Source organism: Actinobaculum sp. 352, assembly GCF_003957265.1.
In the GTDB taxonomy this organism is placed as follows: domain Bacteria; phylum Actinomycetota; class Actinomycetes; order Actinomycetales; family Actinomycetaceae; genus Asp313.
In genome coordinates this window covers 115,343-203,821 of sequence record NZ_RQSN01000006.1, presented here as the reverse complement: position 1 = coordinate 203,821, position 88,479 = coordinate 115,343, and the positions used below count along the sequence as shown (strand labels likewise).

At 62.0% G+C, this 88,479-nt stretch carries 75 protein-coding genes and 2 tRNA genes (1 of these 77 running past the window's edge); 19 read left to right on the top strand and 58 right to left on the bottom strand.

Features of this window, described 5'->3' with window-relative positions:
* Positions 1-270: 270 nt before the first annotated feature.
* From EKN07_RS08115 to EKN07_RS08100, 4 genes are read right to left on the bottom strand one after another with little or no spacing between them, the layout of a single operon-like run.
* Positions 271-2,982, bottom strand: a complete 2,712-nt coding sequence (locus EKN07_RS08115) for a hypothetical protein (RefSeq protein ID WP_126146128.1) — start codon at positions 2,980-2,982, stop codon at positions 271-273.
* Positions 2,979-4,790, bottom strand: coding sequence for an HSP90 family protein (locus EKN07_RS08110; protein WP_126146127.1), 1,812 nt, complete (start codon positions 4,788-4,790; stop codon positions 2,979-2,981). The genes EKN07_RS08115 and EKN07_RS08110 overlap by 4 nt, the downstream gene beginning before the upstream one ends.
* On the bottom strand, positions 4,783-5,292 hold the full coding sequence (locus EKN07_RS08105; protein ID WP_126146126.1) for a YbjN domain-containing protein: 510 nt from the start codon (positions 5,290-5,292) through the stop codon (positions 4,783-4,785). Before EKN07_RS08105 ends, EKN07_RS08110 begins: the two co-directional genes overlap by 8 nt.
* Positions 5,293-5,312: 20 nt before the next feature.
* Complete coding sequence (locus EKN07_RS08100; RefSeq protein WP_125482487.1) at positions 5,313-5,768, bottom strand: hypothetical protein; 456 nt, start codon at positions 5,766-5,768, stop codon at positions 5,313-5,315.
* Between the two features lie 363 nt (positions 5,769-6,131).
* Between EKN07_RS08100 and EKN07_RS08095 the strand changes: the two genes are divergently transcribed.
* Both EKN07_RS08095 and EKN07_RS13140 read left to right on the top strand, forming a co-directional pair.
* On the top strand, positions 6,132-6,974 hold the full coding sequence (locus EKN07_RS08095; protein ID WP_206435700.1) for a tyrosine-type recombinase/integrase: 843 nt from the start codon (positions 6,132-6,134) through the stop codon (positions 6,972-6,974).
* Positions 6,975-7,090: 116 nt separating this feature from the next.
* On the top strand, positions 7,091-7,225 hold the full coding sequence (locus tag EKN07_RS13140; RefSeq protein ID WP_276308075.1) for a hypothetical protein: 135 nt from the start codon (positions 7,091-7,093) through the stop codon (positions 7,223-7,225).
* 603 nt (positions 7,226-7,828) lie between these two features.
* On the opposite strand, the gene EKN07_RS08090 is transcribed toward EKN07_RS13140, so the two are convergent.
* The 21 genes from EKN07_RS08090 to EKN07_RS07990 all read right to left on the bottom strand — a co-directional run bounded on the left by EKN07_RS08090 (position 7,829) and on the right by EKN07_RS07990 (position 26,941).
* Entirely contained in the window at positions 7,829-8,050 is a 222-nt protein-coding gene (locus EKN07_RS08090) for a glutaredoxin domain-containing protein (protein ID WP_108716075.1), read from the bottom strand.
* A 229-nt stretch (positions 8,051-8,279) separates the two neighbouring features.
* Positions 8,280-10,271, bottom strand: a complete 1,992-nt coding sequence (locus EKN07_RS08085) for a type IV secretion system DNA-binding domain-containing protein (RefSeq protein WP_126146125.1) — start codon at positions 10,269-10,271, stop codon at positions 8,280-8,282.
* A gap of 8 nt (positions 10,272-10,279) precedes the next feature.
* A complete protein-coding gene (locus EKN07_RS08080) occupies positions 10,280-10,966 on the bottom strand; it encodes a hypothetical protein (protein ID WP_126146124.1) in 687 nt (228 codons plus the stop codon).
* 318 nt (positions 10,967-11,284) lie between these two features.
* Positions 11,285-11,605: an Lsr2 family protein gene (locus tag EKN07_RS08075; RefSeq protein ID WP_126146123.1), complete on the bottom strand. Its 321-nt coding sequence runs from the start codon at positions 11,603-11,605 to the stop codon at positions 11,285-11,287.
* Between the two features lie 25 nt (positions 11,606-11,630).
* On the bottom strand, positions 11,631-11,954 hold the full coding sequence (locus tag EKN07_RS08070) for a hypothetical protein (protein ID WP_108716079.1): 324 nt from the start codon (positions 11,952-11,954) through the stop codon (positions 11,631-11,633).
* On the bottom strand, positions 11,935-12,135 hold the full coding sequence (locus tag EKN07_RS08065; RefSeq protein ID WP_108716080.1) for a hypothetical protein: 201 nt from the start codon (positions 12,133-12,135) through the stop codon (positions 11,935-11,937). The genes EKN07_RS08070 and EKN07_RS08065 overlap by 20 nt, the downstream gene beginning before the upstream one ends.
* Before the next feature lie 17 nt (positions 12,136-12,152).
* Positions 12,153-13,211, bottom strand: coding sequence for a lytic murein transglycosylase (locus EKN07_RS08060; RefSeq protein ID WP_108716081.1), 1,059 nt, complete (start codon positions 13,209-13,211; stop codon positions 12,153-12,155).
* Entirely contained in the window at positions 13,208-13,825 is a 618-nt protein-coding gene (locus EKN07_RS08055; RefSeq protein ID WP_108716082.1) for a hypothetical protein, read from the bottom strand. The genes EKN07_RS08060 and EKN07_RS08055 overlap by 4 nt, the downstream gene beginning before the upstream one ends.
* Entirely contained in the window at positions 13,818-15,866 is a 2,049-nt protein-coding gene (locus EKN07_RS08050; RefSeq protein ID WP_126146122.1) for a hypothetical protein, read from the bottom strand. The genes EKN07_RS08055 and EKN07_RS08050 overlap by 8 nt, the downstream gene beginning before the upstream one ends.
* Positions 15,842-16,258 (bottom strand): hypothetical protein, encoded by a 417-nt coding sequence (locus EKN07_RS08045; RefSeq protein WP_126146121.1) that lies wholly within the window; start codon positions 16,256-16,258, stop codon positions 15,842-15,844. The genes EKN07_RS08050 and EKN07_RS08045 overlap by 25 nt, the downstream gene beginning before the upstream one ends.
* Complete coding sequence (locus EKN07_RS08040; RefSeq protein WP_126146120.1) at positions 16,255-18,726, bottom strand: ATP-binding protein; 2,472 nt, start codon at positions 18,724-18,726, stop codon at positions 16,255-16,257. Before EKN07_RS08040 ends, EKN07_RS08045 begins: the two co-directional genes overlap by 4 nt.
* 4 nt (positions 18,727-18,730) lie before the next feature.
* Entirely contained in the window at positions 18,731-19,264 is a 534-nt protein-coding gene (locus EKN07_RS08035) for a hypothetical protein (RefSeq protein ID WP_126146119.1), read from the bottom strand.
* Entirely contained in the window at positions 19,261-19,494 is a 234-nt protein-coding gene (locus EKN07_RS08030) for a hypothetical protein (protein WP_108716087.1), read from the bottom strand. The genes EKN07_RS08035 and EKN07_RS08030 overlap by 4 nt, the downstream gene beginning before the upstream one ends.
* 18 nt (positions 19,495-19,512) lie before the next feature.
* Positions 19,513-20,439 carry a hypothetical protein gene (locus EKN07_RS08025; RefSeq protein ID WP_126146118.1) on the bottom strand — a complete coding sequence of 309 codons (927 nt, stop codon included), beginning with the start codon at positions 20,437-20,439 and terminating at the stop codon, positions 19,513-19,515.
* Positions 20,405-20,824, bottom strand: coding sequence for a single-stranded DNA-binding protein (locus tag EKN07_RS08020; RefSeq protein WP_126146117.1), 420 nt, complete (start codon positions 20,822-20,824; stop codon positions 20,405-20,407). The genes EKN07_RS08025 and EKN07_RS08020 overlap by 35 nt, the downstream gene beginning before the upstream one ends.
* Positions 20,825-20,911: 87 nt before the next feature.
* On the bottom strand, positions 20,912-21,613 hold the full coding sequence (locus EKN07_RS08015; RefSeq protein WP_126146116.1) for an LPXTG cell wall anchor domain-containing protein: 702 nt from the start codon (positions 21,611-21,613) through the stop codon (positions 20,912-20,914).
* Positions 21,610-22,680 (bottom strand): hypothetical protein, encoded by a 1,071-nt coding sequence (locus EKN07_RS08010; RefSeq protein ID WP_108716091.1) that lies wholly within the window; start codon positions 22,678-22,680, stop codon positions 21,610-21,612. Before EKN07_RS08010 ends, EKN07_RS08015 begins: the two co-directional genes overlap by 4 nt.
* Complete coding sequence (locus EKN07_RS08005) at positions 22,677-22,931, bottom strand: hypothetical protein (RefSeq protein ID WP_108716092.1); 255 nt, start codon at positions 22,929-22,931, stop codon at positions 22,677-22,679. The genes EKN07_RS08010 and EKN07_RS08005 overlap by 4 nt, the downstream gene beginning before the upstream one ends.
* The gene (locus EKN07_RS08000) at positions 22,928-23,179 is read right to left on the bottom strand and encodes a helix-turn-helix domain-containing protein (RefSeq protein WP_108716093.1); all 252 of its coding nucleotides are present in this window, start codon (positions 23,177-23,179) and stop codon (positions 22,928-22,930) included. The genes EKN07_RS08005 and EKN07_RS08000 overlap by 4 nt, the downstream gene beginning before the upstream one ends.
* A 401-nt stretch (positions 23,180-23,580) precedes the next feature.
* Positions 23,581-23,654: transfer RNA gene (locus EKN07_RS07995), tRNA-Met, on the bottom strand.
* A 233-nt stretch (positions 23,655-23,887) separates the two neighbouring features.
* Positions 23,888-26,941: a UPF0182 family protein gene (locus EKN07_RS07990; protein ID WP_240611238.1), complete on the bottom strand. Its 3,054-nt coding sequence runs from the start codon at positions 26,939-26,941 to the stop codon at positions 23,888-23,890.
* Positions 26,942-27,176: 235 nt separating this feature from the next.
* Here EKN07_RS07990 and EKN07_RS07985 point away from each other — a divergent pair, with 235 nt between their 5' ends.
* Positions 27,177-27,713 carry a PPA1309 family protein gene (locus tag EKN07_RS07985; RefSeq protein WP_108716095.1) on the top strand — a complete coding sequence of 179 codons (537 nt, stop codon included), beginning with the start codon at positions 27,177-27,179 and terminating at the stop codon, positions 27,711-27,713.
* 105 nt (positions 27,714-27,818) lie between these two features.
* Here EKN07_RS07985 and EKN07_RS07980 read toward each other — a convergent pair whose 3' ends face one another.
* On the bottom strand, positions 27,819-28,922 hold the full coding sequence (locus tag EKN07_RS07980) for a S16 family serine protease (RefSeq protein WP_126146115.1): 1,104 nt from the start codon (positions 28,920-28,922) through the stop codon (positions 27,819-27,821).
* A 252-nt stretch (positions 28,923-29,174) separates the two neighbouring features.
* Between EKN07_RS07980 and EKN07_RS07975 the strand changes: the two genes are divergently transcribed.
* On the top strand, positions 29,175-30,656 hold the full coding sequence (locus tag EKN07_RS07975; protein WP_126146114.1) for a zinc-dependent metalloprotease: 1,482 nt from the start codon (positions 29,175-29,177) through the stop codon (positions 30,654-30,656).
* Positions 30,657-30,805: 149 nt separating this feature from the next.
* Complete coding sequence (locus tag EKN07_RS07970) at positions 30,806-32,008, top strand: hypothetical protein (RefSeq protein WP_126146113.1); 1,203 nt, start codon at positions 30,806-30,808, stop codon at positions 32,006-32,008.
* Here the strand turns inward: EKN07_RS07970 and EKN07_RS07965 are convergent.
* Complete coding sequence (locus tag EKN07_RS07965) at positions 31,996-34,005, bottom strand: ATP-dependent DNA helicase UvrD2 (RefSeq protein WP_126146112.1); 2,010 nt, start codon at positions 34,003-34,005, stop codon at positions 31,996-31,998. The two genes, EKN07_RS07970 and EKN07_RS07965, sit on opposite strands and share 13 nt — an antisense overlap.
* Positions 34,006-34,277: 272 nt before the next feature.
* Here EKN07_RS07965 and EKN07_RS07960 point away from each other — a divergent pair, with 272 nt between their 5' ends.
* On the top strand, positions 34,278-35,327 hold the full coding sequence (locus tag EKN07_RS07960; RefSeq protein WP_108716100.1) for a biotin/lipoate A/B protein ligase family protein: 1,050 nt from the start codon (positions 34,278-34,280) through the stop codon (positions 35,325-35,327).
* A 42-nt stretch (positions 35,328-35,369) separates the two neighbouring features.
* Here the strand turns inward: EKN07_RS07960 and nudC are convergent, their stop codons facing one another.
* A complete protein-coding gene (gene nudC, locus EKN07_RS07955) occupies positions 35,370-36,302 on the bottom strand; it encodes an NAD(+) diphosphatase (protein WP_108716101.1) in 933 nt (310 codons plus the stop codon).
* 290 nt (positions 36,303-36,592) lie between these two features.
* On the opposite strand from nudC, the gene glgX reads away from it, so the two are divergent.
* From glgX to glgB, 6 genes are all read left to right on the top strand, one after another.
* Complete coding sequence (glgX, locus tag EKN07_RS07950; RefSeq protein ID WP_241228156.1) at positions 36,593-38,821, top strand: glycogen debranching protein GlgX; 2,229 nt, start codon at positions 36,593-36,595, stop codon at positions 38,819-38,821.
* A 152-nt stretch (positions 38,822-38,973) separates the two neighbouring features.
* Entirely contained in the window at positions 38,974-40,080 is a 1,107-nt protein-coding gene (trpS, locus tag EKN07_RS07945) for a tryptophan--tRNA ligase (protein ID WP_126146111.1), read from the top strand.
* 215 nt (positions 40,081-40,295) lie between these two features.
* Positions 40,296-42,443 carry an alpha-1,4-glucan--maltose-1-phosphate maltosyltransferase gene (locus tag EKN07_RS07940; RefSeq protein WP_126146110.1) on the top strand — a complete coding sequence of 716 codons (2,148 nt, stop codon included), beginning with the start codon at positions 40,296-40,298 and terminating at the stop codon, positions 42,441-42,443.
* Positions 42,440-44,194, top strand: coding sequence for a maltose alpha-D-glucosyltransferase (gene treS, locus EKN07_RS07935; protein ID WP_241228155.1), 1,755 nt, complete (start codon positions 42,440-42,442; stop codon positions 44,192-44,194). The genes EKN07_RS07940 and treS overlap by 4 nt, the downstream gene beginning before the upstream one ends.
* A 17-nt stretch (positions 44,195-44,211) precedes the next feature.
* Positions 44,212-45,663 carry a phosphotransferase gene (locus EKN07_RS07930; RefSeq protein ID WP_164546638.1) on the top strand — a complete coding sequence of 484 codons (1,452 nt, stop codon included), beginning with the start codon at positions 44,212-44,214 and terminating at the stop codon, positions 45,661-45,663.
* A 269-nt stretch (positions 45,664-45,932) separates the two neighbouring features.
* The gene (gene glgB / locus EKN07_RS07925; RefSeq protein ID WP_240611242.1) at positions 45,933-48,224 is read left to right on the top strand and encodes a 1,4-alpha-glucan branching protein GlgB; all 2,292 of its coding nucleotides are present in this window, start codon (positions 45,933-45,935) and stop codon (positions 48,222-48,224) included.
* Positions 48,225-48,561: 337 nt separating this feature from the next.
* Here the strand turns inward: glgB and EKN07_RS07920 are convergent, their stop codons facing one another.
* From EKN07_RS07920 to EKN07_RS07910, 3 genes are all read right to left on the bottom strand, one after another.
* Complete coding sequence (locus EKN07_RS07920; RefSeq protein WP_108716105.1) at positions 48,562-49,488, bottom strand: sugar ABC transporter permease; 927 nt, start codon at positions 49,486-49,488, stop codon at positions 48,562-48,564.
* Positions 49,488-51,086, bottom strand: coding sequence for an ABC transporter permease subunit (locus tag EKN07_RS07915; RefSeq protein ID WP_108716106.1), 1,599 nt, complete (start codon positions 51,084-51,086; stop codon positions 49,488-49,490). The genes EKN07_RS07920 and EKN07_RS07915 overlap by 1 nt, the downstream gene beginning before the upstream one ends.
* An 84-nt stretch (positions 51,087-51,170) precedes the next feature.
* Positions 51,171-52,421, bottom strand: a complete 1,251-nt coding sequence (locus EKN07_RS07910) for an extracellular solute-binding protein (RefSeq protein ID WP_126146108.1) — start codon at positions 52,419-52,421, stop codon at positions 51,171-51,173.
* 303 nt (positions 52,422-52,724) lie between these two features.
* Between EKN07_RS07910 and EKN07_RS07905 the strand changes: the two genes are divergently transcribed.
* Together EKN07_RS07905 and EKN07_RS07900 are read left to right on the top strand one after the other, a co-directional pair.
* Positions 52,725-53,735, top strand: coding sequence for a LacI family DNA-binding transcriptional regulator (locus EKN07_RS07905; protein WP_126146107.1), 1,011 nt, complete (start codon positions 52,725-52,727; stop codon positions 53,733-53,735).
* A gap of 52 nt (positions 53,736-53,787) precedes the next feature.
* The gene (locus EKN07_RS07900; RefSeq protein ID WP_126146106.1) at positions 53,788-55,479 is read left to right on the top strand and encodes a glycoside hydrolase family 13 protein; all 1,692 of its coding nucleotides are present in this window, start codon (positions 53,788-53,790) and stop codon (positions 55,477-55,479) included.
* 115 nt (positions 55,480-55,594) lie between these two features.
* Here EKN07_RS07900 and EKN07_RS07895 read toward each other — a convergent pair whose 3' ends face one another.
* From EKN07_RS07895 to EKN07_RS07885, 3 genes are read right to left on the bottom strand one after another with little or no spacing between them, the layout of a single operon-like run.
* Positions 55,595-56,539, bottom strand: a complete 945-nt coding sequence (locus tag EKN07_RS07895) for a tetratricopeptide repeat protein (protein WP_164505513.1) — start codon at positions 56,537-56,539, stop codon at positions 55,595-55,597.
* Between the two features lie 2 nt (positions 56,540-56,541).
* Complete coding sequence (locus EKN07_RS07890; RefSeq protein WP_125482492.1) at positions 56,542-57,555, bottom strand: hypothetical protein; 1,014 nt, start codon at positions 57,553-57,555, stop codon at positions 56,542-56,544.
* Complete coding sequence (locus tag EKN07_RS07885) at positions 57,548-58,645, bottom strand: hypothetical protein (RefSeq protein WP_126146105.1); 1,098 nt, start codon at positions 58,643-58,645, stop codon at positions 57,548-57,550. Before EKN07_RS07885 ends, EKN07_RS07890 begins: the two co-directional genes overlap by 8 nt.
* 338 nt (positions 58,646-58,983) lie before the next feature.
* Between EKN07_RS07885 and EKN07_RS07880 the strand changes: the two genes are divergently transcribed.
* Complete coding sequence (locus EKN07_RS07880) at positions 58,984-60,249, top strand: cell division protein DivIVA (protein ID WP_108716111.1); 1,266 nt, start codon at positions 58,984-58,986, stop codon at positions 60,247-60,249.
* A 40-nt stretch (positions 60,250-60,289) separates the two neighbouring features.
* Here the strand turns inward: EKN07_RS07880 and EKN07_RS07875 are convergent, their stop codons facing one another.
* The 22 genes from EKN07_RS07875 to EKN07_RS07770 form a co-directional block, all read right to left on the bottom strand.
* The gene (locus tag EKN07_RS07875) at positions 60,290-61,090 is read right to left on the bottom strand and encodes an alpha/beta hydrolase (RefSeq protein ID WP_108716112.1); all 801 of its coding nucleotides are present in this window, start codon (positions 61,088-61,090) and stop codon (positions 60,290-60,292) included.
* A 52-nt stretch (positions 61,091-61,142) separates the two neighbouring features.
* A complete protein-coding gene (locus tag EKN07_RS07870; protein WP_108716721.1) occupies positions 61,143-61,424 on the bottom strand; it encodes an ATP/GTP-binding protein in 282 nt (93 codons plus the stop codon).
* A gap of 54 nt (positions 61,425-61,478) precedes the next feature.
* Complete coding sequence (gene nucS / locus EKN07_RS07865) at positions 61,479-62,174, bottom strand: endonuclease NucS (RefSeq protein ID WP_108716722.1); 696 nt, start codon at positions 62,172-62,174, stop codon at positions 61,479-61,481.
* Between the two features lie 66 nt (positions 62,175-62,240).
* Positions 62,241-62,654 carry a DUF2550 family protein gene (locus EKN07_RS07860; RefSeq protein ID WP_108716113.1) on the bottom strand — a complete coding sequence of 138 codons (414 nt, stop codon included), beginning with the start codon at positions 62,652-62,654 and terminating at the stop codon, positions 62,241-62,243.
* A complete protein-coding gene (locus EKN07_RS07855) occupies positions 62,654-62,929 on the bottom strand; it encodes a F0F1 ATP synthase subunit epsilon (RefSeq protein WP_108716114.1) in 276 nt (91 codons plus the stop codon). Before EKN07_RS07855 ends, EKN07_RS07860 begins: the two co-directional genes overlap by 1 nt.
* Positions 62,929-64,389 (bottom strand): F0F1 ATP synthase subunit beta, encoded by a 1,461-nt coding sequence (gene atpD / locus EKN07_RS07850; RefSeq protein WP_108716723.1) that lies wholly within the window; start codon positions 64,387-64,389, stop codon positions 62,929-62,931. Before atpD ends, EKN07_RS07855 begins: the two co-directional genes overlap by 1 nt.
* Before the next feature lie 38 nt (positions 64,390-64,427).
* Positions 64,428-65,363: a F0F1 ATP synthase subunit gamma gene (locus tag EKN07_RS07845; protein WP_126146104.1), complete on the bottom strand. Its 936-nt coding sequence runs from the start codon at positions 65,361-65,363 to the stop codon at positions 64,428-64,430.
* Between the two features lie 2 nt (positions 65,364-65,365).
* Positions 65,366-66,997, bottom strand: a complete 1,632-nt coding sequence (atpA, locus tag EKN07_RS07840) for a F0F1 ATP synthase subunit alpha (protein ID WP_126146103.1) — start codon at positions 66,995-66,997, stop codon at positions 65,366-65,368.
* 94 nt (positions 66,998-67,091) lie between these two features.
* On the bottom strand, positions 67,092-67,901 hold the full coding sequence (locus tag EKN07_RS07835; RefSeq protein ID WP_126146102.1) for a F0F1 ATP synthase subunit delta: 810 nt from the start codon (positions 67,899-67,901) through the stop codon (positions 67,092-67,094).
* Positions 67,901-68,440 carry a F0F1 ATP synthase subunit B gene (gene atpF, locus EKN07_RS07830; protein ID WP_108716117.1) on the bottom strand — a complete coding sequence of 180 codons (540 nt, stop codon included), beginning with the start codon at positions 68,438-68,440 and terminating at the stop codon, positions 67,901-67,903. The genes EKN07_RS07835 and atpF overlap by 1 nt, the downstream gene beginning before the upstream one ends.
* 2 nt (positions 68,441-68,442) lie before the next feature.
* On the bottom strand, positions 68,443-68,652 hold the full coding sequence (gene atpE, locus EKN07_RS07825; RefSeq protein ID WP_108716118.1) for an ATP synthase F0 subunit C: 210 nt from the start codon (positions 68,650-68,652) through the stop codon (positions 68,443-68,445).
* Positions 68,653-68,682: 30 nt separating this feature from the next.
* On the bottom strand, positions 68,683-69,486 hold the full coding sequence (gene atpB, locus EKN07_RS07820; RefSeq protein WP_108716119.1) for a F0F1 ATP synthase subunit A: 804 nt from the start codon (positions 69,484-69,486) through the stop codon (positions 68,683-68,685).
* A gap of 304 nt (positions 69,487-69,790) precedes the next feature.
* Positions 69,791-70,264, bottom strand: a complete 474-nt coding sequence (locus EKN07_RS07815) for a hypothetical protein (RefSeq protein WP_108716120.1) — start codon at positions 70,262-70,264, stop codon at positions 69,791-69,793.
* Entirely contained in the window at positions 70,261-71,487 is a 1,227-nt protein-coding gene (locus tag EKN07_RS07810) for an MraY family glycosyltransferase (protein ID WP_108716121.1), read from the bottom strand. Before EKN07_RS07810 ends, EKN07_RS07815 begins: the two co-directional genes overlap by 4 nt.
* Positions 71,488-71,496: 9 nt before the next feature.
* Positions 71,497-72,102: an L-threonylcarbamoyladenylate synthase gene (locus EKN07_RS07805; RefSeq protein WP_205647234.1), complete on the bottom strand. Its 606-nt coding sequence runs from the start codon at positions 72,100-72,102 to the stop codon at positions 71,497-71,499.
* Complete coding sequence (locus EKN07_RS07800; protein WP_108716122.1) at positions 72,102-72,929, bottom strand: HemK/PrmC family methyltransferase; 828 nt, start codon at positions 72,927-72,929, stop codon at positions 72,102-72,104. Before EKN07_RS07800 ends, EKN07_RS07805 begins: the two co-directional genes overlap by 1 nt.
* A gap of 1 nt (position 72,930) precedes the next feature.
* The gene (gene prfA, locus EKN07_RS07795) at positions 72,931-73,998 is read right to left on the bottom strand and encodes a peptide chain release factor 1 (RefSeq protein ID WP_108716725.1); all 1,068 of its coding nucleotides are present in this window, start codon (positions 73,996-73,998) and stop codon (positions 72,931-72,933) included.
* 165 nt (positions 73,999-74,163) lie between these two features.
* Positions 74,164-74,376: a 50S ribosomal protein L31 gene (gene rpmE, locus EKN07_RS07790; protein ID WP_108716123.1), complete on the bottom strand. Its 213-nt coding sequence runs from the start codon at positions 74,374-74,376 to the stop codon at positions 74,164-74,166.
* A gap of 316 nt (positions 74,377-74,692) precedes the next feature.
* Positions 74,693-76,771 (bottom strand): transcription termination factor Rho, encoded by a 2,079-nt coding sequence (gene rho / locus EKN07_RS07785; RefSeq protein WP_108716726.1) that lies wholly within the window; start codon positions 76,769-76,771, stop codon positions 74,693-74,695.
* Between the two features lie 302 nt (positions 76,772-77,073).
* On the bottom strand, positions 77,074-77,961 hold the full coding sequence (gene thrB / locus EKN07_RS07780) for a homoserine kinase (RefSeq protein ID WP_126146101.1): 888 nt from the start codon (positions 77,959-77,961) through the stop codon (positions 77,074-77,076).
* 62 nt (positions 77,962-78,023) lie between these two features.
* Positions 78,024-79,340 carry a homoserine dehydrogenase gene (locus EKN07_RS07775; protein ID WP_108716125.1) on the bottom strand — a complete coding sequence of 439 codons (1,317 nt, stop codon included), beginning with the start codon at positions 79,338-79,340 and terminating at the stop codon, positions 78,024-78,026.
* 186 nt (positions 79,341-79,526) lie between these two features.
* Entirely contained in the window at positions 79,527-81,545 is a 2,019-nt protein-coding gene (locus tag EKN07_RS07770) for an FAD-dependent oxidoreductase (protein WP_108716126.1), read from the bottom strand.
* 307 nt (positions 81,546-81,852) lie between these two features.
* Between EKN07_RS07770 and EKN07_RS07765 the strand changes: the two genes are divergently transcribed.
* From EKN07_RS07765 to aroD, 3 genes are all read left to right on the top strand, one after another.
* A complete protein-coding gene (locus EKN07_RS07765) occupies positions 81,853-82,728 on the top strand; it encodes a quinate/shikimate dehydrogenase (protein WP_205647236.1) in 876 nt (291 codons plus the stop codon).
* A gap of 91 nt (positions 82,729-82,819) precedes the next feature.
* Complete coding sequence (locus EKN07_RS07760; RefSeq protein ID WP_164505514.1) at positions 82,820-84,088, top strand: MFS transporter; 1,269 nt, start codon at positions 82,820-82,822, stop codon at positions 84,086-84,088.
* 161 nt (positions 84,089-84,249) lie between these two features.
* Positions 84,250-85,014, top strand: a complete 765-nt coding sequence (aroD, locus tag EKN07_RS07755) for a type I 3-dehydroquinate dehydratase (protein ID WP_126146100.1) — start codon at positions 84,250-84,252, stop codon at positions 85,012-85,014.
* Positions 85,015-85,252: 238 nt separating this feature from the next.
* Here aroD and lysA read toward each other — a convergent pair whose 3' ends face one another.
* A complete protein-coding gene (lysA, locus tag EKN07_RS07750) occupies positions 85,253-86,641 on the bottom strand; it encodes a diaminopimelate decarboxylase (protein ID WP_126146099.1) in 1,389 nt (462 codons plus the stop codon).
* Between the two features lie 17 nt (positions 86,642-86,658).
* Positions 86,659-88,335, bottom strand: coding sequence for an arginine--tRNA ligase (gene argS, locus EKN07_RS07745; RefSeq protein ID WP_206435698.1), 1,677 nt, complete (start codon positions 88,333-88,335; stop codon positions 86,659-86,661).
* Positions 88,336-88,424: 89 nt separating this feature from the next.
* Between argS and EKN07_RS07740 the strand changes: the two genes are divergently transcribed.
* Positions 88,425-88,479: transfer RNA gene (locus EKN07_RS07740), tRNA-Arg, on the top strand (it continues 18 nt past the right edge of the window).

Sequence of the window (88,479 nt, the reverse complement as noted above, 5' to 3'; positions counted from 1 at the left end):
CTCACCCTCGCCCACCGCCGCATCCTCACCCTATACGCCATGATCCGCGACGGCTCCCTCTACGACCCCCAACCAGCACAGCAACTACCCACCGCCGCTTGACAAACCACATAGGGGCACCCCCCCGTCCACACTCGACTCAGGCATCCGCGTCTGGCGCCGGTCTGGTTCGCACCTTCCCCGTGAGGCTCGTCGGGATCGACTTGCAGTAGCGGGTACCTCGATCCCACGGCGGCGTTGCGTACCCTGGCGGCGCGGACAAGCAGGGATCTACGGCTGCCCGTCCTCGAAACGATCCATGAGGCTGCGGTACATTCCTCGCAATTCATGGCCTTCGAATCGTTCGTCGTCGAGTATGCGGCTCGCCAACGCCGCCTTCTCACGCGCCGTTTCGACCGACCCCTCCATGCGATACATATTGGCTAGAATCAGCAGCTGCCTGAGATAGCTCTCCTCGAAATCCACGGCAATACGCCGATACCATTCGACGCCGGCCTCCTGTAGGTCCAACGCTGTGCGAATACGGCCCACCGCCCAATACAGTCGTGCCGCTCGCGTACACCACACGGCTTCGCCCTGCGCAGCAACGTAATCGGAATCCGTCACAAGCTCGCCCGTGGGCACGCTTCCGGCCACCTGCGCGAAGAGTTCATGCAGCCGATCAAGCATCGCCTCAAGCTCGGCTATATCCTCATCTGCATGTTTGCCTGGACGGAAGGCAAGAACATCTGCACGCTCCCACAGCGCATCGATCAGTGCCTTCGTATTCTGAGCACTCTCAGCAAGACGTATGACATGAGCCCACGTGGCAATCGCGCGCGAGTGTTGATCACTGGAACGCAGAGAATTCGCCGCACTGCCGAAACAGTTGATTGCTTCGTCCACATCACCTGCCAGTTCGCGCAAGTCTCCCAGGCGTATGGCGGTTTCGGCAGCTCCGCGTTCGTCGGCGATTGCATTCAAGCCGGCCAGCATGTGCCGAAGAAGCGCCTCCACGAGTGGCGAGGCTGTCGTCAGCCCCTCCAGATAACCGATTCCGAGCTGGGCAACCTCGGCAGCTTCCAAGTTCCGCCGCAAATTGACCAAAGCGGCTGAAAGCGCCTCAGCGAATGCAGCAGCCCGCAGGTTGAATCCCGCTGCTGCACACAGATTCAGACCCTGGCGCGCATAGTCGAGCGCCGCTGCGGAGAATCCCGCTCGAACGCTGGTTACGGTCAACACCAGCAGAGCTTCCAGTCGCACTCCTAACTGCTCGCTTGAAACGGTGCGCATGGCGCCATCTGCGAGCAGCGCAGCCTCGGCATCCTGCCCTTGGTCACACAGCCTCCACGCCTGATCGATCACCGCCCAGGCGGCGTCGTCCTCACCGGTGTGGTCAACGCGTGAAGTCGGTGCAGTCGAGACGTCGGAATCAAAACACGTCAATATCGCGTTGTCCTCGCCCAGGGCCGCCCCCAGCCGCCCACGCAGTCGAACCCCTAGTTCACCCTTGGGCAGCCGATTCTCACGCCCGTAGGCCAAACGTTCCATAAGTTCCACCGCATATGCACTGCGGCGGACCGCGCCGACCTCCTCCGCACGGGCAAGCAATTGCGCGTAGTCCATATCGCGCCACGGTCCGCGAACGTCGACGGCGACGACGGGTGGTAGCGCCGTTCCTTGTGCCGGTAGCGGCGTCGGCGCCTCGTCTCCCACACGCGGTGGTGTACCGGGCTCCGTACCTCCGGAATAACGGTCCTGTGCTGCCGGTCCTGCAACGGCGCCACCCGCCGAATCCTCGGGGCCGGATAGGCGGTAGTCGATGGCATCCTCACCTAGCAGCCCTGAGGCGTCGGGGATCTGTGGCGCCTCTTGTGCAAGCGGGCGTCGAGCGAGGTACCGCTCCACTGAATCCTGCCAAGCCGTCCTCGTTACCCCCGGCCTGCCGTCAAGCTGCCGCGCAATATCGCGAGCCAGTGATGTGAACCACTCCTCGGCCTGCCGCAGGGTGGGATTCGTCAGCGTTTGCCGCGGCGCGGCGTCGAGTTTGTCTCCCGGCAGCGTCACCGGCAAGACCTCGCGCTCATGATCCCCCGGCAACGCACTGACCACGTTGGCGGCGGAACAGGCCAAGCGCAGCAGGCTGATACGTCTTCCCACCTGCGGCCACCGCGGCAGATGCCTGAGCAGGATTCGGCGGGCGCGTTCCAGCCGTTCCGGCCGACCGCTGAGATACAGGTAGTCAAGGTGCTGGTAGAGCGATCCGGTCTTCTCCGCTCGTGTCTGGTAGTCGCGATACACCCGCAGATGTGCCGCCCACGCCTCCGCATCACGTCCGGTACGGAACCAGGGTTCGAGCAGCATGGATAGCATCGAGTTTGGCTGGTTGCTGCAGCGCCTCCCTTCGGCAGCGAGCGCCGCGTCTCCGACCCGTGCTGCCGCCTCCCAGTCCCCGCAGTCAATCTCGTAGTAGACCTCGTCCTCGGGGTCGCAGGCAGTGCAATCGGCGAGGCGTGTAACCGGCGCGTCCTTCCACTGCTCGTAGAAGCCCGCCGCCATCTCCATCTCGCCGAAATTCTCGTACAGGCTGTTGGCCTGGCTGTAGTACGGACGTAGCGACTCTCCCATCTGCAGATAGAACAACCGCATCTCTTCGAGAATGTCAAGGCATTGCTGACGGGCAATCTGCGGCAACTGTCGCACGGCAATCAGCACGTACTTGAAACTCCACCCATACAGGTAGAGCGAGTCGTCATCGAAGAGTTCCGGCTTCTCGCGGTACTTGTTGGTGCACCACACGAAGGGTACGAGCAGTTTCGCGAACGCTTCCGTTTCTAGATAGGCGTGGCACAGCGAGAGATTAGCGCGAAGAGCAATATGCTCCTCGCCGGCCTCTTCGGCCTGCATGGCGAGCTGAGCCCACAACTGGTTTGCCCCCGGGCCGGTTGGCGTATTCGCAGCTTCGTCCCATAGGGCGAGGAGATCCTCATGGCTGGCGGTCATGATCGTCCTTTCAACGACAGTTCGATGAGGCTGGTGAAGGTTTGGTCCGCCCAGGATCGAGCCTGCACATCCATCGGATGCTGGCCGGCCAGCAGTGCTTGCACATACAGTCCACGCACAGCCGCCTGCAGCAATTGATCGTCTTTCGCACCGGCTAGCTGGTTGATCACGGGCGAGCGGGCATTGAGAACAAGCAGTGGTCGGCGAGAGTCGCCAAAGGGATCGGCCGCATCAAGCAGGGCTCCCCATACTCCCTCCGCCCGGTCACGCACCGCTTCCGCGAGCGCCTGCCCTGCAATCTCGGCGTCGGGAAGAAAAAGTACCGACAGGGATACGGGCGCGAATGCGCGTAACACCACCTCCACGCCGGCCGGGTCGAGGGCCGTTTGAGCCGCTGCGAGGGCCGGACGCATACGCTGCCGCGTATCCTCCGGCGGTGCGACGAGAACGCCGAGTACCTCCGCGGGCTCCAGTTCACCGATAGCCCTCTCCGGGTTGTCAAGCGCGAATTGAGCCACCAGATCGGCGTCGAAGGCGTAACCGCAGTTGACGATGCATAACCCATTGGCACGCGCAACCGGCTCCAAGGACCGGAAGCGGCTGGCAGTGCGCGTGTACCGGAATGCTCCGAAGCGCTCCAACACCTGCGTGAATGTTTGCTCTCCTAGAGAAGTTACGAAGGGTACTGTTCGTGCTACCATCTCGCGAGTGGGTGCATCGGAAACCGCCATGGCCTTCAGTCCGCTGACGTGGACGGCGATGAACTCGGAGAAGAGCTTCGGGTCCGTCGTCGAGAGCCTCGTCAACCAGGTACGAATCTGTTCGCCGAGTGCTTCGCGTGTCGTGGCCAGTAAGTCGTCGTCGAACAACCCCTCCCGCGAGGCCGTGGGATGTAGATGTTCGGCATCGATTACGACTCGTGCGAAATACGCCCATTCGGGCAACAGCTCGGTGATGCGTGAGCCAAGCAACATGCGCCGCAGATAGACCCGGTGACGCGTCTCCTGGCCGGGATGAGCGCCGGTCGGCAGGATGAAGGCGCGACCCTTGACGCCGGCCTCCGGAACCTCCACCGGCACAACGGCGAAGGGATGGAAGCCGAAGTTTGCGGCGCACCAGCTGACGGCGCCCGCGCTGTTCTCCTCCCACGGCGCACGACGAGCGGTTAACACCTGCGATTGTCCTTCGGCGCGTAGCTCAACCGGGATCGGCAGGAACTCACCGTATTCGGTTATAAGCCGGGACAGCGAGGAGAAGGTGAAGGGATCCTCACCGGGCAGGGAATGTAGAAGCATCTCGGTTCCCGGTTCGGTCAACGGCTCGACGGCGGTGGTGACAACCCAGGTTCCGTTGGATCTTCCCTCCCACTGGATGGTCCGAGCGTCCCGGTCGGCGGCGGAGCGCGAACGTACGGTGATCGTATCGGAGACCATGAAACACGACAGCAGCCCGATACCGAACTGCCCGAGGAAGTCTGTACGAGCCATTCCGAACTCATCGCGTTTTGAGGTCGCCCCGATGGTTGCCAGTAGCTCAGCCGCCTCGTCGGTCGTCAGCCCGATTCCGGTATCACGGATGCGTAGGATCTGGCCCTCGGCACTGAAGGTTATCCGCGCCGGGCACGACGGATCGATACCACGCCGGGCAGTGATGGCGTCGACGCCATTTTGTAGCAGCTCACGGACGAATACCCGGGGGCCCGAGTACAGATTGCGGCTGAGAAGCTCTACCAAACCGGCGAGGTCGACCTGGAAATTCTGGGAGGTCGGCGTGTGCGGAGACTCAGGAATCTGCTGCAGATCAGACATTGGCTTGCGGCTCCTGCCCCCGTTCAAAGCCCTCGACCAGTTCTGTGCACGCGGCCAGTGTGGGTTGCAGATACTCGCGCAGCTGCACGTCACTCATTCCCTCACCGATGAAGACGGTGGACGAGGCTCGCACGCACACACGCGCTTCGTCGTCGTAAGCAGGTAGTAGCCGTACCACATGTGGAATGTCCGGATCCCCGTTGAACGTATTCAGCTGCCCGGCGAATTCACCAACGATTTCACCCGAAAAACGCGCGGAGCCCACGTGATTGAGTTCCAGGAAGTTGCCGTCATTCACACTCCATATCTCGATGTCGCGGCCATCGCGCGAAGCGGTGATCGGGTACTCCGATCCCTCTTCAGCCGTGACCTCCCAACCCAACTGCTCTATCATGGAGCGCAACCGCGCCAGATCCACAGGCGCGACGGCATCTTCCGGGCCAACCTGCCGGAACCATTCCAGGTTCTCGTTTGCACTCTCGTTCACATTCTCGTTCGCCATACCCGACCTCCGGCCACTCGCTACTCTTCCGTTCCTGTGCCGCGCTCCGTACCGTCGCGACGCTCCGCCACGATCTCGGCGATCCGCTGATCGTGCTCGGTCACGGTGGACGCACAGATATCAATCGCGCGGCGTACGAGACTCAATAGCTGCACATCGGTTGCACCGGCACTGATCACTGCATCGAAGGACGCCTTTATGCGGCAACCATCAGCAACTCTCTCCACACTGCATGCCGCCAGCAGCCCAGCTGCGCCGGGACCGGCAACGAGTTCAAGCGCCGATGCACAATCACGCGCATCGGTGTAATGAACCGTCGATATCGCGGTGACGGCGAGTATCTTCTCCCGACGGCGCACTTCTGTGACTACATCGGAGTAACTGCGCCGCAGAATATCGCCGTCACGGCGCACTGCTCCATCGTTAGGGCGAAGCAATGACTCTATGCGATCCAGAGTCACTGACGGTAAAGACATAGCAAGCCTTTCACTGCTGTCCGGCGATGAACTACCTCGGCCGCCCGGCCGCCTGGGTGACATGCCACGCGTAGATAATCTACCTCGCGCAGATATAGGTCATTGTACCAGTTCTGGAGACAGGTTCGGCGGTCTATGGGTCAGGCTCCCTGCGCCGTTTGTTCCGGGTAAGGCGAAGGGGCCGGTCCTTTCGGGTCGGCCCCTTGATTCAGTGGCGGGGGGAGGATTTGAACCTCCGACCTCCGGGTTTGGAGCTTTCGCCGTATATCGGGATGCTGGCGGTGGTTGGGTGTTGGTTGCGTGAGGCCTGCCACCTGTTGATCGTGGGTGTTCTGACGGAATCGTTGATCGCAGAATGTGGGCATGCGCTCACTACATTCACCTTGGGTTTGGCAGGCTCCTCCGGAGTGGGAGACGGCGTTGGATGCGTGGGAGTTATTCCTGCGTGCTGGCGGTCGGTCTGAAAGTACTATTGTCACGCGTTTGCGTCATATCCGGACGTTTGCGCGTGCTTGTGGGCTGGCTCCTGAGGAGGTGACGGAGGAGCAGTTGTTGCGGTGGGTAGGTGCGCAGCGTTGGGCGCCTGAGACCCGGCATTCTATGTATGTCTCACTGCGTGGTTTCTTTGGTTGTGTTTCGCGTATGTGGGGTTGGGAGAATCCTGCGGCCAGTTTGCCGATGGTGCGCCGATCAATTCCTCCGGCACGGTCGGCGCCTGAGGAGGTTTTGGCGGAGGCGTTGGCTCATACGGATTTGCGTGTTGGGATGATTATTCGTATGGCGGCGTATATGGGGTTGCGGTGTTGTGAGATCGCACGGGCTCATCGGCGGGATCTTACGCATGATTTGTTCGGTCCGGTGCTGCTTGTGCGGGGTAAGGGTGGTCGTCATCGGCCTGTTCCGATGCCGGCGGACATTTACGAGGATTTTGTGCGTATCACAGATCGTACAGGTGGCTGGTTGTTTCCCGGGAAGATTGACGGGCACTTGTCGTCGCGGTGGGTGTCAAAGCTTGGGGCTCGGGTTTTGCCGTCTCCGTGGACGATGCATACTCTTCGGCATCGGTTTGGTACTCGTGCGTACGCTGTGGATCACGATATCGTCGCTGTACAACTCCTTCTGGGGCATTCCCAGCTCACGACGACTCAGCGCTATGTGCTGCCGGCGCAGGAGGCCCTGCGTCGCGCGGTTGACGGGGCTGCTTAGGCCTGTTTTGTGTCGGTGGTGCGCTGTATTCTGGGAGTGGCTCCCTTGGGCTGGACCAGAGCTCTCACAAATTGTAACTTTGCTGAGTTCTGTGTCGGTGAGGGGAGGTGAGGTCGATGGGTAAGCGGAAACGCGAGACGTCGGGTGAGGAAAAAGCCCGGATACTGCGCGCCGTGCTTAGGATCGCGCAGCTCCAGGCTTTTAACCTTGCTATTGCCATCGTGGCACTGCTGATAGCACTGCTGCGATAGCAACTCACACTGGGTACACGGTTACGAGCTGTGTACCCAGTCCCATTATGCCAGGCGTGTATCGGCGTGCACAAGGGCGTGTGCCGACTGCTGGCCATGTTTGGCATTGTTTTCCATTACCCCTTACCTGCTCTCTTCCTGGGCCGTTGGGAGCGTAGTGTCAACCCGTAGGGCGGTCTATCGGTGATGTACGGCATGCCGCGTAGCGGTGTGGCGTACATCAGGGATAGGCCGGTCCCAGCCGGAGGGTGGGACTTGCGCGGAGCACGGCGCGGGCCATAATGCGGCAGGGGGAATGGAAAATAGCTACGTGACTACTGTCGTGTCTCGCTGGTGGTTGGTAGGCCGTGCACACCTGCCGCGCGGGATCGTGGCAGGTGTGTGCGGGTGGTTGTTGGGGTCCCGCTGTCCACGTGTGGGCCGGTGGGGCGCTCCGGGCGCCCGGGCGGTCCACAGGTGGGCAGGGGGCTGCCTGGGTGAGCACGTGCGGACTATATCGGGTGAGGATCGGCCTGCGTGAGGCCTGTGGTGTGGGGTCTCGTGATTGTGACGTAGTTGTGGCCCCCGGGGTTTGTCCCCGGGGGCCACGTGCCCGTCCGCGCCTCATGCGGTACGTCGGATGTTGGCGAGTTTGTCGGGGCGGTAGCCGGTCCAGGTCTCGGTCGGTGTCACGATAACGGGGAGCTGCTGGCAACCCGCGCTGATGAGTTGGTCGCGGTGCGCGGCAGCGTCGAGCTCGCGGTAGGTGATGCCTCGGCGGTCGAGTGCGCGTTTGGTGAGGTGGCAGGCTTGGCAGCTGGTGGTGGTGTAGATCGTGATGGTCATGATGTCTCCTTCCCTGGTGGGTGTTTGATGGTGCCGCTGGGCCGGGTGGGAGGGAGCCTGTCAAGCCGGATGGCGGGGTGATCTGTCGCATGCCGCGTAGCGGTGTGGGACAGATCAGGCCGACAGGCTTGACGGGCGAGTGGACGCCCGGCAGGCTCCATGGTCAAACACCCGCGGAAGGAGCACATGCCGTCGTCACGCTCACTACTGGCGCGTGGGCCTGGCCGCCTCACCAGGCGTCGTCTGGCGGTGGGGGCGGTGGTGGTGTTTGCTCGGCCGGGCCATCCTCGCCGCTTCGCGGCGTCCGCCGTGGTGCGACGTTGGCCGCTGGTGTGCGGCGTGGGTTGGCGGGTGTCGCTTGTGGGGCTTGGGCGATGTGGGTGCGGTGGATGGTGGTGTCGGCGTGGTGGTGGTGGAGGGTGTCGGCGGGGAGTTTCGTCATGATGATGGCGGTACCGGCGGGCAGGTCGCGCAGCTCGTTTGGGTGGATGATGTATTCGTCGACTTGGCGGAGGCTGCCGACGCCGGAGGCGGCGTGCAGCCCGCCGAGGGGGTCCCAGTCGTCGGTGGTTTGTATGGTTTCCTTCCATCCGGCTCTTGTGCCGATGTCGTGCGCGATGGATTCGGCGACGTCGCCGCGGGTTTGCCGCATGACGATCCAGAGGTTCGCGTTGGTGCGTACGGTGCCGGCGAATTGTGCGCTGACGGCGGTGAGGTCGGAGTCGAGGTCTTGGGTGGCGAGGACGACGGCGCCGCCGGCGGAGCGTGCCCGGGCGTAGAGGTCGGAGACTTTGGGGCTGGCGAGGGCGCCGAACTCGTCGAGGACGATGGGGCAGAGCCCGGCCCATCCGACAGGCAGGTGTGGCAGGGTTGCGGTGAGGTCGTGGATGGCGAGTCTGCCGAGTGCGCGTGCGGATTCGGGAGAGCCGGCCGAGTCGAGCGAGAAGCAGATGAGGGCGCCGTCGGCGATGGCGGTGCGGAGTGTGAGGCCGGGTGTGCCGAGGATGGCGCCGATGGTGGTGTCGGTGATAGTGATGAGCCGGTCTCGTGCGTCACCGGCGTCTTTCTCGGCGCTGGAGGCTTTGAGGTCGGTGAGGTATCGGCTGATGATCTGAGCGGTTGGTGGGGTGACGTCGGGCACGATGAGGCGAAGCTCGGCGGTGGAGCAGAGACGGGCGAGGTTGGGCAGGTTGACTGTCCAGGGGCGTCCTGGGCTTAGGAGGACCTGGTTGTCGGCGAGGTCGACGAGCGTCCGGGAGGCGACTTGGATGAGTCGCCGGGAGAGGGTGGCATAGTGCTGGTTGAGACTGGTGTCGTGTGCGAAGAGGACTTCGTACACGGCGTCGGCGATCTCGTCGGCGGTGCGGCCGGCGAGGGGGTTGTATCCGCTGGTCGAGGTGGCCGGGTTGACGGTGATGCGGTGGTAGGGGCGGCCGAGTTCGGCCGCCTGGGCTTGCACCCATGCGGCGAGGTCCGGGTCGGCTTTCATGTCGATGACGACGGCCGGGATGTGCAGTGCACGGGCTGCTGGTTGTGCGCAGGTCGCCCAGAGGAGACGCTTGAGGGCCTCCGTTTTGCCGACGCCGGTCGGGCCGATGACGAGTGCGTGGGTCCGGATGACACTAGCGGGTATGGTGACGGGCCCGGCGGTGGTGGCGTCGATGCCGAGGGGCAGGGTGAGCTGGTCTGGCGTCGGGGCGGGTTTGGCGTGTGCGACGGTTTTGTCGAGGCGGCGTTTCGCGGCCGTGATCGCACGGGAGCTGGCGGCGGTCGGCGTGGCGGTGGTCTGCCAGGTTTTCCTGTAGCGGTCGCGCCAGGCGAGATAGATGCCGGCGGCCGTTAGGCCGAGGCAGGCGGCGAAGGGGACCTGGCCGACCGCCCAGGTCGGCCAGGTGGTGGAGGCGAGCGTGAGGACCGCGGTCAGGTCGAGCGGCGGGGTCCGCAGCGTGTCAATGACCTCGGTCCATGGGGCGGCGTAGGCGGTTGGCCAGCCGAGGAGGACCCCGAGCATACTGGTGGCCAGGCCGACGATGAGGAGGTGCCAGCCGCGGATTTTGTCCCGGCCGGCCCACCGGACGGCGGCGACGATGACGAGGGTTATTGCTGTGGCGATGATGTTGGTTAATGCGGTGATGAGGATGATGCCGCGGCGAATGGCGCGGGCATCGCTTGGCGGTGCCGCGTCGCGGGTCATCCGGAGTTTCGGTGTCGGGATACTCATGGCATTTCTCAGATCGTGTCTGTGAGGTTTCGGGTGATGATTTGGCGGCCGTATCCGGATTCCCAGAGCCGGTCATTAACCGTGGTGGCAGCTTCGTTGATAAGCGTGCTGGTTTGCGGTGTGGTGTAGTAAACGCCTCCGGTGTAATCCGCGTGGTGGCCGTAGGCCAGCATGAGCAGGCGGAGCCTTTGTTTGTTTTTTCGGGTCCATTCGACCTCGTGGCCCCACCGGCCGTTTGGCCCGACGGTGATAATGTCGGGCCAGGCATAGCCGGCTTTTCCGGATTGCCGAGTGATGGGGATGGCCCACGGATTATTCTCCGCATCGGGGCATTCGGAGCGCGCCTCGCGCTCAGTGATGATCCGCTCGACGAGAGGGTGCTCTCGGAGTGTGAGGTAGAGGTGGACGATCACCAGATCATGCTCATATTCGGCGAGCTTGACTCCCCCTTTCCCGCCTTCAACATCCAGTGCGTGTGCACCGGCCTCGGTGAGCCAATGGACCCAGGTTCGGCCGAGCACCATTTGCCGATCGATGAGCCCGTCCTCGCGGAGCCGTTTGAGGACACGTGACGTCATTGGGGCGCGCGAGGTGTCGGATACGTGCGGGAATACTTCTCGGCCGATAATCGCTGCTGGCACGAAACGGAATTTCGCCAGCAATTCCAAGGTTGTATAGATCGCATTAGTACTCATCAGGCACCTTCTTTTCGGGACCACTCATGTACGTGAGGTTTAGGTACGTTCTGGACCATTCCAGCCCACTGTTCCTTTTCCCTGTTCTTCTTGTTTTGTCTTGACACCCCACCCAGCGTTACCTTTCCAAGGTCACACGCTTGACCACCCTCTCTCGGAGTCGTAGACGTAGGGGGAGGGTGGTCAAGCGTGTGACCGCCACTTTTGTGTGGAATTACGCTGGGTGGGGTGTCAAGGCTACTTGTGACCGTGTGAACGGGCGTATGAACAGGGAAATTGTGTGTGGTGTGGTGGGCTGGAATGGTCATGGGAGGCTCCTTAGTCGGCTGTTTGTGCGTGGGTGTAGGCGTTGATTATGTCGGCGGGTAGTTTGCCGGATTCGGCGACGGTGTAGCCGTTGTTTCGTGCCCATTCGCGGATTGTTTTCCGGCTGGTTTGTGCCGCGTTTCGCGTCGTTTGCGGAGCTGGTTTACGGGTCCGTCGTGCGTGGTTGATGAACGGGTTGAGGGCGTCGGTTAGTCGCTGCCGGTTCTCGGGGCCTAGGTCGATTTCGTAGGACTGTTTTCCGAGCGCGAATGTGATGGTTTGGACGTCGTTTGTGGTGGCGTCGATGTCGTCGATGAGGACTGTTTTCTGCATTGTTTCCTCCGGTGTTTCCGCAGTGTTAGATGGTTGTGTATCCGAGGTTGATGAGGATGATGCCGTACAGGCTCCACACGGTGATAATCGCCGCGATTGAGGCGGCCCATGACCAGCCGATTGTGCGCAGCAGTGAGTGCCGGTCCTGGTGGTAAAAGAGCGCAAAGAGGATGGGCGCAGTGATCGCTGTCAGTGCGACGCCGGAAGCGATATAGGGTAGGGCGCGTAACGCGATTCCGCTGGTATCTATCCGGGTGACGTAATGGCACATCGCGAGAATCATGGCGGCCGCCGCCGTGAGCGATGCGGCGCGTTTAAGAGCGTAGATATCAACGGGTTTCGGTCTCATTGGTCTTGTCCTTCGTGTGGGGCGCGTAGGTGGTGAGGATGGCGTGCGTGATGACTTCTGCGTAGGTGGTTTCACGTGCATATTTCTCTCGCCGGATGATCTGGTAGACCTCGTCCGGGATGGTGATATTGATGGCGCGCCACGTGCCACTCTCACGGGCGAATGAGCGGGGATTAGTCATCGAACGGTTCCTTCCTATTAATTGGTGGGTAGTCGGACAGCGATATCAAGGATGGGATCGGAGGTTGCGTAGCGGGACAGGTCGGTGATTGCGACGCCTCGGCCGGGGCTGGAATCCATGACCTGCCCGTCGCCCATGTAAATGCCGACGTGCGTCACAAAATCGATGGATGGTGACACGGCGGCGGATTGGAAGAACACGAGGTCTCCGGGTCTGGCGTCGGCCAGCGGGATCTGCTGTCCGCCGTATGCCTCGGCGCGCATCATGCTCGCCTCACACTTCGCGGTGGCGAGTGGATGGCCGGGGGTGTACATGGGCAGGGTGATGCCGAGCGCGTCACGGACGGCAGTTTGGACGAAGGTGCAGCAGTCCATGCCGCCGGCGCCTTCGCCGCGGTAGGGGCGGCCGAGGTAGGGGCGGCCGGCCTCGACGACGGCCTCCTGTCCGCTGCCAGCGGCTGCGGTAGGGGCTTGATAGGTAGGGATCAGAGCGTGGATGCGGCTGATGTATCGGGTCGTCTCGGCGAAGCGTGGCACGCCGCCGGCGGCTTGAACGTTGCCTAGGCCGGCATTATAGGCGGCCAGGGTCAGGTCGAGAGTTGAGCCGGAGATAGTGCCCTCGGCGCGTAGAGCGAGCACGCTGGTACGCAGGCGGCACATGTAGTGCCCTTGAGACCAGATCGCATCCGCAGGATTCCATATATCGACATGGCCGTCGCCGTCGCCATCCATACCGTGGGAGGCCCACGTGCCGGGCATGAACTGGGAGATTCCTTGGGCGCCGGCAGGGCTGGTCGCTTCGGGCCGCCAGCCGGACTCCTGCTCGATCTGCGCGGCGATCACCGCTGGGGTGACGTCGTCGCAGATCTGGCCGGCGCGCAGGACGATGTCGCGGTACTCGGCCGACACCTTGTCGGACAGGCCGTGACCGGTCACGGCAGCGGCCTGTTGGCCGGTCGTGTCATTGGACTCGGCGCCACCGACCACGATGATGGGCAGCATGATGAGCGCGCCGAACGCCACCATGGTGACCAGGAGGCCGCCGGCGGCGCTGAGGGCGAGCCTGTTGCGGATCACGGTGCTGTCTCCCAGCTCGCGACCCGCCAGCCGTCCTCAGTCGCTTCCGCAGTGATCGCACCGGTGACCTGGTGGCCGGTGTTGGTGGTGATCTGTGCGGTGGCACTCCACGTGCCGGCCGACGTGTCGGTGACGTCGGTGTACTCGATGCCGGCAATCGCGCCGTCGACGGGTGCGTGGAGCTCCGGGTACTCGATGAGCTCGTAGCGCACCTGGTCGGTCGCGATGTCGGCGAGCTGGTCGTCAACCTCCCACCAATCCGCAGACTGATAGATGAGGCGCAAGAACTCGTCAGCGACGGCCGGGCCCCGCTGAGCGATCTCAGGCACTGGCGCGGTCTCGGTGACATAGGACCAGGTCGGCACCGCACTCGGCTCACCCGTCGCGTCCGTGCGTATGGTGGTGGCAGTCGCCGAGTCCGGCACCTGGCTACTCGTGGGGTGTACCCACAGCCACGCGATGACAGCGACCACCATGCCCACGACGACGACAGCAACGAGGACACGTCCCCACATCACCGGGAGCCGGCGCGCGCGGTCAGGGCCGCCGTGGCGGCGTGACGCTGGAATGTCAGGCACACCATCGGCCAGCAGGCCGTCCCATTTGTCAGTCATTGCTGCGCCTCCTCCGCAACAGTGTCAGTCGTTCGGCCGGCTGCGGGTCGCCGCCGGTCATCCCTGGCAGTTCACGCCGCGGCGCGGATGCTGCCACGGTAGACGTGTTGGCGGGCTGGGCTGGCGGCGTGGCTGCTGGCTGTGGCCGCATGGCGGCGGGTTCGGGCCGATTCGCCGATGGGGCCGACTGCGCCGAGCGCGTTGCGGGCTCGCCCGCCTCGGCCGTCGGTTGCCTCCGGGCTGGTAGTTCCCGGGGTGCGGGCGCTGGCGGGCCGGGCTGTGGAGCATTCGCACCCGCAGCCGGCCGCCCGTCCACACCCGGTACCGTGGGCTCGTTATCTGTGGTCGTGCCTGGCGGGGTTTGTGGGATGCGGCGCGGCGCGGCGGCCGTCTCACTTGTAACCGGCGTGGCGGTGGCCGGGCCTGCGGTCAGGCGCGGTGACGCGACGACGGCGGGCACCGGCTCCGTATCCCGGGTCCCAGTCCGGCGACGCCGTCCGGGCCTGGTTGGTCCGGCCGGCCGATGCGGCTGCGGCCTGTCGATCACGCGGTGGGGCCGCGGAGCTCCGCCGGTCGTCGTGCCACTGCTGGCGGTACTGTCAGCCGATGCCTCGCTGCCCGTGTCGGGCCTGGTGGCGTGCCGGCCGGGTCGGCGGGGTCGGATACGGCGGCCGAGCATGCTCATGGCCGCTCCCGTGCCGAGCATGGACAGCAGACCAGTCGAGCCCACGCCCAGAATCTCCCGCAGGTGACGGACGAGCAACAGGGATGCGATGGAGGCGATGATGGTCAGTAGCGCGGAGACTCCCCACCCGTAGTCACCAGTGAGGCGCATGGTGGTCATGGCCACGAGCATGGTCACCATGAGAATCAGGTTCGCGACGAAGCTCATGAAGACGAAGCTGAAGAGCTTCTCGGCCCAGGTCATGCCCCATTGGCGTGGGCGGCCCGGAATGACCCACAGGAGGGCGAAGAACACGCCGACAACGAGCAACATGAGGGCGAGCATGGAGTAGAGGAGCACGGTGGCGTTGAGGAAGATGACCAGCCCGCAGAAGAGGCACGCCACCAGGAGCGCCGGCAGCATGATCGCTAGGCGTGTGGCGCCGTCCTGCCCGGTGGTCATCTGCCACGCGTCAGACTTATCACCACCCATCGCGTCCTTGAAATCCTTGCCGTCGATAAAATCGACGCGGTCGTCTCCGCTGCGGCTGAGGACCTCCTCGCCGTAGTCCTGGCAGGTGCGCAGGCTGCCGAACTCCGCGATACACCACGGCATCGCGACGTAGGTTCGCCAGATCGCATCTGCTTGGCGGCGCTGCGCGTTCACTGTCTCATCGGACCCATAGGTCGGTGTCGGCCCGGTAAACGGGCTGTCAAGGTCGGTCACTGCCGCCTCTGCCGCTTTGGCGGTGGTCTCAGCACCGGCCTGTCGGATGGCGGTCATGGTCCCGGTCCATAGCTCCGGGACCACGGCAAGGGACATGCCGATTACGCCAGCCAGGACAAGGGCGCCGAACTGACGCAGGGCATCTCCTGTGCCCACTCCGAGCTTGGCGAGGACAAGGACGGCACCGATGGCCAAACAGGTCGGCAGCAGCCAGTCGATCGCGGTGGTGGCCACCGCGCGGACCATCTCGGTGATATCACTGGAGAGCATGCCGAACATGTCGAAGTGCGCCATCTGGTAGGAGAAGGCGATCGCCGCGCGCGTGACCGCCTTCGTGCCACCGAGCAGCACGTTGGTGATGCCGTTGAGGACCGGGTCAACAGTATTGTCGACGACGTGGGTCCAGCCGGTGGATTTCCAGTCGGTGACCCAGGCACCGTCCGGATATGCCTCAAATAGGGTCGGATCCTGCCCCTGCCTCATGTCCGGCACGCTGAACAGGGATCCGACACCGTCGGGCTGGTAGACGGCCGGGTCGCCGTCGGGGTCATCGGCCAGCGCGCTACTGGTCGGCAGGAGCACTGCTCCAAGGATGAGCAGCAGGCCGGCCAGGGCGCTGCGACGGCCTAGCCGTCGTACTGGTAGCGCCATCGTCCCCCCTCCCAATAGAACGTCGCTGTGCTATCGTGCGTTGTCAGTGAGTCTCGTCCATGCCACTGCCAGCGGACGGTGGCCTTATCTCCATCGATGACGACAGAGTCGATGGAGGCGAGCTCACGCCACGAGGAGTTGGATGTGTAGTCGTAGGGCGGCTCGCACTCGGTGATATCCGCCTCTTCGGCCGTCAGGAGCTGAGTGCACATGAGCTCCTGTTGTTCGGCGGTGCGGTCACCGTGTACAGCGACCTCGACATATTCGGTCAGCGCGGCTCGTACACCGTCCTCGGTCTTGTCGGCCGCGGTTGGCTCGTGAGAGCACGCGCTGAGGAGCGCGGCGGTGATCGCGGCTGCGGAGATGAGGCGGGCTGTTAGTGTGGTGGTCATGCTGCTTCCTTCCGTGCATGTGTCGGATCAGTGGACAGCAGATCAGCTACCCGGCTATTCGGGTAGGCGATCTGCACGGAGGCAACCCTGCGCCGTGGATCGCGCATATAGCAGTGACCTGACCATTTAGCACCGGTGTGTGGGTCGACGGACACGTCCCTGACAGCAATCCGGGCCGCCTCTGTTGGCTCTAATCCGAGGAGCTTGGCCAAGGCGGTCTGCTGCGCCTCGGTGTCCTGACTGAAGGCCATCACGGCGACGAGCTGCTCCATGATTCCATCATGGTCCGCGATGCTCGCCGTGTCCTGCGTGTCGACAACCAGTGTTTGGCCCATTGCACGGCCCATACGCGCCGTCCTGTCCAAAAAGGCGGCGCCTTCGCGGGTCGCGGTCAGCATATGCGCCTCAGGAAGGCACACCATTTTTCGCTGATCCCGGAGGGTTTGCCGGGAGCCGATCTGGGTGAGCCAGGCGAGCAGTCCGCGAATGACGGCGGCCTGGACGCGCTCACTGGTGGACCAGTCGGCCGGCGGAGTATCTGCGGCCGGTGGCACCATGCCGGGACAGCGGATGAGGTGGATGCCGGGCCCGGTGCCCAGCAGGGCTCCACCGTCAGCCCGGCCAACAATTGCGCTCCCGTAGATGTCGCTGCGCCAGGCGGTCAGTTCGCCGGCGATCCGCTGCGCCGTGTCATCGGCGGATGCGGCCATGATGTTGATGAGGCGTGCGGTGGAGCGCTCCTCTCCGGACTCGACGAGCCGGGCGATGTGCTCCATGAGCACGGGCTGGGCCCGCACGCGAAGAGCTTCCGAGATGAGCAGCATCAGCTGTCCATGCGACGCCGAGAGGGCCTCCTCAGGGGTCGAGAGGCGTAGAAGGTCTGCTGCGCCGGCGAATCGCCCGTCCACGGCCACAGCGTCAGCTGGGATACCGTACTCGGCCGCACAGGCCACGATCCCACCGTACTGGTTGTCGAGGTCTCCCTTGAGGTCGAGGAGCGGCACCCAGGCTCCTTCGTCGGCCGCGTCCAACGCGAGCAGCTGCATCGCGGTGGTTTTACCGCGGCCGCCCTTGCCGACGATGGCGATGGTTGATGTGTCGCCCCGCCGGGGTGCCTCGGTCGGGTGCAGGCGCACGATTGAGGCGGTCGCTCCGGTGGTATAACCGATAGCCGGCCCGACATCATCGCCGACGACACTGCCGCCCCAGAACCACGAGCCGAAGAAGGCGGGGGCATCCATGACGTGTGATAGGTCTCCGGTGCGGACCTGGTCGCACGGCATCGTCTGCATCCACGCCTCCCGCTGCTGGTCTGCCAGCACGTCCACCGTGATGCCGTACTCGGCATAGTGTGCCTGGAGCGCTGTCACGCTGGCCTCCAGGGCCTCCCGAGACGCCTCAGTGACGGAGATGATGCAGCTGGCGTGGACGAGTTCGACGCGGCCGCGCTGGATTTCTGCGGCCAGCTGCTCCATCTCCGCCTCCGCCATCGCAATATTGAGATCAGTCTCCCCGGCGCTGGAGCGTGACGCTTCGCGCCGCTGTTCTTTGGCGGATTTACGGACTTTCTCGACCTTGCCGAGCCCTGCCGCGGACGTCAACACTTCGAAGCGTACGTCGGCCTGCGGGTAGATACGGACCTCATCCGGCTCCCCCTCGATACCTCGCCGGGATACACGCGACAGGGTCAGCAGCCACTCCCCGTTACCCGGCACCTCGAGCTTTTCGGGAAACTCGCTCAATGCGAGGAGCGTCGTGTAGGCGGTCTCGGTGCCGTCGGCACCATAGTGGCGTATGTGGTCTGGCCACGGGATTGCGCGGCCCCGGGTCAGCCGCGCGAGCCGGGCACCGGTGACGGTGCCCTCGCCGGCCAATGGTCGCATGGTGCGATATTGGTCGTGTGCGAGCATCCACGCCAGGGTCTCCACCGGTGCGGGCCGCGCCCGCAGCGGTGTGTCCTGCAGCATGCGGGCGAACTGCCTCATCGTCCGGTCCAGACTCGCCAGCTCCCGCCGCGGAATCGCGCGTGCATCACCACCAACCCAGTCAGTCGCCCGGCGCAACGCTTGCAAGACGGCGGCCGTGTGGCGGTCCTCGATATCGATGCCGAGCAGGACGTGCCGCTCAGCCAGGCCAAGATCGCTAATCCCTTGGCGCCGGGCCTGCGCCCACGGGGTCATCTCATGGCCGGGCGTATAGGTGGCGCCGTCGATGCGTCCCCACATGATCCGCAGCTGACAGGCACGGTCGCCGAGGATACGCTGTGCGGCCGTAATGACGCGGCCTGCCTCGTCAGCCCTCTCCTGGACGGTCAGCATCTGCGAGGACGCGGCCGAAACGGTGAACCACGCCTGTGCTCGATCGTCCGAGACGATCAGCCCATCAGACAGGAGCCTGTAGTGCGGCAGCGGCACAGACAGTGCCTCAGGAATACCAAATGTGCGGCTCAGCGATTGCAGAATACCCATCTAGCTAGTCCTCTCGTAGTGGTGTCATAGCGTCGAAGCCGAGCACGCGCACGCCCTGCCCGATCCTGACGGTCGGTCCTGGCCCGACGGGCCGTGAGGCGGCCGCCTGTGGCGTCCACGGGTCCCAATCACGTGCCCGTGACCCGAATGTGCGTCGCCACCAGGTCAACGTGATCCGCTCCCGCACGTGCAGCAGGTCGTGCCGTCTGCGCGTCACGCCGCCATTGATGACGCCGACGTGGCCGATCAGGATATACCGTGCCCTGAGCACCCACATCGTGATGCGCCTCCTGCGTGGGATCAGCCCGGACGGCGAAAAGCCGAACCACGCGATAACTCCTGGCACAGCCACGTAGAAGATGAACGTGCGGCGACTTGGTGGTCCGACGACCAAGGTCAGTAACCCTGCCCAGACGATGACGATCACCGCGCAGATAACGGCGGGGCGGCGTGGTACCCCTTCGCCCAGGTCCCAGCCCAAGACCGAATGTTGACGAGTCTCAAAGCTGAACGCCCGTGTGAGCACTCGTCCGGTCATGATGGCAAGATTGATGAGGCGACGGCCTTAAGCAGGCCCACCGCTGTATCCGGCATAAACACGAACAGGGCCGCTATGACGGCTCCCACGAATAGGCCGACCATTTTGCCCCACTCCGAGCGTGCTAATGCGCCAACAAAAAAGACAGCCAAGATCGCGATGAGCGCTGTACCTGCCAACGTGAGAATCCAGTCTTTAATTGCATCGCCGGTGTAATCTGCTAGCGACATAAGAATCCCTCCAATGTGTTATGAGATATTGGTGACTTGCCAACGGTCTGCACCGTCGGAGGTCGTCACGCGAGTGATCTCGACCTGATAGGTCGACGTGATGGTGGCCTGACCGATGGTCAAGCGCACAGTGGCTGTCCCGGAGCGCGTATCGCCGCTGCCCGCGGTCACGGTCCAGGCGGTTAGTTCGGCCGCCGCCAGGCCCGCCGGCGGGGTCGGAATCTCAACACCCGGTGCGGTCACCCCGGTCGCGTCCCCGCTGGCCCACGCGGTAAAGAAGCGGTCGACGTCGCTGCGGGTCTCGCCGGTCAGGGTGCGGTCCTCCTCGACGAGCGGTACGGCTGGTAGGCGGGCCGGGTCGGGCACGCCGACGAGCTTGGGCTCGGCGCGCACACTAGCCCGGCCATCCACGAGCTGCATCGGCACGAGGACGCCGACCCAGCCGGCCGGGCCATCCTCGCCACCGGCGACATAGACCGCGACGGTAACATCGATCACGTCCTCGTCCACGACCTCGGTCGCCACCACGTAGGTCGATCCGCGCGTCTCCAGACCGCCCTCACCGCTCCAGCCTGCAGTGCCGGGCTCGTCCCACGCCCGTGACAGGCGGGAGGCGCGCGAGGATGGATCATCCAGGGTCAGCCAGGCCCGGGCAACATACTCCGCAGTGGACGCCACGGCCGCTGCGTCCGGCTCACTGGCCTCGATGGTCTGTGGCGCTGCCACGGTCGCCGTCGGGCCTGCTACTGCTGATCGCACCCCGAGACCAGCTAGCAGGACCAGCGCGCCAGCTATGATCACGCGCAGCGCCGTGCGCATGCGCACATGGTTCCGTGGCAACTCCACACTCTGCCAGGCCGCCTCAGCATCTGGCGCCGTGCTGGTCCCGGGCTCGGCGGCAGGTTCTGGCTCAGTCGGCTGGCGCCGGAGGCGTATCCCACGCATGCGTCCGGTCCTCCCCTACACCAAGCGTCTCCTGGCGGCGCTGTGCCACGCTGGCCGGTACCGGCCGCGTAATATCTAGCCCTGCGGCACGCACATCCACGACCGTGCGGCGATGTGTCTGCCCGTCGCGGTCACGCCAGACATTGGCACGCAGAGTGCCCTGCACCACCACCGCCGCTCCCTTCACCCAGCCTGCATCCCGGATAGCCATTGCCTTTTTGCCCCAGGCCCAGCACTGCCAGAACATCGTCTCGCCGCTCTGCCAGGTGCCCTCTGCCGTCCTATACGACTCAGACACAGCCACCGTCAGCGACGCCCGTGCTTTGGACTCATCCCCCGCAAACTCGGGCGCATCAGTTAGATTTCCGATCAGTGACACATCCATCACATGGCCTCCTCTCTATCCCATACATGTGGCCCACATAGTCCGTGAGCCCTGATCATGGCCGGGCCGCAGCCCGGCCTCAGAAATCTACGGGCGGGCTCTGCGCGCCCACAGCATCAGGCCGCCACCAGCGGCGATCAGGCAGCCAGCGAGCACAGCCAGGGGCCCAGTCTCGTCCCCGGTAAGTGGCAGCTCGGCCGGCACGCCAGACGTGCTCACCTCAGCGGCCTGTGGAGTCGTGGCGGTCTGCGCCTCGGCGCGGCCGCGGGCATCCGTGGCCTGCCACGCCACAGCGCGCAGGACCCCACTCACCCGCGATGTCGCCGCGGCCACGGGCCGCTGCCCGGTCGCACTCTGTCCAGGATCAGCCACAGGCGCCTGCCCGGCCGCCTGCACGCGAGGGCCTACCGTCTGCGCCGGCGCCGGTACCGTGGCCGGTACGGTCACCGCCGGGGCAGGCTCAGTCGGCGCGGGCTCTACCGGCGTCACCGACGGCTCCGCTGGCGCCGTCGTAGGCTCAGGCTCCGGGGCCTCTGTCGGCTGTATCGGGTCTGGCTCGGTGGTAGGCTCCTCGACCGGCGCCGGGTCACTCGTCGGCGCAGTCGTGGGCTCAGGCTCCGGATTCGTCGGCGCCACAGGATCCGGCTCTACCGGCTCCTCGATAGGCGCCACAGTCGGGCTCGGGTCCGGCTCCGTCTCATCGGCCCACGCTGCGCCCCCGAGGCTCAGCCCCAGGCCGATCAGCATGGCACCCGTCCCCGCGGCCCACCGGGCAGTCTTTTCGCTCATGATGCTTTCCTTCCGTTATCTTGATCGGACTTCGTCGGTGTCCTCCTGGCGCGCAGGCGCGCCACCAGCTCCTGCAGCTGTTCGCGCACCTCCGTCGGCATAGGACCGGTCGGCTCCGCCGGATCAGCGACCGGTGCAGCCGCCCGACGTGCGCGTGTGAGGGGTGCAGGGCTCTGGGCGAGCTCCGTGACGCGGTGGATGGTGAGGCCAGCGGGATTCTGGGGCGAGGTCGGCCAGGGGTTGGCGTTGAGTGCCCGGTAGATCGCTCCCGTGGTCCAGCCGGTCGCCTGTGCGTGGCGCAGCGCGGCCGTGATCCGTCGGCCGGCGGCCGGGGTGAGACCAGTGCGCATCGGTGCGGGTATGCATGCGGTGATCAGCTGCCAGTCCGGGCCATCGGCCTCGGACTGCGGCTCACCCGGTGGATCCCGTGGTGGCGGGGCGTCTCCACCAACCACACCATCCGGCGGCTGAGCCGCTGGTTGGTTGGAAGGGAATTCCGAGTGTAACGAGGAATTCTTGGATACTTCGTTAGAAGTATGTGCCGCGCTTGACCGTGCCGCGCTAGAGCACGGCACGGTGGAATCTTCCGGCGAGTGTTTCCGCTGCTCAGACCGTGCGGCAACATCTGCCGCACGGCGGTTATCCACAGGCTGTGCCTCCGTCTTGCCTGTGGAAAACTCGGAGTCCGGGTGTGAGACACAGGCGCCGAGGGTGGCGGTGCGCAGCATCCCAGAGCTCATCATGCCGGTAACCTCGGCGCGGGCCTCCTCCACGCTGATCGGCGTATCCGATATCACGGTGATCTCCCGGACCTGACCCTCCCGCCGCGCACGGAACCGGAACCGGTACCCCTGCTCTTCCAACTCACGAAGCCCGCGACGGATGGCCTTCTCCCCCAGTCCACGGCCCATAAACGCTCTATAGCCACGCGGCGCGCCTGGTGGAAGCGAGAGCGAGACCATGAGCAGACTCAACGCTGGCAGGGAGAGCTCCCGGTCATGGATGACCGCATTAGAGAGGGCGGTCGAAGACCGGCGAACAACGAAATACTCAGGCGTATCCGTCATGATTGTCTCCTCTGCACGAGCCCACGATCACGCAGCTCCTCGATCGCGGCAATGATCTCGTCCTGGCTGAGTCCACGGCCGACAAGCTCGTGACCATCGGGCGAGACCCCCTCCACCACGCTCGCAATCACGAGATACACACCCAGCGCCGCATACGAGAGGCCCTCGTCAATCACCAGACGCCGGGGCACCACCATCACCGGCAGCTCCGCTGCCTCTACCCGCGGCCGCGAGGTCGGCGCCGAGATCATGACGCCTTCCCCAGTCCTGGCAGCGGTTCCTGACCATCACTACCCACGTCATCGTGAGTAGCTTGAGGCTCCAACAGAGCCTCGATGTCGGCGCGCCGGAAGCGCACCTGGCCATTCGGCAAGCGAATCGCAGGAATCTTTCCGGCACGCGCCCATCGGCCAAAAGTACGCTCCGACGCGAGGCCAGTCGTAGCCGCCTCGCGTGCAGTCATGATTTCTGGCAGGGATGCCGATAATCGTGCGTCCATGCGAACAGCATACACTCACTGGCAGAGTTGGCGCCAGTGACACACCCTGACGGTAATCGTTCAGGCTGCTAGAATTGGCGGTATGACTGCAACAACTTCACGCGTTGACTACACTGTCGCGCGATGCATCGGCGCCACAGTAAACCAATACCTTTTCTCTGCTGGACAGACAAAGACTGACCTTGCTCGCGCCCTTGGCATTGCGCCGACGAATGTTTCCCGCCGCATGCACGGTCGGGCCGACTGGTCCGTCGCTGAGCTATTGCTGACTGCAGAGTTCCTTGGCGTTGACGTGTCCGATCTGATGCCGCGTCGTGCTGCTGATGGCGGCTGGCTCCCTGCGCCGTTTGTTCCGGGTAAGGCGAAGGGGCCGGTCCTTTCGGGTCGGCCCCTTGATTCAGTGGCGGGGGGAGGATTTGAACCTCCGACCTCCGGGTTATGAGCCCGGCGAGCTACCGAACTGCTCCACCCCGCGTCGGCCTATCCAGTCTAGTCCCGAACCAAGCAGTGTTCAAAGTGCGGATCCGTGCCATCGCTCACAACGCCGCGCCGCCGCGCACAGAGTCCACCGAACGCAAGCACCCGCCGCCCCGCTCCGCTCATATGGCAGTGGGTCACCGGCACAGTGCCAAACCGTACCGGTGACCCAGCGAGGATCTGGCCGAGGCAGGCTGCTCGCGCCACCCGCACTCAGCTCAGAACCACGCCTCAGCCGCCATTAATTTCCTCCTGTGCGGCAATCGCCTCTCCAAGCGCCGACCGCAGCTTCTCCTGCGCGGCGCCGTAAGCGGCCCAATCACCTTGCCGCAAAGCCTCCTGAGAGCCCTCCATGGCCTCCTGCGCCTCGCTGAGTGCCGAATTCAAACGTTCCTGCGCGGACCCGGCAGCCGGGCTAGTGGTAGCCGACGGTTCAGCACTGGGTGACTGGCTAGCCTGCGCCGATGCCGTATCGCTCGGCTCGGCAGTTGGCTCGCCGCCGCCGTCGCCGTCAGTATCATCACCGGAAGGAGCAACCTGCTCCTTCTGCCCGGAGATATTCGCGTCCCCCGCTTCCGCTCCTGAGTCTCCGCCGAAGACCTGGTTTAGCGATTCCTCCAGGGTCGGCGCAAAACCAATGGTGTTGCCGTCACCGAAAGAAGTCAGCACATATTGCAACTGCGGATACTGTGTTCCAGAAGTCGCCTGTACGTATACCGGCTGCACGTACAGCAAGCCACCACCGACCGGCAAGGTCAGCAAGTTCCCCATCAGAACCTGTGTTCCGCCCTCGCGCAATAGATTGAGCTGAGTCGACACGGTGGAATTAGAAAGGAACGTTGCCTCGGCCTGGCCAGGACCGGGAACCGTCAAGTCACGCGGCAATTCCAACAACTGCAACTTGCCGTAACCCTCGCGGACCTTTCCCGCTTCAGCGCCGGCATTCGAGTCGACCGCTAGGAACCCGGTCATAATGTTGCGCTGTGTCGTACCGCCGGGGATGTAACCACTCGACAGCGAGAACACCGCTTCCTCCTGACCGGGCATCTGCAAGGTCAAGTAGTAGGGCGGTTGCTGTTCGGAGCTAGCATTGGATGCCGTCGGATCGGTCGGCACCTTCCAGAAATCCGAACCCGAATAGAAGGATGCAGCATCGGTGACGTGGTACTCGGTGAGCAGCTGACGCTGCACCTTGAAGAGGTCCTCCGGGTACCGCACATGCGACATCAAGTCGCCGGACATCTCCGACACCGGGGTCAGCATGCCCGGGAAAATACGATTCCACGCCTTGAGGATCGGATCATCGGCATCCCACTGGTACAGCGTCACCGAGCCGTCGTAGGCGTCCACAACCGCTTTGACCGAGTTGCGGATGTAGTTGACCTCCTCCGCGCGTTGCGTGTATGCGGTGGAATCCCCTGAACGCGAATCCTGCGTCGCGCTCGAAAGTGTCTGTCGCGCGGAGTACGGGTAGGAGTTCGACGTCGTGTACGCATCAATGATCCACACAAGACGCTTCGGGGTTTTTTCATCGCCGTCCATGTCCACAACAGCTGGGTAAGCTCGTGAATCCAGCGTCAGATACGGCGCGACCTTTGAGACGCGGTCGTGTGGATCGCGTTCGTAGAGGATCTGCGACTCGCTTGTTACGCGATCCGAGAAGAAGAGCTCTGTGGAGCGGAACTTAATCGCGAAGAGCAACTTGTCCCATGCATTACTGATCTTTGGGCCGCCGTCACCGCTGTAGGTGTTGTACACAAGGCCTTGGTCGGAGTCGTCCGGGTAATCCAACTCCCACGCTACAGTTCCCTTCGGAGCTCCGACCACGGAGTAGTCGGGTGAGTTCTGCCCGAAATACACCCGCGGCTCGTAGTCGCCCAGTTTGCCCTCGGACGGAATTCCTTGCTGGAAGAACTGCGGCACGCCCCGGTCCGTCGTCGTATTGCCGAAGGCGGCCGCAATGCCGTAGCCGTGCGTGTACACCGTGTGGTCATTCACCCAGGTACGTTGATCGTCATTGAGACCATCGAGGTTGAGTTCGCGCACGCCGATAACCGTGTCGCGCTCCGTGTCATCGATGTTGTAGCGGTCAACGGACAGTTGATCGGAGAACTCATAGTACTGCTTGTTCTGCTGCATTTGGTTGAAGGTCGGCGAGACGATATTGGGATCGAGCAGGCGGATCTGCGCGGTGGTCTCAGCGTCCTCACGCAACTGCCCGGCAGTCGCCTCCGTCGTCGCGGAATAGCTGGTTGTCTCGACGTCGTCCAGCCCATATGCCGTCAGTGTCGCATTGATATTGCGCTGAATATACTCCGACTCCATCTCAACGGCGTTCGGGTTCACACGGAAGGACTGGATCAGACTCGGGTATGCCCACGTGATGACAAGACTCGCAATCACCGCAACGACTATGCCCGTACCAACCAGCTTCCACAGGCCACGGATGGCAGCGAAGACGAACAGCAAAGCGATCAGCAGTGCTGCAATCGCCAGAATGGTACGACCGGGCAAGGAGGCATTAATGTCCGTGTACCCGGCTCCGGAGAACTTCGAATTGTCCGCCAACAGCATGTCATAGCGGCTCAGCCAGAAGTAACCAGCCCCCAAAAGCGCGGCCACCGCTCCGAGAATCCCGAAGTGGATACGGGCCCGGTTCGAGAGCTTCAAGCGCCCATTAGCGGCACCGATGCCTCCGTAGAGATAGTGCCCGACGACGGCGGCCAATGCGCCGACCACAAGGAGGGTGATCGCCAGACTCAAGAGGGAATGCAGCAACGGCAGAGAAAAGACGTAAAAGCTGACGTCCTTGCCGAACTGGGGGTCGGTTTGGCCGAAGGGCGTGCGATACAGCCATGTGACGTAGGCACGCCACTGACCGGAGAGCGGCGCTCCGAGCAGCACTCCAAGCACCAACGGCACCACTAGGCGGACCAACCACGGGTGATTCTCGACCTGATCGCGGTATCCGGCCAGAGACCGCGAATCGGTGCCGGACGCGTCGGTCCTTCCTTCCTTGGGCCGGGACAGCAGCATGTTAATAAGGACGACGACGGCCACAAGTACCGTGCCGATCACTCCAAGGGCCACCGCCCAACCCCACTGCGTCCAGAACACGCGCCCGGCGTGCAGTTGATTGAACCACTTGACTTCGGTCCAGACATTGGCCATTACAACAAGAGCAACGACCAGCAGCCCCAGGACTATGAGGGTCGGGACAAATACTCCCCCGGCTCGCGGAACCTCGCGTTTACGGGCGGGCCGGGACATATGCGGTATAGACACGCAGATACCTCGCAACAGAATTGAGCAAGTGCCAGAGCACATCGATATACGTGTCTAACCTATCCGATTCGCCGACAAATTCCCACAGTGACCGTGCCGGATTTGCCCGTAGCGTGCGTCGGCGCTCGCTTCAAGCACCGCCCAAGCCCCGTTATCTCGCCCATACGCGCCGCCTTCCGAACACGAATCGCCGCCAGCAACCGCGCGCCCGATCACCCTGTGAGACACTGGTGCGGTGAACGACAACACCATTGCTGCCACCGTCAAGGAGATTGAGCGCTATGTCGCAAACGCGGGATGGGATGCTCCTATCCGCGTCTTCGCTCTTATTCGCTCCGCGCAGGCGCTGGCTACCCATCCCGAACTTGCGGCGGAGCTTCCCGCCGACGTTCCGCTGGCCGCTGCGGAAAACCCCGATGCATTATTCTCCGTTGAGCAAGAAGGCTTACCCCCGGCGGACTCCATCGGGGAGCTACTCGCGCAACTCGCCTGGCCCGAAACCGTCACCGGAGCCGCCCTCACCTGCGAACGTGTGACTCTGCCACCGCAGGCCGAAAAAGACATTCCCGCCAACCCGCAGGAAGCAGAGAAATTCATCGCCACCGACCCGCGCCGCGAGGAAATTCGTATGGCCGTGGGCGTATTACGCTCCGGCGAATCGTGGTGCGCCATCCGTATGCGCTCCCACGATAACGACGACGAAGTGCTAGGTTCCCCCGATCTGGTGCCAGAGCTGGTGGCGGCACTGCGCGCCACCTTCGCACAGGAATAACCTCGCCAAGGAACGCGCTACCGTGGGCAGAGGGCCAAGCGCAGCGGTGGCGGGCAGCTGCGCCCTGTGTCCTCCGCCCTCGGTTTCCCGGCTCCGGCAACAACGCTACTGCGTAGCCTCAACCACTTGCCTGCAGGTGGTGAGCCCCGACGTATCGCCATTGCCGATCGCCTCTGCGGCGGCAATCGAATCGTCAAGAGTCCGCACGGCAAAGATCTGCATGTTGTCCGGCTCGTATCCGATCGTCTCGGTGCAATTCTCTGCCGGGGCCAGAAAGTAGGTGGCGCCCTCCTCGGCTGCGCCGACTAACTTGTGCTGGATACCGCCAATGGCACCGATCTCGCCACTGTACGAAACGGTTCCTGTGCCGGCGATGATGTTGTCACCGCCCAGCGATCCCTCCGTGAGTTCGTCGTAGATGGCGAGCGCAAACATATTGCCCGCCGAGGGTCCGCCTATATCGTTGACGCCGTAGCTAATATCCACCGGGAAATCCAGATCCTCCGAGTTCACGTAAATGCCCAGACGCGATCCCGGATGCACCCACCCGGTGCTATCCGCCTCATAGGGGGACGTCGTCACCGTCCCCTGGCGCTCATCACCATCGCGCGTGAACCCGATAACGACCTGCTTGCCGCCGGGCACATCCGCCAGAACCGTTGAAAGGTCGGCGAACGTCGTCAGCTGCGTCGTCGTCCCGTCATAGGTTATGGAGGTGAGAATGTCACCTTCCTGCAGCACGTGTCTCGCACCGGAATCATCGGCCACCCCGGCCACTGAGAGTGTCATGGGCGTCGTGTAGCCCGCCTTGGCCAAACCCGCAACCGCAGCAGAATCCTGGGAACTGGTCATCAATTGCGCATTCTTCTCGTCCACCTGCTCGGCGCTCTGCTCAGCGGAATACAACGAACGTACCGGCACCGTTTGCGAGTCCTTCATAAGCAGGGCCAGCAGGGCCTGTGCCCCCGGCACGCCCATATCAGCAGTGCCATATGCACTGACGGTGGTCATATAGAACCGTGTGTCGCTCGGGTAGGTAGAGGCACCGGTAATCGTGAGGATCGGAGTATCCTCACCGGCGTCACCCGTGACATCGATGGCCGGCCCCGCCTGCTCCACGATGAGAGAAGAGGGCATAACAAGAGAAACGGCGGCCAGTACTCCGAAAAGACCACCGGCAATACTCAGACGACGATTACGCACAGGCATATGATGCCTCATTTCGCTGGAAGAACCCCAAAGCGGCGGAGTGCACGTCGCACCCGGTGCGGTGCAAGCATCGTCACCATCGTCACTGCCCAGGCGTAACCGCACATTCCCGCTCTCCGCCCTCGGCGTAGAAGTGCACGTCCATTTGGCGCAACGCAATATCCTTAGCTTCGGACGGAATCCGCATGCCCTGCGGCAGAATCCACTCCGGGTGGTTAGGGTCGTATATGAAGAAAGACGTGAGGAGCGGTTATGAGCGAGTTGGGTGATGGGCAGACACCCGATCAGTGGGAGCAAATGCTACGCGCGGTGCTGGGCGACCACGCAGCGGAGCAGATCCTCGAACAAATGCGCTCGCAGGGTATCGACCCCGGAGAGCAGCTCTCGCAGATGATGTCCCCCGCGAATTTCAACGCCGTGGTGTCGCAGGTCAAGGACATGCTCGGGTCTTCCGGCGACGGCCCCGTCAACTGGAAGGTCGGGGAGCGCATGGCACGGCAGACGGTTCAACAGGAGCATTACGATACGCTGCTCGCCGCAGACGCTGATCGCGCCCGTTCTGCTCTGCAGACGGCCAGCCTCTGGCTGGATCCGGCGACCGCCATTGACCCCTGCACCGGGCCGAACCAGGCGTGGAGTCGCCTGGACTGGGTGGCCCACACCTTGGCGACTTTCAAGCGGCTGACGGAGCCGGTAGGCGCCAATGTTTCCCGTGCCTTCATCACTGCCATGCATGAGGAGCTTGCGCATGCGCCAGAAGAGATGCGCAGGCTGATGGGCGGTAATACGGAACACATGATGCGCAGTATGATCGCCTCCCTGCTGGGCATGCAGTATGGCGTCGGCTTGGCAGAGCTTGCTGCCACCTCTTTTGGAACCTCGGATGCGGGCCTTCCCCTTGTTGAGGGGCAAACGGCCGCGCTTGTCCCCGCCAATGTGGCCGACTTCGCCGATGGACTCGATATCGACACCGACGAGGTAACCCTTTTCGTCGCCGTGCGCGAACAAGCCGCAGCGCGCCTGTACTCGCGCGTGCCCTGGCTGCGAGCACGAGTACTTGACACCGTTGCCGCATACGCCAGCGAGATCGCCATCGACACGGCATCCATCGAGGAACGAGTACGTGAGATGGGGCTGGATCTGCAGAAAATGCAGGAACTGGACCTCTCCGAAGTCTTCTCGCAGGACCCCACCGCGGGCCAGCGCGAGACGCTGGAGCGCCTCGAACATCTGCTTTCTCTGGTGGAGGGCTGGGTCAGCGCGGTCTCTGCGCAGGCCGTTGCCGCACAATTACCACACGCGGTGCCACTCGGAGAGATGTTCACCCGCCGCAGTGCAACCGAGTCCCCGGCTAACCAGGTGTTTGGCCCGCTGGTCGGCCTCGAACTCAAGCCGCGGCGCATACGGGAGGCGGAGACGTTCTGGCGAATGGCACTGGATAGTCTCGGTATCGAGGGCCGCGACCACCTGTGGAGTCACCCCGACTTGTTGCCGGGGCCGAAGGCCTTGGAGGACCCGGCCGCCTTCTTCGCCGGGGAGGATTCTTCCCCGGTTGCAGACGAGCTGGATGCGTTCCTCGCCGAGGTTCTCGCCTCCGCCGACGACGCCGACACGTCGTCGAACGGTTCTGAGCAGGGCGGTGGCGCGCACGCCACCGATGAGGCCACCGGTGACCAGAGCGGCAATGAGCAACATGATGCCGGCAGCGACGCCCCGGGTGAGGCCAACGCCTAGCGGTACTCGTGGAAGGCCCGCAGGACCAGGAACACCCCCACTCGAAGCGCTGCGAGAACCACCAGCGGCCTAGCTGCACTAGCAGTCGGCTCTTCGCCGCGCAGTGCCAATCCCCACCTGTGTATGGCGTAAACCGGCCAACGAGCGGCGTGGCTACTATCGTCCTGCCGGTCCTGACGGAGGCGATAGATAGGGGTGGGGCCATGCAGATCATTCCCGAATTAGGCGTTTTCTGGCGCAACAATGCCACGTTGCAGATCGGACTCGACCCGCGGGTGCGTATCTGGGTTGACGGCCTCACGAGGCATGAGCAAAGCCTCGTCTCTTTGCTCACCCGCGATCACACCATCCCCGAGCTCGACAGGCTCGCCGCCAGCCACCATGTGACGCCCGAGCGGCTGGCCAGAATATTGGCCATGCTTCGCCGGGCCGGAGTGCTGCGCGAAGCCGCAGACGCCCAGGAGGCTGCCGGAACCACCGTCTCGGCCACTATTGACCCAAAACTCGCCGTCGCGGAAGCGAATCTGGAACAAGAGCCGAAGGCTGCCACGGCATGCATTTCATCCGCGGTAGGACATTTGGAAGGCGCACCGGCCACCGCTGGTGATAAGGACCCGGCCGCCGCACAGCTCGCCCTTATCAACAGTGATGCTCATCCGCGCACCGACTGCCGGGTGCGCATCTGCGGGCTCGATCCTCTCGGAGTGGCGATCGGCCTTTCGCTGGCAACCCAGGGCATCGGAACAATTCTCTTTTCGGACCCGCAGCCCGTCGGCGCGGCGGATCACTGCGCACTCTGGCCGCGCTGGCAGGGCCTGCCACGCGAACGCGCCTTCCTGACCGCACTGCGGCAGGTGAATCCACGAATTCGCACCGGGAGTGCCTCCGGCGGTAACAGCGAAGAAGCGCACCTGAGCGTTGTCACCGGCTCACGGCTGGCGAATCCACGCAGCACCATGCACCTCATGGCCTCGGGAACTCCCCACATGTTGCTGTGGACGGAGGACATCGATGTCTGCGTCGGCCCCTTGGTTGAGCCACACCGCAGTGCATGCGCAGAATGCCTCTACAAAGAACGTCTCGAAGAAGACGCCTGTTGGGCGCTGCTCGCGGCGCAGGCGGCAGGCAGCGCGCCGCTGGTCACCTCCGGCCCCGCACTCGGATTAGCGGCATCCCTGGCGACACATGCCATCCTTAGCCTGCTCGACGGGCTCGGCAACCCACTGCAGAATCGGCAGTGGAGAGTACCACCGCTGCCCGAACCTCCCTATCAGGTGGAGGTGCAACCGCACTCCTCATGCGGCTGCACCAGCCAGGAACCACGCCTGCAGGCGCTCACTCAATTGGCGTAATCGGTGCGGAATGCCGCAATAATGTGCAGGATATCGTCTCCCCAGCTGGCGAGCTTGGTATCGCCGATTCCTTTAATCCGGCCGAGCGCGGGTAACGTCATCGGTTTTGCGATGGCGATCGCACGCAGGGTTGTGTCGTGTAAAACGGTGTACGGTGGGCGCCCCATTTCCCGTGCACGTGCCGTACGCCAGGCAGCCAGCTCCTCGAAAAGCGCCACGTCCTCGCCGTGCTCGGCGACGAAAGCCGCAGCCTCCGCCGTGCGCCTCTGCCGATAACTGGTGGCGCGAGAGACGGGCTTCTCCTCTCGTGGCCACAGCGGAGAGAGAAACCGCGATACCTTCCTCCCCGCGCGCGATCCGTTTCCTTTCGCATACGAGAGGTATAGCTGCTCTTTCGCGCGGGTCACCCCGACGTACAGCAAACGCCTCTCCTCCGCCACATCGGCGGCACGTTTTGCCAAGGAGATGGGCAAAAGCCCCTCGCTGAGCCCCGTCAAGAACACCACACGCCATTCCAGGCCCTTCGCCGCATGCAGCGACGACAGCGTCACCCCGTCCACCTCCGGGGTGTTCTGCGTCTGGGCTCTTTCTTCCAACTCACGAACGAAATCCAGCATGCTTGCCGAGCGCACATGTTCCATTTCTGTAGCGAGATTGAGCAGCGCATTGAGCGCATCCCACCTCTCCCGCACCGCACCCGCCACCTCGGGAGCCTCGTCGCGCCATCCCATTTGCCGCAGTGTCGCACGAACATTGTCCGCTAGCGGCCCCTGAACACCGGAGCGTGCCGCGGCCCGCAGAGCAACCATGGCTTCCCGCACCTCGCGGCGGGAGAAGAAACGTTCAGAGCCGCGCAGCGTGTAGCCCACGCCAACGTTGGACAACGCCGCCTCGAACTCAGCCGATTGGGCGTTGGTCCGGTACAGAATCGCCATGTCTCCCAGTGGCACCCCGGCAAGCTGTAACTCGCGAATATTGCTTGCGATATCCGCCGCTTCCGCCGCGTCGTCCTCATATTCCTTCCACTTCACCGGGACACCGGAAGGGACCTGCGATACCAGCCGCACCGCTCCTTCGGACACATCGGAGGCGATCACATCATTGGCAGTAGCGACGATCTGAGGCGTCGAGCGGTAATCACGTATCAGCTCTATAACCCGCGCATCCTTGAACTCGTCGGTGAAATGCGCCAGGTAGAGCGAGGAGGCACCCGTGAACGAGTAAATGGTCTGTGATACATCGCCGACGACACAGAGTTCTCGGCTTTCGCCCAGCCAGAGCTGCAAAAGCCGGTGTTGCAGGGGTGAGACGTCCTGATACTCGTCGACTGTGAAATGACGATACTGCCCACGAATCTGCCGGGCGATATCCGGCCGGTCGAGAAGGATCCCCACCAGATACAGGAGCGTATCCTCAAAATCGATCTGGTGCGCGTCCTCCTTAACCTCTTCATACACACGTAGCAGCTGGACGATTTCGGCGGCGGAATGCCCAGCCACATCAATATGACCGGCGGCCGCCGCACGTTCTGCATACGCCTCGGGCGTGATCAGTGAAACCTTCGCCCACTCGATTTCCGCGGTGAGATCGCGCACCGCAACGCGGTCGTAGGACATGCCGAGCCGTGCCGCGGCCTGTGCCACCAGTGCACCCTTGTGTTCCGTGACCGGCGGCATGCGTCCACCTATCGCGGTGGACCAGAAGTAGTTCAACTGGCTGAGTGCGGCAGCGTGAAAGGTACGAGCGACGACGCCGGACACTCCGAGATCGCGCAGGCGGGAACGCATCTCACCGGCGGCTCGCGCGGTGAATGTCACGGCAAGTACATGGTTCGGCTCGAAAGCGCCCGCGTGCACCCCATAGGCTATCCGATAGGTGATGGCGCGAGTCTTTCCGGTGCCCGCACCGGCACGCACACATAAGGGCCCGCGCAAATGAGTGGCGACCTCACGCTGCTCCGGATCCAGATGCTCCAGTAACTCTTGCGGCGTTTCCATTCCAAGCCTTCCCGGTTCTCTACCAATTCCGACTCATCCGCGTTGCGACCAACGCGCGACCGCCACCCGAATACGATGCACGGAATACGCTCAGCATTGGAAGTGTACCCCGCGCTGATCGCATCGGCCGACGCCGCTATGCTCAGTCTGGCACGCCGCTCCGACACGGCTGGGTCACAATGCACACGCGTCCGAAATCGGCGGACCCTGACGTGCCCGGTTGCACTATTTTTGTGCTACCCATAGCCCGCCACTTACAGGACAATAGTCCCATGCATGGTGAGTACAAGGTTCCCGGCGGCAAACTCGTCGTCGTCGATCTGGATGAGGCGGACGGACTGCTGCGCAATGTCAGCGTATCGGGTGATTTCTTCCTCGATCCTGATGAGGCTCTGTCCCGCATCACCGCAGCGATCGAAGGTCTCCCCCGCGATATTGCCGCAGCCGATATCGCCGACCGAATTCAAAGCGCACTCGATCCAATGGACCATCTTCTCGGCATCACACCGATCAGCGTGGCGATCGCCGTCCGGCGCGCGGTGGGTTTTGCGCTCGATTGGGATGATATCGACTTCGAAGTCATTCACGGCCCGGTGGTTGACCCGATGGTCAATGTGGCCATGGATGAAACCCTCACGGAAGATGTTGCCGTCGGCCGCCGTAAACCCTTCATGCGATTGTGGGAATGGAATCGCCCGCAAGTGGTTATGGGATCGTTCCAGTCCTACGCCAACGAGATCAACCAGGAGGGCGTGGACCGCTACGGCATCACCGTCTCGCGCCGCATCACCGGCGGCGGAGCCATGTTCATGGAGCCGGGAAACTGCGTCACCTTCTCTCTCGTCGTCCCCACTGCACTGGTAGATGGAATGAGTTTCGAGCAGTCCTACCCCTTCCTCGATCAGTGGGTACTTGAGGCATTGGCGAAGGTCGGCATCAGAGCCACATATGTGCCGCTGAACGATATCGCCTCCGATAAGGGAAAGATCGGTGGCGCTGCCCAGAAGCGCTGGGCCAACGGCTTCATGGTGCATCACGTGACAATGTCCTACGACATTGACGCACACAAGATGCTGGAGGTACTGCGTATCGGCAAAGAGAAGATTCGTGACAAGGGCACACGATCAGCCGTGAAACGTGTTGACCCCATGCGCTCTCAGACCGGCTTGCCCCGCTCCGAGATCCTGGACGTCTTCTACAAGACCTTCCAGGAGAAGTACGATGCGACACCGGGCGAGATCACCGCGGTGGACATCGCCGTCGCGCAAGAGCGTTGCCGCACGAAATTCTCCACTGACGAATGGACGCACCGAATCCCGTGAGGAAGGCGGATGGCTTGGTGCCGTCGGCGCGCTCCGCGGGTCCTACCGGCCCGCCATGACCTCGGCGAAGGACCTGCCCAACCACGCCTGTACCAAACTGGCCGCAACCGATGTAGGCGTCGGCATCCGTATTTCCCCAGCCCGTAGCTGCTGGCAAAACTCCTCCCGCGAGAAGAAGTGGGCGTGCGCCATCTCTTTACCGTCAACGGCCAACTCCGCTTCGCTCTGCTCTGTCCAGCCATCGAAGGCCAACATGAGAGAACGGGGAAAGGGCCACGGTTGTGAACCGTAGTATTCAACTCGGCCGACCGTGATATGCGTCTCCTCAAAAACCTCTCTGCGTACGGCGGCTTCCAGGGTCTCCCCCGCTTCGACGAATCCGGCCAACACCGAATACCGGCCCGGACCCCATGCCGAGTTTCTTCCCAGCAGTAGGCGATCATCAGGATCGTGGATGGCCATAATCACAGCCGGATCAATGCGCGGAAACACCTGGTGCCCGGCCGGGCAGGCCATGTCCCAGCCGGTGAAGCGTTGTTCGAGTTGCTCCCCGCACCGTTGGCAGAAATGGGTGACGCGACGCCAGTTGAGTATGGCCACGGCTCCGACGGCCAATGCCGTGTCGCGATCAGCCCATTCGTGCGCCCAGAGACGCACCGGACGCAACTGTGGGAAGTGCGTCGGCAGAACATCGTCGGAGGGAACGAGATCTGTGATATCACAGCCGAAATAGTAGTGCTCACCATCCCGTCCGAGGTATGCGGCGTCATGCGCATTCCACTGCGTTGCCTCGCGGCGTTCCAGGAACAGCAGCCGCCCCTGCGCGTTCGGATTAATTGCGACTGAATCGCCGGCCACGAGAAGATAACGTGCCTGGGGTGAAAGGCGCGCGGTAGCAAGCGCACGTGGATCGTTACGCGTGAGTTCGTCGCGGTCGATCCTTCCCCGAGCCAAACTGAGACCGATATAGGGCATAGCGTCTCCTCTGAACAGCGCAGTCGACTACTTGGGATCATACCCGCTACCCGGCGCCCACAGCTCTAGGCCGCAAGATGCAGCACGAGGCGATACTGGCATGCATCGCCGACACCATTGGGCAGCAGCACTCGCCCGCAACACGCATGAATACTTATCCTCACCGTGAGACATTCACCTCTCGGTAACTGCACCACTTGGTGCAATACGCGCCACATGTTCGCTGGAAGCGGGACATACGCCACGTCTTTCCTGCCACGGCAAAAGAGATTTCCTGTAATAATGCCGCTGTGACAACCTTGACGGCGGCTCTTCCGCTCGAAACCCGGTACACCCCACGCGATCCCGAACCTACCTCGCGAGCGCTCAGCATGCCGGTCCAACTCGGCGCCCACCTCGCTGGTGATGGTGCCGACTTTGCTCTGCGTGCACCACACGCCTCTGCGGTACATCTATGCCTTATCGATTCCACCCCGGCCGGACTGGTGGAACGGCGCTTCGCGCTCCGTTCACAACTGGGCACCTGGTCAGGGCACGTTTCCGGCGTTACTGCCGGACAACGCTATGGCTACCGCGTTTTCGGCCGCTGGTCGCCCGAGTCCGGTCTGATCTACAACCCGGCCAAGCTCTTGCTAGATCCTTACGCACGCGCCGTTACCGGCTCTCCGGTCCTAGCACCCGCGCTCTACGCTCATCGCACCGACGACGCGTTGACACCGCTCTCCTCGGCGACCCTGGAAGAGGACGACCGCGATTCCGCTCCGTATATGGCGTACGGCGTCGTTGTTCCCGAGAACACAATGCCGATTCGACATCCCTACACCGCCTGGGATCGAACGGTTATCTATGAGGCACATGTCAAGGGCTTGACCAAACTATCGCCCGACCTGCCCGAGGAGCTGCGGGGAACCTACGCCGGGCTGGGACATCCGGCCACCGTCTCTTATTTGAAGAACCTCGGAATCACGGCCATCGAGCTTCTGCCCATCCACGCGAAAATGTCCGAGCCGTTCCTCACCCGCAAAGGGCTTGTGAACTACTGGGGATACAACACCCTCAACTTCTTCTCACCCGAACCGTCCTATGCCACACATGCGGCCCAGGAAGCCGGCGCCGTCGCGGTTCTCAACGAGGTCCGCTCGGCTATCAATAGTCTGCACGACGCCGGAATTGAAGTCATCCTTGACGTGGTTTACAACCACACCTGCGAGGCCGGCATCACCGGCCCGACCGTATCTTGGCGCGGCATCGACCAACCGTCGTATTACATGCAGGCGCCGGACAATCCCGGCCAGCTGTTAGACACCACGGGGTGCGGAAATTCGCTCGACTTCCGGCGCCAGACCGTGCTGAAGATGACCCTCGATTCTCTGCGCTACTGGGTCACGGAGATGGGTGTGGACGGATTCCGTTTTGACCTCGCCGTAACGCTCGGGCGCAACGGGGAGCAGTTCGACACTCATCATCCGTTCTACATGGCGCTGACAACCGACCCGGTGCTCTCAACGGTCAAACTCATTAACGAGCCGTGGGACTTGGGCCCCAACGGCTGGCAGACCGGCCGGTTCCCGCTGCCCACCGCCGACTGGAATGATCACTTTCGCGATACGACACGTGCCTTCTGGCTCGGCCAGCCACGCATGCTTATGGCCGGCGGGCAGGGAGGCGACCTACGGGACATCGCGACTCGCCTGGCCGGCTCCGCCGATTTGTTCGGACACGGCCGGGTGCCGGGAGGCCGTGGCGCCTACGCCTCCATCAACTTCGTCACCGCCCACGACGGTTTCACGCTTCGCGACCTCGTCTCCTTCGATTCAAAACACAACGAGGCGAATCTGGAAGACAATCGCGATGGAACCAATGACAACAAATCGTGGAACCACGGCTGGGAGGGCATCGGCCAGGAGGGCGACGAGCCGCCGCGTACCGTGCGCGAACGGCGACGTCTTTCCATGCGAAATCTGCTCGGCACGCTTATCCTCGCCACGGGCACGCCCATGATCACCGCCGGCGACGAGATCGGCCGTTCCCAGCAGGGCAATAACAACAGTTACTGCCAGGACAACAAGCTCTCCTGGGTCGACTGGGACCTGGAGGAATGGCAGCGCGACCAGCTGGAAACGACATCGTATCTGTTGCGCCTGCGCCACGAACATCGCGTGTTACGCCCGAAGCACTTCTTCTCCGACGGGCCCGGCCCCCTCGATCCGGTCAGCGACCTAACATGGCTGGATGCCAGCGGCCATCCAATGCCCGACCATGCCTGGTTCGACTCGTCGTACCGAACACTGCAGATGCTTCGCTCCGGGCAAGGTCGCGACGTCGACGCACTGATCGTCTTCAACGGCTCACTATCACGGGCAGCATTCACGATTCCGGAGGGCCGAGGCACCTCATTCAAACTCGTCTGGGATTCCTCGTGGCCGCGCCCCCGACGTCGCCATGAAGTATACGCCCCAGGTGCGAGCACATCCATGGGGCCGCTGTCCATGCGTCTGTACTTGGCCAATCCGCAGTGAGGGCCTCTTGGCCGATCCACGCGAGAAAGGACCGCGTTAGCGGCTACGACGTCCACAATTGATCGTTGCGGCCCGGTGGCCGATAGACCTGGTAGCCGATAGAATTGCCTGGCCGCACTGCGCTACTGCGGGCACGGATGAGGAAGGACATCATGACGAATAACGCCGCGGACACGTTCGAAAACTCCACCGATCACGCGTCGTACCTTCGCGCCCGCGAAACAAGCGAGAAAATCGAGGCCGCGCTGGCAAAGGATCCGAGCCAGTTCCGAGTTCTTACCGGTGATCGCCCCACCGGTCATCTTCATATCGGCCACTATTTCGGCTCCCTGCACAATCGCGTTCGCCTCCAGCGCTCCGGTGTGGAGACCTGGCTGGTCATTGCCGATTATCAGGTGATCACGGACCGAGACGGCGTCGGCCCCATCAAGGAACGCGTGTACTCCTTGCTGGCCGACTATCTCGCGGCGGGGATCGATCCTTCAACAGCCACCATTTTCGTACATTCCGCGGTGCCCCCACTCAATCAACTTATGCTTCCTTTCCTCTCCCTCGTCACCGAATCGGAGCTGCACCGCAACCCGACGGTGAAAGCCGAGCTGGAAGCGGCCACCGGGCGCACAATGACCGGACTCATGTTGACCTATCCGGTTCACCAGACGGCGGACATCCTCTTCTGCAAGGCGAATCTGGTTCCCGTCGGAAAGGATCAGCTGCCGCATCTGGAGCAGGCGCGCGTTATCGCTGATCGTTTCGAATCCCACTACGGCCATCCCGAAGGCAGTGATTCCCCGATCTTCCCGCGTCCCTACGGTCTGCTCTCCGAATCCGACACGATTCTCGGACTAGACGGCGCCAAGATGAGCAAGTCGCGTCATAACACCATCGAGTTGCGTATGGATGCCGATGAGACGGCCCGTCTCATTAGGAAGGCAGTCACCGACTCCGAGCGTTTCATCACCTACGACCCTGAGAATCGGCCGGAGGTGTCGAACCTGTTGACCATTGCCGCACTGTGCCAGAATCGGCCCGCCGAGGAGATCGCCGCCGAAATTGGAAACGGAGGGGGCGGAATGCTGAAGAAGGTCGTCACCGAATCTTTGAATGAGTACCTCGCCGAGCATCGCGCCCGGCGCGTTGAGCTCGAGAAAGACCCTGCTCAGTTGCAGAATATCCTGCACGAGGGTATTGAACGCGCGAATGCCGTCGCCGACTCAACCCTCGCCGAAGTTCGCGAGGCCATGCGCATGGTCTACTGAGGCTGTGCGGTTTGATTCGGCACGGCCCGAACGGAACCGCTGCCAGCCCCGCGCCCGTGCATCCCATCGAGGCCGAGCCTTTTCCGGCGTCGTCGGGGCTGAGGGGCGCACCAACAACCGAAATACCGCCGCACGCACCACGCGTTCCAGGAAAGGAGAAGGGCAATCTTCCCAACTGGGCTGCGCGTGGGCGGTAAACATCATAGGGTGAACACGTGACGAGCAATAACACACCAAATTCCCGGCATGCCCGCCGCTCAGCCGCGCCCGCACGGCCGGATGCATCCACTCAGACCACTACTCGGTCGGCTACGACCACGTCCAGGGCACCAGTCGCACCCGCCTCAAACGCCCCCATTCCGGCACCTTTCGCGCCCATCGGCCGTATTCCGATCCGGGATATCTCACCGTGCATAGAGAACGGTTCTTGGCCTGCCAAGGGAACGGAGAACGAAGCCTTTCCCGTGCAGGCCACCGTGTTCCGCGAAGGGCACGATCTCTTCTCCTGCGAAGCCGTACTGGTGAACCCTCGCGGCGAAGAGGTCCAGTGCGCGCCCATGGTCAATACGCAACCCGGATTGAACCGATACGAGGCGTGGCTAACCCCGACCTACCCCGGCGACTGGTCCTTCTTCGTGCGCGCCTGGTCCGATCCCGTTGGCACCTGGCGTCACAATGCGGAGGTGAAACTGGCCGCCGGTATCGACGAAGAACTCGTCCTCTTGGAAGGCGCCAAACTACTTGAGCGTATCGCCGCCAATGTGCCCGCCGACAGCACGGAACTTGCCCTGCTGGAGGAGTCCACCTGCGTGCTCGGCAAACAGCATCTGGAGCCCGCACTGCGCTATCAGGCGGCGACCAGCCAGCAGATCGACGCCCTGCTGGAGAGGTATCCACTACGGGATCTGGTCACCGAATCCTCCCGTTTCCCGCTGCGCGTCGATCGTATCCGCGCGCTCGCCGGGTCTTGGTATGAGATTTTTCCGCGATCACTGGGGGCCTACCGGCGTGAGGACGGAACCTGGGTGTCGGGAACTCTACGCACCGCAGCCGCCGAGTTGGATCGCATCGCCGCCATGGGGTTCGACGTCGTCTACCTCACGCCGATCCACCCCATCGGGACGACGAACCGCAAGGGCCGCAACAATACGCTTGTTGCCGAACCGGAGGATCCCGGTTCGCCATATGCCATTGGCTCGCCCGATGGCGGCCATGATGCGATTCATCCCGATCTGGGCACTTTTGCGGATTTCGATGCCTTTGTGGACGCGGCACGCGAACGCGGGATGGAAGTGGCGCTGGACTTGGCGTTGCAGTGTTCGCCTGATCATCCCTGGCTGAAGGAACATCCCGAATGGTTCACCACTCGGGTAGACGGGACTATCGCCTACGCGGAGAATCCTCCGAAGAAGTACCAGGATATCTATCCATTGAACTTCGACAACGACCCGGAAGGGATCTACCGTGAAATCGTCCGTATCCTCGAGGTGTGGATTGACCACGGCGTCACCATTTTCCGCGTTGATAATCCGCACACCAAGCCGGTTGCCTTCTGGCAACGGCTACTCGGCGAGTTCCGGGCGACGCACCCCGAGGTTCTTTTCTTGGCGGAGGCCTTTACGGCACCGCCCATGATGCAGGGACTCGGTGCCGTCGGATTCCACCTCTCATACACCTACTTCGCCTGGAGGAACAGCAAGAAGGAGATCGAGGACTACCTGTGGGAACTGGCGCGCGAGTCGGATGCGAGGCTGCGGCCCGCCTTCTGGCCCACTACGCATGACATCCTCACGCCGTACATGCAGCACGGCGGTCGTAATGCTTTCGCCATCCGCGCCGTGCTGGCTGCGACCGGTTCTCCCACCTGGGGCATCTACTCCGGGTACGAGCTCGTTGAAAACGTGCCCCGCCCCGGTTTCGAGGAACAGATCGACAACGAGAAGTACGAGTTCAAGCCGCGTGACTGGGATGCCGCTCGATCAAACGGCATCCAGGATTTGCTCACGTCGCTCAACCGTATCCGCTCTCGGCACACCGCGTTGCAACGCCTGCGGGAATTGCGTATTAATCCGACGTCGAACGACGCCGTCCTATCCTTCACGCGCTTCAGCCGCCCGGAGGAGAACAACGGAGAGTCCGATGCCGTTATCGTTGTCCTGAATCTGGATCCGGGTAACGCGCAGGAAGCCCAAGTGCGACTGGACCTCGGCCCACTGGGGATCACTCCTGCCGGTGAAATGCCAGTTATCGAAGTGACTGATGAACTCAGTGGAGCTACCTACCAGTGGAACGATCACCCGTACGTTCGTCTCGACCCGTACTACCAGTGCGCACATATCCTGTCCGTGAAGGTACTGAGGTGAGCGAATCTTCGCCGCTTCCCTCCCTTCCCCTGCCACGTGACCTCGCCCGCCCAGGCCTGTCCGATGATCCACAGTGGTTCCGGCACACGGTCTTCTATGAAGTCCTATTGCGCGCCTTCGGCGACAGCACCGGTTCCGGCAGCGGTGATATCCGCGGCCTGACCGCACGCCTGGACTACCTGCAGTGGCTGGGTGTGGGATGTCTGTGGATCCCTCCCTTCTACCCCTCGCCGCAACGCGACGGCGGGTACGACGTATCGGACTTCACCGCGTTGGCCGAACAGTACGGCACGCTTGACGACTTCGCGGAGCTCCTCGCCGAGGCGCATGCGCGTGGAATCCGCGTCATGATCGACCTGGTGATGAACCATACCTCGGATGCGCATCCTTGGTTCGAGGCCTCGCGCTCGAATCCCGCTGGTCCATATGGAGACTTCTACGTGTGGGCGGATGACGATTCCTCCTACGCCGACGCTCGCATCATCTTCACCGATACCGAGACCAGCAACTGGACCCTGGACCCCGTGCGCGGCCAGTATTTCTGGCATCGTTTCTTCTCGCACCAGCCGGATCTGAACTACGAGAATCCCAAAGTACAGGCAGCCATGCTTGATGTCGTGCGGACATGGGCACGGCGGGGCGTCGATGGATTTCGGCTTGACGCCGTGCCCTATCTCTTCGAAAGCGAGGGCACCAACTGCGAGAATCTGCCGGCAACCCACGACTTCCTCGCGGATCTGCGTGCCATGCTTGATGCCGAGTTCCCCGGCACGGTACTGCTGGCGGAGGCGAATCAGTGGCCCGACGACGTCGTCCCCTACTACGGGACCGCCGACCGGCCGGAATGCCACATGTGCTTCCACTTCCCCGTGATGCCGCGTATCTTCTACTCGCTACGCGACGAGAAGGCCACGGCGCTGCGCAATATCCTGGCAGCCACTCCGGCGATTCCACCAGGCACCCAGTGGTCGATTTTCCTGCGCAATCACGATGAACTGACACTGGAGATGGTGACGGACGACGAGCGGCGCAACCTCTACGACTGGTACGCCCCCGCCCCTCGCATGCGTGCGAACGTGGGAATCCGGCGACGTCTGGCTCCACTGTTGGAGAATTCCCGCGCGGAGATCGAACTCTCGAAGGCCCTGCTGCTGTCGCTGCCCGGCTCTCCGTGTCTGTACTACGGCGACGAGATCGGAATGGGCGATGACATCTGGCTGCCGGACCGCGATGGCGTGCGTACCCCCATGCAATGGTCCCCCGATCCCAGCGCCGGCTTCTCCACGGCAGATCCCTCCAACTTCTACCTGCCATTGAACAACAATCCACACTTCAGCGGCCAGGTGGTGAACGTGGAATCGCAACTGTCGCAGCGCTCCTCGCTGCTGCTATGGATGCGTAACATGCTCACCGTGCGCCGACGGCACACCGCTCTTGGCGATGGCGACTTCAAGCTGCTCACGTCGAGTAACGACTCGGTCCTCGCCTTCACGCGATCCAATGCCTCTGAGACGCTGTTATGCGTTATGAACTTCGCCAGCACCCCGCAGGCCGCCAGGTTACAGATCGCCGACTTCGGCGGCGCACAACCAATCGATGTTTTCGGAGGAGCACGCTTCCCGAAACTCACTCATAAGGGCTCATGCACCATAACGCTCGGGGCACGAGGATTCTATTGGCTCTTGCTGCAGAGACCCTCGCGTTCCAAGGCGAATCGGCGGCGAGCCCGCGAACAAGAAAGAAACCGCTGACCCTACCGATGAGTGCCATGAACCGTGAACCAGTGGATTCCTTCGCAAGCCTCGCGCCCGCGCTCGCCCCGTGGTTGTCAGCTGCGCGCTGGCATCTCGGTAGCACCGCAACACCCGAGATTCGCCTAACCCTCCCCGTTGCCCGGGCCGCCGGTGTGGAGCTGCATTGGGTGGTGGTTGCCGACGGTGACGTCACCTACAACGTTCCTCTCACCTTCCGCGAGTCGGCTGCCGATGAGCAGGCGGTTCTTCCCGCCCCGATCACCGTGTGGGAGAACTGGACGGTCCGCGACGCGACGGATGACCCCTTCGGTCAGCATGAGCTTCTGCGGCTCATTACACGGGGGCCGGTGTATTCCGGCGGCACCGACTCGTCTGCGGCCGGACTGGCGGACACCGCACCGGTGTGCGAGGAGAAGGCGGGGTTGGCCACTCACCGCCTGTGCGCGGTGCAGCCGCGCACCTCGGCCCGACGTCTTGGCCGCGAACAGTCCAACACCTCCATCGTGTACGATGCCGCGCCTCCGACGTCGCCCGCTGCCGACGAAATAGGCGGCGCGGCCGGATCACCGGATACGCCCGAGTCTCCCCACATGGCCGACACAGCAGCCGCAGCGGCCACCACTTTTGCTGGTCCGATTATTCTTAAGCTGTTCAGAGTGCTGCATCTCGGCGAGAACCCCGACGTGGAACTACAGCAGGTTCTCAGCGATTCAGGGGCCGTGCCGCTTCAGATCGGCTCGGCACAACTACTTTTGCACACCGGCCATGCTGACGTGCTGACAGCGCAAGAATTCCTTCCCACGGCCACCGATGCCTGGGAAAGTACCACCGCCTCGCTTGCCACCGGCCGCCCGCTGCCTCGCGAGGAGTTCGTTGAACTGGGCCGCACCACCCGCCGGATCCACAACATCCTCGCCGCCTCCCTCCCGGTGGTCGAGGCCACCGCCGACAAACGCCTCCAGCTGCAAGACTCCTGGCTGCAACGAGCCCGGAAGGCGATCAATCTTGTACCGCAACTGGCCGAGTACACGGATTCCATTGCGTCTATCTTCGGCGCCACGCAGTCCGTGCCGTGGCCACCACTGCAACGTATCCACGGTGACTACCATCTTGGTCAGGTATTGCGAAGCGCCCGGGGCTGGGTGGTACTCGATTTTGAGGGCGAACCACTGCGACCTCTGGCGCAACGCCGTCAACCGGATCTGGCGTTGCGCGACGTGGCCGGAATGCTACGCTCTTTTGACTATGCGGGCGGCACCGGCTCCGAACACCAGGAATGGGTCAGCACCACCCAGCAGGCCTTCCTCTCCGGCTACGGTGCTCTTTCGGAGGAGCACAAGGTTCTTTTGCGCGCTTTGGAACTGGACAAGGCGCTCTATGAGGTGGCATATGAGGCCGCCACCCGCCCCGCGTGGCTCCCCATTCCGCTCGTCGGCGTCCATCGTATTCTCGGCGCGGCACACTGAGGCCACCTGCCGCCGGGCAATGGCCGAGAGGCTTCCACTGCTCTCTCAGCTGGACCCGCGCTGTACACAGCCGGACCGCATGCGGCCATGTCACCGTTGCTGCTAACCGCTACGCGCCCGGACCGCATAGGCACATGTGCGCACAGGAGCTACCGATTACCTCCCCAATGAACGCTCGCCTGTACCCCGCTAGCCAATTGCGGGAAACTCCTCATCAATTCGGCGGGTAAACGCTCCCGTAACGGGTCGCAATATGAAAGAGTATGACCATGAGCGAAACCGACTACGTGCCCGTCAGCACGAATATTCTCGACGGCGTTTCCAACGGCTGGTATCACGCCCCACATGATGTTCTCGGCCCCCATGTGGGCACCACGAGCGTCACCATCCGGGCTATCCGGCGTCTCGCTGACCGTGTATTCATCGAGACCGTCGATGGCCGCACCGAAGCAGTCCACGAGTTCAATGGCATCTGGCGCGCAGTCCTGCCGGGAACCGCCATCCCCGACTATCGCGTAGTCGCCGTCTATGGCGATGTCGAGAACCGGACGGATGATCCCTATAGGTACCTGCCCACCGTGGGCGACGTTGATACGTACCTGTTCAGCGAAGGCCGCCACGAGGAACTCTGGAAGGTCCTCGGCGCGCATGTCCGCTCATACCCGAGCGAGCTCGGTGAGGTAACCGGCACAAGTTTCGCCGTCTGGGCGCCCAATGCGAAAGCGGTGCGCGTTATCGGAGACTTCAATGGCTGGGATGGATCGCTGCACGCCATGCGGACCATGGGTTCTTCCGGTATCTGGGAGATTTTCATTCCCGGGGCAACCGTGGGAGCCCGCTACAAGTACGAAATCCAGTACCCGGATTTGTCCTGGCATCAGAAGGCCGACCCGATGGCACGACGCACCGAAGTGCCGCCGTCGACAGCGTCGATCATCACCGATTCGCACTACACCTGGGGCGATGAGGAATGGCTCACCGAGCGGGCCAAGCACGACCCGCATGCGGGCAAGGTCAGCATTTACGAGGTGCATCTGGGTTCGTGGCGGCCTGGCCTCGATTACCGCACCATGGCGGAGCAGCTGGTCGGTCATATCAAATACTGCGGCTTCACACACGTGGAGTTCATGCCACTTGCCGAGCATCCCTTCGCTCCATCCTGGGGCTACCAGGTCACCGGCTACTACGCTCCCACGGCACGTTTCGGCACTCCAGACGAACTGCGCTATCTCATTGACCGGCTGCATCGCGCCGGTATCGGCGTCATTATGGACTGGGTCCCCGCCCACTTCCCGAAGGATGACTGGGCGCTCGCCCGCTTCGACGGAACGGCCCTGTATGAGGATCCCAATCCGCTGCGCGGCGAGCATCCGGACTGGGGCACACTGGTCTTCAACTTCGGCCGACGCGAGGTCCGCAACTTCTTGGTTGCCAACGCACTGTATTGGCTCAAGGAGTTCCATATCGACGGAATTCGCGTAGATGCCGTCGCCTCCATGCTCTACCTCGACTATTCGCGCGAAGATGGGCAGTGGCAGCCCAACGTGTATGGCGGCCGCGAGAATCTGGAAGCTATTTCCTTCCTGCAGGAGGTCAATGCCACCGCCTATCGTTGCGCCCCCGGCGTGATGATGATCGCCGAGGAGTCAACCTCCTGGCCCGGCGTCACCGGCATGACCGACAATGGCGGACTCGGCTTCGGGCTGAAGTGGAACATGGGCTGGATGAATGACACCCTGCGCTACTTGGAGGAGAAGCCCATCAACCGCCGCTGGCACCACGGTGAGATCACCTTCTCTCTCGTCTACGCCTTCTCAGAACACTTCCTGCTGCCACTGTCACATGACGAGGTGGTACACGGTAAGGGATCCCTCTACTCGAAGATGCCCGGTGACGATTGGCAGAAGCTGGCCGGAGTACGTGAGCTCTTCGCCTACCAATGGTCGCATCCGGGCAAGAAACTCCTGTTCATGGGCCAAGAATTCGCCCAGATCGAGGAATGGAATGAGTCGAGGGGTTTGGATTGGTGGCTCACCGACGACCCGTCACACGACGGCGTGCTTTCACTGGTACGCCGCCTGAATCAGGTCTACCAGGAGCATCCTGCCCTGTGGAGCGACGACTTCACCAACCACGGCTTTGAGTGGATCGACGTGTCCGACGGCGACCACAACGTGCTGTCCTATCTGCGCCGCAGCGCCGACGATGAAGACATTATGGTCGTCATCTGCAACTTCGCCGGCGTGCCCCAGAATGACTACCGGGTCGGTTTGCCTTCCGATGGCCAGTGGGATGAGATCCTCAATACCGACGCGTTGGAATACGGAGGCTCCGGCGTAGGCAACTTCGGTGCTGTCACGGCCGAACCGGTGAGCTGGAACGGGCGGCCCTTCTCCGCCTCCTTGCAGCTACCGCCCTTCGGCGTCGTCTACCTCACACCACATCGTCCACAAGATGACGAAACGGAGTCTGAAGCCGCCATTGCCTCCGACTCCGCCACGGCACCCATGTCCGCAACGTCGGTGGATGGCGACTCTGCAACTGAGGAATCGACTCTCTAACAAGTGAAACGGCGGGCGGCGTCGGCGGCAGTAGTCCCTTTGATCTACCGCTGACCTCGCCTGCTTTTTCATGCCACCACCTGACACGGACGGCAGAGGTGTGTAGCTGCTGCGTTCCGCCAGGAAGAGGTCCGGCCGATGCCGGAGCACTCTGCTCAATCGCCGGGGCAATGGTCGCCCGTTCAGGACTGATATCCACAGGCACTCAACCGGCTAAAGCAATACGAGGGAACACCCAGGTGTTCCCTCGTATTCGTTTGACGAGTTTGGTCGGTCGCGCCTCCTAGATCGACCATTCCCAGCCATGTGCGGCAGAATAACCTCTGCCCGGATCGGGTTAGCCCTTGACCGAGCCTCCGGTCAAACCCGACACGATGTACTTCTGCAGGAAGAGGAATAGCAGCAGGATCGGCAGCGCCGCAATAATCGCTCCCGACGTGAACCAGTCCCAGTGCTTCTCGTTTCCACCTACCCACAGATTCATTCCAACAGCCATCGTCCAGTTGCTCTGCCCGGTCAGAATCACCTTCGAGAGGATGAAGTCGTTGAAGCAGCTGATGAAACTCAGCAGCCCGACGACGGACAAGATCGGCGTGACAAGCGGCATGATGATGGTCCAGAAGATCTGCCCATGGGAAGCACCATCAATCTTCGCAGCCTCATCCAGCTCCATCGGAATGGAGTTGAAGGTGCCGTACATCAAGAAGGTGTTCGCGCCGAGTGCTCCCCCGAGGTAGACGCAGATCAGCGCCAGCTTCGAGTTGATTCCAAGCGCCGGAACAACGTTGCCCAGGCTCAGTAGCAACAGGAAGATCGCAACGAAAGCCAGCAGTTGCGGGAACATCTGCACAACCATGAGTGCCAGCAAGCCCCCGTTGCGGCCCTTGAATCGATACCGCGAAAAGGCGTACGCCGCAGCCGCGCCCATGAGGACGGTTCCCAAAGCCGTGATGATTCCGATCACCAGCGTGTTGCGGAACCAGGTCCAGAACAGCGTGTCACGCCCCAACTCCACGAAGTTTTCCAGGGAGACTGCCGAGAACAGACTGTTCGACGATGTCAGCGTCGTACCGATATGCGGGTTCAGCGCGGCCGAAAAAACGTATAGGATCGGGAACGCAGCGTATATGACGGCAATGATGCCAATGACGTGCCGGAAACCCACCTCGGCGAACCAACGTCCGAAGGGGCGCCGGTGCTCTTTCGTCGGAGTGGCAATGGATGGCTGACCTTCCGCCGCCGTGATCGTAGTTGTTTCACTCATCACTGGGCCCCTTCCATCGCACGCGACTTCCTGAAGCTGATCATCGAGATCGTCCCGACGATGATGAAGATCAGAATCGACATGGCAGACGCGAGTCCATAGTTGGCCTGCGCCTTACCGGATAGTCCGGATATCTGGTACACCATGGAAATCAGAATGTCCGTTGCGCCCACCGGAACCGACGCATCCTCGAATTGCGGGCCGCCTTGCGTCAACATGTAGATAAGGTTGAAGTTATTGAAGTTGAAGGCGAAGGAGGAGATCAGTAGCGGCGTCACCTGCGTCATAAGCTGTGGCAGGGTGATGTAACGCCACACCGTGAACCCGTTCGCCCCATCGATCTTCGCTGCTTCGTTCAACTCGTGTGGAATGGACTGCAAGGCTCCCGTGCAAATGAGGAACATGTACGGGAATCCCATCCACAGGTTGACTAGGATCACCGACACCTTTGCCAGAGTTGGATCGGTTAGCCACGGCAGATGCGATCCGCCAAGCAGTACCTGATTGACGAAGCCGTACTTCGCGTTCAACATACCGGCGAACAGGAATGCCGTCATGAAGGAGGGGAATGCGTACGGCAACAACATGATGGTGCGGTACACCTTTCGCCCGCGCATGCGGGAATCGTCCATGACGATAGCGAGTACCATCCCAAGCAGGAATGTCGTGGCAACCGAGAGGAAGGCGAAGAGGAATGTCCACACCAACACACGCAGAAACGGTGTTGCGTAGCGTGTATCAGCGAAAGCATCGGCGAAGTTCTTGAATCCGACGAACACCCGCCAACCGATTGTCAGAGTTTCTCCTTCGTCGGAGACAAAGAAGCCCGTCTTATTGTCGGCGTGATAAACGACCCCGGTCTCGGTGTTGGTTATTGTGTCGGTGTCGGGATCGTAGTCAAGGATCGAACGGAACACGAAGCCGGTACTGCCCGTCTGCGTGCCGATTGCTCCTTCCTCGGGATCATCGGACAACGGGACCCGCAGATCCGCAACCTCCGACTGCCGCGATGCCCAATCACTCATCGTCAAAAGATTCCAGCCCGGAATCTCGGTGATCGTGGTGCCCTCAACAGCAGCATCCGGTATCTCGGCAAGCGGTTCTTCCGCCGTTCCCACGCGCACGACGTCGTCATCCAGGACTGCGAAACCGAGTTTGCCGTCCCTCTCGACGACGACGAGGGGATACTGAGCGGATCCTTCCACACGCCGCGTGTTCTGCAGCATAAGCGATGTGATGGCACCGCCCTTGTCTAGTGTGTGCCGATGTCCATAGTTGGTGAACGCCACGTAACCGGTGTAGAGAATGACGAAGATCTGGAACACCAACAGGAAGACAAGGCCGGGAGCCAAATACTTCAACGCCAGTGTCCGCTTGGAGAAGTAGATGTAGTCCACCGCCAGGAGCAACACGGTCATCAAGGCGAAGATCAGCCAGGCCTGCACCGTGAACGCTGCGACGATGACATACAAACCCACGGCGTTAACCGCCGCCATGAGAATAAGTTTGACGAAGAAGCCGGTCCGCCATGTCGTCGCATGTGAACCGCTTACTCGCGGCTCAGTTGCAGCCTCCGGCTCAATCGAAGTTTCTGCCATCACGTGCCTTCCTCACATGAGGGGTGCCGTGGCGCACCGGATGCGCACCACGGCACCCCTCACGATCACGAACTAAGCGGAGACTTAGAGGTCGCCCTCGATATCGGAGACCATCTTGTCCCACACTCCGGCAGGATCATCGCTTCCCTTAACAAGCTGCGCCTCTGTGGAACCCCAGTAGTTCCACACCGCACTCATTTCCGGGATGGACGGCATGAGGGCGCCGTCGGCTGCAACCTCGGCAAAGCCGGCGGTCACGGGGTTTTCGGCCGCCTTCTCGGCGACGGCAGTCATGGCCGGCAGACGGTTACCCGCCTCGTAGATGATCTGCTGCACATCCTCTGTGGCAACGTAGTTGACGAGGAAGTCGGTAGCTGCCAGCTGGTTCTGTGCCTGCGCGGACAGGTAGAAGCCCTGCACGCCTACGAAGGGCTGCGCGGTCTCGCCACCGGCGGATGGAATCGGATCCACAGCGATGTCGATACCCGCTTCTTCGAAGTCGGCAACCATCCAGGGGCCGCCAACAATGTACGGAGCGTTACCGTTCTTGAAGGCGTCAACGGCAATGTCGTAGGTCATGTTGGTATCCAGCACACCCGTACCGGCCTCACCCTGATCGTTGAGCCACTGCGCGAACTTCTGACCATTCTCGCCACCGAGGGCCAGCGTGGTGTTGTACTCGCCGTCGTCGTCCAGCTCGAACACCGGCGCGCCGAAGGACGTCTGCAGCGCGTAGTAGGTGTACGGGTCGCCCTCGGCTCCGGTCTGAATGAGGAAGGGATACTCGGTGCCCGCAGCCTTACCCTTCTCGATCATCTCATCGAAGGTATCGGGGGTGGAGTCTGCCAGCGCGGTATTGCGGATAATGGCGACGTTCTCCATCGCGTACGGAAGGCCGTACACCTGGCCGTCATTGGTGAAGGCCGTCAGAGCCTTCTCGTTGAACTCATCTGCCTTGTCTCCAAGTTCGAGCGGAGCAACAACGCCATTGGCCACCAACTCGCCCAGCCAGTCATGCGCACCAACGGTGATGTCCGGGCCTTCCCCGGTGGGTACCTGGGCGAGGAAGTCCGCACGGATGTCATTGAATTCCTTAGTGACCAGTTCCACCTTGTTGCCGGTCGCTTCCTCGTAGGCCTCGGCGGCTTCTTCGAGTGCCGCCTGCCGATTGGTGTCTGTCCATACGGTGATAGTGATGCCATCACCCTCGGCAGTTGTAGTGGTGCTCTTGTCTGTTGTGGCGCCACTTGTTTTGTCTGTTGTTGAATCGTTTCCGCAGGCAGCAAGCGTTAAAGCAAGCCCGGCGGCGGTGGCAAGTGCTATGCCCCTTCGCATCTCGATCTCCTGATGTATTGATTGTGTGAACCGAGTCGTTCAATTCACCACAGCCGTGTGACATGAACGATTAAAATGAGAATATATCCGCTCTGTAAGGTTCTGCAAGTAATTTCAGAAAATTGTCATCATCCTGTGATCTATTAGTGGAGGAATCTGTCCAGTCGGCATTTCGACGTGGCGCGTTTTGCTCCCAGACTGTAAAGTCTTGCAAAGAAACAGGTGAGGTGTTGCCGCTGCTGAGCAGGGGTGCGTATCCTTCATAAGCGCGCATGACGGGCATGGAGGCCTAGGAGTACAACGATGGCAGACCGTATCAGGCTGGCCGATCTGGCCAAGCAAGCGGGCGTTTCGACCGCGACCGTTTCACGTGTGCTGAACGGCAAGGGCACAGTTGCTCCTGCCACGCGCAAGGCGGTGCTCACGGCGCTCGACCTGCTGGGCTATGAACGCCCCGAGCGCCTGCGCCAACGTCCCGGCGGGCTTATTGGCCTCGTCGTTCCCGAGCTTTCCAACCCCATTTTTCCGAGCTTTGCACAGAATCTGGAATCGACCATGGCACCCGGAGGCTACACGCCTCTGCTATGCACTCAAACCGCCGGCGGCGTCACCGAGGATGCTTACGTGCAGATCCTCATTGACCAGCACGCCTCCGGCATTGTTTTCGTCTCCGGTTTACACGCGGACATGACGGCAAGTATTGACCGGTACCGCCACCTGCAAGAACTCCATGTTCCTTTCGTCACGATAAATGGAGCCCATCCCGGTATCGATGCCCCGGACTTCTCCACCGACGATGTTTCGGCGGTCACCCAGGCGGTGCGGCACTTGGCCGCGCAAGGGCACACGCGTATCGGACTGGCCGTCGGTCCCAGCCGTTTCATCCCCTCGCAGCAGAAAGCACTCGGTTTCACCCGCGCGATGGCACAGATTCTTCCCGGAGCTGCGGCACCCATCGTTAACACTCTGTTCACCGTGGAGGGCGGCCAAGCGGCTGCGGCGCAACTCATTGAGAGTGAATGCACGGCGATTGTGTGTGGTTCCGACATCATGGCCTTGGGCGCTATCCGCTACTGTGAGGGCGCCGGGCTACGGGTACCAGCGGATGTCTCCATCATCGGTTTTGACGACTCCCTGCTCATGCCCTTCACCAATCCCCCATTGACCACCTTCCACCAGCCGGTTCGCGCCATGTGCGAAGCGGCAATCTCGACGCTGCTCTCCATGATCGACGACACCGCGACCAGTTTGCGCTCCATGCAGTTCCACGCCGAACTCATCGTGCGCGAGTCCACCGCCCGCTGCTCACGTTGAGCAGGAGGCCAGAAGGTAAAACTCCCCATTCGTCCCACAAGGTAAGGAATCCATGCCCAGGCAACTTCACCGTCCAACCGTTCCGAGTCAGTGGTGGCAGGACGCCGTCATCTATCAGATCTATCCCCGCTCCTTCGCCTCCTCCGGCGGGCCGATCGGTGATCTTCCGGCCGTCACCGCCCGCCTGGAGCATGTGGCAAGCCTGGGAGCAGATGCCATCTGGCTATCGCCGTTCTATCCCTCACCGCAGCACGACGCGGGCTACGACGTTGCCGATTATCGCAATATTGACCCGCGGTTGGGAACGCTGGAAGACGCCGACGCCCTCATCGCCCGCACCCATGAGCTCGGAATGCGTATCATCATCGACCTCGTCCCGAATCACACCAGTGACGAACACGTCTGGTTCCGGGAAGCGCTTGCCGCCGGACCGGGCTCACCCGAACGCGAACGCTACTGGTTCCGCGAAGCAAGTACCGATGCACCGCCCAATGACTGGACCTCGATCTTCGGCTCCATCGCATGGACACGGGTGCGCGAGCGCGACGATGCACCGGGATCCCCCTGGCAAGACGATCCGCAGTGGTACCTGCATCTCTTCGACTCCAGTCAGCCTGATCTGAACTGGGACAACCCCGCCGTGCATGCCGAGTTTCGCGACGTGTTGCGATTCTGGCTGGATCGCGGCGTTGATGGCTTCCGAATCGATGTCGCGCACGGACTGGCGAAGGACCCCGAACTACCAGATTGGCAGTACCACTGGACCATGGTGGAAGGGGGCGGCGCCGATGCCGCCAGCGTACCGCCTCCTCCGATGTGGGACCGCGACGGCGTCCATGACATCTACCGTGAATGGCGTACCGTGCTTGATGAATACGGACCAGATCGCATGCTGGTGGCGGAGGCGTGGGTCTCCCCCGGTGATCGTCTGGCGCAGTACGTTCGCGCAGACGAGATGTCGCAATGCTTCAACTTCGACTTCCTCTCGAGCCAGTGGAAACGTGATGACCTCCGTGCGGTGATCGCATCGTCTCTGCGCGCCATGGATGACGTCGGTGCACCCACCACCTGGGTTCTTTCGAACCACGACGTTGTTCGAGCGGCCTCTCGCCTTGGACTGTCCCATACCGGGAAAGGCCCCAATGGTATTCGGGCCACCGATGAGCAGCCCGATCCCGAACTCGGCGCCCGACGCGCGCTCGCCGCGCATTTGTTGATGGCAGGACTACCTGGCTCCTGTTACCTGTACCAGGGCGAAGAACTCGGCTTGCCGGAGCACACCGCCCTCCCCGACAACGTACGCGAGGATCCGGCCTACTTTCGGACCAAGGGGGTCGAAGCCGGCCGTGACGGTTGCAGGGTGCCTCTGCCCTGGCAAGCGCAGGCGCCCGCCTTCGGCTTCTCACCGGACGGACAGTCGTGGCTTCCGCAGCCCCCGGAGTGGGCCACCTTTGCGGTTGATGCTCAGGAAGCCTCTGCTTCCTCCACCCTCAACTTCTTCCGCCACATGTACGCGTTGCGCAGCGAGTTGGCGCTCGGTCACGGCGGATTGGAAGACGTCTCCGACGCATTTCCGGGCACACTCGCGTATCTCAACACGGCACCTGCCGATGCGACACGTGGAGACATACTTATCCTCACGGCATTCGACACGGACGTAAGCATCCCGGAGGGCTGGCAGGTTCTCCTGGCGAGTGCCGCCCCCGGAAGCGCGGAGTCAACCACGTGGTTGGCGCGCGCTTAGCAACACCCGGCCATATAACGTTACCGACGCGGCGCTGCCCGACGAGGCCCGTTCCAGCAGCGCCCAGGCGCGGAGCGTAGCGTTCCGCCTCGCCGACGCGCGCCTTTTGCCGACTTTAGAAAAGCGCCGCAGACAGTTCTCGACGTGCCTGCGCCACCACCGGTTCGTGTGTACCGACTATTTCGAATAGTGCCAGAAGACGTTTGCGAACGCTGTCGCGCTCCTCGCCGCTGCTACGTCGAATCACCGCGAGGAGCCGGGCAAATGCCTCATCGGGCCGCCCATACGCAACTTCGACATCGGCGGCGGCCAGCTGTGCATTGAGCGAACGATCACTTTCAGCGGCGCGCAATGTCTGCTCCGGGTTGAGAACACGCACCCGCTGCAGCAGTTCCACCTGCGCCACTCCCGTCTGCGCTGCGGCATCTCCCGGGTTTGCCTTAACTGCCGCCGTGTACTCGGCATGTGCGGTATCCAGATCGCCGACGCTGAGAGCCTCCGCCGCCTCCTTATGATGCGGGGGCAGCTGTGGCTGCGGAGGCGCCGCGTCACCGTCTAGAACGCCGGTAATCCCGTAACGAGCCGCCGCTTCCAAGAGTCTGTCAATAACCGTAGTCAACTCAGCTTTGGCCGGAGCGCCTTCGAATAGCGGAATCGGCTGACCCTGCAACAGCGCGACCACTGCCGGTGCACCCGTGATGCGGAACGCCTGTGCTACTTCGGGGGCGGCATCGACGTCAACCCGTCCCAGCTGGAAACGCCCGTTTTGCTGTGTAGCGAGCGCTTGCAACTGCCGGTCAAGGGCAGCTGTGGGTTCTGATCGAGAGGTGTGAAAAAGCACGACCACGGGAACACGCTGCGACATTTCAAGAGCGCCTTGTAGAGAGTCCGCCGTAATGTCGGTGACCAGCGGTCCCGGCACGCTCGCGCCGGACGAAGCGGTGGGGTTGGCACTTGCAGCACCCGTGGGAGCGGCACTACCGTCCCTCCCATTCGTACGATTACTCAGACCAGAAAGATCGACGGCACCATACATCGAGGCGCCAAGCGGCTGTGACATGTTCATCCATTCGATACGTCGAGAAGCACTGCCGCATGGGCAGCAACAACATCAATTGTCTGGTCCTCCGCATCAGCGGCGGGCACATTGAAGACTAAGACGGTAGTGTAGTGCGCCGTCATCGTACCCGTCACGGTTAGGCTGTCATTCGCGTTGCCCGTTCCTAGCGCCGCAATATTGCCGCCACCGGCAATGTCCACGGATCCACCCTCCGCAGTGACAGAGATGGTCGTTGTGACGTTGACCTGTCCGAATACTAATGCGCCTCCCTCGGCCGTGCGCACCGCGATCGTCCCGTTCTCTCCGGGTTCGAAGGACATGGTCGCCGTTCCGGTATCTGCGGTGGTCTCCGCATTGGCATCTTGTGCCTCAGCCATCTTGGCAAGCCAAGGGTCATCGGCGAAGCGCAGACCCTTTGAGTCATTCCGGGTCGATGCGAGGGTGGTATAGCCAGCGAGCACATCGTCTGGACTTGCGACTAAACCCTCCGCAGAATCAGAAGCAAGAACCGCGCCTCCCTCTTCCCCGAACTTGAGCGCCGGCACCGTTGCACCGGGCAGAATATCGGCGACACCCCACAACGACCAATTCTCCCGTGCCGAGGGCTGCACGAACATATCGATCGTCTTGGCGCTAGATCCAGCGGGCTCAGCCATGACGCTGACCGCGGCATGCGGGTAGTCATCGGCAGCGCTGATCATCGTCTGGTCTGCACTGTCCGACAGTCTTTCCAGCGACACGCTGTCGGCGAGTATCGATTTCAGTTTGTACTCGGCGCTGCGCATAGACGCGAATGGACCACTTACACGCTCAGTCAGCGCCTCACCGTCAAGCTTTTCATCGGCCGCCGCGAGGCTGTCGAAGATGTCGGACTGCACCTGTTCAAAACGGGTGACTGTGAGTGCGGGACGCGCAGTCTCGGCGGCCGCTGTCGCCTTGGGAAGCTCCGCCTCGTTTGCGCAGCCGGACAGAGCGAAAACCAGCACTCCGACACTTGCAATAGCTCTCCTATGCATCAGGGTCCTCCCTCTTCTCGCCTTCTTCCGCATGCTTACCTTCCGGTTCGCCGACAAACTCTGCGCTCGATGCGGATGCGGTATCCGTCTCATCTTGCCGCTCAGCCGTGGCAAACTCCCAGCGGCTGCGCCACTGGGCTCCCGATGCGGTCGACGGTTCATCGTCGACCGCAGTATCCGGCTCAGGCGACCAGTCTTCGTCGTCAACGGGGATCACCAACCGGTCCTCCTCAGCCAGCTCACGTGAGCGCAACTCCTGCGAGCGAGGGCTGGCACATATGATTCCCGCACCCAAAGCCTGTCCGGTGACCGCGTTCTGCACAGGTCGAGTACTCTCCGCGATGTCACCGTCGAATGCCTGCAAAACGGTTGTCTCCGCCGCCGCACGCGAGGCACGGCGGGCCTGGCGACGCTGCCGCAGTTCCTGCCGTCGGGCTCGGCTGCGCGCCTCCTGCCGCTCCAAAACAAGGAGGAGCACGCCGATAATCGCCAGCAGCACGCCAATGAGAATCAGCGGTATGACGTCGCCGGAATTAACATCGCGACTCCAGCTCAATGTGACTGTGGGAGCCTTCCCATCGGATGCGGTGGCGATCAACGAGATATTGCCCGGATCGGCCACCTCGTAATCGGTGACTTTGGCCGATCCTTTTTCATTTGCGACGCTCAGCCACATATCCGAATCCGCAAGGGCAGGAACTTCGGTCGCATCTGTGGCGTCCCCCTCGGCCTGCTCTTCGTCTGCGGTGGTTTCTCCATCTGCAGCCGCGCTGGCCACTGCTAATGTCGACCAGTCCTTCATACCACTGATCGAGTCTGCCGAAAGCCCTTCCGCCCACGCCGCGACATCACCGGCATAGCCGATAGCGATGGTGACATCGGCGTCGTCGGAGCCGGAAGCGGTGATTGTCACCGTATCGGACACCATGTCCAGTACGCCCGGTTCCGTCAGAACATACGCCGTATCCCCGGAAGGAACGGCTTCGGCAGTGACCTGCCTGTCATCGCTCCATATCGTGGCCTTACCCACTCCGAGGAATGCGACGAGTAGTCCAATCACTCCGAGCGCAATGCCGGCGATCTTCCGCATTGTCTCTCCCTTGCCGTTAGTACCCGCACAATATAACGATTTAATAACGATACCCTACTGGAGGTTACGAGCGCGAATGCACCCCCCCAGTACGGCCTGTGACGCACAAGCCTTTGCCGAGCTCAAGGCGACTGCGGCAGTCTCACGGTATCGCCACGCTCAACCCATCTGTACGCCCCACGCTCAGCTTCTCATACCAATTCCATCTGATTCCCGCGCCTCGCCCATGGCGGACCCATGAAATCTGTCTCGGAACTCTGCCATACCTCCGATATACGAGTAACCTTAGTATCAGTGCCAGTCCTGTCACGCTGTACCTCCTTATCGAAAGGGTTAACATGGATGAAGATCGTCCGCTCTTCCCGCTCGTCCGCCGTGGTTATGACCGCGCCCAGGTCGACGAGCGCGTACATTCACTGGAGAAGGCTCTGGACGATACACGTTCACAGGTGGCGAGCCTCGATTCACGTGTGCTCCGCCTGTCCGGCGAACTCGCTGAGGCTCGCAAACAGCTGCGGGAAAATGACCGACCGACTTATGGCGGCCTGGGTTCCCGCGTGGAACGTCTCCTCCACGCAACAGAGCAACAGGCCATGGACGTGATGGCGCGGGCGAACTCCGACGCCGAATCCACCATTAGCCGCGCCCAATCACGGGCGAATGATCTCACCGCCGCAGCCGAGTCCGAGGCCCAGGATACGCTGGCGCGCGCCCACGCCAATGCGGATCAACTGCGCGCCTCATCCCGCAAGGAGGCCAACGCCTTGACAGCCAATGCGCAGCGCACCGCCGAAGAGCTGGTGGCATCCGCCGAGCGGGAGGCCAATCGCGTACGAACAACGGCGAACGCGGAGGTTGCCGCGCTACGTTCGCAAGCGACACATGATGTGGAACAGCAACGCGCCCGGGCCGACGACGAGCTGACCGCGTTGCGCGCCGAAGCGGAGGAGGAAGTAGCGACCTTACGCGCACAGGCGGAACGCGAAGCGAACCGTATCCGCACCGAGGCAAACGAAGAGGTTGCCTCGCTACGTGCCAGCGTTAATCGGGAGGTCACAAGCCTGCGCAAACGCAGCGCCGACGAGCGTGCCGCGGCGGAAACCGAGGCACGCTCGGCAGCCGAGCATATGGTCCGTACCGCCGAGGCCCGCGCCGATGAGGCGGAACGCCGCTTGGCCGAGGCGACCGAACGCGCCGAGGAGTTGACATCGTCGAGCGAGACGGAAGCAGCGAAGATCGTCAATGCCGCGCGGCAGGAGGCGGAAGAAATGCTCAGCACCGCCCGCGCGGAAGCGGAACGTATCCGGCAGGAAGCGGCGGAGGACGCCGTCGAAACAACAACCTCCGCCGAAGAGCAGGTCGCGCTGCTCCAGGAGCAGCGCGAGGTCCTCAGCTCCTACATTGAGGATATGCGCGCCCTGCTTGCCTCCGACAGCTCGGCTTCCATCGCCGTGTCAACGATCGTTGCGAATGCTGCGGCCAACGCAGCCGAGGACGCCGACGGCGCCTTTACCGCACCGGCGGCCGATAGCGCCGCAGAGCTGGAAGAAGACACCGAGACAACGGATGACTCCGCCGCAACAAGCGGCGAGGAGGCCGTGTAACACGTGCACCCGTGCCCGCCACCGGGCACGGGTGGCGGGCTCATGCCTGGGTTGCACTCGCTTCCTGGTAGAGTTCCCGCAGCAGTGCCGCTAGCTCGGTCGGCTTCTCGTCGGCGGTGAAATGCCCGGCTCCCGGAATCTCTGCGATACGCGCATGCGGGGCCCGCTCTTGTAATTCGGCAAAGGATTCCCGCGAACAGGTCGCATCGTCGCTGCCGCGTTCCAGTAGCACCGGTCCATCAATACGCACCGCGTCGCTCGCGTCGGCGCGATTCATCAACGCTTCTTGGACCCAGGCCAGCGAGGGTGCTGATATCTGCCGGAACCGCGCATCGAGAGAGTCGCGGATCTCCTGTGAACAGGACGGGGAGACCATTACGGTGGTCCAGTCCTTGACCGCGTCGTAAGGGCGACCTTCGGCGCACAGCCGCAGCGCATTCAAGCGGATCTCGCGGTGAGAGGGGATGTCGGCGCCAATATTGGTATCCATTAGGGCCAGGCCGGCTACCATCCCCGGGTATGCCAGAGTGAACGCTGCCGCCACCGATCCTCCCATGGACAGGCCGCCGATAACGATCCTGGCGATGCCGATGGAGTCAAGCGTATCCTTCAGCGCCCGGACGAATACTTCCACCGAAGCAGACGCGATACCGTATTCGCCCTGCAGCTCCACACCGGAGGGCGAGCCGCCGAACCCGGGAGCATCTACGGTCAGAACATCAATTTCCGCCAATTCACTTCGGACGGAGTCCCACATGCTGCCGTCTAGGGGCATGGCATGCAGCAAAACGAACGGAAGATCGCTGTGTGGGCCAGTGCGGCGCCAAGCAAGTGAAGTCATAAGCCAACATTAGCGGGTCACGAGCACACGTGCGAACGGGTACGCGGCGCGTTTAACGGCCCCGATGCTTCCAGCAGGACGTGTGCCAGTGCCGTCGGGAATCAATGCCGTACTGCGCTCCCCAGATCGTATCCTCCGTCCACACCACCTCATGCGCTTCACCCACGAGAATAATGCCGTTGCAGCCAGGGCAGACGTACTGCTTGCTACCCGCCGAAATATGGTGGACCTTGTAGTCTGTGCCATCACGGCCCCGTTCGTGGTGCACGCCTCCCATGGCCGCCTCGATGTTGAGCGGTCGTACCGGACGAGAGTATTTCTTGGATCGACGCACATACATACGCTACACCCTTGTCGGCTCCCTGTCGCAGCTCAGAGTGACGGTGCACTAGAACAGGCGATCCTCCGGCCGGTCAAGTCCGCGCATCTCGTCATAGTCAAGCGTTACGCACTCTATACCACGGTCCGCGGCGAGAATGCGCGCCTGCGGCCGAATCTCCTGTGCGGCGAATATCCCCCGTAACGGAGTCAGAAGCGGATCACGCCCCAGAAGATCCAGATAGCGGGTGAGCTGCTCGACGCCGTCAATCTCACCACGCCGTTTCACCTCAACGGCTATATGCCCGCCATTTCCGTCGCGCAGCATAAGATCCACCGGTCCGATGGGCGTGGGAAACTCACGCCGCACCAGACTCAGTCCCTTGCCCAAGCGTTCCACTTGCTCGGCGAGGAGTTTCTGCAGATGCGCCTCCACCCCATCCTTGACCAAGCCGGGCTCTTCACCAAGCGTCCGTTCATAATCGCCGAACACTTGGAAAATCCGAATGATCAGCGCGTCGTCGGTTTTCAGATGCGAGACCTCCCATACCTCGCTGACACCCGCCGCGCTCTCCTCGGGATCCGGTTCGCGCTGGCGCATTCTGGCCGGAGGACTCATCCAGTTCAAAGGCTTGTAGGAGCCGCCGTCGGAGTGGACGAGCACGGACCCGTCCGCCTTCATCACCAGTAAGCGCACGGCGGGCTCCAGGTGAGCATCAAGACGACCGGAGTAGTCAACAGAGCATTCGGCAAAAACTACACGCACCCTGCAAGCGTACACGTCACCGCGCATAACGCCGGAACCGCTCCCCTGTGCGTGGCCCTGTAAGGTTCAGATGTCGGTGGGCTCCTCCACCGGCGGTGCTGAATCGAGCCAGGACACCAACCCCGCCAGTGACGCCGACGACATTGCGGCCTGCAAGGTGGCACCGCCCACCGACAGATCGGCAATGATAATGTCGTCGCCGACCGTGCTATGGCCCGAGAGGCGAAGAGCTGACCTAGCGATCACGTAGCGCGCCTGCGGCCGTAAGGAACGAGTCGCAAACCACAGCAGAGCGTCCGGACGAAACATCATGACACCGGTCCGCCACGCTCCGGGCCCCACTCGTAGCGAGCATTGAAAGGTGCCGACCCGCTTGAGCAGCATCCGTAGGCGAATAACCATGGCGCCATACACCACGATGAAAAGAACGGCTGCGACAAGAAGAATCAGCCGCACCATGGCGATGACGCTCGCTCCCACTACTCCGCCACACCTCTCCGCGCAGCGCCATTACCCGCACCGTCGGCGACGATATAGACATGGTCGCTATCCACGGTGACGAAGCCGCGGTCGACATCGAACACCTCGACCGTACCATCCCCCTGCCGCACCTCCACCGGGCCCGCATCAAGCAGCGCCATAAGCGGCGTATGCCCGGGAAGGATGCCCATTGCCCCATTCACGGATGGAACGCTCACATGGTCGGCCCGCCCAGACCACACCGGTCCGGAGCGTGCCACAATCTCGACCAGCATCAGGCCTGCTCCTGTTGGATGCGCTGCCAGGCGCGCTCGATATCCTCGAGACCACCAATATTGAAGAACGCCTGCTCCGGGATATGGTCATATTCGCCGTCGCACAGGCGCCGGAAGGCTTCAACCGTCTCATCCACCGGTACCGTGGACCCCTCAACACCGGTGAACTTCACCGCCGTGTACGTATTCTGCGAGAGGTACTGCTGGATCCGGCGTGCTCGTGCCACCGTCACCTTGTCCTCCTCGGAAAGCTCATCCACACCGAGGATGGAAATGATGTCCTGCAGTTCCTTGTTCTTCTGCAGGATCGCCTTCACCCGGGTCGCAACCTCGTAATGCTCCTGCCCCACCACCTGCGGGTCGAGAATACGCGATGTGGAGGTCAGCGGATCGACGGCGGGATAAAGTCCGCGGGAGGCAATTTCGCGGGAAAGCTGCGTCGTCGCGTCCAAATGGGCGAATGTTGTCGCTGGCGCGGGATCGGTGTAGTCGTCAGCAGGAACGTAAATCGCCTGCAGTGACGTGATGGAATGCCCTCGCGTGGAGGTGATCCGCTCCTGCAGGGCACCCATCTCGTCCGCCAGGGTCGGTTGGTATCCGACGGCGGACGGCATGCGTCCGAGCAGAGTGGATACTTCCGAACCCGCCTGCGTAAACCGAAAGATATTGTCGATGAACAGCAACACATCCTGGTTCTGCACGTCACGGAAGTATTCCGCCATGGTCAAGCCGGACAGGGCGATCCGCAGGCGCACCCCGGGCGGCTCGTCCATCTGCCCGAATACCAGGGCGGTCTTATCCAGTACCCCCGCCTCGTCCATTTCGTGGATGAGGTCGTTGCCCTCACGAGTGCGCTCCCCGACACCCGCAAACACAGAGACGCCCTCATGGTCCTGGGCAACACGCTGAATCATTTCCTGAATCAGAACCGTCTTCCCCACGCCGGCGCCGCCGAACAGACCGATCTTGCCACCCTGCACATACGGAGTTAGCAGGTCAATGACCTTAATTCCGGTCTGGAACATGCGCGTCTCAGGTTCCAGTGCATCGAACGACGGTGGTTTACGGTGAATCGGCCACCGCTCGGTTATCTCTAGGGTCTCCCCCGCCTTGAGATTGAGGCAGTCGCCGAGCACGTTGAAAACGTGCCCCTTGGTGGCGTCCCCCACCGGCACGGTAATGGCAGTACCGGTGTCATGTACCAGAGCACCACGCACCAAGCCGTCCGTCGGCTTCATGGCAATACAACGGACGATATTGTCGCCAAGGTGCTGGGCCACTTCAAGCGTCATGTCGGACGCGCCCTCCCCCTCACCCTGTGCGGAAAGGTCCACCCGGGTGACCAGCGCATTGTTGATCTCTGGCAGAGCATCGGACGGGAACTCGACGTCGACGGTGGCACCGATGACCTGAACAACGCGACCCTGGCCGACGACGGGCGTCTCGACAGTGTCAGTCATGTTCTTCTCTTCCTTCACGCTGATCGTCTTCCTCCATGTCAATCTTGTTTGAGCGCATCGGCGCCCGACACAATCTCGGTGATCTCGGTTGTGATTTCCGCTTGGCGGGCGTTGTTCGCCAAGCGCGTGTAATCCTCTATGAGTTGCTGCGCGTTTTCCGTGGCAGAATGCATTGCCTGCTGCCGCGATGCCAGTTCAGATGCCGCCGACATCAACAACACGGAGCGAATCCGCTGGTTGACGTACATCGGCAACAGCAGGTCGAATACCTGACGTGCGGAGGGCTCAAACTCGTACAGCGGCATCGTTCCCGGCACATAGTCACCGAGCTCGTCCCGCTCCACATCTTCCGAGACCAGTGATTCTTCCGGCTCGACAACCTCCATGGGCAGCATATGCCGCACCTGCACCACCTGCTTAACCATGGAGACAAAACGTGTGAAAACGACGTGCAACTCCGCAACACCACCCTCACTCGCCGGAGCAAGAAAGAGATCCAGCAGGGTGCGGGCGATTTCATCGGAGATCTCCACACCCGGATTATCCGAATGCCCGGTCCACGTCCGTACCATCTCAACATTACGGAAACGGAAGTATGATTCCCCGCGCCGTCCGCTGACAAATAGTACCGGCTCTTTGCCCTCGTCCCGCAGCGACTCCAGCAGTCGGTCCGCCTCGCGCAGTACCGACGCCGAATACGCCCCCGCCATGCCTCGATCAGAGGTGACAACGAGAACCGCTACACGATTCGTGTCTGTACGTGCGTTGAGAAGCGGATGTCGATGATCGAAAGCATGCGCCGCCACTGCCGCAATCGACTGCGTGAGGACGCGGGTATAAGGATCCGATCCTTGCGCAGCCTCACGGGCCCGCGAAATTCGCGATGCTGCGATCAGCTCCATGGCGCTGAAAACCTTCTCCAAGGTTTGAGTCGCCCGGATCTTCTCCTTAAAAGCCCTCTGTGCCCCCGCCATGGTCAGCCTCGCCTGCCTCGCACGAGTTGCTCTTGCACCTCTTCGGCTTCTGCTGCGGCGGTCTCGCCTTCGGGCTCGATCAAGCCTTCAGCTACCAGGAAGCTGTGCTGGTACTCAGCCACAACCTTCCGCAGAGTCTCCTCGGTGTCGTCGTCGAGCACACCAGTATCGCGGATAGTATCCAGAACGTTGGAGTTGTGCCGAACATAGTCGAGCATACCCGCCTCGAAATCGTGCACCCGACTCACCGGCACCTCATCGAGGAAACCCGCTGTTCCCGCCCATACGGATACCACCTGGTCCTCGACGGCAAACGGTGTGTACTGCGGCTGCTTCAGCAGCTCCATCAAACGCTCACCACGCGTTAGCTGCTGACGCGTCGCCGCGTCCAGATCAGATGCGAACATGGCGAATGCTTGCTGCGAACGATACTGCGCCAAGGTGATCTTCAGTGTGCCAGCAACCTTCTTCATCGCTTTGATTTGCGCGTCGCCACCGACTCGCGACACCGAGATACCCACGTCAACCGCGGGGCGCTGATCCGAGTTGAACAGGTCGGATTGGAGGAAGATCTGGCCATCGGTGATGGAGATGACGTTCGTTGGAATATATGCCGATACGTCATTCGCCTTCGTCTCGATCATCGGTAGGCCGGTCATGGAGCCGCCGCCGAGTTCATCGGAGAGCTTCGCACAACGCTCCAGGAGGCGCGAGTGCAGATAAAAGACGTCACCGGGGTAGGCCTCACGCCCCGGCGGCCGCCGCAGCAGTAGCGACACCGCGCGATACGCCTCCGCCTGCTTGGACAGGTCGTCGAAGATGATCAGAACATGCTTGCCGCCGTACATCCAGTGCTGGCCGATAGCGGAACCGGTATAGGGAGCCAGATACTTGAAACCTGCCGGGTCGGACGCAGGAGAGGCAACAATGGTTGTGTACTCCATGGCGCCACCCTTCTGTAAGGTGGAACGCACCGAGGCGATGGTTGACCCCTTCTGCCCGATGGCCACATAGATACAACGGACCTGCTTGCTGGGGTCGCCGCTCTCCCAGTTCTCCTTCTGATTCAGAATCGTATCGAGAGCGAGCGCGGTCTTTCCGGTCTGCCGATCACCGATAATGAGCTGGCGTTGTCCACGTCCGATCGGGATCATGGCATCGATAGCCTTAATTCCCGTTTGCAGCGGCTCGTACACGGACCGACGCATCATCACGCCTGGGGCCTGCAGCTCCAGGGCCCGTCGGCCTTCGACCGGAGCGATCTCACCCAACCCGTCGATCGGGTTACCCAGCGGATCAACTGTGCGCCCGAGGTAGCCATCTCCAACCGGTACCGACAGAACCTCACCGGTGCGGCGGACCTCCTGTCCTTCCTCGATGCTGGAGAAATCCCCCAGCACCACGACGCCAATTTCACGCTCCTCCAGGTTCATGGCCAGGCCCTGCGTACCATCTTCGAAACGCAGCAACTCGTTTGCCATGGCACCGGGCAGTCCCTCAACACGCGCAATGCCGTCGGCCGTCATGGTGACGTGACCGACCTCTTCGCTCACGGAACTCGCCGGTTCGTATGAGTTCACGAAGCTGTCCAGCGCGGCCCGAATCTCCTCCGGGCGAATAGTCAGTTCAGCCATTCCTCATTCCTCCACTATGCGGTCGCTGCCGCGTGGTGAGCCGAAGCTCGTGTTGTCATCGTCCTCGTGCGGGTCATCATCCCGGCACTTCTGGTCATTTGATGATCTCCTCCCGAACGTGCCTAATCCGCGTGGCAAGGGAACCGTCAATGACTTCATCACCGACTCGAATTCGTAGTCCGCCGACGACGGCCGACTCAACCGCAACGTGGACGCTGACCTCCTGGCCGTAGCGTGCGGTGAGAATTCGAGTCAGACGCTCCTCCTGCTCAGTCGTCAACGGAGCCGCCGCAGTAACCGCCGCAACGAGATGCCGATTGCGCCCCGCCGCTTCGTTCATCATATGCAGAAGCGACTGAGCCAAGGACGGCTGCGGAGCATGCACCGCCGCTCGCCCCAGCAAGGTCGCGGTTTCCGGCGCCACTGCGTCGAAAATCTGCCGTGTGAGATCGGCTCTTTTCTCCTTCGGGAAGACGGGGTCGGATAGAACCACACGCACATCACGCTCGTCGCGCAGAACGCGCATACAGCGGTAGAGTTCCTCTTCCACCCGCATCAGGCGGCCTTCGCGCTGCGCACCAGCCAGCACGGTCAGAATGCCGAGTTCCTCCAAGCTCGTGAGCAGATCGTCGTCGTCGGACCAATGCTCCCGTACCAGCCCGCTGAGCAGATCAAGAACCTCTCCGCTGACCTTCCCGGTAAGGACATCCCGCGCCAACTGCACGCGGGCATCGCCGCTGCGGGAAGCGTCTGTCAGCGAGCGCGCGAGCGACAGCGAGGAGCCAAGCGTATCCGCCAGGTCAAAAATCTCCCTTGCGAAAGCGGCCTCGTTCCCCCGCTCATAGAGCAGGGCATCCCAGCGTTCGCGTGCTGCGGCAAGAGCCGCTTCGCTTCCCGATCGCATCAGTTCTCCTCGGTGCTGGCGGGTACCGGAGAGCTGGCCTCCAACTCGTCCAGGAAACGGTCGATCACGCGCTGCGAAACCTCCGGATCGAGAGTCTGCTCACCGACGATGCGTCCGGCGAGCTCGCTGGCCATCACACCTACTTCCGTTCGCAGGCTACGGCGCGCCGTGTTGGTATCCGCCTCGATTTGCCTTTGCGATGCACCGGCAATACGCTCCGCCTCGTCGCTGGCCGTTCGCTGTGCCTGCGCAATGATGGATGCCGCATTGGCCTGCGCTCGTTCACGAATCTGCGCCGCCTCCCGCTGCGCGTCTTCAACCTGCAGAGTCAACTGCGCGCGCTCTGCAGCAACCTCATCCTTGGCCCGCGCGGCCGCATTCAGCCCCTCCTCAATCTTCGCGGTACGCTCATCGAGCAGACGCATGAAGGTGGGCCATCCGAATTTATAGACCGCCACGGCGATGATGACGAAGGAAACTGTTCCCCACACCAGGTCCGGTGTCGCCGGCAAGATAAGAGAATCTTCAGCCAGCAACATAATCAGACGCCAAAGACGAAGCCTGCCGCGAAGCCAATCAGACCGAGGGCCTCGGTGAAAGCAATCGACAGGAACATATTGATTCGCAGATAGCCCCTGAGCTCAGGTTGGCGCGCGGTCGCCTCCTGATTCTTCGCGCCGATCAATCCGACGCCAATTCCCGGGCCAAGCACGGCAAGGCCGTATCCGATTGTGGCGATGTTACCGATCATGAATGTGTCCTTTTCGGTTAATTTGCGGTGTCAGTGCGATTCCAGCGACAGCGCAATATACGCTGCCGTCAGAAGGGCAAAGATATAGGCCTGCAATGCAGCAATGAAGGCCTCAAAAGCGGTGAAGATGATCCCACCCAGTAGGGTAACAGTACCCAAGGCAATCCCGCCCAGGCCTCCCATAGAGAAATAAAGCGCGTTAGTGCCGAGGAAGCACAACACGAGCAGCAGGTGGCCGGAGACCATATTCGCCAAGAGTCGAGCGGTCAGGGTCAACGGCCGTATGACGAAGGTCGAGATTAGCTCAATGGGCGTCATGAGAAGATAGACAAGTTTCGGCACTCCCGGCGGAAACAACTGGGAGCAGAAGAAATGCCCCGCCCCGTGCGCCTTACAGCCCGCTACGATAAAGGCGATGTAGGCGACAATGGCGTACACCAACGGCATACCTATCAAAGAAGTGCCAGCGATCTGCAGGCCCGGAATGATACCGGTTATATCCATGAAAAGCACGCCGAGGAAAATAGTTGCCAACAGCGGCTGGTATGGCCCGGCTCGGTCCTCCAAGATCTGCTCCCCCACGTTCTTCCGAGAGAAGTCGAGCAGCATTTCCACGGCGTTCTGTGCCCGTCTGGGTACCAGGCGTGCCCGCCGCGAGTAGATGACCAAGATCGCGCACAGCGCCACCGCCGCAATCAAGCGGACTAGAACCACACGATTAATGGCGAAGGGCGTGCCCGCAAAAAGGAACGGTTCTGGAAAGAACTCCTCTACCGACGGTGGCTCGAAGCCACCGCCTTCCGCGAGTGGCGCAAGGGCACTGAGCAGCGTCATTGACAAAGGTATGCCCTCCGATCTCACTGGCTAGATACAGACCGTGTGCGGCGCAGCCGCACGATCTCTATCATAGCCACATTCGCGCCGCAGAGACACACCTGTTATAAAACTCTGTGTGCGGAGCATCCACATGAGTGCGTCGGACTGCCACAAGGTACCGCGTCACCATGCCTACACGGGCGTGGACCAACCGGCAAAGCAGGACATCCCGAGGTTCGGATTCTCGTGCGCCTACCAGGAATCCCGCCATGCGGGCGGGCACGGCGCGCGGGTGGGGAGAAATGATCGCTCGCCGCGGCGATCAGTCCTGCGGCCCACCACCATGCAGAATCACCGCCATGTCCACGCCCAGCGAAACCACGGTTGCGCAGACGACGGAGAGAAGCAGGGCACGGGTGTCCACCGCCAGGAACTGTACGATGAGCGACAGTACCGCAACAATGACGAGCATTTTCACCACGTAGAGCAGGGTCTGCAGTGCCCCGCCGAATAGGGTCAATGACGACGCCACCGTTGATCCAATAACAATCAGAGCACCGGCGAGAATGCCCAGCGCGGCATCACGATTGCCCGCCACGAACACGGCGGCAGCACTGATCAGAGCCAGAGAGCCTAGGCTGATCACATTCCATAGTGCGACCGCACGCAGCGTCTCGCGCGCGGTACGCCGACGTCCCGGTTCACGCCGCACGCGCCGTCCCATTTGCCCGGGCAGTTCATCGGATGTCGCGGACGAAGCCCGCGTGTGTCCGGCGTCGTCGTCGACTTCGTTCATCGTTCCTCCGTCGTGGCGGACACGTGGTCCTCCCGATTGCCACCGACAGTGGCGGTTCCGGAAGACTCTACGGGCGTCGGAGAGCCCTGACGCATATCCTCAGAACCGGCCATATGACCGGCAGTCGCAGTATCTCTGCGGGGCACATGCAACTGGCGTCGTGTTATGACAACGCCGATCACGCACAGCAGTAAGAAGACCGGGAATACCCGGCGTCCCGGAATCACGACGAGTGCCACACAGCTGAAAGACGCGATTGCGGCCCACATGTACAAGATGAGCACTGCCGCCACATGGGAATGCCCGCGCCGCAGCAGTCGGTGATGCAGGTGACCGGCGTCGGGATGGAATGGGGCCTGGCCGCGCGCCAAACGCCGCACCACGGCCCAAATGAAGTCAACCAGCGGCAGCAGTATCACAACCATAGGTACCAGCAGGGGCATGAATGCCGGTAATGCGTAGCCGATCGACGTGTTGGCCGGATCAATCTGCCCGGTCACCTGGATTCCCGCGCCCGCGATCACTGTGCCAAGCATCAACGCGCCGGAGTCACCCATGAAAATACTGGCGGGATGGAAATTATGGGGCAGAAAACCTGCGCAGATACCTACCAGTCCGGCCACCATAGCACAGGCTACCGAGGTGTAGTCGCCCGGCGAGGCATTCCGAGTCAGCATATACGAGTAGAGGAAGAACGCCGCAGCAGCAATCCCGATAATCCCCGCAGCGAGTCCATCCAGCCCATCCATGAAATTCACCGCGTTAACCACGACTACTACCACCACAATAGTGGCGAGCAGCGTCAAGCGACTAGATCCGACCGTCAAGCCCATCACCGGCAGAGTTACCAGTTGCACACCCTGCCAGGCCATCACGCCTGCCGCAAGGACCTCGCCGGCCAGCTTGGCGTACCAGTCGAGCTCCCATATATCGTCAATAATGCCGACTGCGCACATGATCCCCGCGCCGATCAGCACTCCCCAAGCGGCTGATCCCGTGCCCAGTACGCGTGAAAGATACGGAATGCGTGATGCAACCACAAAACTCACTACCAGCCCTGCGTACATTGCAACACCGCCCAATCGTGGGATGGGCACGGTATGAACGTCGCGGGCTCGCAGCTGCGTAATCGCGCCCACCGCGAGTGCCACGCGGCGTACCACCGGAACCAGCACAAGCGTTACCGCAGCCGCTATCACCATAAGGAGAAGATAAACGCGCACACCAACTCCCTACATGGCCGTCACAATAGCATCGTCTGGTATGGCCCCGTGCCGCAGGATTGTCAGGTCGCGCCCGTCGATGATCGTCGACGGCGTCCCGCCGCTGCAGGGACCACTATCAAGATACACGGCGACGGCGTTCCCCAGCTGTTCCCGCGCCTCTTGCACCGTTAATGCCGACGGTTGTCCGGTGATATTCGCCGAAGAAACGGCGAGCGGACCGGTCTCTTCCAAAAGGGTGAGGGCCACATGATCGGCGGGCATTCGTAACGCAACCGTACCGCCGGTCTCTCCGAGGTCCCATCCAATCTCGGGCCGGGCGGGAAGGACGATGGTGAGCGCCCCCGGCCACAGTCGCATTAGCATCCGCGCCTCCTGCGAGATCACCGCAAGGCGCTCCGCGTCGGCCTGCGATGCCACCAACACCGGTGACGGCTTCTCCCTGCCCCGCCCTTTGACGGTGAGCAGTCGGTTCACCGCTGCAGCGCAGAAGGCGTCTGCACCGACCCCGTATACGGTATCGGTGGGGAGCACCACCAATTCACCGCGCCGCACCGCCTGTGCGGCGGCACTTACCGCCACGTCCAACCGGCTGCCGCAGTCGTATACCGACATCAGTCCTCCTTCCGCGCCCATAACCATCGTGGACGGTTGGTCAGATCGCTCCCGGTGTGAACTTGAGCGAATCCCGCACCACGCGCCGCATCTCGCAACAGGGATGCCTGGTTCTCCGCATGCTCCATCACGAGAATACCGCCTGGCTGCAATAGTTCCATCGCCCGAGTGACAAGCGCCAGCGGCATATCGAGCCCCCGCGGGCCACCGCCCCACAGGGCAAGCGGCGGATCTGCCTCGACTTCCGGTGAGAGCACAACATCGGGCGGCACGTAGGGCGGATTGGCGACGACGACGTCCGCCGGTCCCACGTCTGCCGTCCGCGCATCGCCTGCAACGAACTGCACAGCATTGCCATAACGCGCATTGTTCTCCCGCGCAAGGGCAAGGGCCAGTGGATCGCAGTCAACGCCAATAACATCGGCACCGACAGCCTCGGTGGCCACAGCCAAGGCTATTGCGCCACTGCCCGTACACAGGTCCACTACCCGGGCACTGCCACGCACCGCCAGGAACTCGCGTGCCGCGTCGATGGCGTCTCCGGCCACCATCTCCGTTTCCGGTCGCACGATGAAACAGCCGGGTCGGGAGATCAGTTCGAGGAAGCGAAAGTACATGCGGCCGGTAATATGCTGCAGTGGTTCCCGGCGGCAGCGCCGCGAAACAAGCTCTCGAAAGCGCTCCACCGCCTCGCTATCGGCCTCAATGGGGAGTTGAGCATGCTCCGTGACAGCCTCCGCCAACTCTCGGGCATCCGCCGTCGCGGATACTATTCCGGCAGCGGAGAGCCGACCGGCACCTTCCGCCAAAAGCAGGCTCCAGCGCATATCACTGCTCCTGCGCCAAGCGCTCTGCTTCATCCATCCGCCGGGCGGAGTCGATCAGGGGTTGCAGACTACCCTCCAGCACATGGTCGAGGTTATATGCCTTATACCCGGTGCGATGATCGGAGATGCGGTTCTCGGGAAAGTTGTAGGTACGAATGCGTTCTGACCGATCAACCGTGCGTACCTGGGAACGCCGCAACTGCGCGTTCTCCTCCGCCTGCTGGTCCAACTGCATTTGTCGCAGCCGTGCCCGCAGCACCCGCATTGCAGCCTCCCGGTTTTGGATCTGCGATTTCTCATCCTGCATGGAGACCACAATCCCCGTGGGCAAGTGGGTGATCCGAACCGCCGAGTCGGTCGTGTTCACCGACTGACCGCCCGGCCCAGACGAGCGAAAAACGTCAATACGCAGATCCGAGTCGTTGATCTCCACCTCTCCCGGGTCGTCAACCTCGGCAAAGACCAGCACACCCGCCGCAGAGGTGTGAATGCGCCCTTGCGATTCCGTAACGGGAACACGTTGCACGCGGTGTACTCCCGCCTCGTACTTCAGGTGTGCCCATACGCCGTCGGCAGGGTCCTCCGGTATCCCCTTGGTCCGAATGGCAACCTGCACATCCTTGTAGCCGCCCAATTCGGTCGGGGTAGCGGAAAGAGTCTCAACACTCCACCCCTGCGACTCTGCGTACCGCTGGTACATGCGCAGCAGGTCGCCGGCGAAAAGAGCGGACTCCTCGCCTCCTTCTCCGGCTTTTATCTCCATAATCGCGTCCCGGGCGTCATCGGGATCACGTGGGATCAAAACATCCTTCAGTTCGGCTGCCACGGCGGCGTAAGCCTCCTGAAGTGCAGCAAGCTCGGGGCGGAAGAGTTCCGCATCCTCACCTCCAGCAGAAACGATCTCACGGGTCTCCCGCAGGTCGGCCTCGATGCTCTGATACCGGCGATACACCCTTACGACACGGCCCAGTTCCGCATAACGCCTTCCCAGCGTCTTCAAGCGCTCCGGCGAGCGGAGGACGGCGGGATCCGCCATCTGTTGCTCTACCTCCTTGTATTCACTGAGCATCGCCTGAGCGAGATCGGTTTGCTCGTTCACCACCGCTTCCTTCCGATTGGCGTGCGCTTCTTACCCGTCGCGGGCCACCCATGTCGTACCTCATTCAGGTACCGGTGCTGTTTACACCAGACGCCGGCACAGCAGAACTGTACCGGCGTCTGAAAGCTATACGTACTACTTCTTGCGCTTGCCGTAACGCGCCTCGAAGCGGGCCACCCGGCCACCGGTATCGAGAATCTTCTGCTTGCCTGTGTAGAACGGATGGCAGGCGTTGCAGACATCGACGCGCAGATGGTCGCCCTCGTAGGTTGAACGTGTTTCAAACTCATTTCCACACGTGCAGCTCACTGTGACGGTGTGGTAATCAGGGTGGATTCCCTGCTTCATGCTATCTCCTTGGATCGTTGAACACCCCGGGTCCAGTACGCACCGGGTGGCCGTCCGCATGATCCGCGCCCGGATCCAGCGGGCGAATCGTCATGGACGCAGCACCACCGCTCGGCACGACCGGTGAACCGGAAGCCGACGTGCCATTATGCCACAGTCGCGCACCCCGGCGCAGCGGCAGGTGACCAAACCCACCTGCAATAATCGCCCGCCGAGGTGACGCCAGGGTCACCGCCCTCACCTAGTGGCGCTATTGTGACGCCGGTGTTGCGGGCGTCCGGCCGGAGGACGTGCGCCCGCCACTTTCTTGTGTCGTTTACGACGCCGACGCGCCCGAAGCTTGCATGGAGCGCATAATCGACACCAGGAACTCGGCGTTGTTCTGCGTCTTGCGCAACCTGCCGAGCAGGAAGTCCGATGCCTCCGGAACATCCAGGGTTCCGAGGGCGCGACGCAACTGCCAGATGACCTTGAGTTCTTCGTTGGAGAACAGCAACTCTTCGCGGCGCGTTCCGGAAGCGTTGACATCGATGGCGGGGAAGATACGCCGGTCGGCAAGCTGCCGCGAGAGCCGCAACTCCATATTGCCGGTTCCCTTGAACTCCTCGAAAATAACCTCGTCCATCTTCGAACCGGTCTCAACGAGCGCGGAAGCGATGATGGTCAGAGAACCGCCGTTCTCGATATTACGTGCCGCGCCGAAGAACCGCTTCGGCGGGTAGAGCGCGCCGGCATCAACACCGCCGGAGAGAATACGCCCGGAAGCGGGCGCCGCCAGGTTATAGGCACGCGAGAGCCGCGTCAGTGAATCGAGTAGCACGACAACGTCCTGTCCCAGTTCCACCAGGCGCTTGGCACGTTCGATAGCCAACTCGGCCACAATCGCATGGTCGGAAGCGGGACGGTCAAATGTTGAGGCAATGACCTCACCCTTGACCAGACGCTTCATGTCGGTGACTTCCTCGGGGCGCTCGTCCACCAGCACCACCATCAGGTGCACCTTCGGGTTATTTGCGGCGATGGCCATGGCAATCTGCTGCATGATCATCGTCTTTCCGGCCTTGGGGGGCGAAACGATAAGTCCGCGCTGCCCCTTGCCGATAGGTGCAACCAGATCGATGGCACGCGGAGTGAGCGCCTTCGGCGTCGTCTCCATGCGCAGCATATCCTGCGGATACAGCGGCGTCAGTTTGTTGAACTCCGGACGCAGCGCGGAGCGCTCCGGATCGAGGGAATTGATCGTATTGACCTGCACCAACTGGTTCAGATGCTGATGCTGGCTGAACTTACGGTTGCGATTGCGGCCGTGGTTCTGCTGCCCCTCGTTCTCGTTGCGGCGCTTCACGGCCCCGACGATGGCGTCGCCGCGGCGCAGACCGTATTGCTTGACGATCTGCTGCGGAACCAGCGCATCGTTCGCACCTGGCAGGTAGCCGCCCGTGCGTAGGAAATGCTGATTTCCCTCCTGGTCGAGGATGCCCGCCACGGCGAGGAGCATATCCTCCTCGCGCGCTGCTTGCTCATTCTGTTCCCGCGCCTCGATGTTGCGGTTACGGTTGCGTTCCCGGCGACTGCGGCGAGTTCGGTGTGGATAACTATCCTCTTCCTTATCGCTATTAGCACGACGTTCTGCCGCATCGCCGATGGCATTCAACGCCGCCATACGATCCGCATCAGACAGTCGTGGGGTCACGGTACGCTCCCGACGGCGCACCTTCCCGCTGACGTTGGATTCGGTGCGGCTGCTACGCTCCGGCAATACGATCTCGTCTGTCGTCCGAGCGATTCGCCGCGATCCTTCAGAGGCCTGCGCAGTAGTGGAGCGTTCTGTACGCTCAAAGCGACTGGTGCGATCATATCGGCTTGTACGCCCGGCATTCCGCTCGGAACGGTCGAAGCGACTGGTGCGGTCGTAACTGCTGACACGCCCTCCAGTTCGCGATGTGCTGCGGTCATATCGGCTCGTCTGTGCGGTGCGCTCCCGTGGCTGCGTCTCTGACGAAGAATCCGCCTCAGAGCTATGGGACCGCTCCCGTACCCGTCGGGTCCGGTCGTTGGCCTGCTGCGCGTGTTCGCTGCTCATTTCTTCACCGGAGGACTGGCCCGGCGCGGCGCTTCCTTCCGCTGTGCGCGGGGATGTGCGCGCGTACCTTTGCCGCAAAGCAGGATCGAACACGCCGGCTTCTTCTTCCTTCGCCGCAGATGAGGCGGCCGTTGGTGCCGAGTCTGCCGTCTGTGACATCGGCACTGCATTTGAGGCGTTCTTCGGCGGTCGCCCCCGGCGCGCAGGACCGCGCATTTCACGAATAGCTGCAATAAGGTCTGCCCTACGCACCTTCGGTCCAACTTCTAACCCCAGGGACTGTGCTAAGGCTTTTAGCTCCGGCAAGCGCATTGTTGAGATAGGGCCGGAAACAGGAGTCTCGCTCACGAGGTTCCTTCCTCGGTGTCAGCCTAGTACTGACATGCTCAAGGCCAGAGATTATCTGGCGGTATTACTTCAGGGAACGCACCATGCATGAACGTTGCGTAATGACAACAGGGTGCACATGCCGGGAAGTACTGGAGGTACTTTCGCTCCGGCGATATACACACTATCACCATCCAAGCCCGGATGCACTTTTTGCCACGCGGCTGTCAGCCGAACTCTTCTTACCCGCGTTACCGGAGTCGCTGTTACTGCGCGACGCTCTGCGATCATTCGACGAGGTGCGCTCCGCGCGCCATCCCCGCAAGCACCACATGAAAACCGCGCGCCTCAAGAATCTGGCAGGTCTGCGCGTCAAGCGTGTCAAAGACGAGAAGGGCAGGACCCGCACCCGATACTACGGTCGGCCATCCCGCTTTGCGTAAAGCTTGCAGCGCATTGGCGGACGCGGGCATTGCGTCTGCCCGATATGCCTGATGAAGTCTGTCATCGGTCGCCGCCAACAGCAATTCCGGATGCCGTTCGAGAGCCAGCACAAGCAGCGCCGTTCGCGAGGCGTTGAAAGAGGCATCGCTATGAGGAACCTGGGTCGGAAGTACTGATCGGGCGGTCTCCGTCAGCAGTTCTGCTTGCGGCACCAGCAGGGTCGTGTGGATGTCTGGCGATACGTGTATGCGAGCGGCATGCGGAGCATCATCCGTCCAGCACACCACCGCGCCACCGTAGAGCGCGGGTGCGGCGTTATCCGGATGTCCCTCAAACTCTGTGGCCAGGCGCAGCACCGTGGCGTCGTCGAAAAGCTCCGGTTGGTCAACCAGACCACGCAGCAGCAATAACCCGGCGACAACCGCCGCAGCCGATGAGCCGAGCCCCTTGCCCTGCGGTATCGAGTTGCGGCACACCATCTCTATGCCGGCCTGGGGCAGCCCCGCAACATCGAAGGCTCGACGCAACGCGCGCACAATCAAATGTGATCCGTCCATTGGCAGTGTATCTTGCCCCTCCCCAATGATGGTAACGGTGGTCGGACCCGCTACGAGCCGCACCTCGACATCGTCCCACACGTTGTGGGCCATCCCCATGGAGTCGAAGCCCGGGCCGAGGTTACCCGATGTCGCCGGCACCCTTACCCGTGCGCGCGATTTGACCACACGCATCAGAGCGCCTCCGCCATACGCCGATCATCGGTACGAACCCGCCGTCTGCTCCGCATCACTGCTCAGCTCTCCTCCACCCGCAAGACGTGCAGCACGTCCACAACGAACGACGAGTCGCGCAGTTCCTCAATCGTCAGCTCCAGATCTTTCTGAACTGCCTGGTGAGTTGTCACCGTCAAGCGGCACAATTTGTCGGCGGCATCGCCGGGCTCATCGCGCATGTCCGAACGTTGGGCAACCGCACGAATTGACACGTTATGTGCCGCGAATACGCCGCTGATCTTCTCCAGAACACCGACGTAGTCCTGCACCACCATTTCCACCTGGAAGCTGCCCAGCGATTCCTCGGGCGGCAGCACCGGCAGATCCGCATAGATGAGTTCACGTGGGGCATGGCCACCATGAACCTTATGCCCAGCCGCCGCAACGACGTCGGAGAGCACCGCCGATGCGGTTGGCGCACCGCCGGCACCTCGACCGTAGAACATGAGCCGACCCGCTGATTCCGCTTCAATCACCACGGCGTTGAAAGAGCCGTGCACAGCGGCGAGTGGATGCCCGAGAGGGACAAGTGTGGGCCCAACATGTACTTCGATACCGGTGGGACGGCGTCGCGCCGAAGCGATGAGCTTAACGACGTACCCCGAGCTTTTCGCGGTGGCGATGACTTCCGCCGTCACTTCGCGGATTCCGTGGACATGAACATCCTCCAAGGAAACGCGTGAATGGAAGGCGAGCGACGCCAAGATGGCGCATTTTGCCGCAGCATCCAGCCCGTCGACGTCGGCACGCGGATCGGCCTCGGCGTAGCCCAGACGTTGTGCCTCGGCCAGAACCGTATCGTAGTCGAGTCCCTTCTCGGTCATCTCGTCGAGGATATAGTTCGTAGTGCCGTTGACAATGCCGAGAACTGCGGTGACCCGATCTCCGGTCAGTGACTCCCGCAAACCGTACACGACCGGTACGGCTCCGGCCACTGCCGCTTCGTAGTACAGGTCGACGTCGGCGCGTGCCGCCGCCTCGTATAGCTCCGGCCCGTGGGCCGCGAGCAACGCCTTGTTTCCGGTGACGACGGAGGCGCCATGTGCGAAAGCTTCTAGGATGTAGCTCCGTGCCGGTTCCACGCCGCCCATGAGTTCGATGACGATATCGGCCTGGGCGATGAGCGCGTCGGCATCGTCGGTCAAGAGTGAGCGGTCAATCGCTGGGTCACGCGGCGATGAAACATTTCGAACGGCAATTCCTACCAGACGAAGTCGCGCGCCTGCCCGTGCTGCCAAGTCCTCACTGCTGTGCGTTAAGAGACGCGCCACCTGAGTGCCAACCGTGCCACAGCCCAGCAGGGCAACTCTCACATCCTCCACCGATTCTCCTTCCATTCCCGCCTAAGCCTACCGGGATATTCCCGGCTCAGCCTACCCAGAGAACGGTGCAAGCATGCTTTTGTCCGCCTGCCGGGAGCAGAAGGAACCCGTAACGTCGCTATAACGACATCACGGGTCCGCAGTCGGGTGACTAACTTACGCCGCGCTTTACTGGCGCCCGGATCACACGGATCCGCAGCACTACCTGCGCCCGGTACGCTCGAGCACCGCTAGAATCTCACGTCCCTCGCGAACTGCATCAATAATTCGACGGGGTTGCACCGAGTCACCGATATTCATCACCGTACGCTCGGCCCTGTTGGCGCGCTCGATCAGATAGTCGAGGTCGCCACGTACCGGCCGCATGCCAAGGCAAATCACGGATATTGCGGCCTGAAGAGTCCGTTGCGTGCCGTCGGGCAGTTCGACGATTGCATGGTCACTTGCCACTTCGAGCAGGGAGGTGGAGCACAACTGCTCCACATTGTGCTTCTCCAGCATTTCCACCATCTGCAGCCGAGTAACAATATCCAGCTCATCGCCAACCCGATGTAGTCGCTCGACCAGGGTGACCTGGGCTCCGTGGTCCGTCAAGTGCTCGACGATATCAAGCCCGACGGCTCCGGCACCAACGACGACGACAGGTTTGCCGACCACCTCTTCATCGAGTCGCTCCACGTTCTCCGTGAACCCGAGAACGGAGTAGACGTTGGTTCCTTCCTGGTCGGTCAGCTCCCGCACGCCGGGGATCGGCGGCAACGCGGGCGTTCCGCCGGTGGCGTTCACGACGATGTCCGGATTCTCATGGCCGATCATATCCACCGTGGCTTCGACGCCCAGACGAATCTCCACGCCCGCACGGCGCGCCCTGCGCTCCGCGAACTCGACGTAGTCGGCAATCCGCCATTTGGCCGGCAACTTGGTGGCCGCGGAGATGATTCCGCCGAGATGATCGTGTTTCTCCAGTAGAGTCACGCGGCAGCCCACCTCGGCGGCGGTTGACGCCGCTTCCAATCCGGCAACTCCGCCACCGACAACAAGCACCCGGGTGGGGACTTTGACCTTCTTCTCCTTGTAGGACTCGTTATCAAGGATGTTCGGGTTAATGGTGCAGCGGATGGGCCGCCCGAGGCGAATGCGGTTGTCGGCGCAACCGATATTGCAGGAGATACAGCGCAGGATTTCGTCCTCCCGGCCCTCGCGTGCCTTGCGCACCCACCACGGGTCGGCAATCAGGCCACGTCCCATCGCCAGGAGGTCGGCGTCGCCGTCGTCGAGAATCTTCGCGGCGACCTCCGGGGCACGAATATTGCCGGAGGTGATCACCGGCTTGCCGAACTTCTCCTTATAGGCACGTGCCATATGGGAACGCCAGCCGTCGGGAAGCCGCGCCATATCGATCTGATACTGCAGGTTGTAGTTCAAGGCGGAGGAGACATTGAAGATATCGACATATTCGGCGAAGTAGGAAGCGAGTTCGAGGGTATCCTCCAGGCTGTTGCCACCCTCGATCAACTCATCGGCGCTCAGGCGGATACACACCGGAAACACCTCCCCCACGGCCTTGCGAACTTCCTGCAGCACCTCAGTGACAATCCGTGCACGGTTCTCGGGACTGCCACCGTATTCATCAGTGCGCTTGTTGTACCGCGGCGAGAGGAACTGGTCGAGGAGGTAGGAGTGCCCACCGTGTATTTCAACCATGTCAAAACCGGCCTTCTTGGCGCGCAGGGCGGTTTCGCCGTATGCCTTAACCGCCTGTTTGATGTCTTCTTTTGTCATGGGGATGGGCACCGGCATGCCGTCCTTGCTCGGTACGTCCGAGGAGGAGATATTGGGTACACCGGTTTTCTTCGGATCTGCGGAAGCGCCGGCGTGGTTGATCTGGATGCCGACGCAAGCCCCAAGCCGGTGCATCTCCTCCGTGAAAGTGAACATGCGCGGTAGAAAGCGATCAGAGTCCAGGCGCAGTTGCGTGAATCCGTTAGAAGCCACCGGATAATCAACGCATACGTTTTCCACGATAATCAGGCCGGTTCCGCCGCGAGCGCGCTCCTGGTAGTAGGCGAAATGCTCATCGGTTAGCTCACCGGTGGTGGTGGCAAAGTTGGTGCCCATGGGAGGCATAACAATCCGATTGGGAATAGTCATGGTCTTGACGGTCAGCGGCTGAAAAACGCTGCGCGTGTCCGGGTTGAGCGCGGGATACGAAACAGTCATGTGTAGTCCTCTTTTTCTGCCTAATCGCGGTGCCACCACACGTCAGTTGTGCGCCGCACCTGCCTATTATTGAAGCACTCGCTTCGCCGGGACGGAGGCAAACCGAGTAGCAGCAATGAACTCGTCAGTACATTTTTTCACCTCCTGGGACAAAATCCGGGCCTAAAGTCCGCCCAGAGACCTGTCTCACGTATTAACCTTTAGGTACAAAGGTCTTGTCGGCGTCGATATCCTGCCGTGGCGCGACGGGTCCTCCGGGGATTCGAAGGCGACATGACATCCCACAGAGAGGTGAGTGAAGCACACAATGAGTGAAGAAGTGATGCAACGCATTACCGGTCACACCGAGTTACTCGGACTGATCGCATACCCGATTCGTCACAGTCATTCCCCGCGAATGCACAACCTTGCAGCCAGCAAGCTGGGTTTGGACTACGCCTACCTATGCTTCGACGTCGATCACGACAATCTGGAAGGAGCCGTGGCCGGACTGAAAGCACTGAAGGTTCGCGGTTGGAACGTTTCCATGCCGAATAAGATCAAGATCCTCGATTACGTGGATAAGCTCAGCCCCGCCGTGGAACTGATCGGGGCATCGAACACAATCGTGAACGACGACGGCGTTCTAACCGCGTACAACACCGACGGCGTGGGATCCATGGAGGCGCTGCGCTTCTACGGCCACGACCCGAAGGATGCCACGATCACCCTCATCGGAGCGGGTGGAGCTGGCACGGCCATCGCCTGCCAGGCGGGTCTGGACGGCGTCAAGAAACTCAACATCTTCAACCAGAAGGATGACTTCTGGCCCCGTGCCGAAGACAATGTTGAGAAAGTCTCTCGCTCTGGCGCCGAGGCCGTGTTGATGGACTTGGCTGACAAAGACGCCCTGGCGGCGGCCCTCGCCGAGTCGTCCGTGCTTATTGACGCTACTAATCTCGGCATGGGCGCCCTTGAGGGGCAGACCAGTATCCCCGACATCTCGATCATCCCTCGCGATATGTTCGTGATGCATATCGTGTACTCGCCCGAGGTGACGAAGTTGCTTGCCGACTGTAAGGAAGCGGGCATCGAGTGCGCTAATGGCATGGAGATGATGTACCGCCAGGGCGCGGCGTCCTTCAAGTACTGGACCGGCGTTGATATGCCGCTGGATTACGTCAAGGAACACCTCTTTAACTAAAACTGTCTGGCCGACCCAGTACATGGGTCGGCCAGCGTCCATACCGCGAGCGATAACACATGCCTCGCGGCAACACACGGAAAGACCTGTTATGGCATCTAAAATCACCAATCTTCCAGCGGTTATGACGCTGTACCTTTCCTACTTCATCTACTCCCTCGGCCTTATCGCCGCCGGACAGTTCAGCGACAAGCTGGCACCACAATGGGGCGTGACAAAGGAAACGGTTATTGCCGCAATTGCCTGGATGGCGGTCGGTAAGATCGTCACCTACACCTTGTCGGGACTCTTTGCAGACAGGTACGGGCGCAAACCGGCAGTCATAATCGGTCTGGCTCTATGCGCATCCTTCTTCCTACTGCTACCGATCTCCTCAAACCAGGCAATTGGTATCGTCGCTTCCCTGCTGTTCGGTGCCGGCAACTCCTTCCTCGATTCGGGCACCTACCCAACGCTGATGGAGTCGAACCCGGGCAATGCCGGCACGATGAACATCATCATTAAGCTGTTCATCTCCGGAGGTCAGTTCTTCCTGCCGATGATCGTCATCCGCCTCGCGGACAACTGGAAGTGGCTGCTCTACTTCGCCGCGATCTACATGGTCGTCATGTTGGTCTTCGTCGTACTGGTCAGATTCCCCGACTACAAGAAAATCGCCGCCCAGCAGGCTGCCGATATTGAGGCACGCGCCTCGGAGACAACCGGAACGCGCGCACGTATGTCCTTTGAGGGGACGATCTGTTTCATCTTCATCTTCTGTGTCAACGGCGTAGTGTACCTGGCCAACCAGGCACTGCCGAATATCGGTTCCGCCATCGCGCACCTGACAGAGGACCAGGGCAAGACGCTGACTCAGTTCCTCGCCCTCGGCTCCGTCATCGCGGTTGTCCTCACCGCCGTTCTCGCCTCGGCGGGAATCAAGTCCATTCGTTTCGTTCCGATTTATGCTGTTGGAGGCGTTATCGCAGTCGGCTTGCTCAATATGCCGTTCACGGCGAACCTGTGGGGCATGCGGATCACCGCCGCTCTGATCGGTTATTTCGTCTCCGGCGGCATTATGCAGTTGGTGCTGACAGCCCTATCCGAGTTCTTCCCGAAGGCGAAGGGAGCCATCGTCTCCTGGTACTGGATGATTGGTTCCCTGGGCGGCTTCATTCTCCCCTACCTTGTCCGGGTGATCGTTCCCGCAACCGATGAGGAGACGATGCCCAAGGCTGAGATCGATGATCTCCTGGCTTCCGGCTACACGAACGTTGCGTGGGTTGCCATCGCCTTCGCAGTGGTCTCTCTGCTCGCAGCGCTCGTCATTTACCGTCGTCACGTACAGATGTTCGAGAACGCCGAAAAGGCAGCGGCCTAATCCGTTTTGTGGGTGGTGCCTCCCCATTCTCGTTAAACTACCTTCGCTAGAAGGTAGCGCGGTGCGGGCCTGGCACCACCCACACCCATTGCTGCACTGATTCGGTGCAGCCGCAGATGACTTGAGCGGGTCCGATACCCCCGATTCAGAAAGAAGTTACTATGCGTACCGTACGTTTGAAGGATGTGGTGCTCGGTGAAGGACCGGCAAAGGTCCTGGTCCCGATCACCCCCGCCACCATCGATGAACTCGTCGCCCAGTTGGATGCACTGGCAAACGAGGACTACGACATCCTGGAGTGGCGTATTGACTTCCTGCAGGCGGCTCCAGACCTCGCGGCCTGCCGCGAGGCAGCGGCAGTGCTCGCCGAGCACACCGACCGTCCGGTTCTCGCCACGTTCCGCACCGCCGACGAGGGCGGAGAGAAACCTATCTCCTCGCAAGACTATGTCGCTCTTCTCAGCGATCTCGCCGCGGGCGGCAACGTCGCCGCCGTGGATGTTGAGCTGTTCCGCGGCGACGAAATCGCACGCACAATTATTGACAACGCACACGCCGCCGACGTCGCCGTCGTTGCTTCCTTCCACAACTTCGATGCCACTCCCCCGGTGGAAGAGATAGTCGACCGCCTCGTCGCAATGGACGAAGCCGGTGCGGATATCCCCAAGCTGGCTTGCATGCCGCATGACGCGGGTGATCTGCTGACCCTCCTGCGGGGAACGTGGGAGGCCACGAAACGTATCGACCGTCCTCTTATCACCATGTCCATGGGTCAAACGGGCGTTCTTTCCCGTGCCGCAGGCGAAATCTTCGGTTCCACTGCCACCTTCGGCATGGTGGGCCGCGCCTCCGCGCCCGGGCAGGTGCCGGTAGATGAGCTCCGCCCCGTGTTGGCGGCCATTCACCGCTGGAGTTTCGGGCAGTAGGAGGCCACGACGGCGGACGCCGGGCAGTGCCGGTGCGCGTCTTTTCTCCCCTCTGAGACGGGGCACACTGCCCGCTGAGGGCATGCCACCAACCACCCACCCCAGCCGCCGACCATCCTATACCTGGGCGGGAGAAGTCACTTCGTCGGACTTCTCCCGCCCACTCTTTGCGCGGCATAGGCGAATGCAGCCACGGACCATCGAGCCCCGTCTACGCCCTATTGCGGCTTGCGGGCGCCTACGCTCCGGATGCCTCCACGTCCAACTCCAGTAAGTCAGAAATCGACTCGGGACGCAGCACCCATCGCGCCTCGCCGTCACGCACAGCGACAACGCCCGGTCGCGGCAACAAATTGTAATTCGATGCCATGGAGCGCCCGTATGCCCCGGTTACGGGAACGGCCACTAAGTCACCCGGCCCGAGGTCCGCCGACAGGGAGACATCATGCACCACGATGTCACCACTCTCGCAGTGCTTCCCGACCACGCGGGTTCGCACGCCGTCGGCGGCGGGAACCCGTGATGCCAACGTCGCCGTATAGTCCGCCCCATAGAGCGCGGGCCGAATATTGTCACTCATGCCGCCGTCCACGCTCACGTAACGGCGTGTGCCGTTCTCCAATGCCACCGACTTGATTGTTCCCACCGTGTACAGAGTTATTCCTGCGGGCGCCGCAATTGAACGGCCCGGCTCCACGGAAACCAGCGGTGCGGGGATACCTGTCGCCGCGGCGTCTGCGCGCACCGTGGCTGCCAGCGCCTCCGCATAGTCAAAGACCGCCGGAGGTACATCGTCCAGCACGGTATAGCGGACCGCGTACCCGCCGCCGAAATCAATTTCCTGTATCGCACACCCCAGTTCACGCACTGCCGTCGCCCGCAGCGCCAAAACGGCGCGTGCCGCCGTCGTAAACGCCTCGCGCGAGAGAATCTGCGATCCGATATGCGAGTGCAAACCGATCAGGCGCAAATGATTAGCAGCCAGGGTCTCCTCAATTGCTCTGCGCGCCGCCCCCGACGCGATGGACAGGCCGAACTTCTGATCCTCGTGTGCCGTGGCGATGTACTCATGCCCGCCGGCATGGACACCGGTGGTGACGCGCAACATCACCTTGGCGGTGGTGCCGCGCTCAGCGGCAATGGCCTCCACCTGAGCCAGCTCGGCCAAGGAGTCCACCACCAGATGCGCGACCGCGGCGTCCAAGGCCAGCTCGATCTCGGCGCGCGACTTATTGTTCCCGTGCAAACCGATTCGTTCGCCCGGGATCCCCACGGCCAACGCGGTGCGGAGTTCAGCCTCCGAACAGGTGTCGATAAAAAGGCCCTCGTCGGCCATCCAGCGCGCAACCGCGCCGCAGAGAAACGCCTTTCCGGCATAGAAGGCATGCCCACCGGCCAGATCGGCGAAGGCCTGATCCATCGCCTCTTTCCATGCGCGAGCACGCCGCCGCATGTCTTCTTCGTCCACGACGTACAGCGGTGTACCGAACTCGCGCGCCAACCGCGCCGTGGATACTCCACCAATGGCGAGTTCGCCGCTAGGCAGCCGCTGCGCCGTCGTCGGCCAAATGCCTGCAGCAGACCCATCCGGCTCAGGAGCAGCGAGGTTTTCTAGACGAGTGGACATATCACTCAACCACCTTCTTACATCTTCTCGGGTGCACTCACACCGAGCAATTCCAAACCGTTGCACAGGACCTGACGAGTGGCGTCGTTGACCCACAGGCGGGTGCGGTGCAAATCTGTGACCTGTTCATCACCTCGCGGTGTGACGCGAGCCTTGCCATACCAGGTGTGATAAGCCCCGGCCAGTTCCTCAAGATAACGAGCCACACGGTGTGGCTCACGGAGCTTCGCCGCCTGGGCAACGATATCCGGGAATCGAGCCAGGGTGCCCAACAACTCGGAATCGGCCGATTCCAGTTCTTGCGGGGCGAATCCATCCTCGCGCCGCACCCCGTGCGCAGCGGCATTGCGGGCGACAGAGCAGGTCCGGGCATGTGCATACTGCACGTAATACACCGGATTCTCGTTCGTATGGGAGGCAACGAGATCCAGATCCAGTTCCAGGGTGGTATCAACCGACGCCCGCACGAGCGAGTAGCGCGCCGCATCCACGCCCACGGCATCTACCAGATCCTCCAGAGTGACCACGGTACCGGCGCGTTTCGACATGCGCACCGGCTCGCCGTCGCGCACCAGATTCACCAGCTGGCCGATCAGGATCTCCATATTCTTGCCCGGCCCCGCCTCGTCACCGAACGCGCGCGCCATGGCGTACATGCGGCCGATATAGCCGTGATGGTCCGCCCCCAGCATGTACACGCACTGGTCGGCTCCACGTTCCCGTTTGTCCAAGTAGTAGGCGAGGTCGGCGGCGAAATACGCTGCCTCGCCATCGGACTTGATAATGACACGGTCCTTGTCGTCCCCGAAATCGGTGGTGCGCAGCCACAGGGCACCCTCCGTCTCGAAGATCACGCCTCGCGCGCGTAGGCGTGCAATAGCGGAGTCAACAGCGCCCGATTCATGCAGGGACTGTTCATGGAAGAACACGTCGAAATCGGAGCGGAACTCGTGCAGCGACTTCTTGATCTCCACAAACATCAGTTCGACGCCGCGAGCACGGAAGACTTCTTGTGCCTCATCGTCGGGCAGCTGGCGCGGATCCGCCTCGCCGGCCTGCACGCACTGCGCAATCACGGCGTCGGCAATCTCTTCAATGTAACTGCCACCATAACCATCAGCCGGAATCTCCCGCCCTTGCGCACGCGCAAGAAGCGATGCCGAGAAGTGGTCAATCTGGTTGCCATGATCGTTGAAATAATACTCGCGGGTCACCTTGGCACCGGTGAAAGCGAGAATTCGCGCCAGCGCGTCACCGACGGCGGCCCAGCGGGCACCGCCGATATGGATGGGACCGGTCGGATTGGCTGATACGTACTCCAGATTGACGTGCTGATCATCCACCGACGACGAGCGCCCGTAGTCGCCACCCGCGGTCACGATGGTCCGTGCCAGTTGCCCCGCGGCACCCGCAGACAGGCGAATGTTGAGGAATCCCGGTCCGGCGACCTCGGCCGCAGCGATGCCCTCGTGCTCCGCCAGACGCTCAGCCAGCAGCGCCGCGAGCTCCTGCGGCTTCATCCCCGCACGCCGGGCGATCTGCATGGCGATATTCGTGGCCCAGTCGCCGTGCTCACGCTGTCGCGGCCTTTCGACCTTCACATCAGGAAGTTCACCCTCGATCATAAGGACGCCTTCTGTGCGGGCGGAGGATAGCAATGCGGCAATGAGCTCGCTGAGGTCTTCTGGAGTCACGATACAGAGTGTACGTGGTTCGCGGCGAGAGGCCGAAACGAAACCAGAATCGCCCGCGGACCCATAAAGCTGCTAAAGTAGTGGGCCGGGCCCCAGTAGCTCAGGGGATAGAGCGTTTGCCTCCGGAGCAAAAGGCCGCAGGTT

Coding starts and splice junctions, on each gene's coding strand:
- EKN07_RS08115 (WP_126146128.1), bottom strand. CDS start 2,982: ATGACCGCCAGCCATGAGGATCTCCTCGCCCTATGGGACGAAGCTGCG.
- EKN07_RS08110 (WP_126146127.1), bottom strand. CDS start 4,790: ATGTCTGATCTGCAGCAGATTCCTGAGTCTCCGCACACGCCGACCTCC.
- EKN07_RS08105 (WP_126146126.1), bottom strand. CDS start 5,292: ATGGCGAACGAGAATGTGAACGAGAGTGCAAACGAGAACCTGGAATGG.
- EKN07_RS08100 (WP_125482487.1), bottom strand. CDS start 5,768: ATGTCTTTACCGTCAGTGACTCTGGATCGCATAGAGTCATTGCTTCGC.
- EKN07_RS08095 (WP_206435700.1), top strand. CDS start 6,132: ATGCGCTCACTACATTCACCTTGGGTTTGGCAGGCTCCTCCGGAGTGG.
- EKN07_RS13140 (WP_276308075.1), top strand. CDS start 7,091: ATGGGTAAGCGGAAACGCGAGACGTCGGGTGAGGAAAAAGCCCGGATA.
- EKN07_RS08090 (WP_108716075.1), bottom strand. CDS start 8,050: ATGACCATCACGATCTACACCACCACCAGCTGCCAAGCCTGCCACCTC.
- EKN07_RS08085 (WP_126146125.1), bottom strand. CDS start 10,271: ATGAGTATCCCGACACCGAAACTCCGGATGACCCGCGACGCGGCACCG.
- EKN07_RS08080 (WP_126146124.1), bottom strand. CDS start 10,966: ATGAGTACTAATGCGATCTATACAACCTTGGAATTGCTGGCGAAATTC.
- EKN07_RS08075 (WP_126146123.1), bottom strand. CDS start 11,605: ATGCAGAAAACAGTCCTCATCGACGACATCGACGCCACCACAAACGAC.
- EKN07_RS08070 (WP_108716079.1), bottom strand. CDS start 11,954: ATGAGACCGAAACCCGTTGATATCTACGCTCTTAAACGCGCCGCATCG.
- EKN07_RS08065 (WP_108716080.1), bottom strand. CDS start 12,135: ATGACTAATCCCCGCTCATTCGCCCGTGAGAGTGGCACGTGGCGCGCC.
- EKN07_RS08055 (WP_108716082.1), bottom strand. CDS start 13,825: ATGACTGACAAATGGGACGGCCTGCTGGCCGATGGTGTGCCTGACATT.
- EKN07_RS08050 (WP_126146122.1), bottom strand. CDS start 15,866: ATGGCGCTACCAGTACGACGGCTAGGCCGTCGCAGCGCCCTGGCCGGC.
- EKN07_RS08045 (WP_126146121.1), bottom strand. CDS start 16,258: ATGACCACCACACTAACAGCCCGCCTCATCTCCGCAGCCGCGATCACC.
- EKN07_RS08040 (WP_126146120.1), bottom strand. CDS start 18,726: ATGGGTATTCTGCAATCGCTGAGCCGCACATTTGGTATTCCTGAGGCA.
- EKN07_RS08035 (WP_126146119.1), bottom strand. CDS start 19,264: ATGACCGGACGAGTGCTCACACGGGCGTTCAGCTTTGAGACTCGTCAA.
- EKN07_RS08030 (WP_108716087.1), bottom strand. CDS start 19,494: ATGTCGCTAGCAGATTACACCGGCGATGCAATTAAAGACTGGATTCTC.
- EKN07_RS08025 (WP_126146118.1), bottom strand. CDS start 20,439: ATGCGTGGGATACGCCTCCGGCGCCAGCCGACTGAGCCAGAACCTGCC.
- EKN07_RS08020 (WP_126146117.1), bottom strand. CDS start 20,824: ATGGATGTGTCACTGATCGGAAATCTAACTGATGCGCCCGAGTTTGCG.
- EKN07_RS08015 (WP_126146116.1), bottom strand. CDS start 21,613: ATGAGCGAAAAGACTGCCCGGTGGGCCGCGGGGACGGGTGCCATGCTG.
- EKN07_RS08010 (WP_108716091.1), bottom strand. CDS start 22,680: ATGACGGATACGCCTGAGTATTTCGTTGTTCGCCGGTCTTCGACCGCC.
- EKN07_RS08005 (WP_108716092.1), bottom strand. CDS start 22,931: ATGATCTCGGCGCCGACCTCGCGGCCGCGGGTAGAGGCAGCGGAGCTG.
- EKN07_RS08000 (WP_108716093.1), bottom strand. CDS start 23,179: ATGGACGCACGATTATCGGCATCCCTGCCAGAAATCATGACTGCACGC.
- EKN07_RS07980 (WP_126146115.1), bottom strand. CDS start 28,922: ATGCCTGTGCGTAATCGTCGTCTGAGTATTGCCGGTGGTCTTTTCGGA.
- EKN07_RS07975 (WP_126146114.1), top strand. CDS start 29,175: ATGAGCGAGTTGGGTGATGGGCAGACACCCGATCAGTGGGAGCAAATG.
- EKN07_RS07965 (WP_126146112.1), bottom strand. CDS start 34,005: ATGGAAACGCCGCAAGAGTTACTGGAGCATCTGGATCCGGAGCAGCGT.
- EKN07_RS07960 (WP_108716100.1), top strand. CDS start 34,278: ATGCATGGTGAGTACAAGGTTCCCGGCGGCAAACTCGTCGTCGTCGAT.
- nudC (WP_108716101.1), bottom strand. CDS start 36,302: ATGCCCTATATCGGTCTCAGTTTGGCTCGGGGAAGGATCGACCGCGAC.
- trpS (WP_126146111.1), top strand. CDS start 38,974: ATGACGAATAACGCCGCGGACACGTTCGAAAACTCCACCGATCACGCG.
- EKN07_RS07930 (WP_164546638.1), top strand. CDS start 44,212: ATGAACCGTGAACCAGTGGATTCCTTCGCAAGCCTCGCGCCCGCGCTC.
- glgB (WP_240611242.1), top strand. CDS start 45,933: ATGAGCGAAACCGACTACGTGCCCGTCAGCACGAATATTCTCGACGGC.
- EKN07_RS07920 (WP_108716105.1), bottom strand. CDS start 49,488: ATGAGTGAAACAACTACGATCACGGCGGCGGAAGGTCAGCCATCCATT.
- EKN07_RS07915 (WP_108716106.1), bottom strand. CDS start 51,086: ATGGCAGAAACTTCGATTGAGCCGGAGGCTGCAACTGAGCCGCGAGTA.
- EKN07_RS07910 (WP_126146108.1), bottom strand. CDS start 52,421: ATGCGAAGGGGCATAGCACTTGCCACCGCCGCCGGGCTTGCTTTAACG.
- EKN07_RS07905 (WP_126146107.1), top strand. CDS start 52,725: ATGGCAGACCGTATCAGGCTGGCCGATCTGGCCAAGCAAGCGGGCGTT.
- EKN07_RS07900 (WP_126146106.1), top strand. CDS start 53,788: ATGCCCAGGCAACTTCACCGTCCAACCGTTCCGAGTCAGTGGTGGCAG.
- EKN07_RS07895 (WP_164505513.1), bottom strand. CDS start 56,539: ATGTCACAGCCGCTTGGCGCCTCGATGTATGGTGCCGTCGATCTTTCT.
- EKN07_RS07890 (WP_125482492.1), bottom strand. CDS start 57,555: ATGCATAGGAGAGCTATTGCAAGTGTCGGAGTGCTGGTTTTCGCTCTG.
- EKN07_RS07885 (WP_126146105.1), bottom strand. CDS start 58,645: ATGCGGAAGATCGCCGGCATTGCGCTCGGAGTGATTGGACTACTCGTC.
- EKN07_RS07880 (WP_108716111.1), top strand. CDS start 58,984: ATGGATGAAGATCGTCCGCTCTTCCCGCTCGTCCGCCGTGGTTATGAC.
- EKN07_RS07875 (WP_108716112.1), bottom strand. CDS start 61,090: ATGACTTCACTTGCTTGGCGCCGCACTGGCCCACACAGCGATCTTCCG.
- EKN07_RS07855 (WP_108716114.1), bottom strand. CDS start 62,929: ATGCTGGTCGAGATTGTGGCACGCTCCGGACCGGTGTGGTCTGGGCGG.
- atpD (WP_108716723.1), bottom strand. CDS start 64,389: ATGACTGACACTGTCGAGACGCCCGTCGTCGGCCAGGGTCGCGTTGTT.
- EKN07_RS07845 (WP_126146104.1), bottom strand. CDS start 65,363: ATGGCGGGGGCACAGAGGGCTTTTAAGGAGAAGATCCGGGCGACTCAA.
- atpA (WP_126146103.1), bottom strand. CDS start 66,997: ATGGCTGAACTGACTATTCGCCCGGAGGAGATTCGGGCCGCGCTGGAC.
- EKN07_RS07835 (WP_126146102.1), bottom strand. CDS start 67,901: ATGCGATCGGGAAGCGAAGCGGCTCTTGCCGCAGCACGCGAACGCTGG.
- atpF (WP_108716117.1), bottom strand. CDS start 68,440: ATGTTGCTGGCTGAAGATTCTCTTATCTTGCCGGCGACACCGGACCTG.
- atpE (WP_108716118.1), bottom strand. CDS start 68,652: ATGATCGGTAACATCGCCACAATCGGATACGGCCTTGCCGTGCTTGGC.
- atpB (WP_108716119.1), bottom strand. CDS start 69,486: ATGACGCTGCTCAGTGCCCTTGCGCCACTCGCGGAAGGCGGTGGCTTC.
- EKN07_RS07815 (WP_108716120.1), bottom strand. CDS start 70,264: ATGAACGAAGTCGACGACGACGCCGGACACACGCGGGCTTCGTCCGCG.
- EKN07_RS07805 (WP_205647234.1), bottom strand. CDS start 72,102: ATGTCGGTATACGACTGCGGCAGCCGGTTGGACGTGGCGGTAAGTGCC.
- EKN07_RS07800 (WP_108716122.1), bottom strand. CDS start 72,929: ATGCGCTGGAGCCTGCTTTTGGCGGAAGGTGCCGGTCGGCTCTCCGCT.
- prfA (WP_108716725.1), bottom strand. CDS start 73,998: ATGCTCAGTGAATACAAGGAGGTAGAGCAACAGATGGCGGATCCCGCC.
- rpmE (WP_108716123.1), bottom strand. CDS start 74,376: ATGAAGCAGGGAATCCACCCTGATTACCACACCGTCACAGTGAGCTGC.
- rho (WP_108716726.1), bottom strand. CDS start 76,771: ATGCGCTTGCCGGAGCTAAAAGCCTTAGCACAGTCCCTGGGGTTAGAA.
- thrB (WP_126146101.1), bottom strand. CDS start 77,961: ATGCGTGTGGTCAAATCGCGCGCACGGGTAAGGGTGCCGGCGACATCG.
- EKN07_RS07775 (WP_108716125.1), bottom strand. CDS start 79,340: ATGGAAGGAGAATCGGTGGAGGATGTGAGAGTTGCCCTGCTGGGCTGT.
- EKN07_RS07770 (WP_108716126.1), bottom strand. CDS start 81,545: ATGACTGTTTCGTATCCCGCGCTCAACCCGGACACGCGCAGCGTTTTT.
- EKN07_RS07765 (WP_205647236.1), top strand. CDS start 81,853: ATGAGTGAAGAAGTGATGCAACGCATTACCGGTCACACCGAGTTACTC.
- EKN07_RS07760 (WP_164505514.1), top strand. CDS start 82,820: ATGGCATCTAAAATCACCAATCTTCCAGCGGTTATGACGCTGTACCTT.
- aroD (WP_126146100.1), top strand. CDS start 84,250: ATGCGTACCGTACGTTTGAAGGATGTGGTGCTCGGTGAAGGACCGGCA.
- lysA (WP_126146099.1), bottom strand. CDS start 86,641: ATGTCCACTCGTCTAGAAAACCTCGCTGCTCCTGAGCCGGATGGGTCT.